Annotated in this window: 83 protein-coding genes and 2 pseudogenes (1 of these 85 only partly in view); 46 read left to right on the plus strand and 39 right to left on the minus strand. The window is 74.4% G+C overall.

Annotation, left to right across the window (positions count from 1 at the left end):
• The 7 genes from ACIBQZ_RS16185 to ACIBQZ_RS16215 form a co-directional block, all read left to right on the plus strand.
• On the plus strand, positions 1–170 hold the end of the coding sequence (locus tag ACIBQZ_RS16185) for a hypothetical protein (RefSeq protein ID WP_396089403.1). 928 nt of this gene lie to the left of the window's left edge; the window shows 170 of its 1,098 coding nt (coding positions 929–1,098); the start codon falls outside the window, past its left edge; the stop codon is at positions 168–170.
• Positions 171–1,448: 1,278 nt separating this feature from the next.
• A complete protein-coding gene (locus tag ACIBQZ_RS16190) occupies positions 1,449–2,375 on the plus strand; it encodes a glycosyltransferase family 2 protein (RefSeq protein WP_396089404.1) in 927 nt (308 codons plus the stop codon).
• 51 nt (positions 2,376–2,426) lie between these two features.
• Positions 2,427–3,383 (plus strand): glycosyltransferase family 2 protein, encoded by a 957-nt coding sequence (locus ACIBQZ_RS16195; RefSeq protein WP_396089405.1) that lies wholly within the window; start codon positions 2,427–2,429, stop codon positions 3,381–3,383.
• The gene (locus ACIBQZ_RS16200; protein ID WP_396089406.1) at positions 3,380–4,771 is read left to right on the plus strand and encodes a glycosyltransferase; all 1,392 of its coding nucleotides are present in this window, start codon (positions 3,380–3,382) and stop codon (positions 4,769–4,771) included. Before ACIBQZ_RS16195 ends, ACIBQZ_RS16200 begins: the two co-directional genes overlap by 4 nt.
• Positions 4,772–5,576: 805 nt before the next feature.
• Positions 5,577–7,856 carry a hypothetical protein gene (locus ACIBQZ_RS16205; protein ID WP_396089407.1) on the plus strand — a complete coding sequence of 760 codons (2,280 nt, stop codon included), beginning with the start codon at positions 5,577–5,579 and terminating at the stop codon, positions 7,854–7,856.
• An 8-nt stretch (positions 7,857–7,864) separates the two neighbouring features.
• Positions 7,865–8,755, plus strand: a complete 891-nt coding sequence (locus tag ACIBQZ_RS16210) for a hypothetical protein (protein WP_396089408.1) — start codon at positions 7,865–7,867, stop codon at positions 8,753–8,755.
• 99 nt (positions 8,756–8,854) lie between these two features.
• Positions 8,855–9,724, plus strand: a complete 870-nt coding sequence (locus ACIBQZ_RS16215) for a bifunctional 5,10-methylenetetrahydrofolate dehydrogenase/5,10-methenyltetrahydrofolate cyclohydrolase (protein ID WP_396089409.1) — start codon at positions 8,855–8,857, stop codon at positions 9,722–9,724.
• A gap of 19 nt (positions 9,725–9,743) precedes the next feature.
• On the opposite strand, the gene ACIBQZ_RS16220 is transcribed toward ACIBQZ_RS16215, so the two are convergent.
• Positions 9,744–10,802 (minus strand): glycoside hydrolase family 26 protein, encoded by a 1,059-nt coding sequence (locus tag ACIBQZ_RS16220; protein WP_396089410.1) that lies wholly within the window; start codon positions 10,800–10,802, stop codon positions 9,744–9,746.
• Positions 10,799–11,611, minus strand: a complete 813-nt coding sequence (locus ACIBQZ_RS16225) for a polysaccharide deacetylase family protein (protein ID WP_396089411.1) — start codon at positions 11,609–11,611, stop codon at positions 10,799–10,801. The genes ACIBQZ_RS16220 and ACIBQZ_RS16225 overlap by 4 nt, the downstream gene beginning before the upstream one ends.
• A 284-nt stretch (positions 11,612–11,895) precedes the next feature.
• On the opposite strand from ACIBQZ_RS16225, the gene ACIBQZ_RS16230 reads away from it, so the two are divergent.
• The 5 genes from ACIBQZ_RS16230 to ACIBQZ_RS16250 all read left to right on the plus strand — a co-directional run bounded on the left by ACIBQZ_RS16230 (position 11,896) and on the right by ACIBQZ_RS16250 (position 18,293).
• Positions 11,896–12,138, plus strand: a complete 243-nt coding sequence (locus ACIBQZ_RS16230; protein WP_396089412.1) for a hypothetical protein — start codon at positions 11,896–11,898, stop codon at positions 12,136–12,138.
• A 65-nt stretch (positions 12,139–12,203) separates the two neighbouring features.
• Positions 12,204–12,854, plus strand: coding sequence for a hypothetical protein (locus ACIBQZ_RS16235; protein ID WP_396089413.1), 651 nt, complete (start codon positions 12,204–12,206; stop codon positions 12,852–12,854).
• 28 nt (positions 12,855–12,882) lie between these two features.
• The gene (locus tag ACIBQZ_RS16240) at positions 12,883–13,551 is read left to right on the plus strand and encodes a nucleoside/nucleotide kinase family protein (protein ID WP_396089414.1); all 669 of its coding nucleotides are present in this window, start codon (positions 12,883–12,885) and stop codon (positions 13,549–13,551) included.
• 24 nt (positions 13,552–13,575) lie between these two features.
• Positions 13,576–14,760, plus strand: coding sequence for a metallophosphoesterase (locus tag ACIBQZ_RS16245; RefSeq protein WP_396089415.1), 1,185 nt, complete (start codon positions 13,576–13,578; stop codon positions 14,758–14,760).
• A gap of 71 nt (positions 14,761–14,831) precedes the next feature.
• Complete coding sequence (locus ACIBQZ_RS16250; RefSeq protein WP_396089416.1) at positions 14,832–18,293, plus strand: ATP-binding cassette domain-containing protein; 3,462 nt, start codon at positions 14,832–14,834, stop codon at positions 18,291–18,293.
• A 174-nt stretch (positions 18,294–18,467) separates the two neighbouring features.
• On the opposite strand, the gene ACIBQZ_RS16255 is transcribed toward ACIBQZ_RS16250, so the two are convergent.
• Positions 18,468–19,346, minus strand: coding sequence for a S1C family serine protease (locus tag ACIBQZ_RS16255; protein ID WP_396089417.1), 879 nt, complete (start codon positions 19,344–19,346; stop codon positions 18,468–18,470).
• A 284-nt stretch (positions 19,347–19,630) separates the two neighbouring features.
• On the opposite strand from ACIBQZ_RS16255, the gene ACIBQZ_RS16260 reads away from it, so the two are divergent.
• Positions 19,631–20,308, plus strand: coding sequence for a hypothetical protein (locus tag ACIBQZ_RS16260; RefSeq protein ID WP_396089418.1), 678 nt, complete (start codon positions 19,631–19,633; stop codon positions 20,306–20,308).
• A 331-nt stretch (positions 20,309–20,639) separates the two neighbouring features.
• Positions 20,640–22,880 (plus strand): MMPL family transporter, encoded by a 2,241-nt coding sequence (locus tag ACIBQZ_RS16265; protein ID WP_396089419.1) that lies wholly within the window; start codon positions 20,640–20,642, stop codon positions 22,878–22,880.
• A 173-nt stretch (positions 22,881–23,053) separates the two neighbouring features.
• Here the strand turns inward: ACIBQZ_RS16265 and ACIBQZ_RS16270 are convergent, their stop codons facing one another.
• The 6 genes from ACIBQZ_RS16270 to ACIBQZ_RS16295 form a co-directional block, all read right to left on the minus strand.
• A complete protein-coding gene (locus ACIBQZ_RS16270) occupies positions 23,054–24,214 on the minus strand; it encodes an MFS transporter (RefSeq protein WP_396089500.1) in 1,161 nt (386 codons plus the stop codon).
• 207 nt (positions 24,215–24,421) lie between these two features.
• Positions 24,422–25,171, minus strand: coding sequence for a respiratory nitrate reductase subunit gamma (gene narI / locus ACIBQZ_RS16275; protein WP_396089420.1), 750 nt, complete (start codon positions 25,169–25,171; stop codon positions 24,422–24,424).
• Positions 25,168–25,845, minus strand: coding sequence for a nitrate reductase molybdenum cofactor assembly chaperone (gene narJ, locus ACIBQZ_RS16280; RefSeq protein ID WP_396089422.1), 678 nt, complete (start codon positions 25,843–25,845; stop codon positions 25,168–25,170). The genes narI and narJ overlap by 4 nt, the downstream gene beginning before the upstream one ends.
• Entirely contained in the window at positions 25,845–27,434 is a 1,590-nt protein-coding gene (gene narH, locus ACIBQZ_RS16285) for a nitrate reductase subunit beta (protein WP_396089423.1), read from the minus strand. The genes narJ and narH overlap by 1 nt, the downstream gene beginning before the upstream one ends.
• Entirely contained in the window at positions 27,434–31,024 is a 3,591-nt protein-coding gene (locus ACIBQZ_RS16290; RefSeq protein WP_396089501.1) for a nitrate reductase subunit alpha, read from the minus strand. The genes narH and ACIBQZ_RS16290 overlap by 1 nt, the downstream gene beginning before the upstream one ends.
• A gap of 161 nt (positions 31,025–31,185) precedes the next feature.
• Complete coding sequence (locus ACIBQZ_RS16295; protein WP_396089424.1) at positions 31,186–32,670, minus strand: nitronate monooxygenase; 1,485 nt, start codon at positions 32,668–32,670, stop codon at positions 31,186–31,188.
• A gap of 371 nt (positions 32,671–33,041) precedes the next feature.
• On the opposite strand from ACIBQZ_RS16295, the gene epsC reads away from it, so the two are divergent.
• Both epsC and cysK read left to right on the plus strand, forming a co-directional pair.
• Positions 33,042–33,680 (plus strand): serine O-acetyltransferase EpsC, encoded by a 639-nt coding sequence (epsC, locus tag ACIBQZ_RS16300; protein ID WP_396089425.1) that lies wholly within the window; start codon positions 33,042–33,044, stop codon positions 33,678–33,680.
• Positions 33,677–34,600 (plus strand): cysteine synthase A, encoded by a 924-nt coding sequence (gene cysK / locus ACIBQZ_RS16305; RefSeq protein WP_396089426.1) that lies wholly within the window; start codon positions 33,677–33,679, stop codon positions 34,598–34,600. Before epsC ends, cysK begins: the two co-directional genes overlap by 4 nt.
• A 9-nt stretch (positions 34,601–34,609) precedes the next feature.
• Here cysK and ACIBQZ_RS16310 read toward each other — a convergent pair whose 3' ends face one another.
• Complete coding sequence (locus ACIBQZ_RS16310) at positions 34,610–35,071, minus strand: hypothetical protein (protein ID WP_396089427.1); 462 nt, start codon at positions 35,069–35,071, stop codon at positions 34,610–34,612.
• A 149-nt stretch (positions 35,072–35,220) separates the two neighbouring features.
• Here ACIBQZ_RS16310 and ACIBQZ_RS16315 point away from each other — a divergent pair, with 149 nt between their 5' ends.
• Positions 35,221–36,402 (plus strand): TIGR04053 family radical SAM/SPASM domain-containing protein, encoded by a 1,182-nt coding sequence (locus ACIBQZ_RS16315; protein ID WP_396089502.1) that lies wholly within the window; start codon positions 35,221–35,223, stop codon positions 36,400–36,402.
• Here the strand turns inward: ACIBQZ_RS16315 and ACIBQZ_RS16320 are convergent.
• The 4 genes from ACIBQZ_RS16320 to ACIBQZ_RS16335 form a co-directional block, all read right to left on the minus strand.
• Complete coding sequence (locus ACIBQZ_RS16320; protein WP_396089428.1) at positions 36,357–36,974, minus strand: NifU family protein; 618 nt, start codon at positions 36,972–36,974, stop codon at positions 36,357–36,359. The genes ACIBQZ_RS16315 and ACIBQZ_RS16320 overlap by 46 nt on opposite strands.
• A gap of 6 nt (positions 36,975–36,980) precedes the next feature.
• A complete protein-coding gene (locus tag ACIBQZ_RS16325; protein ID WP_396089429.1) occupies positions 36,981–38,927 on the minus strand; it encodes a ferrous iron transporter B in 1,947 nt (648 codons plus the stop codon).
• Positions 38,924–39,202: a ferrous iron transport protein A gene (locus tag ACIBQZ_RS16330; protein WP_396089430.1), complete on the minus strand. Its 279-nt coding sequence runs from the start codon at positions 39,200–39,202 to the stop codon at positions 38,924–38,926. The genes ACIBQZ_RS16325 and ACIBQZ_RS16330 overlap by 4 nt, the downstream gene beginning before the upstream one ends.
• Before the next feature lie 115 nt (positions 39,203–39,317).
• Entirely contained in the window at positions 39,318–39,899 is a 582-nt protein-coding gene (locus ACIBQZ_RS16335) for a hemerythrin domain-containing protein (RefSeq protein ID WP_396089431.1), read from the minus strand.
• A gap of 50 nt (positions 39,900–39,949) precedes the next feature.
• Between ACIBQZ_RS16335 and ACIBQZ_RS16340 the strand changes: the two genes are divergently transcribed.
• From ACIBQZ_RS16340 to ACIBQZ_RS16360, 5 genes are read left to right on the plus strand one after another with little or no spacing between them, the layout of a single operon-like run.
• Positions 39,950–40,669 carry a helix-turn-helix transcriptional regulator gene (locus tag ACIBQZ_RS16340; RefSeq protein ID WP_396089432.1) on the plus strand — a complete coding sequence of 240 codons (720 nt, stop codon included), beginning with the start codon at positions 39,950–39,952 and terminating at the stop codon, positions 40,667–40,669.
• On the plus strand, positions 40,666–41,775 hold the full coding sequence (locus ACIBQZ_RS16345; RefSeq protein WP_396089433.1) for a hypothetical protein: 1,110 nt from the start codon (positions 40,666–40,668) through the stop codon (positions 41,773–41,775). The genes ACIBQZ_RS16340 and ACIBQZ_RS16345 overlap by 4 nt, the downstream gene beginning before the upstream one ends.
• Positions 41,772–42,986 carry a hypothetical protein gene (locus ACIBQZ_RS16350; RefSeq protein ID WP_396089434.1) on the plus strand — a complete coding sequence of 405 codons (1,215 nt, stop codon included), beginning with the start codon at positions 41,772–41,774 and terminating at the stop codon, positions 42,984–42,986. The genes ACIBQZ_RS16345 and ACIBQZ_RS16350 overlap by 4 nt, the downstream gene beginning before the upstream one ends.
• Positions 42,983–44,347, plus strand: coding sequence for a multicopper oxidase domain-containing protein (locus ACIBQZ_RS16355; protein WP_396089435.1), 1,365 nt, complete (start codon positions 42,983–42,985; stop codon positions 44,345–44,347). Before ACIBQZ_RS16350 ends, ACIBQZ_RS16355 begins: the two co-directional genes overlap by 4 nt.
• Before the next feature lie 7 nt (positions 44,348–44,354).
• Positions 44,355–45,104 carry a YwiC-like family protein gene (locus tag ACIBQZ_RS16360; RefSeq protein ID WP_396089436.1) on the plus strand — a complete coding sequence of 250 codons (750 nt, stop codon included), beginning with the start codon at positions 44,355–44,357 and terminating at the stop codon, positions 45,102–45,104.
• Positions 45,105–45,113: 9 nt separating this feature from the next.
• Here ACIBQZ_RS16360 and ACIBQZ_RS16365 read toward each other — a convergent pair whose 3' ends face one another.
• Positions 45,114–46,139, minus strand: coding sequence for an Acg family FMN-binding oxidoreductase (locus tag ACIBQZ_RS16365; RefSeq protein ID WP_396089437.1), 1,026 nt, complete (start codon positions 46,137–46,139; stop codon positions 45,114–45,116).
• A 130-nt stretch (positions 46,140–46,269) separates the two neighbouring features.
• Complete coding sequence (locus ACIBQZ_RS16370; RefSeq protein ID WP_396089438.1) at positions 46,270–46,944, minus strand: MBL fold metallo-hydrolase; 675 nt, start codon at positions 46,942–46,944, stop codon at positions 46,270–46,272.
• Positions 46,945–47,036: 92 nt separating this feature from the next.
• Between ACIBQZ_RS16370 and ACIBQZ_RS16375 the strand changes: the two genes are divergently transcribed.
• Both ACIBQZ_RS16375 and ACIBQZ_RS16380 read left to right on the plus strand, forming a co-directional pair.
• Positions 47,037–47,282, plus strand: coding sequence for a hypothetical protein (locus ACIBQZ_RS16375; RefSeq protein ID WP_396089439.1), 246 nt, complete (start codon positions 47,037–47,039; stop codon positions 47,280–47,282).
• 153 nt (positions 47,283–47,435) lie between these two features.
• Positions 47,436–47,852: a DUF732 domain-containing protein gene (locus ACIBQZ_RS16380; RefSeq protein ID WP_396089440.1), complete on the plus strand. Its 417-nt coding sequence runs from the start codon at positions 47,436–47,438 to the stop codon at positions 47,850–47,852.
• 18 nt (positions 47,853–47,870) lie between these two features.
• Here ACIBQZ_RS16380 and ACIBQZ_RS16385 read toward each other — a convergent pair whose 3' ends face one another.
• Positions 47,871–48,668, minus strand: coding sequence for an SAM-dependent methyltransferase (locus ACIBQZ_RS16385; protein WP_396089441.1), 798 nt, complete (start codon positions 48,666–48,668; stop codon positions 47,871–47,873).
• Positions 48,669–48,854: 186 nt separating this feature from the next.
• Between ACIBQZ_RS16385 and ACIBQZ_RS16390 the strand changes: the two genes are divergently transcribed.
• On the plus strand, positions 48,855–49,148 hold the full coding sequence (locus ACIBQZ_RS16390) for a peptidoglycan-binding protein (protein WP_396089442.1): 294 nt from the start codon (positions 48,855–48,857) through the stop codon (positions 49,146–49,148).
• Positions 49,149–49,212: 64 nt separating this feature from the next.
• Here the strand turns inward: ACIBQZ_RS16390 and ACIBQZ_RS16395 are convergent, their stop codons facing one another.
• Both ACIBQZ_RS16395 and ACIBQZ_RS16400 read right to left on the minus strand, forming a co-directional pair.
• Positions 49,213–51,066, minus strand: coding sequence for a Dyp-type peroxidase (locus ACIBQZ_RS16395; RefSeq protein WP_396089443.1), 1,854 nt, complete (start codon positions 51,064–51,066; stop codon positions 49,213–49,215).
• Positions 51,063–51,668: a hypothetical protein gene (locus ACIBQZ_RS16400; protein WP_396089444.1), complete on the minus strand. Its 606-nt coding sequence runs from the start codon at positions 51,666–51,668 to the stop codon at positions 51,063–51,065. Before ACIBQZ_RS16400 ends, ACIBQZ_RS16395 begins: the two co-directional genes overlap by 4 nt.
• Positions 51,669–51,761: 93 nt before the next feature.
• On the opposite strand from ACIBQZ_RS16400, the gene ACIBQZ_RS16405 reads away from it, so the two are divergent.
• On the plus strand, positions 51,762–54,488 hold the full coding sequence (locus ACIBQZ_RS16405; protein WP_396089446.1) for an ATP-binding protein: 2,727 nt from the start codon (positions 51,762–51,764) through the stop codon (positions 54,486–54,488).
• 56 nt (positions 54,489–54,544) lie between these two features.
• Here ACIBQZ_RS16405 and ACIBQZ_RS16410 read toward each other — a convergent pair whose 3' ends face one another.
• A complete protein-coding gene (locus ACIBQZ_RS16410) occupies positions 54,545–55,123 on the minus strand; it encodes an RNA polymerase sigma factor (protein WP_396089447.1) in 579 nt (192 codons plus the stop codon).
• Positions 55,124–55,366: 243 nt separating this feature from the next.
• On the opposite strand from ACIBQZ_RS16410, the gene ACIBQZ_RS16415 reads away from it, so the two are divergent.
• Both ACIBQZ_RS16415 and ACIBQZ_RS16420 read left to right on the plus strand, forming a co-directional pair.
• Positions 55,367–55,921 carry an LLM class flavin-dependent oxidoreductase gene (locus ACIBQZ_RS16415; protein WP_396089448.1) on the plus strand — a complete coding sequence of 185 codons (555 nt, stop codon included), beginning with the start codon at positions 55,367–55,369 and terminating at the stop codon, positions 55,919–55,921.
• 45 nt (positions 55,922–55,966) lie between these two features.
• Positions 55,967–56,419, plus strand: a complete 453-nt coding sequence (locus ACIBQZ_RS16420) for a VOC family protein (protein ID WP_396089450.1) — start codon at positions 55,967–55,969, stop codon at positions 56,417–56,419.
• Between the two features lie 191 nt (positions 56,420–56,610).
• Here the strand turns inward: ACIBQZ_RS16420 and ACIBQZ_RS16425 are convergent, their stop codons facing one another.
• Positions 56,611–57,519 carry an LD-carboxypeptidase gene (locus ACIBQZ_RS16425; protein WP_396089503.1) on the minus strand — a complete coding sequence of 303 codons (909 nt, stop codon included), beginning with the start codon at positions 57,517–57,519 and terminating at the stop codon, positions 56,611–56,613.
• Positions 57,520–57,757: 238 nt separating this feature from the next.
• Here ACIBQZ_RS16425 and ACIBQZ_RS16430 point away from each other — a divergent pair, with 238 nt between their 5' ends.
• From ACIBQZ_RS16430 to ACIBQZ_RS16440, 3 genes are all read left to right on the plus strand, one after another.
• The gene (locus ACIBQZ_RS16430) at positions 57,758–58,906 is read left to right on the plus strand and encodes a molybdopterin-binding protein (RefSeq protein ID WP_396089451.1); all 1,149 of its coding nucleotides are present in this window, start codon (positions 57,758–57,760) and stop codon (positions 58,904–58,906) included.
• A 245-nt stretch (positions 58,907–59,151) separates the two neighbouring features.
• Complete coding sequence (locus ACIBQZ_RS16435; RefSeq protein WP_396089452.1) at positions 59,152–60,120, plus strand: cation diffusion facilitator family transporter; 969 nt, start codon at positions 59,152–59,154, stop codon at positions 60,118–60,120.
• Between the two features lie 9 nt (positions 60,121–60,129).
• Positions 60,130–61,041 carry an endonuclease/exonuclease/phosphatase family protein gene (locus ACIBQZ_RS16440; protein WP_396089453.1) on the plus strand — a complete coding sequence of 304 codons (912 nt, stop codon included), beginning with the start codon at positions 60,130–60,132 and terminating at the stop codon, positions 61,039–61,041.
• A gap of 4 nt (positions 61,042–61,045) precedes the next feature.
• On the opposite strand, the gene ACIBQZ_RS16445 is transcribed toward ACIBQZ_RS16440, so the two are convergent.
• Positions 61,046–61,681, minus strand: coding sequence for a response regulator transcription factor (locus ACIBQZ_RS16445; protein WP_396089454.1), 636 nt, complete (start codon positions 61,679–61,681; stop codon positions 61,046–61,048).
• Between the two features lie 37 nt (positions 61,682–61,718).
• The gene (locus tag ACIBQZ_RS16450; RefSeq protein WP_396089456.1) at positions 61,719–63,323 is read right to left on the minus strand and encodes a methyl-accepting chemotaxis protein; all 1,605 of its coding nucleotides are present in this window, start codon (positions 63,321–63,323) and stop codon (positions 61,719–61,721) included.
• 109 nt (positions 63,324–63,432) lie between these two features.
• On the opposite strand from ACIBQZ_RS16450, the gene ACIBQZ_RS16455 reads away from it, so the two are divergent.
• On the plus strand, positions 63,433–64,278 hold the full coding sequence (locus ACIBQZ_RS16455; protein WP_396089458.1) for a patatin-like phospholipase family protein: 846 nt from the start codon (positions 63,433–63,435) through the stop codon (positions 64,276–64,278).
• 17 nt (positions 64,279–64,295) lie between these two features.
• A complete protein-coding gene (locus tag ACIBQZ_RS16460; protein ID WP_396089459.1) occupies positions 64,296–65,651 on the plus strand; it encodes an SGNH/GDSL hydrolase family protein in 1,356 nt (451 codons plus the stop codon).
• Positions 65,652–65,660: 9 nt separating this feature from the next.
• Here ACIBQZ_RS16460 and ACIBQZ_RS16465 read toward each other — a convergent pair whose 3' ends face one another.
• Positions 65,661–66,209: an AAA family ATPase gene (locus ACIBQZ_RS16465; protein WP_396089460.1), complete on the minus strand. Its 549-nt coding sequence runs from the start codon at positions 66,207–66,209 to the stop codon at positions 65,661–65,663.
• A 100-nt stretch (positions 66,210–66,309) separates the two neighbouring features.
• Here ACIBQZ_RS16465 and ACIBQZ_RS16470 point away from each other — a divergent pair.
• Positions 66,310–66,754 (plus strand): annotated as a pseudogene (locus ACIBQZ_RS16470) (hypothetical protein).
• A 68-nt stretch (positions 66,755–66,822) separates the two neighbouring features.
• Here ACIBQZ_RS16470 and ACIBQZ_RS16475 read toward each other — a convergent pair.
• The 3 genes from ACIBQZ_RS16475 to ACIBQZ_RS16485 all read right to left on the minus strand — a co-directional run bounded on the left by ACIBQZ_RS16475 (position 66,823) and on the right by ACIBQZ_RS16485 (position 70,703).
• Positions 66,823–69,252, minus strand: a complete 2,430-nt coding sequence (locus ACIBQZ_RS16475) for a phosphoketolase (protein WP_396089461.1) — start codon at positions 69,250–69,252, stop codon at positions 66,823–66,825.
• A gap of 79 nt (positions 69,253–69,331) precedes the next feature.
• On the minus strand, positions 69,332–69,973 hold the full coding sequence (locus ACIBQZ_RS16480; protein WP_396089462.1) for a response regulator: 642 nt from the start codon (positions 69,971–69,973) through the stop codon (positions 69,332–69,334).
• Between the two features lie 157 nt (positions 69,974–70,130).
• Positions 70,131–70,703 (minus strand): hypothetical protein, encoded by a 573-nt coding sequence (locus tag ACIBQZ_RS16485; protein ID WP_396089504.1) that lies wholly within the window; start codon positions 70,701–70,703, stop codon positions 70,131–70,133.
• A gap of 301 nt (positions 70,704–71,004) precedes the next feature.
• On the opposite strand from ACIBQZ_RS16485, the gene ACIBQZ_RS16490 reads away from it, so the two are divergent.
• The 4 genes from ACIBQZ_RS16490 to ACIBQZ_RS16505 all read left to right on the plus strand — a co-directional run bounded on the left by ACIBQZ_RS16490 (position 71,005) and on the right by ACIBQZ_RS16505 (position 77,723).
• Positions 71,005–72,657: a cellulose binding domain-containing protein gene (locus ACIBQZ_RS16490; protein ID WP_396089463.1), complete on the plus strand. Its 1,653-nt coding sequence runs from the start codon at positions 71,005–71,007 to the stop codon at positions 72,655–72,657.
• A 157-nt stretch (positions 72,658–72,814) separates the two neighbouring features.
• Positions 72,815–74,380, plus strand: a complete 1,566-nt coding sequence (locus ACIBQZ_RS16495) for a S8 family peptidase (RefSeq protein WP_396089464.1) — start codon at positions 72,815–72,817, stop codon at positions 74,378–74,380.
• 26 nt (positions 74,381–74,406) lie between these two features.
• Positions 74,407–75,723, plus strand: a complete 1,317-nt coding sequence (locus ACIBQZ_RS16500; protein WP_396089465.1) for an alpha/beta fold hydrolase — start codon at positions 74,407–74,409, stop codon at positions 75,721–75,723.
• Positions 75,720–77,723, plus strand: a complete 2,004-nt coding sequence (locus ACIBQZ_RS16505) for an alpha-amylase family glycosyl hydrolase (protein ID WP_396089466.1) — start codon at positions 75,720–75,722, stop codon at positions 77,721–77,723. The genes ACIBQZ_RS16500 and ACIBQZ_RS16505 overlap by 4 nt, the downstream gene beginning before the upstream one ends.
• Before the next feature lie 4 nt (positions 77,724–77,727).
• On the opposite strand, the gene ACIBQZ_RS16510 is transcribed toward ACIBQZ_RS16505, so the two are convergent.
• Positions 77,728–79,887, minus strand: a complete 2,160-nt coding sequence (locus ACIBQZ_RS16510; protein WP_396089467.1) for a hypothetical protein — start codon at positions 79,885–79,887, stop codon at positions 77,728–77,730.
• Entirely contained in the window at positions 79,884–80,261 is a 378-nt protein-coding gene (locus ACIBQZ_RS16515) for a hypothetical protein (protein WP_396089468.1), read from the minus strand. The genes ACIBQZ_RS16510 and ACIBQZ_RS16515 overlap by 4 nt, the downstream gene beginning before the upstream one ends.
• Before the next feature lie 282 nt (positions 80,262–80,543).
• On the opposite strand from ACIBQZ_RS16515, the gene ACIBQZ_RS16520 reads away from it, so the two are divergent.
• Entirely contained in the window at positions 80,544–81,089 is a 546-nt protein-coding gene (locus ACIBQZ_RS16520; protein ID WP_396089469.1) for a DUF309 domain-containing protein, read from the plus strand.
• Here ACIBQZ_RS16520 and ACIBQZ_RS16525 read toward each other — a convergent pair.
• Entirely contained in the window at positions 81,062–81,919 is an 858-nt protein-coding gene (locus tag ACIBQZ_RS16525) for an NAD(P)H-binding protein (protein ID WP_396089470.1), read from the minus strand. The two genes, ACIBQZ_RS16520 and ACIBQZ_RS16525, sit on opposite strands and share 28 nt — an antisense overlap.
• Positions 81,920–82,007: 88 nt before the next feature.
• On the opposite strand from ACIBQZ_RS16525, the gene ACIBQZ_RS16530 reads away from it, so the two are divergent.
• Positions 82,008–82,694 (plus strand): TetR/AcrR family transcriptional regulator, encoded by a 687-nt coding sequence (locus ACIBQZ_RS16530; RefSeq protein WP_396089472.1) that lies wholly within the window; start codon positions 82,008–82,010, stop codon positions 82,692–82,694.
• A gap of 52 nt (positions 82,695–82,746) precedes the next feature.
• On the opposite strand, the gene ACIBQZ_RS16535 is transcribed toward ACIBQZ_RS16530, so the two are convergent.
• On the minus strand, positions 82,747–83,229 hold the full coding sequence (locus ACIBQZ_RS16535; RefSeq protein WP_396089474.1) for a LysM peptidoglycan-binding domain-containing protein: 483 nt from the start codon (positions 83,227–83,229) through the stop codon (positions 82,747–82,749).
• A gap of 27 nt (positions 83,230–83,256) precedes the next feature.
• Positions 83,257–83,418 carry a hypothetical protein gene (locus ACIBQZ_RS16540; protein ID WP_396089475.1) on the minus strand — a complete coding sequence of 54 codons (162 nt, stop codon included), beginning with the start codon at positions 83,416–83,418 and terminating at the stop codon, positions 83,257–83,259.
• A gap of 219 nt (positions 83,419–83,637) precedes the next feature.
• On the opposite strand from ACIBQZ_RS16540, the gene ACIBQZ_RS16545 reads away from it, so the two are divergent.
• Complete coding sequence (locus ACIBQZ_RS16545; protein ID WP_396089476.1) at positions 83,638–83,892, plus strand: hypothetical protein; 255 nt, start codon at positions 83,638–83,640, stop codon at positions 83,890–83,892.
• Positions 83,893–84,001: 109 nt separating this feature from the next.
• Positions 84,002–84,640, plus strand: coding sequence for an SRPBCC family protein (locus ACIBQZ_RS16550; RefSeq protein ID WP_396089477.1), 639 nt, complete (start codon positions 84,002–84,004; stop codon positions 84,638–84,640).
• A gap of 61 nt (positions 84,641–84,701) precedes the next feature.
• On the opposite strand, the gene ACIBQZ_RS16555 is transcribed toward ACIBQZ_RS16550, so the two are convergent.
• From ACIBQZ_RS16555 to ACIBQZ_RS16570, 4 genes are read right to left on the minus strand one after another with little or no spacing between them, the layout of a single operon-like run.
• Positions 84,702–85,886, minus strand: coding sequence for an ABC transporter permease (locus ACIBQZ_RS16555; RefSeq protein ID WP_396089478.1), 1,185 nt, complete (start codon positions 85,884–85,886; stop codon positions 84,702–84,704).
• Between the two features lies 1 nt (position 85,887).
• A complete protein-coding gene (locus ACIBQZ_RS16560) occupies positions 85,888–86,544 on the minus strand; it encodes an ABC transporter ATP-binding protein (RefSeq protein ID WP_396089479.1) in 657 nt (218 codons plus the stop codon).
• Positions 86,541–87,581, minus strand: a complete 1,041-nt coding sequence (locus ACIBQZ_RS16565; RefSeq protein WP_396089480.1) for a peptidoglycan-binding protein — start codon at positions 87,579–87,581, stop codon at positions 86,541–86,543. Before ACIBQZ_RS16565 ends, ACIBQZ_RS16560 begins: the two co-directional genes overlap by 4 nt.
• Positions 87,578–88,126, minus strand: coding sequence for a hypothetical protein (locus ACIBQZ_RS16570; RefSeq protein WP_396089481.1), 549 nt, complete (start codon positions 88,124–88,126; stop codon positions 87,578–87,580). Before ACIBQZ_RS16570 ends, ACIBQZ_RS16565 begins: the two co-directional genes overlap by 4 nt.
• 123 nt (positions 88,127–88,249) lie before the next feature.
• On the opposite strand from ACIBQZ_RS16570, the gene ACIBQZ_RS16575 reads away from it, so the two are divergent.
• On the plus strand, positions 88,250–88,906 hold the full coding sequence (locus tag ACIBQZ_RS16575) for a response regulator transcription factor (RefSeq protein ID WP_396089482.1): 657 nt from the start codon (positions 88,250–88,252) through the stop codon (positions 88,904–88,906).
• Positions 88,903–90,012: a sensor histidine kinase gene (locus tag ACIBQZ_RS16580; protein WP_396089483.1), complete on the plus strand. Its 1,110-nt coding sequence runs from the start codon at positions 88,903–88,905 to the stop codon at positions 90,010–90,012. The genes ACIBQZ_RS16575 and ACIBQZ_RS16580 overlap by 4 nt, the downstream gene beginning before the upstream one ends.
• Positions 90,013–90,024: 12 nt before the next feature.
• Here ACIBQZ_RS16580 and ACIBQZ_RS16585 read toward each other — a convergent pair whose 3' ends face one another.
• Entirely contained in the window at positions 90,025–93,123 is a 3,099-nt protein-coding gene (locus ACIBQZ_RS16585; protein ID WP_396089484.1) for a hypothetical protein, read from the minus strand.
• A gap of 83 nt (positions 93,124–93,206) precedes the next feature.
• Positions 93,207–98,687, minus strand: a complete 5,481-nt coding sequence (locus tag ACIBQZ_RS16590; protein ID WP_396089485.1) for a biotin carboxylase N-terminal domain-containing protein — start codon at positions 98,685–98,687, stop codon at positions 93,207–93,209.
• Positions 98,688–98,886: 199 nt separating this feature from the next.
• Between ACIBQZ_RS16590 and ACIBQZ_RS16595 the strand changes: the two genes are divergently transcribed.
• Both ACIBQZ_RS16595 and ACIBQZ_RS16600 read left to right on the plus strand, forming a co-directional pair.
• Complete coding sequence (locus ACIBQZ_RS16595) at positions 98,887–99,639, plus strand: MBL fold metallo-hydrolase (protein ID WP_396089486.1); 753 nt, start codon at positions 98,887–98,889, stop codon at positions 99,637–99,639.
• 6 nt (positions 99,640–99,645) lie between these two features.
• Positions 99,646–100,289, plus strand: a pseudogene (locus ACIBQZ_RS16600) (SAM-dependent methyltransferase).
• 13 nt (positions 100,290–100,302) lie between these two features.
• On the opposite strand, the gene ACIBQZ_RS16605 reads toward ACIBQZ_RS16600, so the two are convergent.
• Positions 100,303–100,763: FG-GAP repeat domain-containing protein (locus ACIBQZ_RS16605; protein ID WP_396089487.1), on the minus strand; the 461-nt coding region annotated here is incomplete at its 5' end.

The following is a 100,763-nucleotide window of genomic DNA, read 5'->3' on the forward strand; positions in this document are numbered from 1 at the left end:
ACGACGGCGACACCCTCATCCCCGCCGATGACGTCGACCACCCCGACGTCATCGACGACGCCGTGGACGAACTCATCGAACTCGTCCTCAGCCGCGGCGGCTGGATCGCCTTCACCGACCCGGGCGCCCTCGACCACCACCACGGCGTCGCCCTCGCCACCCGCCGCTGATCTCGCCACGGTCGCGGTCGCAGGTCAACGCGGCGAACAGCTTTCCGCTGCGTCATCCGGGGTGCCACGCGACGCCGCACTCGGCTCCAGCGGGCTCTGACGAGCCTGCGGGCGTTCACCGTCGCGCGCCCGAGATCACGCAGCAACGCCCGTGACGGCTCATGCACCGCTGCTGGGAAACGCAGCCGCGGTGCATGAGCCGACCTTGAAGCGGCGCGGTCGGCGCCACCGCGACACACGATCGGTCATGGCCACGCCGTGGATGGCCGGCGCTGGTGAGGCACTCCGGGACACCATCCACCCGGCGCCCCGGCGCCCCGGCGCCCCGGCGGCGCCCCGGCGCCCCGGCGGCGCGGCGGCGCGGCGCCCCGGCGGTGCGGAGGCGAGCGACCCGCATTCGCCGATTCCCGCGACGACAGCCGGGCTTGCCGAAGGCGACAGCGCCGAGATACGGCCGAGCCGGCGGAGCTCAGCCGGACGGCAGCCAGGGGAAGCGAACTCACCCGTCCGGACCGCGGGCTGCGGGAGAGCCGACCGAGCCCGAGCCGGCAAGCCCGGGTCAGGCCTGGCGGTGCCACCAGCGGCGGCGGCGGTAGCGGGGGCAGACCTCCGGGCCGCAGAACGCGCAGTCCGTCCCGGTCCTGTGGTGTTCGTGGGCCGTCCGCTGATGGCCGCAGACACACACCGCTGTCTGCGGCTTCACCGGTTCACCCACGGTGTCGATGACCGTTCGGTCCGGCGCCGGGCCGGCGAGTTGCTCACGGTCACAACCTATCCATCGACCGCTTCCCCCGGCGCTCCGCCACGATTTCAACCGTCCTGCAACCAACAACTCACGCTCAGTGACACTACTCCAAGTGATTAGGATCACTCGGTGTTATCCGACATATAGATTTATACACCCTTTGCTGCGCGAGTGGTGCTCGCTCGGCGGGGAACGGCGTCGGCGTGCCTCTCTGGCGGCGAGTGTGCAGGGGTGTCCGTTACTGAGCGTGACTGCTGGGGCCTGTGGGTGATCTTGTTGCCCAAGTGAATAACCCCTGCTCATTCGATTGGTTGGGGTTCACCGCACGGGCATCGTCACCCTGGCCCTTTGGTTAGTTGACGCTACGTAGCGTGGCGCTAGATTTAGCGACAGAAGCGAGCGACTTGGGTTTCTGCCCCCGGAAACTGCCGAATACGTCGCAACTGCCGCCCCCAGAAGGGACCGACATGCAGCTTTCCAGCAGCTCGGGCAACACGCCGAGTAATGGGCAGTCGTCACCGACCGTAAGCGTTGTGATTCCCACCCTCAACGAGGAGCGGAACCTCCCGCACGTTTTCGCCAAACTGCCCGACGGCATCGACGAGGTGATCGTGGTCGACGGCGGCTCTGTCGACCGGACCGTCGCCGTGGCCCGTGAGCTGCGCCCGGACGTGGTGATCGTGCAGCAGACCCGTACCGGTAAGGGCAACGCCCTGGCCTGCGGCTTCGCCGCCTGCACCGGCGACATCATCGTGATGATCGACGCCGACGGGTCGACCGACCCGGCGGAGATCCCCAGCTTCGTGGCCGAGCTCGTCGCCGGCGCCGACTTCGTCAAGGGCTCGCGGTTCGACAAGGGCGGGCACAGCCACGACATCACCCCGCTGCGCAAGCTCGGCAACGACGGCCTCAACCTGGTGGTGAACGTCCTGTTCGGGACCCGGTTCACCGACCTCTGCTACGGCTACAACGCCTTCTGGCGCCGGGTCGTGCCGACCCTGGCCCTGCCGGACCCGGCGCTGCCGCGGCGCACCGACGGCGCCAAGCTCTGGGGCGACGGGTTCGAGATCGAGACCATGATCAACATCCGGGCCGCGGCCGACGGGATGAAGGTCGGCGAGGTCGGCAGCATCGAGCACGCCCGGATCCACGGGCAGAGCAACTTGAACACCTTCCGGGACGGCTTCCGGGTGCTGCGCACCATCTTCAGCGAGTACGGCCGGATGCGCCGTCAGCGCCGCACCGGCAGCCTGGGCAACGGCGTCATCGTGCACCAGCACCCGACCGCCACGCCGCCGAACACCCCGCCGATGCACGCGCTGAACAAGGTCGTCAACCGGGCGCCCGCCGCCGGCATCACCGCGGCCGGCGACCCCCGCCAGCACGTCGCGCACCTCAACCGCGGCCTGCGCCGCGACGACGTCCGGGCCATGCAGTCCCGCTCCACCCGCGAGGACTGAGCCCCTCCCCCGGCAGTCCCCGCCCCCGCCACCCGCCCGAGGAGCACCAGCGTGGAATCCACCCCCCGTCCCGCCGTCAGCATCGTCATCCCGACCCACAGCGAGCAGCGCTGGCCCGCCCTGGTGCGCACCATCGCCTCGGCCCGGTCGCAGTCGTACGCCCCCGCCGAGATCGTCGTCGTGGTCGACCACAACCCGGCGCTGTTCCGCCGGGCCCGGCGCGACCTGGCCGGCGTCACCGTGCTGGAGAACCTCTACACCCAGGGTGTCTCCGGCAACCGCAACACCGGCGCGTTCCACACCAGCACCTCGCTGATCGCGTTCCTGGACGACGACACGGTGGCCTGCCCCGAATGGCTGGAGCAGCTGGTCAAGCCGCTCGCCGCGGACCCGGCCGTGGTCGGCGCCGGCGGCGGCATCAACCCGGCCTGGGAAGGTGCCCGGCCGACCTGGCTGCCGGAGGAGTTCCTCTGGGCGGTGGGCGGCTCGTACGCCGGGATGCCGACGACAACCGCACCGATCCGCAACGTGTGGTCGGCCAGCATGGTGGTGCGCCGCGACACGTTCCTGTCCGTCGGCGGGTTCCGCACCGGCTTCGGCAAGCTGGGCGCCCGGAACCGGCCCGAGGACACCGAGCTCTGCCTGCGGATGAGCGCGCTGGCCGGCGGCCACTGGATGTACGTGCCCGACGCGGTGATCCGCCACGAGGTGCCGGCGAGCCGGTCCACCTTCGGCTTCTTCCTGCGCCGCTGCTACGCCGAGGGGCGCGGCAAGGTCGCGATGGCCGGGCTGCTCGACGGTTCGCGGAGCCTCGGCTCGGAACGTGACTACCTGCGCTCGCTGCCCCGGGCCGTGCTGCGCAACCTCGTCGCCGCCACCCGCGGCCGGGGCGCCCACCACGCGCTCAAGGCCGGTGGCGTGCTGGCCGGCGTCGCCGCTGCCGGGGTCGGCGGGGTCGTCGAGACCGTCGCCGCCCGCCGCGCCGTCCCGGCCGGGGCCCTGCGATGACCGCCGGGGTGAACGGGGCCGGCGTCAACGGCAAGGTGTGGATCCCCGCGCAGCGCACCGACGAGATGATCACCGCGCCGCCGTTCGCGGCCGGTGGCGAGGCGCTGCCCGCGACCGTGCTCGACCTGGACCTGTCGGACCCGCTGCCCGCGGTCGCCGGGGTGGGACCGGACGGTCGCCGGGTGCTCCAGGCCTGGGTGCTGGTCCGGCTGTTCACCGAGCCGCTCGGGACCGTGCTCACCGACGTACCGGAGCAGGGGTTGCGGCCCGCCGAGCTGGCGGCCGCGATCGGTGCCGAGCTCGGCACCGTGCTGGCGCCCCGGCTCGCCGGGCTGGGGCTGTCCGCGCTGCCGATCGACGGCATCACCCCGGCCGCCGAGCCGGAGTTCCTGGCCCGCCGCCGGGCGGTGCTGGCCGACGCGCCGCCGATCACCGTCGTGGTCTGCACCCGGGAACGGCCCGGCGCGCTGGCCCGGTGCCTGGACAGCCTGCTCGCCCAGGCCTACCCGGACTTCCGCATCCTGGTCGTGGACAACGCGCCGGTGACCGACGCGACCGCCGAGGTGGTCCGCTCCGCGGCCCGCCGCGGGCCGGTGGAGTACCTGCGGGAGGCGCGCGCCGGGCTGTCCTTCGCCCGCAACGCCGCGGTCGCGGCGGCGCCGGGCGAGATCCTCGCCTGGATCGACGACGACGAGTACGCCGACGTCAACTGGCTGGCCGAGGTCGCCCGCGCGCTGGCCGAGCACCCGGAGGCCGACGTGGTCTCCGGCGTGATCGTGCCGGCCGAGCTGGAGACCCGGGCCCAGCTGTGGTTCGAGCAGTTCGGCGGGCACAGCAAGGGCCGCGGGTTCCGGCCGGACGTGTTCAGCCCGGCGACCGCGCACCGGCAGAGCCCGCTGTACCCGCTGCCGCCGTTCGGCACCGGGGCGAACATGACCTTCCGGCCGGGTGTCATCGAGCGCATCGGCGGCTGGGACACCGCGCTGGGCGCCGGCACCCCGGCGATGGGCTCCGAGGACACCCTGGCGTTCACCCAGGTGCTGGTCGGCGGCGGCACCATCGTCTACCAGCCGACCGCGGTGACCCACCACTACCACCGGCGCGACCTCGAGGGCCTGCACAAGCAGATGGTCGGCTACGGCGCCGGGCTGACCGCCGCCTACACCAGCCTGCTGCTCAAGCGGCCCGGCCTGCTCTGGCCGCTGCTCAAGCTGGCGCCGGGCGCGCTGCGCGACCTGACCAGCAAGGACAGCCTGCGGGTGTCGACGCTGCGCGAGGACTTCCCCCGCGAGCTGCTGACCGCGAACCGCCGGGGCATGCTGGCCGGCCCGCGCGCCTACCTGAAGGGCCGGCGGGCGGCCCGGGCGAAGGCGCGGAGCGGCCGCTGATCGTGGCGACTCAGCCGTTCCCCGGAAAGTTCCCCCCGCACCGGGCATTCTCGGTCAGGAGGGAGCACATGGGGCGATCGGTCGGACCAGCGTGCACCGCCCCGGCTCAACCGGCCGGGGCGGTCGCCGCATGCTGACCTCGCACCCCTCCCCCGAACCCGGCGAACCGGACGGCGGCCCGGTGCTGCGTCCCGCCACGCCGATGACGTCCATCCAGCAGTTCGAGTCCCCCGACGCGGAGGCCCAGCACATGGCGGACCAGCGCGCGGACGCACCCCACCAGCCCGGCGCCGACGCGCCGGCGCGGGGAACGGCCCGGGTCCGCCCGTCGACGCCGGCGGGGGCTGACGGGTCGGGGCGCGCGGCGGCGGACATCCAGACGACGTCGGGCGTGCCCAAGGTCGTGATCCCGGCAGCGACGGCGGCACCCGCCGATCCCGCGGCACCCGCCGATCCCGACGGGGACGGTGCTGACGCGGCCACAACGGTGATCGCGGGCGAGCCCGAGGCGGATCCCGCGCCCGAGGCCGCGCCCGAGCCCGCGCCCGAGGTCGAAACCGAGACCATGCCCGCTCCTGAAGCCGGGGCCGGGCCTGAAGCCGCGACCCAGGTGGTTTCGGCCGAGCCCGAGGCAGAGGGCGATGCGACCGGCGGTGAAACGGACATTGCGCAGGTGGGAGGCGGAAAGGCTACCGCCGACCCTCAAGCTCAGGTTGAGATTGATGCCCGGCCCGAGCGCGAACCTGAAGCTGAACCTGAGCCTGAGACCGGCGCCCGAACGGACCCGGAGACCGCCCAGGAGGCCGTGCCCGACGCGGAACCCGGGACCCCCGGCGAGCCGCCGCAGGCCACCGACCCCGACGCCACCGCGATCCTGACGCTCCCGACCGAAACCGAGGCCGAAACCGAGGGCGAGGCCGAAACCGGGGCCGAGACCGAGGACGGCGCCGACGACCGAGCCGGGGACGAAGCCGGGGCTGAGACCGAGGACGGGGCCGGCCACGGCCGTCCGGGTGTCGAGGACACGGTCGTGCTGGAACTGCCCGCCGCTTCCGTCGACGACACCGTCGTCATCTTCACCCGGTCGCCCGACGACACCGTGGTGATCCCCGCGGTCCCGGCCGCCACTGTCGCCCCGCCGACCGGTGTGGTCACCGCTGTCATCCCCGTGGTGCCCGGCCGGCGGGACGGCCGGCGTACCGAGGTCGCTGCCCCGCCCGATCCCGGCCGCACCCCCCGGCCGGCCCGGGCCCGGCGGGAGCCGCTTGATCTCGGTCACGCCCCCGCCGTGCTGACCATCTCCGCCCTGGGCGTGCTGATGGTCGCGCTGGCCTACGCCGGCGGGCGGGTGAGCACCGGCAACGCCCCGTTCGCGTACTGGGTGGGGCAGGTTGTGGTCTTCACGCCCGTGGTCGTCCGGCTGCTCAGCCGCCGGATGGCCGGGGTCGCCGAGTCGTTCCTGCTGGTCATGGGGCTGGCGCTGCACCAGTATCTGCTCAAGTGGATGTACAGCCCGGACCAGTTCCGGTTCCCCGACGAGCTGCAGCACTGGCTGGCCACGACGATCATCGTGGAGTCCGGCGAGCTGTTCCGGGCCAATCCGGCGCTGCCGCCGGCCGAGCACTTCCCCGGGCTGGCCGAGCTGGGCGCCGCGGTCGCTCAGCTGACCGGGCTGCCGGTGACCGCGGCCGGGGTCGTCGTCGCCGGGATCGCGCACCTGGTCTTCGTCGGCGTGCTGTTCGCGGTGGTGCTGCGGGCCAGCAACTCCCCGGCCGTCGCCGGGGTCGCCTGCGCCACCTACGCCACCGCGCTGCACTACCTGTTCTTCAACTCGATGTTCCTGTACCAGACCGCCGCGCTGCCGTTCTTCATGCTGGCCATCTGGGCGGTACGCCGGTGGCGGGCCGAGGGCGGCCGGATGTTCGCCGCGCTGGCCCTGGTGTCGATGGCGCTGACCACCGTCAGCCACCACGTGACCGCGCTGGCGCTGGTGGCGACGCTGCTCCTGCTCGGGGTCGCCGAGCTGGCCGTGGACCGGCCGCGCCGGTGGTCGGCGCTGGCCATGCCGGGCGCCGCCGCCGCGGTCGTGGCCGGGTGGATCGGGCTGGTCGCGACCGACGTGCTCGGGTACCTGGAGGCGCCGGTGGACCAGGTCGCGCGTACCGTCTCGCAGCTCTTGTCCGGGGAGAGCGACCCGGCCTCGGCGAGCGCGCCGGTCTCCCTCGGCCAGCTGGGGGTGCAGGGCGCCGGGCTGCTCGGGCTGCTGGTGCTCTATCTCGCGGTCACCCGGGACATGCTGCACCGCCGCGACCGGGACTGGTGGCGGTGGGCCGCGGTGGCCGGCGGCCTGGTGTTCTTCGCCGGCAACGGGGTGCGGTTCCTGGGCCAGAACGGCCCGGAGATCGCCGGGCGGCTGTCCACCTTCACCTACATCCCGATCTCCATCCTGGCCGCGATCGGCCTGGTCCGCGGGGTGCAGCTGATCCCGGCCCGGGACGCCGACGGGCACCGGTGGCGGGCCGCGGCCCCGGCCATCGACGTGGTGCTGCCGGGCAGCTGGAACCTGTACAGCCGGGTCGCGGCGGGCGCGGCGATGATCACCCTGCTGATGATCGGGGCGCGGGCCGGCGGGTGGCCGCCGATCGCCTCGCTGCTGCCCGGGCCGTACCTGGCCGGCGGGTACGAGCGCTCGGTCGACGCGTACGGGGTGGCGTCCGCCGACTGGCAGCGCACCGCGCTCGGCCCGGGCAACCGGGTCGGCGGCGACGCGACCTCGGTCTCGCTGGCCTCCACGTACGGCCGTCAGGACCCGGTGCGCGAGGTCGGCCCGCTGTACTACGCCGACGCCTGGGGGCTGGAGCAGGACGATCTCGTGCAGCGGGTGCACGTGCAGTACCTGGTGGTGGACCGGCGGCTGGGCACTCAGCTGCCGGAGAGCGGGGCGTACTTCGAGAGCGACCCGCGCTCCGGGCAGATCACCTCGCCGCTGACCGCCGGGCAGCTCGGCAAGTTCGACAGCCTGGCCGGCGTCGACCGGCTGTACGACAACGGCACCGTCCGCATCTACCGGACGGGGGTCCAATGAGCGCCCTGATGTCGCGTGTCCTCGCCGCGCTGGCGGTCGCCGCCGGAGCCGCCGTGCTCCTCGCGCCGCGGCCGTTCGCCATCGCGGGCGGCCTGCTGCTCGGGTTCGTGCTGCCCGGGATGGCGCTGCTGGGCGTGCTGTTCCGGCGCCGGACGCTGACCGCCGTGGAGCGCACCGTGCTCACCCCCGCGCTGAGCATGGGCGTGCTCATCGTCGCCGGGCTGGGCATCCACGCGGTGGGCCTGCGGATCGACCGGCTCGCCTGGACCGTGGCCACCGTCGGCGTGACGCTGGGTGGCGTCGTCGCGGCGCGGCTGCTGCGCCGCCGGACCCCGGTCGCCGCCGTGGCCGCGGCGCCGCGGCGACCGGTCGGCGAGCGGCCGGCCCGGATGGAGGTCGGCGAGAATCCGCCCGGGATGGCGGAGGCGCACACGGTGGTGATGTCGATCGTGCCGGTCGCGGCGCCGGCCGAGGACGAGCAGCGGGGCACCGCCGAGGAGCGGGCCCGCAGGCGCCGGCTGCTCCGGCAGTTCCTGCCGCTGGTGCTGGTCGCGGCGGTGCTCGGCGGGGCGAGTTGGCTGTCCTTCGACACCTCCCGGGCGACGCACGACACCGTGGTCACCGCGCTGTCGGCCACGCCGTCGGGCCCGGTGGGCTCCGACGGCAACCGCACCGTACGGGTGACGGCGACCGGGCTGCTGGCCGCCGACGGGCCGTACTCGGTCAGCGTGGCCGGCGCGGCCGGGACCACCACGGTCCGGCGCACCGTCGCGGTGACCGGCGACGGCACCTGGAGCGAGGAGCTGAGCATGCCGGGCGCGCAGCGGATGACCGTCAACCTCTACCGGTCGGAGGACACCACCGCCTACCGGACGCTGTTCATCAGCGCCGTAGACTGAGCCGGACACGCGACTGGCGGCATCAAGGATGGGGACCACCATCGGGGAGCTCGCCGTGGGGGCCGTCCGCCTGGGTGCCCACGCCGGAGTGGAAGCTGTATGTCCGTAGAGCATGAAGCAAGGCTGCTGCCCGGCAAGCCGGTGGCCGACGAGGTCCTGGCCGACGTCGCGCAGCGTGTGGCGAAGCTGCGCGAGGGCGGGGTCCAGCCGTCGCTGGCCACCGTGCTGGTCGGCGACGACGACGCCAGCGCCGGCTACATCCGGATCAAGCAGAAGCAGGCCGCCGAGCTGGGCTTCGTCTCGCCGCACGTGCACCTGGGCGCGGACGCCACCCAGGACGACCTGCTGCGCGCGATCGACGGGCTGAACGCCGACCCGGCCGTGCACGCGCTGCTGATCCAGTATCCGCCGCCGGCACACATCGACTACGACGCGGCGCTGCTGACCGTCGACCCGGACAAGGACGTCGACGGCATGCACCCGCTGAACCTGGGCCGGCTCTCGGTGGGCCTGCCCGGGCCGCGGCCGTGCACGCCGGCGGGCATCGAGGCGCTGCTGGCGTTCCACAACGTGCCGGTCGCCGGCCGTGAGGTGGTCATCCTGGGCCGGGGCGCGACCATCGGCCGCCCGCTGGCGATGATGCTGTCGCAGAAGCGCCCGACCGCGAACGCCGCGGTGACGGTCGTGCACACCGGCGTGCCGGACTGGGAGCGCTACACCCGGCGCGCCGAGATCCTGATCGCCGCGGTGGGCGTGCCCGGCATCATCCAGCCGGAGCACGTGCGGCCGGGCGCGACGGTGATCGGCGCCGGGGTGCGGTACGAGGGCCGGCGGCTGCTGCCGGACGTGGCCGAGGAGGTCGCGCAGGTGGCCGGCGCGATCACGCCGCGGGTCGGCGGGGTCGGCCCGACCACGGTGGCGATGCTGTTCCGCAACGCGATCGAGGCCGCGGAGAAGGCCGCCCGCTGACGTCGGCGGCGCGCGCTGGCTAGCCGCTGAAGCGCGCGCTCGCCGCCATCGCCTTGTACGCGGCCAGCGCCTCCGCGTCCGTGTCGATGCGCCACTTCTCCGCGTACCCGGGGTGGGTGTCGGTGTCGAACCAGGTGACGCCGCCGATCCCCGGGTGCGCCTCGACCCACTCGGCGAACAGCGTGACCCAGTCGGCCTTGGTCCGCCCGCCCCGGTCCATCGAGCCGACCTCGGTGATCAGGATGGGCTTGCGGGCGGCGTACCCGCGGTAGATCGGGCCGAACAGCGTGTCGGGTGTCTCGCGGTGCAGGTTGTAGCCGGAGACGCCGACCCAGTCGACGTACTCGTCGCCGGGGTACAGGGCCGCGAACGTGTTCCACGGCTCGACCGGGGCGGAGTTCCAGTTCGGGCTCCACACCCACGAGACGTTGGTGGCCTTCTCCCGGGTGAAGATGTCGTGCAGGCGTTGCCAGGCTTTGATGTACGCCTTGTTGTCCCGGTCGTTGCGGGCGGCGCTCCACGCGTACCAGTCGCCGTTCATCTCCCAGCCCCAGCGCAGCAGCACCGGCCGGTCCTGGCGCTTGAGCCGGCGCGCGGCCCGCGCGATGAGCGCGTCGCTCGCGCCGGAGGTGATCTCGCTCAGCGGGCAGCCGCGCCACGACACCATCGGGGTCGCCTTGGCCGGCAGCCCCTCGATCACGCTCGGCAGGGTGTCCTTGAAGTCGTAGAAGACGTGCACGATGCGCTCGTCGCGGCCCAGCTGCCGCTTGCGCAGCGCCAGGCTCTCGGTCAGCGACCGGCCCTCGAGGCCGAGGTAGGCGCCGAGCATGGCGCGGCCCGGCCGGAACGGCACCGGTCCGCCGCCCTTGGTGACGGCCTTCGGCCCGGCGCTCGGGCCGGGCCGCGCCGAGGCGGACGCGGCGGCCCGGCCCGGCGAGCTGGTGGCCTCGGCGGCCGTCTGCTCCGCGGTGAGCGCGCGGACGGCCAGCACGGTGGCGGGCACGGCGGCGAGCGCGGCGAGGCCGCCGACGACGTGCCGGCGGCTCAGCCGGGTGGGGGCGCGGTGGGCTGCCGTCATGTGAGGTTCCGGCCGGCCGCGCGGGCCACCCGCCGCACCGCCCGCCAGCCGGGCTGGGCGAGCTGCTTGAGCCGCGGCACCAGCGGCGAGCCGCCGCCGGCGACCAGCGCCACCAGGTCGGCGCCGGTCATCGTGGGGGTGGGCTGCAACCGGGGTACGGCGAACCGCCGCTCCCCCGGGCGGTGCAGCCGCCGGCCGACCTCGGTGGCGTTGTCGTGCCCGGCGGCGAGCACCGCGGCGCGCACCCGGGCGCCGTTGTAGCCGTGCGGGTAGGCGAAGCTGCGCACCCGGCGCTGCAGCCGCTGCTCCAGCTCGTCCTTGCTGCGCAGGGTCTCCTCGCGCAGCCGGGCGGCGGGCAGCACGTCGAGCGGGTGGTGCAGCAGGCTGTGGTTGCCGATCTCGATGCCGGCGTCGGCGACCTCGCCGAGCTCGTCCCAGGTGAGCAGCCGGCCGAAGTCCGGCGCCCAGCGGCCCAGCCAGCCGGCGGGCGCGCCGAGGTGGCCGACGGAGGCGTACAGGGTGGCGCCGGCGCCGGCCTCGGTGAGCACGGGCACGCCGGCGGTGAGGAAGTCGCGGTAGCCGTCGTCGAAGGTGACCGCGAGCAGCTTGTCGGTGCTGCCGCGCTCCAGCAGGTCCAGCGCGGTGGAGAGGCCGACCAGGCGGTAACCGGCGGCGGTGAGCGCGCCCAGCTGCTCGGCGAGGCGGCTGCGAGGCACGGCGAGATCACTCAGCGGGCCGCCCACGGCCGACACCGAGTGGTACATCAGGGCCGGCATGGACTCCCACGCCGGCGGCGCCGCACCGGTCACCGCTCGTTCCTCCCACCGCCGACTGACATGACCATTATCGGTCGTCATCCCGGCAAGCTTCGTGGTTCGCGGCGGTCCGCACCAGGGCCGGGCGGCGGAACATCGCCGCCGCTCAGGCCACGTGCCCGGCATCGTTCGGAGGACCGCGGCGGGGATATCGGCGGCGGTCACTGCCCCGTGCGCGCCGCCCGCGTGGCCGGGCCCACGCCTCTGCCGAAAGTCATAGCCGTGCTCCGGCTGCGGAGGGAAGCGGGGCCGGCGCCCGGGCGGCCAGGGTGGTCACCATGAAACCGGACCGTGCGCGGCGACTCGCCGAGGCCACCCTGGAGGCCGGGCTCGTGCTCGGCGGTGCCGCGCTCCCCACCGCCTGGCGGGTGCTCGACGGCCCGTTGCTGGCCGTGCTGGCGGGCATGCTGGTGGCTCTCACCGCGGCGACGTACGCCTTGCACGCAGTGACATTCGACTGCTTCCGGCTGACCGGGCACCGCGCCCGCCGGCACTTTTCTTATACCCAGCGTAAGGAGTGAACCGCCGGACATCCTGTTGCGTACCCCCGGATGCACCGTCCTCACGACCCCGGGGAGTGAACAGGATGTTCCGGCTCATCCAACTCCGAGCACAGCACGGCGTACCCCGCATCGGGATCGACCCCGACGGCTACGGCAGCGAGCACGCCGCCCTGATCCGGTACCGGGAGTCACCGCTGGCCTACTTCGGCATCGGCCGCTTCGACGAGGCCGGCCGGCTCACCGAGATCATCATGGATACGGTGTGCAGCCCGGCGGCCGACTGCCCGCGTGCCGCCGTGGTGGTGCACGCCGAGACCTTCCAGCGGCTCTGCGACACCTGCTCCTTCGGGCTCGAGGTGCTCACCCTGCCGGAGCTGGCGCTGCACCTGGGCGTGGTGGTGCGGATGGCGCCGGTGCTGGCCCCGTCCGGTCGCCACGCCGCGCCGGACGAGACCTACTCGGCCAGCAACCGGATCGCCCGGGAGTTCGCGGCGAACGTCGACGACCCGGTCTGGCGGATGGAGCTGTGCGCGGAGCTGTCCCGGACGCCGTCGGCGGTCAACGGGCTGCTCATCGGGGTCGGCGCGCTCAGCCACCGGGACGTGCTGGACCACTATCCGGCGCTGTGCGCGCTCGGCACCCAGCTGCCCGGCGTGATCCACGGCGACCTGGTCCGGGCCACCGCGCGGCCGCTGTCCCCGGCGGGTGTCACGGCGCTGCGGCTCGGGCTGTAGGCGGGGCGGGGGCCGTACCGTACCGGTCATGACCCTCACCTTCGCAGCGCTGGCCGACCGGGCCCGGGCGCTGGTCCCGGCCGGCGGCCGGGCCATCCTGGGGATCGCCGGCGCGCCCGGGGCGGGCAAGACCACGCTCGCCGAGGAACTGGTCGCGGCCCTTGAGCGGCACGGCCCGCCGGGCTGGGTCGCGCACGTGCCGATGGACGGCTTCCACCTGGCCGACGTGGAGCTCGAACGGCTCGGTAACCGCGACCGCAAGGGCGCGCCGGACACCTTCGACGCGCTGGGCTACGCGGCGCTGCTGCGCCGGCTGCGCGAGGACACCGACGAGATGATCTACGCGCCCGGCTTCGAGCGGGTCATCGAGCAGCCGATCGCCGGCGCCATCGGGGTGCCCCGGGCGGCCCGCCTGATCGTCTCGGAGGGCAACTACCTGCTGCTGTCCACCGGCGGCTGGGAGCGGGTCCGGCCGCTGCTCGACGAGGTCTGGTACGCCGACCTGGACCAGCAGTCCCGGCTGCGCCGGCTGATCGACCGGCACATCCGCTTCGGCAAGCCGGAGCCCGCCGCCGTCGGCTGGGCCACCGGCACCGACGAGCGCAACGCCGCGCTGATCGCGGCCACCCGCGACCGGGCCGACCTGCTGGTGCCGACCGCGCTGATCGAGAGCATCGGCGCCGCACCGCCGCGCTGAGCCGGCCGTGGCAGACTTCGGCGTGTGTCCGTAGGAGAAACCGTCGAAGCCGAGCCGCGCCGCCGGCCCGGCCGCGCGCTGCGCTTCGGTTCGATGATCACCACCATCCTGCTGCTGCTGTTCGGGGTGCCCTGGTGGACGCTGGTCTGGTCGGGCAACCGGTGGCCGGGCGCCGTCTTCGCCGCCGGCACCGTGCTGTTCGCCGGCGCGGCGGCGTCCTTCCCGTTCCTGATGTTCCGCGGCCACAGCCGGCACCACAGCGACGCCGCCGCCCGCATCGCGGACACCATGCTCGGCGTGGTCTGGGTGCTGTTCGTCTGGTCGGTGCTCGGCGGTGTGCTGCGCGGTGCGCTCGCCCTCGCGGGCGTCGCCGACCCGCTCCGCTCGCGGACCGTGACCGCGGTGGTGACGGTGATCGCGATCGTCCTGCTCCTCTGGGGGTACGCCGAAGCGATGCGCGTCTCCCGGGTCCGCCGCGTGGACGTGTCCATCCCCCGGCTGGGCGCGGGACTCGACGGCCTCAAGGTCGTGCTGCTGACCGACACCCACTACGGCCCGATCAACCGGGCGCGCTGGTCCCGGGGCGTGGTCGAGGTGGTCAACAGGCTGGAGCCCGACCTGGTCGCGCACACCGGCGACATCGCGGACGGCGAGGTGGCCCAGCGCCGCGAGCAGGCGGCCCCGCTCGGCGACGTCCGGGCCCGGCTCGGCCGGGTCTACGTGACCGGCAACCACGAGTACTTCAGCGGGGCCCAGCGCTGGGTCGAGCACATGGCGGCGCTGGGCTGGGAGGCCCTGCACAACCGCCACCTGGTGGTCACCCGCGACGGCAGCAGCCTGGTGGTGGCCGGCGTCGACGACCGTACGGCGGAGGGCTCGGGCGTGCCGGGCCACCACATGGACCACGGGGCGGCCCTGGCCGGCGCCGACCCGGAGCTGCCGGTGCTGCTGCTGGCCCACCAGCCGCAGCAGGTGACCGGCGCGGTCGCGCACGGCGTGGACCTGCAGATCTCCGGGCACACCCACGGCGGCCAGATGTGGCCGTTCCACTACCTGGTGCGCCTGGACCAGCCCGTGCTCCAGGGCCTGAGCCGGCACGGCGACCGCACCCAGCTGTACACGTCGCGGGGCACGGGCTTCTGGGGGCCGCCGTTCCGCATCTTCGCCCCCAGCGAGATCACCCTGCTCACCCTGCGTGCCGGCGCGTAATTGCGTTGAGCCGCCGGTGCCTCGCACCGCAGGATGGGGTCACCGCCTTTCCCTATCCCTGAGGACTATCGATGCGCCTGCTTCGTGACTTATGGGCTACTTCGCCCCGGCGCACGGGCCTCGTGGCCGTCCTCATCGTGCTCGGCGCCGCCGGCCAGGCCGGCGCTCTCGGTCTCGCCGGCGCGGTGCTGGTCGACCGTTCCGTGTCGTTGTTCGTGTTGCTCGCCGCCGCGCTGGTGGCGTCCGTGCTCAGCGACGTCATCGTCGGGCTGGTGGTCGCCGGGCTGACCGCCGACTGGGCCGCCTCGGTGCGCCGCGGGCTGTGCCGGGTCGCGTTCGGCCAGCAGCTGCCCGCGCTGGAGAACACCCCGGTCGGTGAGCTGCTCGACCGGATCGACAGCGACGTCTACCAGGTCGGCTCCGAGCTGCGCGGCAGCGGCGTGCGGCTGGCCCAGTCGCTGGCCGTGGCGGTGCTCTCCATCGTCACCGCGTTCTTCGCCTGGTGGCCGGCCGGTGTCGGGATGCTGCTCGTCTCGTTCCTGCTGGTGGGCGTGCTGACCAAGCCGATCCAGCGGATCTCGCCGTTGCGGGTGCGCGAGGAGGAGGCCTGGTCCGATCTGGCCGCGGTGATGGAGGAGTCGATCCACGGCCAGGACGACGTGCGCACCAGCCTGGCCGCGCCGTACGTGCGCCGGCTCTACGCCCAGCGCGCCCGCGAGGTGCTGGTCCGCGGCCGCAGGGTCTGGACCACCTCGTCGCGGGTGACCCTGGGCGCCGGCGCCATCACCCGGGTGCTGATCGCGGCGCTCGTCATCGTCGGCGCCTGGGCGCTGACCGCCGGGCACATCGACGGCGCGCGGCTGACCGCCGTGTGGCTGCTGGCGCTCGGCTTCGGCGGCACCCTGGAGCACGTCACCCGGATGGTGCCGGAGCTGCAGAACGCGCTCGGCGCCTGGAGCCGGGTGCAGTCGCTGCGCGCGCTGCCCCAGGAGCCGACCGAGGGGCTGCCCCCGGTCGACGGCGACCTGCTGGTCCGCGGCCTGACCTTCCGGTACGGCACGGCCGACTCCGGGCGCCCGCCGGCGCTGCGCGACATCAACCTGTCGTTCGCACGCGGGCGTTCGTACGCGCTGATCGGGCGCACCGGCTCGGGCAAGTCGACGCTGGCCAAGGTGCTCACCCGGGCCGTGGACGTGCCGCGCGGCACGGTCTTCCTGGGCGGCACCGACCTGGTCGACCTGGACGTCGAGGGCCTGCGCCGGTGGACCGCGATCGTCCCGCAGCGCACCGAGATCCTGGCCGGCACGCTGGCCGAGAACATCGCGCTGTTCGACCCCGAGCTGCTGCCGCAGGCCGCCGACGCGCTGGCGGAGCTGGGCCTGAGCAGCTGGGCCGACGGCCTGCCGGACGGCGTCGACACCCGGCTCGGCGAGGGCGGCTACGTGCTCTCGGCGGGGCAGGAGCAGCTGGTCGCGTTCGCCCGGATCCTGGTCCGCGACCCGCACGTGGTGATCCTCGACGAGGCCACCGCGCGGATGGACCCGGTCACCGAGGCCTGGGTGCAGCGCGCCACCGACCGGCTGCTGAAGGGCCGGATCGGCGTCATCGTCGCGCACCGGCTCTCCTCGGTGCGCCGCTGCGACGAGGTGGTCGTGCTGGCCGACGGCGAGGTGCTGGAGGCCGGCCCGCTGCGGGAGTCGCGGCGCTTCGCCGAGCTGCTCGCCAGCTCCAGCGTCGCGGCGCCGGCCCGCCCGGCCGGCGGGGTCGCCCTGCTGGAACGCGAGCCGGAGGAACCGGTCCGCACCGAGCTGGGCAACCCGCTGCCGATGGCCGACCCGCCGCCGCTGCCGCCGGCGCCGCCCGCGCACACCATGCGGGAGATCGCCCGGCTGGCCACCAACGACGCCCGGTACGGCCTCGCCGCGATCGCCTTCTTCGTGGTCCTGGTGCTGCTCGGCCTGGACGGGGCGATCCTGCCGCTGCTGTGGTCGCAGGTGGTCGACGGGATCGGCGACCCGATGTGGCCGGCGATCGGCATCACCGCGGGGCTCATCGTGGCGATCCCGGCGCTGTACTACACCGGCGCCTGGTTCCCCGAGTGGTGGGTCCGGCAGATGCTGCGGATCAGCATGCGGCTGGTGCACGGCCAGATCGGCCCGCGCCGGGTCAGCAAGTACACCCCGGCGGAGGTGGTGGCGCACGGCGGCGACACCGAACGGGTCGTCATGCTCGCCGACAACCTGATCGACACCACCATCAGCCTGGTGATGATCGTGGCGATGACGGCGGCCTCGCGGTCGCTGGTGCCGGCCGCGTTCTTCACCGGCACGATGGTGATCTCCGGGCTGGCCGCGACGCTGTTCGGCCCGCGGCTGGAACGCGCGGCGCGGCACACGGTCGCGGCCCGGGCGGCGTTCGCGACCGCGCTGGTGTCGTCGCTGTCGGCGGCCCGTACGGTCAAGCTGGCCGGCGCCACCCGGCCGGTGCTGGAGCACCTGGCGGGGCTGGACGCGGCCCGCAGCGACCGGCAGCGCCGGGAGATCGCCATCCAGGTGTGGGCCCGGTCCACCCCGTCGATCGTCAGCGGGCTGCTGCCGATCGCGGCCTGGGCGATGTACCTGGCCGGCGACCTGTCGGCGGCGGCGACGCTGATCGCGGTGGCCACGCTGGGCGCGGCCCGATGGTTCGCCTGGACCACGGCCTCGCTGGTGTCGCACTTCCCGTCGGCGCGGGTGTGGACGCGGCGCACGGTCGCGATGGCCGGGGTGTCGGCGTACTCGTCGGCGGTGCCGGGCGTGGACATCGCGGCGGGCACCGCGGACGCGCCGCCGGTGGCGCCCCGCAACCCGCTGCGCACGCTGGAGCTGTCCGGCTTCAGCGCGGTGCACGAGAACGGCACGGTCGGCGCCCAGGACGTCGACCTGGTGGTCGAGCGCGGCGAGCTGGTGCTGGTCGTCGGCCCGGTCGGCTCGGGCAAGTCGTCGCTGCTGCGGGCGCTGGCCGGGATCGTGCACCACACCGGGACGCTGGCCTGGAACGGCCGGCCGGTGGACGAGCCGGAGGTGTTCCTGCGGCCCAACCAGGTCGGCTACGTGGCCCAGCTGCCCCGGGTGCTGTCCGGCACGGTCGCGGACAACATCCAGCTCGGCCACGAGGTGGACGCCGCCGACGCGGTGTCCACGGCCCAGCTCGACCACGACCTGAAGGCCGCGGGCGGCGGGCTGCAGCTGCTGATCGGCCACAAGGGCACCCGGCTCTCCGGCGGCCAGCTGCAACGGCTGGCGCTGGCCCGGGCGCTGGCGCCGCGCACCGAGCTGCTGATCGCCGACGACGTGTCGTCCGCACTGGACGTCACGACGGAGCTGGAGCTGTGGCGGGCGCTGCGCGAGCACGGCGTCACGGTGGTCGGCTCGACCTCCAAACGGGCCGCGCTGGCCCGCGCCGACCGGGTGGTCGTGCTGGTCGGCGGCCGGGTGGTGGCGCAGGGCACCTGGCTCGACCTGGAGGACCGGTACGGTCACCTGGCCGGCTGAGCGCGTCCGGTGGCGGCGGGGTTCCGCCGCCACCGGACGGCGCGCGTCCTCCAGCGGGCGCCGTGACGCCTGCCGAGCTGGAGACCCGCTGCCGCGCCTACCTGGCCGCCCTCAACAACCGGCGGTTTCCATCGCCGCCCGGCTGCGCTCCTGAGACCGGCCGCCGGCTCCGGGTCAAGCCGCGGCCCGGGCCTGGAGCTGCTGGACCACCGTGGTGACCGTGCCGGCCGGGATGGCGAAGCCGACGCCGACGTTGCCGGTGCTCTGGTCGCTGGCCGTGGCGATCGCGACGTTGATGCCGATGACGTTGCCGGAGGTGTCGACCAGCGCGCCGCCGGAGTTGCCCTCGTTGATCGCCGCGTCGGTCTGCAGCAGGCCGGTCAGCTGCTCGCTGCCGGTGCCGACCTCGCGGTCCAGCGCGGAGACGATGCCGGAGGTCACCGTGCCCTCCAGCCCCAGCGGCGCGCCGAAGGCCAGCACGGTGTCGCCGACCGCGACGCTGTCGTCGGTGCCGAAGGTCGCCGGGGTCAGCCCCGACACCCCGGTCGCCTGCACCAGTGCGAGGTCGTGGGTGCTGTCGGCGGCGACCACCCGGGCCGGCACGGTGCGGCCGTCGGAGAGCCGCACGCTGACCGTGCCCCCGGACGAGATGACGTGGTTGTTGGTCAGGATCAGCCCGTCGGCACCGAGCACCACGCCGGAACCCAGCGCCGAGGAGTTGGCGCTGTCGATCAGCACGGTGACGATGCTCGGCGCCACCTTCGCGGCGACCGGGGCGAGACTGTTGCTGTCGGTCACGGCAACGGCGGTCGCGGTGGTGGCCGTGGTGACGGCGGTGGCCGGGGCTCGGTCGGCGTACTGCTCGGCGACGAACCCGCCGGCCGTACCCCCGGCGGCGATGAGCGCGAGCACGGCGGCACCGCCGGCGACCCGCCGCGGCCAGCGCCGCGCTCCCCCACCCCGGTGGCTGATCACGTGCGGCGGCAACGGCGGCAGCGCCGGCGGCGTGCTGCCGGTGTCGGTGGACGGGGGCCGCGTCAGCAGGTCGGTCATGGCAACTCGCCTCACATCAGTAAGCGTTGATGACACTCACTGTTGCCCGGCAGCTTGTCAGCGACCGGTGAGCGGTCTGTGGGTTCGCTGTACGCCCGCTCACCCGTCCCGGCGGGACCGGCCGGTGCGTTCCAGGTGCCGCCGCGACACCGCCGCCAGGCGTTCCGGCGGCACCGACAGCACGCCAGGACGAGCCCGACGCCCACCCGCAGCGCGATCAGGCGCGGTGGTAACAACGCCCCGCCCGCCCGCCGGGGCTGCCTGCTCTGGCACCATCGGGTGCCATGAGCGACTGGGCGCGGTTCCTGTCCGAGGTCTCCTGGTTCGTCCAGCCCGGCGACCGGGTGTCCGTGGGCGAGCCGCAGCCCTGGGACCGCGGACCGGTCGACGGCCTGCCCGAGCTGTCCACGTTGCTCGCCGCCGCCACCCGCACCCCCCTGTCGGTCGGCGGCGCGGACTACGAGCTGCTGGCCTGGGGTCCCGCCGACGCGCGGCGCGGCTGGCTCTGCCGCCCGCCCGGCGACGGCGGCGACCGGGTGCCGGAACTGCACCGTCGCTTCTGGACGGTGTGCGGCGGCGTCGTGGAACGGTTCCGGGATCCCGGCGGCTGGTGGATGAACCAGAACGAGGTGCTCACGGCCGCCGCGACGCGGGAGAATTTCGGGGAGATGCTCGCCGCCTACTCGTGGATCTGGGAGGACGAGAACCTGCGGGTGCCCATCGATCCCGCGGACTACTACGCCGCCGCGGTGGAGGCCAACGGGAACCTGACGCTGGCGCACCGCGAGGACGGCCGGCTGCTGCTGTTCGCGCCGGACCACGGCTTCGACCGGGTCACGCCGCTGGCCGGGTGCCCGCCGTTCTCGCTGCTGACCTTCGACGACCTGCCGGACCTGGCGGCCTGGATCGAGGTGTGCGCGCGGGCCTGGGCCACCCCTGACGCGCCGGCTCCACCAACCTGACGACGTGGTCCCGCTCGGGGACTGATCATCCCCGGCGACGGATACCCGACACCTCGCCGCCGCGGCCGGCTCGGGCGCGCAGCGCTCGGGGGCCGGGGCAAACCCTGAGACCGACTCGGGGTCATCACCCGCCGATTGCTCCGCCGGGGCGGGCCCCGGCCCCGGGTCGCGCCCGGAACTACCGATTCGCCGGTTTCCCGCTGCGCGTGCCACCCCGGGCCGCGCCCCGCCCCGGGTCCGCGTCCGGCGCGGGTCGGACCCGGATGTTCCCAGGCCCCGCCCTGCCTAGGTTCAGCTTCGACACAGGAATCTGAGCAGGGGGACAGCAGCGATGACAAGACGACCGGTGACGGTGCGGGTGGCCCGGTGGAGTGCCGAGCATCCCTGGCGGGCGGTGGCGCTGTGGGTGGTGTTCGTCGCCGTCTGCTTCGTCGGGGGCAACGCGGCCGGGCTGCAGGAGGCCACGGCGGAGGATCAGGCGGTGGGCGAGTCCGGGCGGGCCGGCGTCATCGTCGAGCAGGGGAAGTTCGCCGACGAGCCGGCCGTCGACAACGTGCTGATCACTTCCCGCTCCGGGCCGCTGGACCGGGCCGCCGCCGGCGCCGCGGCCACCGCCGCGACCACGCAGCTGCGCGGCGTGCCAGGGGTCGCCGAGGTCGGCAAGCCGATCACCGCCACCGACGGGTCGGCGCTGCTGCTGCCGATCACCATGAGCGGCGATCCCGAGACCGCCGCCGACCGGGTGGAGCCGCTGCGGGCGGCGACCGCCGAGGTCCAACAGCAACATCCCGGGGTACGCGTCGAGCAGGTCGGCGGGCCGTCGATCAACAAGGCCCTGGACGACACGCTCGGCGCCGACTTCAAGCGGGCCGAGATCCTCAGCCTGCCGGTGACGCTGGCCATCCTGATCGTCGCGTTCGGCGCGCTGATCGCCGCCGGCATCCCGGTGCTGCTGGCGCTCTCCTCGGTGGCCGCCGCGATCGGCTTGTCCACCCTGGCCTCGCATCTGGTGCCGTCCAACGAGTCCACCTCGAGTGTCATCCTGCTCATCGGCATGGCCGTGGGCATCGACTACTCGCTGTTCTACGTCCGCCGGGAGCGGGAGGAACGCGCCAAGGGCCGGGGCCACGTCGACGCGGTGGAGATCGCCGCGGAGACCTCCGGGCACGCGGTGGTGGTCTCCGGCACCGCGGTCGTGATCGCCATGTCCGGGCTGTTCCTGGCCCAGGACGCCATCTTCTCGTCGCTGGCCGTGGGCTCCATCCTGGTCGTCGCGGTCGCGGTGATCGGCTCGCTGACCGTGCTGCCCGCGCTGCTGGCCAAGCTCGGCCGCTGGGTCGACCGGCCGCGGGTGCCGCTGCTGTGGCGCCTCACCGCCCGCCGCACCGGCCCGGACGGCGTCGCGCGGCCGAGCCGCTTCTGGTCGGCTGTGCTGCGCCCGGCGCTGCGCCGGCCGCTGCCGACCCTGCTGGTCAGCGCCGGCCTGCTGGTCGCGCTGGCGGCGCCCGCGCTGGGCATGCAGCTGAAGTTCCCCGGTACGGAGGACCTGCCGCGCACCACCCCGGCGATGCAGGCGTACGACCGGCTGGCCGCGGCGTACCCGAGCAACGGCACCACCCACATCGTGGCCGTACGGTCCGCCGCCGACCAGGCGCCCGCGGTCAAGGCCGCGCTGACCCGGCTGGCCGCGAGCACCCAGGGCGACCGGTTGTTCGCCGCGCCGGAGCAGACCGGCCCGGACATCAAGGTCTCCCCCGACTCCCGGGTGACGGTGCTGTCGATCGCCACGCCGTTCACCACCCGCAGCGACGAGGCCGTGCAGTCGCTGCACCGGCTGCGCGAGGACCTGGTGCCGGCCGCGCTGGGCGGGCTCGCCGGCGCGTCGTACGCGGTCGGCGGCGGTGTCGCCGAGAGCGAGGACTACGCCGCGCACGTGTGGAAGAAGCTGCCCGTGGTCGTCGGCTTCGTGCTGCTGCTGACGTTCCTGGTGATGGCGTGGACGTTCCGCTCGGTGGTGGTGGCGCTGACCTCGATCGTGCTCAACCTGCTCTCCGCCGGCGCCGCGTACGGGCTGCTGGTGCTGGTCTTCCAGCGGACCTGGGCCGAGGGGCTGCTGGGCTTCACCTCGATGGGCGCGATCGTCACCTGGCTGCCGCTGTTCCTGTTCGTGGTGCTGTTCGGGCTCTCGATGGACTACCACGTCTTCGTGGTGAGCCGGATCCGCGAGGCGGTGCTGCGCGGGGTGCCGAACCGCGAGGCGGTCGCCGAGGGCATCACCGGCTCGGCGGGCGTGGTGACCAGCGCCGCCATCGTGATGGTCGCGGTCTTCTCGATCTTCGCGACGCTGTCCACGATCGACATGAAGCAGCTCGGCGTGGGCCTGGCCGCGGCGATCCTGCTGGACGCGACGGTGATCCGGGCGGTCGTGCTGCCGTCGCTGATGACGCTGCTGGGCCCGGCGAACTGGTGGGCGCCGCGGCTGCTGCGGGGACGCGGGCGGCACGCGGGCGGCTCCCGTACCGGGGAACGGGAGCCGGAGGAGCAGCTGCCGGAGCTGGTCAGCGCGGGCTGACCGGGCACCGCCGGGGGGGGGGGGGGGCGCCCGGGGGGGGGGGGGCGGGCCCCCCCCCCCCCCCCCGCGGGGGGGGGGGGGGGGGGGGGGGGGGGGGGGGGGGGGGGGGGGGCCGGGGCCGCGGGGGGGCCCCGCCCGCCCCGGGGGGGCCCGCCCCCCCCCCCCGGCCGCGCTCAGGCGGTGACGGGTTCGCGGCGGCGGCCGACGGTGAGCACGTCCAGCACCAGGGCGGCGAGCGCCACCACCGCGAGCAGGACCAGGCCGATCGCGTACGAGTGGTAACTGCCGTACACGGCGCCCATGACCAGCGGCGGGACGAAGCCGCCGAGGCCGCCGGCCGCGCCGACCACGCCGGTGACCGAGCCCACCTGGTGCGCCGGGGCCTGCTGGGCGACCAGGGCGAACGTGGCCCCGCTGCCGGCGCCGAGGGCGGCGGCCATGGCGAGGAACGCGACCGTGCCGACCGGGGCGAGCCCCGGGGTCAGGGACTGCACGAGGGCGCCGGCGACGACCACGCCGAGGGCGGCGGCGAGCACCCGGACCGGCGCGACCCGGTCGGAGAGCCAGCCGCCGACCGGGCGCATGAGCACGGCCAGCAGCACGAAGCCGGCCATCCGGTTCGCGGCGTCCGCCTGGGTCAGCCCGTACGCGTTCTTCAGGTAGGCGGGCAGGTACACCGAGAAGGCGACGTAGCCGCCGAAGGCGACCGCGTAGAGGGCGGCGGCCTGCCAGGTGATGCGCAGCCGCGCGGCGGCGCCGAGCCGGGCGGGCAGCGGCGTGGCCGGCACCACCCGGTCCGGCGCGTCGCGCAGCACCAGCCAGGCGACGCCCGCGTAGAGCGCCAGCACGGCCGCGGTGATCAGGAACGGGGTCCGCATGCTGTTCGCGTCGACCAGCTTGACCGTGGTCAGGGCGCTGATCGCGGTGCCGCCCATGCCCATGCCGAAGATCCCGACCGCGAAGCCGCGCCGCTCCGGCGGGAACCAGGCGCTGACGAACGGCACGCCGACGGCGAACGCGGTGCCGCCGATGCCGAGGAAGAAGCCGCCGATCAGCAGGGCCGGCAGCGAGCTGTGGCCGAGCAGGCCCAGGTAGAGCACCGGGACGACGGTGGCCAGCGACACCAGCGGGAACATGACGCGCCCGCCGAACCGGTCGGTCAGCGCGCCGATCGGGATGCGCCCGAGCGAGCCCACCACGACCGGCACGGCCACCAGCAGCGACTGCTGGAACGAGCTCAGGTGCAGCACGGTGGTGAACTTGGTGGCGAGCGGGCTGAGCAGCGCCCAGGCCCAGAAGTTCACGGCGAAGCCGATCGTCGCCAGGGCGAGCATCACGCCGGGTCCCGAGCGGGTCCTGCCGCCGGGCGTGGCCGCCCGGTCCTGGGTTGTGCTCATGTCGTCTCCACCGTTCGAGGTCCGGTCCCGCCGCTTCGCAGGCTCCCGACCAGGGTCGCCCGGTGGATCCGCCGCCAGTAGGGACCTTGGTCCCGGTTTCGCGGGACCGCGCGGCCCGCCCCGCGTGCGGTGTGAGCAGGGGTTCTATCGCCCGGGCGACCCCGCACGGCGGCGACCGGCGTCGCGGACCGCCGCGGGCGCCGGGCCGGGTGCCGCCACCGCGCGGCGGCGGGTGCGGTAGATCACGTACGGCCGCCACAGGTACGCCAGCGGCGCGGACCACACGTGCACCAGCCGGGTGAACGGCCACAGCGCCAGGAACAGGAACCCGCCGATCGCGTGCAGCTGGTAGACCAGCGGGGCGCCGGTCATCAGCTCGGTGTGCGGCTGGAGCCAGAAGATGCCGCGGAACCAGACGGCGATCGTCTCCCGGTAGTCGTACCCGCCGCCGAGCATGTTGCGGCCGACCGTGGCGGCCATGCCCAGCACGACCATGGCGGCCAGGAACGCGTAGAGCACCTTGTCCATGGTCGTGGTGACCCGGCGGACGCGGGCGTTGACGAAGCGGCGGGCGATCAGCAGCGCGAGGCCGGCCACCAGCATGACGCCGGTGACCGTGCCGGCCGAGAGCGACACCACGTGGTAGGCGTGTTCGGAGACGCCCACCCGCTCGGTCAGCGCGGCGGGCACCAGCAGCCCGAGGGCGTGCCCGCCGATCACGCCGAAGGCGCCGAGGTGGAACAGCGGCGAGCCGAGCCGCAGCAGCCGGCTCTCCAGCAGCTGGCTGGTGTGGGTGGTCCAGCCGAACTGGTCGTGCCGCCAGCGCCAGACGTGGCCCGCGGCGAAGACGGCGAGGCAGGCGTAGGGCAGGGCGACCCAGAGCAGGGTGGTCATCGTGAGGCCTCCGCGGCGGAGCAGACGGGGTACGGGGCGAGGTGGGCGCCGTGCAGGTCCGGCCCGGCGCCGATGCTGTCCAGGCCGACGGTCTCCACCGGCGGTCCGTCGGCGGCGAGCGCCGCGATGGTGGCGCGGTCGGCGTCGGTCAGGTCCGGCAGCACCGTGCAGACCGCGTCGAGCAGCAGCCGGTACGGCGAGCCCGCCTCGGCCAGCGCGGCGCGCAGCAGCTCGAGGCCCTGCCGGTGCTGGCGCAGGGGCGCCTCGCCGGCGCCGGGGCCGGCCGTGGCGGCGAACTCCAGGACCACCGGCAGCAGGTCGGGCAGTTCCCCGTCCGCGAGCCGCAGGCCGTGCGCCCGGTACCGCTGCTTGAGCACGAGCAGCGCCATGCCGCGCTTGCGGGTGTCGCCGTGCAGGTAGTAGGTGAGGTAGAGGCCGGACTTGCGGCGCAGGTCGAAGGTGCGCACGTAGTCGCGCTGGGCGGCGATCGGCGCGGCGGCCAGCAGCCGGTCCAGGAACTCGGTGAGCTGCCCGCGTGCCGCCGGGTGCGCGACGCCGGCGGCGGCCGCGCCCAGCTGCTCCCCCGCGTCCAGCAGTTCCGCGTCGGGATAGGTGAGCAGCAGCGAGGCGAGCTGGAAGATCCGGGCCCGGTCGGCGGGCGGCGCGGTGCTCATCAGCGGCCGCGCAGCGGGTTGAGGGTGAGCCCGCGCCGGCCGTCGGTGCGCCGGAACAGGCCCTGGCGCGCGCCGGCGCCCTCGGTGAGGTGGAACTCCTCGGTCATGCCGGGGCCGCCCTCGCAGTCCAGCGAGCAGTCGTCGTGCCCGGCGGCCTGGGCCTCCAGGGCGGCGGCGTCCTTGGCGTGCGCGGCCGGGATGACGTACCGCTCGTCGTACTTGGCGATCGCGAGCAGCCGGTACATCGCCTCCACCTGCTCGGCGGTCATGCCGATGCCCTCCAGCAGCTCCTGGGCCACGGTGCCGTCCAGGGTGCGGACCCGCATGTACGAGCGCATCGCGGCCAGCTTCATCAGCACCCCGGCGGCCGCGTCGGCGTCGCCGGCGGTGAACAGCTCGGCCAGGTACTCCACCGGGATGCGCAGGTCGCGGATCGTGTGGAAGACGTCGTCGGCGTCGGTGTCGTCGCGGCCGGCCAGGCCGACGGCGTCCAGCACCGGCGACAGCGGCGGCACGTACCAGACCATCGGCAGGGTGCGGTACTCCGGGTGCAGCGGCAGCGCGATCCGGTACTCGGCGATCAGCTTCCAGATCGGCGAGCGCCGGGCCGCGTCGATCCACTCCTCGGGCATGCCGGCCGCGCGGGCGGCGTGCTGCACCGCCGGGTCCTGCGGGTCGAGGAAGACGGCACGCTGGGCGTCCAGCAGCGCGTGCTCGTCCTCGACCGACGCGGCGGCGAGCACGGCGTCCTCGTCGTACAGCACGATGCCCAGGTAGCGCAGGCGGCCCACGCAGGTCTCCGAGCAGATGGTCGGCTGCCCGGCCTCGATGCGCGGGAAGCAGAAGGTGCACTTCTCGGCCTTGCCGGTGGCGTGGTTGACGTAGACCTTCTTGTACGGGCACGCCGACACGCACATCCGCCAGCCCCGGCAGCGGTCCTGGTCGACCAGCACGATGCCGTCCTCGGCCCGCTTGTACATCGCCCCGGACGGGCAGGCCGAGACGCAGGCGGGGTTGAGGCAGTGCTCGCAGATGCGCGGCAGGTGGAACATGAAGGTCTTCTCGAACTCGAACTTGACCTTCGCGGCGGCCTCGGCCGGCATCTTCGCCAGGTTCGGGTCGCCGTCGGCGCGTTCGTGCGCCCCGCCCAGCGAGTCCTCCCAGTTGGCGCCCCAGGTGACCGCCATCGGCTCGCCGGTCAGCGCCGAGTGCGGCCGCTTGACCGGGGTGTCGGTGAGCCCGCCGGGCGCGTTGACCAGGATGTCCTTGTCGAACGTGGCGGGCTCGTAGTAGTCGTCGAGACTCGGCAGGTCCGGGTTGGCGAAGATCCGGCTGAGCCGCTTGGCCCGGCCGCCGGAGCGCAGCGTGAGCCGGCCCTTGGCGTCCAGCTTCCAGCCGCCCTTCCAGCGGTCCTGGTCCTCGTAGTGCTTCGGGTAGCCGATGCCCGGCTTGGTCTCGACGTTGTTGAACCACACGTACTCGGTGCCCTCACGGTTGGTCCACGTCTGCTTGCACGTCACCGAGCACGTGTGGCAGCCGATGCACTTGTCGAGGTTCATCACCATGGCGACCTGCGCGCGGATGCGCATCAGTACTCCACTTCCTGGGTGCGGCGGCGGATCACGGTGATCTCGTCGCGCTGGCTGCCGATCGGGCCGTAGTAGTTGAAGGCGTAGGTGAGCTGGGCGTGCCCGCCGGCCAGGTGGGTCGGCTTGATCAGCAGGCGGGTCATCGAGTTGTGGTAGCCGCCGCGGCGGCCGGACTTCTCGGCCTTGGGCACGTTCACCGTGCGTTCGGGCGAGTGGTACTGGAAGACGGTGCCCTCGGGCATCCGGTGGCTGACCACGGCGCGGGCGACGATGACGCCGTTGCGGTTGTGGGCCTCGATCCAGTCGTTGTCCCGTACGCCGATCTTGGCGGCGTCCTGGCGGCTCATCCAGATCACCGGGCCGCCCCGGGACAGCGCCAGCATCAGCTCGTTGTCGTGGTACATCGAGTGGATCGACCACTTCGCGTGCGGGGTCAGGAACCGTACGGTCACCCCGCCGTCGACCGCGTCGCCGGGTCTGCCGAAGTGCCGGGCCATGTTCAGCGGCGGCCGGAAGGCGGGTAGCTGTTCGCCCAGCTCGCTCACCCAGTCGTGCTCGACGAAGAAGTGCTGCCGGCCGGTGACGGTGTGCCACGGCTTGAGCCGTTCCACGTTGAGCGTGAACGGCGAGTAGCGGCGCCCGCCCTTCTCCGAGCCCGACCACTCCGGGCTGGTGAACACCGGCTGCGGCGCGTCCTGGGTGTCCGCGTACGTGATCCGGTCGTGCTCGTGCCCGGCGACCAGATCCGCGAACGGCTGCCCGGTCCGCTTCTCCAGCTCGGCGAAGCCGGCCGCGGCGATCCGGCCGTTGGTGGTGCCGGAGAACGTCAGGATGGCCTCGCACATGCGGTCGGCCGTCGCCAGCGACGGCCTGCCGTCGATGACACCGTTCTGGTGGCGCAGGTATTCGATCTCGGGGGTGACGTCCACGGTGATCGCCTTGGTGGTGGTGCCCAGCGTGTCCAGCAGCGGGCCGACCGTGCGCATCTTGCGGCCGATCAGCGTGTAGTCCCGTTCGATCTCGACCAGCTTCGGCATGGTCCGCCCCGGCACCGGCTCGCACTCGCCGAACTTCCAGTCCCGCACCCGGCCGCCCGGCGTGGCCAGCTCGTCCGGGGTGTCGTGCTGCAACGGCACGGCCAGCACGTCGCGGCGTACCCCGAGGTGGTCCACGGCGAGCTCGCTGACCTTGTCGGCCAGCGCGAGGAAGGCGTCGTAGTCGGTGTGCGCGTCGCCGGGCGGCTCCACGGCCGGGCTGAACGCGTGCACGAACGGGTGCATGTCGGTGGTGGAGATGTCGGTCTTCTCGTACCAGGTGGCCGCGGGCAGCACCACGTCGGAGTGCAGGCCGGTGTTCGTCATTCTGAAGTCGATCGTGGTGAGCAGGTCGAGCTTGCCGGCCGGCGCTTCATCGCGCCACGCCACGTCGCGGGGCCGCTGCCCGGGCTCGCACTCGGCGGCGGTGGCCGACGAGTCCACGCCGAGCAGGTGCCGCATGAAGTACTCGTTGCCCTTGCCGGACGAGCCGAGCAGGTTGCACCGCCACAGGGTCAGGCAGCGCGGGAAGTTCGCCGGGTCGTCCGGGTCGTCAGCGACGGCCATGAGCGTCCCGTCCCGCAGCCCGGCGACGACGTGCTCGGCGACCGGCACGCCGGCCGCCGCGGCCTCGTCGCACAGGTCGAGCGGGTTGCGGTTGAAGAACGGGTGGCCCGGGGTCCAGCCCATCCGCTGCGCGGCGGCGACGGTGTCGGCGAACGCCATCCCGGCGAACCGGCCGGTGCCCAGCGGCGACGACAGCTCGTCGGCCTGGACCCGCTCGTAGCGCCACTGGTCGGTGTGCAGGTACCAGAACGGGGTGCTGGCCTGGTGCCGCATCGGCCGCTGCCAGTCGAACGCGAACGACATGTGCTGCTGGCCGGTGAGCGGGCGGGCCTTCTCCTGGCCGACGTAGTGCGCCCAGCCGCCGCCGTTGACACCCTGGCAGCCGGTGAGCGTGACCAGCGAGATGAAAGCGCGGTAGGTCATGTCGGAGTGGAACCACTGGTTGGCGCCGGCCCCCAGGACGATCATCGACCGGCCCCTGCTGCGCTCGGCGTTGCGGGCGAACTCGCGGCCGATGCGGGCGGCCAGGGTGGCCGGGACGCCGGTGATCTTCTCCTGCCAGGCCGGGGTGTTCGGGGAGTCGGCGTCGTCGTAGCCGGTCGGCCACTCGCCGGGCAGGTCGCCGCGGCGCACCCCGTACTGGGCCATCAGCAGGTCGAACACGGTGGTCACCAGGTGCGCGCCGAGCCGCCGGACGCGGACGCCGCGGCGCACGGTGGAGCCGCCCTCGGTGTCGCCGACGTCGAACCGGGCCAGGTCCACCTCCGCGGTCTCGTCCGAGTTGATGCCCAGGGCGGGCACCACGTCGCCGAGGTCGAGGTTCCAGCGGCCCGGCTCGCCGTACCGGAAGCCGAGCGAGCCGTTGGGCACCACCGGCTCGCCGGTCCGCTCGTCGATCAGCACGGTCCTGTGCTCGCCGCCGTCCTCGCCGAGGTCGGCGGCGGTCAGGAACCGCCCGGCCTTGCCGTCCTCGACGGTCACCAGGAACGGCAGGTCGGTGAAGCGGCGCACGTAGTCGGTGAAGTACGGCACCTGCCGGTCCCGGAAGAACTCGGTGAGCACCACGTGGCCCATCGCCATCGCCAGCGCGCCGTCGGTGCCCGGATGCGGCGCCAGCCAGTCGTCGGCGAACTTGACGTTGTCGGCGTAGTCCGGGCTGACCGCCACCACCTTGGTGCCCTTGTAACGGGCCTCCGCCAGGAAGTGCGCGTCCGGGGTCCGGGTCACCGGGATGTTGGAACCCCACATCATCAGGTACGTGGCGTTCCACCAGTCGCCGGCCTCGGGCACGTCGGTCTGGTCGCCCCAGATCTGCGGTGACGCGATCGGCAGGTCGGCGTACCAGTCGTAGAAGCTGAGCAGGGTGCCGCCGAGCAGCGCGTGGTAGCGGGTGCCCGCGGCGAACGAGGCCATCGACATCGCCGGGATGGGCGAGAAGCCGACCACGCGGTCCGGGCCGTACGTCTTGGTGGTGTAGACGTGCGCCGCGGCCATCATCTCGATCGCCTCGTCCCAGCCCGCCCGCACGAACCCGCCGCGGCCGCGCTGGGACTTGTAGGCGGCCGCCTTCAGCGGCGTCTCGACGATCTCGGCCCACGCCAGCACCGGGTCGCCCAGGCGCTGCCGCGCCTCGCGGTACATCTCGACCAGCACCCCGCGCACGTACGGGTGCCGCACCCGCGACGGCGAGTACTCGTACCAGGAGAACGAGGCGCCGCGCGGGCAGCCCCGCGGCTCGTAGTCCGGCGAGTCCGGCCCGGTCGTCGGATAGTCGGTGGCCTGGTGCTCCCAGGTGATCAGGCCGTCCTTGACGAAGACGTTCCACGAACAGGACCCGGTGCAGTTGACGCCGTGGGTGGAGCGGACCACCTTGTCGTAGCGCCAGCGGTCCCGGTAGAACCCGTCCCAGTCGCTGTCGTCCACCTGGTGCAGGGTGCGCCCGTGGTCGCCGACGGTCTCCCGGGTCAGGAAGCGGCGGGCCGCGAGCAGCGGCGCGGTGCCGGGTACGGCATCCGTCTCGGGGGCTGGTGACACGCGGCCACTCCTTCTGCGACAACCGGCGACGGCGCGAACCGTCGGCACCCGCGGATGCGAGCCCCACCAGCCTCGCTGAGCACATCCGGAAGATCAGGAGCACCGCGACCCGTCCTTCACGGGACCAAAGTCCCGACACCGCGGGCCGGACGGGCCGGTGCGCCGAGCAGATAGCCGACGACGTCGGCGGCGCCGTAGTCGTGGCCGTCCCCGGTGAGGTGGGCCAGGAAGGTGAGGTCCTGTCCGAGGGTCACCAGCGGCGGCTCGACGTAGCCGTCGGGTCGGCGCTGGCCGAGGCCCACCGTCGCGACCAGGCCGTTGCACAGGCAGCGGGCGCCCACCGTGTCCTCGACCGCGCCGCCCTTGCGCACGTACTCGGCGACCGGCTCGGCCGGGCAGCGGTAGCCGACCGCGCCGTTGTCCCGGCGGTACGGGGTGCGCAGGTAGCCGAGGTCGCACAGCCGGGGACGATCGGCGTAGACCTGCTCGTCTGCCGCCGTCCCCGGCAGGGCGACCAGCTTGAACGGGAAGCCGGTCGGGGAGGCCCGGACGTCGTTGTGCACGACCAGCGTCTCGTCGGCGGCCCCGGAGAGCAGCTGCTGCTTCAAGGTGTCGGCGAGCCCGGACTCCCGGCACAGCGCGAACGCCGTGCCGACCTGGATGCCGGTCGCGCCCGCGGCCCGGGCGGCGGCCAGCCGTTCCGGTGCGGCCTGCCCGCCGGCCAGCCAGAAGGGCAGGCCGAGCGCCGCGACCTTCGGCAGGTCGAGACGATCGCGGGGCCCGTACACCGGCTCGCCCTCGTCGTCGAGGGTCAGCCGCCCGCGGGGCCGGGCGCTGTGCCCGCCGGCCACCGCGGCCTCCAGGATGAAGCCGTCCGGGCGGGTGGCCTCGTCGCGAGCCAGGTAGAGCGCGAGGGTGGCGGAGGAGACGATGGCCAGCAGCCGGGGCCGCCGCAGCCGGCCGGTGACCTCGCCGAGCACCTCCTGCGGGTCGAAGGTGAGGTGGTGGTCCTCGCCGGGCCGGGCGCCGTGCACGTCCACGGAGAGGCGCCCGGGACGGTGGCCGGCCAGCGCGTCCAGCAGGCCCGGGATCTGCGTGGGCAGGCCCGCACCCATCAGGACATAGTCGACACCGGCGAGCATCGCGCCGTACACCGCGGCGGGCGTGGCCGTCTGGATCTTCTCCAGGTAGTTCACCCCTACCGGCCCGTCGTGGCCGCGCTTGGCCAGGAACACCTCGACGAAGTTGGCCACGACGGCCAGCTGCTGTCCGTGCAGGCGGGGCCGCAGCCCGAGCCGGGGCACCGGCCGCATCGGCTGGCCGCCGGGCACCGCGCCCGCGACGAAGTAGCGGTCCAGCACCGCCCGCGCCACCGCGGGGACCGGGAAGTGCGCCAGCGCGTCGCGGACCTGCCCGCCCTCGTCGCCCTGTTGCAGGCGCCGGGCGAGCAGGGCGTCGAGGGCGACCCCGGACACCACGCCGAGCTGCCCCGTCCGGGCCACGGCCCGGGCCAGCCGCCAGTCGGAGACCCCGACACCCATGCCACCCTGGATGACCGTGGGGTACGAGCCCTCCACCACCGCCGATGCCGCTTCCACCATGCGTTCGTCCTCCTGCCTCGCGATGCCGCCCGGCGCGGTCCTCAGCGCGGCGGGCTGTGCGGATCGTGCGCAGACGCCGGGCGGTGCGACAGAGGCGAAGGACCCGTGCGGTGCCGTCCGCCGGACGGGTCGGGACCTTGGACCCTGAGAACGGCGATTGTGCGGCCGTACGGTCGGTGCCATGAGTGAACCGAGCACCGACCGCCTGCTGGCGGGTCGCCGGTTCGCTGTGCCGATGACCGGCCGGCACGTCCGCCGCGTGTTCGACGAGTGGTGTCGTCTGCCCTGACGGCGTCGCACCCCGGGTGCCGCGCTGCCGCAGCCGACCCGCTCATCCGCGCCCTCTGTGGCGCTCTCGCCGAGGATGCGACGTGTTCGAAGACCTCCGCGCGGCCTGCCGCCGCGATCCTGCCCTGTCCGGCGTCGCCGTCCTCGAGGTGCTCCTCTATCCCGGGATCTGGGCGGTGTGGCTGCACCGGCTCGCCCACCGGCTGCACCGGTACGGCATACCCGTGCTGCCCCGGGCCCTCTCCCAGGCGACGCGGCTGCTCACCGGCATCGAGATCCATCCCGGGGCCACCATCGGCCGGCGGCTGTTCATCGACCACGGCGCCGGGGTGGTCATCGGGCAGACCGCGCGCATCGGCGACGACGTCACGATGTATCACCGGGTCACCCTCGGCGCCCGCGGCTGGTGGGCCGACGGCGGGACCGGCCGGCGGCACCCCACCGTCGGTGACCGGGTCGTGCTCGGCGTCGGCGCCACCGTCCTCGGCCCGGTGCACATCGGCGACGACGCCCGGGTGGGCGCGCACTGCCTGGTCGTGACCGACGTTCCCGCCGGCAGCCGGCTGCGCGCCGCCGCCGCGACGATCGACGTTCCCCCGCCCGGCCCTTCCCATCGGGCACCCAGCCCTCTCAAAGCCGGCCCTCTCAAAGCCGGCCCTCTCAAGTCCGGCCCTCTCAAGTCCGGCCCTCTCAAGTCCGGCCCTCTCAAGGAGCGAACATGATCTACCAGGACGTGACCGAGCTGGTCGGCAGGACCCCGATGGTGCGGCTGACCCGCTTCGCGCCGGGCCTGACCGCCCGGCTGCTGGCCAAGCTGGAGTCGGCCAACCCCGGCGGCAGCGTCAAGGACCGCATCGCCCTCGCCATGGTCGAGGCGGCCGAGGCGAGCGGGGAACTCCACCCGGGATCGTCCATCGTGGAGGCGACCAGCGGCAACACCGGCATCGGGCTGGCCATGGTCGCGGCCGCCCGCGGCTACCACCTCACGTTGACCATGCCGGAGACCATGAGCGTCGAGCGGCGGGCGCTGCTCGCCGCGTACGGCGCCCGGCTGGTGCTGACCCCCGCCGCCGAGGGCATGACCGGAGCGGTCCGCCGCGCCTGGGAGCTCGCCGACGAGCAGCGCGCCTTCCTGCCGCGGCAGTTCGACAACCCGGCCAATCCCGAGATCCACCGCCGCAGCACGGCCCAGGAGATCTGGGACGACACCGGCGGTGACCTCGACGTGCTGGTCGCCGGCGTGGGCACCGGCGGCACCATCACCGGTGTGGGTCAGATCCTCAAGGAGAAGAACCCGCACCTGCGGGTCGTCGCGGTCGAGCCGGCCGAATCACCGGTGCTCTCCGGCGGCGCCGCCGGGCCGCACGGCATCCAGGGGATCGGCGCGGGATTCGTGCCCGAGGTGCTCGATCCCACCGTGTACGACGAGGTGCTGCGCGTGGATGTCACCCAGGCCCGCCTCGCCGCCCGCCGGCTGGCCCGCCGCGAGGGCATCCTGGCCGGCGTCTCCGGTGGGGCCGCCCTGCACGCCGCCGCGACGGTGGCCGGCCGGCCCGAGCACGCCGGCGGCTGCGTGGTGGTGGTCCTGCCCGACACCGGCGAGCGCTACCTCAGCACCCCGCTGTTCGCCGACGGCGACTGACCCGGTCCGTCAGCGCAGGGCCAGCGCCACGAACGCGACACCGGTCGCCGCGCACAGCGCGCCCAGGCCCATGACCAGCACCGTGATCTGCCAGGCCTGGTAGGCGCCCAGCAGCGTGCCCCGCAGGCTCTGGCCCATGAACGCCGTCTCGCGGAGCCCGCGCAGCCGCTCGTCGGTGCGGGCGCCCGCCTGCCACTCGTCGGCGATCTCCGCATAGGTGCGCCCGCCGGTCGCCGCGGCGACGTGCCCGGCGATCAGATCCGAGTACGCCCGCGCCTCGGTGCCGGTGCGGACCGTTCTGCCCGCGTAACGGGAGAGCGCGGCGGGCAGCCCGGCTCCGGCGGGGAAGGTGATGTGCTGCTGCGTCAGCTCCCGCATGACCGTCCGGCGGCCGACCACGCCCTGGAAGATCATGATCGGGGCGGCGACGATCAGGGCGGCCCCCGCGACGAGGACGATGAACTGGATCATGCGCTCCAGCCTGAACCCGCACTGATCGTTCCGGTAGGGGCCTCCGACCCGCCGGCGGTGCCCCGCTCGGCCTCTTGTCGCACCGCCGGTGGCGCACCCAGGGTGGACGGGTGACCGAGCAGCAGAAACCGGGCCGCGCCGTGCGCGACCTGCGCCGGCCTCGGCGGGCGACCGCCGACCGGCCGTTCATCGTCATCTGGGAGGCGACGCAGGCCTGTCCCCTGGCCTGCCTGCACTGCCGCGCCTCGGCCCGCCCGGACCGTGACCCGCAGGAGCTGACCAGCGCCGAGGCGGTCGACCTCATGGGCCAGGTCGCCGAGTTCGGCCGCCCCGCGCCGCTGTTCGTCATCACCGGCGGCGACCCGTTCCAGCGGCCCGACCTGACCACCCTGGTCCGGCGGGGCACCGAGCTGGGGCTCGCGGTGTCGGTCTCGCCGTCCGGCACCCCGACGCTCACCCGGCAGGCGCTGCGGGACCTGCGGGACGCCGGCGCCCGCGCGATCTCGCTGAGCCTGGACGCGGCGGACGCGGCGGCGCACGACGGATTCCGCGGCGTCCCCGGCGTGTACGAGCTGACCAGGCGCGCCTGGGACGACGCCGCGAGCCTGGGCCTGCGGGTCCAGATCAACACCACGGTCACCCGGGACACCGTCGACGAGCTCCCGCGGATCGCCGCGCGGGTCCGCGAGCACGGCGCGATGCTGTGGAGCGTCTTCTTCCTGGTGCCGACCGGGCGTGGCCGCGCGCTGTCCAGCCTGGACGCCGCCGAGACCGAGGACGTGCTGAACATCCTCTACGACCTCGGCGAGACGGTGCCGGTCAAGACCACCGAGGCGCACCACTTCCGCCGGGTCTGCCTGCAGCGTGCTGTCCTGGCCCGCCGGGGCGTGCCGGCCGCCGAGGCCCTCGGGCTGGGACCGCTGTACCGGCGGCTCCGGCGCCGGCTGGACGAGCTCGGCCTGACCGGCCTGCCGCGCCGGCCCCGGCGGCCACCGCTGCAGGTCAGCGCGGGCAACGGCTTCGTCTTCGTCTCCCACCGCGGGCAGGTGCATCCCAGCGGCTTCCTGCCGGTGCCGGCCGGCGACGTACGCCGCGAGCGGCTGGTGGACATCTACCGCGAGGCGCCGCTGTTCACCGCGCTGCGCGATCCCGGCCTGCTGCGCGGGCGGTGCGGCGCCTGCGAGTTCCGTACGGTGTGCGGCGGCTCCCGCGCCCGGGCGTACGCGGTCACCGGCGACGTGCACGCCGAGGAACCGGCCTGCGGCTACCAGCCGGGCTCGTTCCCCTACCCGGACGACCTCGCGGAGGTGCTGTCGCCGGCCGGCGCCTGACGGGCGGCCCAGCGACGGCGCGTCCCCGGACCCGGTGGACGTGCCGAGGCGTCGACGACCGCCCGCAACGCGGGACACTGCTGCCGCAGGTGGCGTTCCAGGCGCTGGTGCAGGGTGAGACGGGCGGCCGGGCAGCCGTCGCAGGCGCCGCTGAGCCGGACGGTCACGACGCCGTCCCGCACCCCGACCAGGCTGATGCCGCCGCCGTGCGAACGGGCGAACTCCCCGGCGGCACCGTCCAGGAGCTGCCGTACCAGGTCCTCCAGCAACGCGTCGCCGGCCCGGCCGGTGTCGTCGGCCGTCACCCGCCAGCCGGCCGGTTCGGCGAGCGCCGCGTGCAGCGCGGCCCGCACCCGCGGGCCGTCGGCACTCCAGGAGCGGCCGGGACCGAGGCCGGTGACCACGCCGGCCGGCTCCACCACGACCTCGGCGAGGGTGCCGTCGGTCAGCAGCGCCGCCAGCGCCGCCGGCGCGACGCGCACGGGGCCGGCGACCGTGAGCAGGCCGGCCGGGACGACCCAGCGCAGCCGGCCCGCGTCGCCCGGGTACGCCTGGGGGTGGATGGGCACCATGGCGCGCTACCCGACGACCAGCGACGTCACGGTCCTGGCCAGGTACGCCATCAGCCAGGCCGTCACGGTGAGATAGGTGAAGGCGATCGCCGGCCAGCGCCAGGTGCCGGTCTCGCGCCGGATCACGCCGACGGTGGCCATGCACTGCAGCGCGTAGGCGAAGTAGACCAGCAGCGCGGCGACCGTGGGCGGGGTGAACACCCGCTGCCCGGCCCGGGGACCGTCGGGGTAGGTCATGGCCCGCAGCGCCGCGGCCGGGTCCTGCGGGTCGCCGGCGGCGGCGACCTGCCCGAGGGTCGCCACGAAGACCTCCCGGGCCGACTGGGCCGACAGCACCCCGACGTTGACGCGCCAGTCGAAGCCCAACGGGTCGAACACCGGCGACACCAGCCGGCCCAGACCGGCCGCGTAACTGTGGTCGACGACGTAGGTGGACACCGCCGCGGGTGCGCCCGGGTCGACGCCGGCCGCGCGCAGCTGCGCCGCCGAGTGCAGCGGCAGGTTCAGCAGCAGCCACAGCGCGATCGTGGTGGCCACGATGATGGTGGAGCACTTGCGCAGGAACGACCCGGCGGAGGTCCACACGGCGATCAGCACCGACCGCGGCGAGGGCAGCCGGTAGGGCGGCATCTCGAGATAGAACGGCATGAGGGGCCCGCGCCGGTCGCCGAGCTTCTTGAAGCCCCAGGCGGCCACCATCGCCGAGACGGCGCCGAGCAGGTACAGGCCGAACATGACCAGGCCCTGGGCGCCGAACGGGCCGATCCGCGCCGACCGGTCCACCAGCAGGCTGATCAGCAGGACGTAGACCGGCAGGCGCGCGGAGCAGGTGATCAACGGAGCCGCCATCATGGTGGCGATCCGGTCCCGGGCCGACGGCAGGGTCCGGGTGGCCATGATGCCGGGAATCGCACAGGCGAACGACGACAGCAGCGCGACGAAGGCGCGGCCCTCCAGCCCGGCGCGGGCCATCACCCGGTCCATCAGGAACGCCGCCCGTGACAGGTAGCCGACGCCTTCCAGCAGCGACAGCAGCAGGAACAGCAGCATGATCTGCGGCAGGAAGGTCAGCACGCCGCCCACCCCGCCGATCAGCGCGTCACCCAGCAGCGAGGCCAGCCATCGGCTCTCGACGTGCGCCGCCACCAGGGCCGACAGCCAGCCGAACGCCGCGCCCACCGCGTCCTGCAGCGGGGCCGCAAGGGTGAACAGCGTCTGGAAGAACACCACCATCACGGCGAAGAACACCACCGTGCCCCAGAACGGGTGCAGCAGCACGGCGTCGACCCGCCGGGTGACCCGGTGGCGCTCGGCGGCCCGGTAGCCGGCGAAGGCCAGCACCGACTCCACCCAGGCGTCCCGCTCGGCCAGCTCGACCGGCGGCGCCAGCACGGGCACCGGCCAGGCCTCCCATCCGGCCAGCCGGTCGCGGAGCTCCGCGACGCCCCACCGGCGGTGGCCGACCACCGCCAGCGCCGGCACCCCCAGCGCCCGGGCCAGCGCGTCGACGTCCAGCGCACCCTGGCGGCGGGTCAGCTCGTCGGTGAACGTGACCACCACGCACGTCGGCAGCCCGCGGGCCAGGACCTGCCCGACGAACCCCAGGGACCGGCGCAGCGAGGTGGCGTCGACCACGACCAGCAGCGCATCCGGCCGCGGCACGCCGTCGAGGCAGCCGTCGAGGACGTCCACCACGATCTGCTCGTCCGGGCTGACCGCCGCCAGCCCGTAGGTGCCGGGCAGGTCCTCGATGACGTACCGGTGGGGGCCCACCCGGCAGGTGCCCACGAACCGGGACACCGTCACCCCGGGATAGTTGCCGGTCTTGCCCCGCAGCCCGGTCAGGGCGTTGAAGATGCTGGTCTTGCCCGCGTTGGGGGCGCCGACCAGCGCGATCTGCGGCACTCCCGCGGCGACGGCGCTCCCGCCGCCGCCGTGGCAGGGCACACTCATCGGTGCACCTCGACGACGTGGACGCACGCCGCCTGCTCGCGGCGCAGGCACAGCTCGTAGTCCTTCACCCGGTAGATCACCGGATCGCGCAGCGGCGCCCGGCGCAGCACCTGCACCACCGCGCCGGGGGTGAAACCGAGATCCGCCAGCCGGGTCGCCGTGGCCGGCGCGGACGCGCTGACGTACGCGACCGTCGCCGACGCGCCCGGCGCCAGGGCGGCCAGCGACCGGGTCCTGCCGTCCACCCGCCGTGCGACGGGTCTGCTCCTGGTCATCCACATCTCCCGCTGAGACCCTCCGTAAGGCGACGCTAACCTCGCATCGGCCGGGCGACCCGTGCCCTTGGTCCCGAGTCCTCCGGGACTCTGCGCGGGCCGGCGCCACCCCCGCTCAGACCCCGATCGGCGGCAGGTCGACCACCTCGGGCCGGGTGGCTTCCGCGCCACATCCGCAGCCGCCGCAGCCGCATCCGTCGGCCGCGGCCGGGGCGGGTTCGACGCCGATGATCTCGTGCATGCCGTCGAGCAGGGTGGCCAGGGAGACCCCCTCGGCGGCGACCAGCAGGGGGACGACCAGCTCGTTCTCCCGGGTCAGGTGACCGGAGAAGACGGCGTGCAGGGCGCGGGCGCTCGCGGCCACCCGGACCGGAGAGGTGCCCTCCGCCAGCTCGGCGACCAGCGCGGTGATGGTGCGGTGCTCCTCGAGCATGCCGTCGATGAGCAGTTTCCCGGCCGGCAACTCCGCGGCCACCGGGTACAGCGTCGCCTCCTCGGCGTGCGCGTGCGGCAGCAGTTCGTCGTGCAGCCAGGTCACCAGTTCGTCGCGGTGTGTCCACACCTGCCGTTGCACGCCCACGTCGGCGGCGGTGACGAGCCCGGTGACGTGCCCGGCCAGGGCGGCGGCGAGCTGGCGGTGGTGGCCGACCACGGCCTGCGCCGCCTGCTCGTCGGTGACCAGATCTTGATGTGACATGGAACCCTCCCGGAGTTTTGATGCCGTTCGACGTTATAACGTTAAGCACCATGGAAACCCCACGGATAGGGCCGACCGGGGAGACGATCGACACTCCCCGCCACCGGGCCCTCGGTTCCACCAGCCGGGTGTCGATCCTGCGGCTGGTGCAGGAGTCCCCCGGCGGGATCACCGCGGCCGAGGTCGCGGCACGCACCGGGCAGCACCTGTCCACCACCCGGGCGCACCTGGACCGGCTCACCGACTCCGGTTTGCTGGTCAAGGCCCGTGCCAGCGGCGGGCAGCCGGGCCGGCCCGCGTGGCGATACCGCGCCGCCGCCGGTGACCCGGCGCCGGCGCCCGCGCCCTACCGGGCCCTGGCCGCCGCCCTGCTCGATCACCTGACCGGCGCCGCCGGTGACGTCCGCGACGCGGCGGCCCGGGTCGGCCAGGAATGGGGCCGGCATTTGGCCGCGGCCGGCCCGCGGCGCGCCGACCCCGTCGGCTCGGTGGTCACCGTGCTGGACGGCCTCGGCTTCGGCCCGCGACGTCAGCCCGCCCCGGCCGGCGGCACGGAGGCGGAGGTGCACCTGCACACCTGCCCGTTCCTGGAGCTGGTGGGCCGCAGTCCCGACGCCATGTGCGGGCTGCACCTCGGCGTCGTGCGCGGGATCCTCGAGCACGACGGCGCGTCCCCCGACGCCGTGGTGCTGGAGCCGTTCGGCGCGCCGGACGCCTGCGTCGTGCGCCTGCTCACCCCGGCACCCCCGGCGCCCGGGGGCCGGCCGTGACCCGGCCCGCCGGGGTGCCGGTCCGGTGGCGCCTGCCCGTGCTGGCCACCGCGGCCGCCGCGCTGCTCGTCGGCCTGTACGCGGGCCTGCTGCTGCTCGACCTCCCGGTGCCGGTCCCCGCCGCGCCGGTGGAGGAGGTGCACGGGCCGCTGCTGGTGTTCGGCTTCGTCGGGACCCTGATCGCCCTGGAACGCGTGGTCGCGCTCGGCGCCCGCTGGGCCCTGCTGGCCCCGGCGTGTTCGGGTGCGGGCGCGCTGGTGCTCGTGGCGACCGGCCCGAGCCTGGCGGGAAAGTCGCTGCTCATGGCGGCCTCGGTGGTGCTGCTGGGCAGCTACCGGGCGCTGTGGCGCCGCCAGCCCGGTGTCGCGCTGCTCGCCCAGGCCTGCGGCGCGTTCGGCTGGTACGCCGCGACGCTGCTGTGGCTCGCCGGCCTCACCATCCCCGAGATCGTGCCGTGGCTGGCGGTGTTCGTGGTGGCGACGATCGCCGGCGAACGCCTCGAGCTGGCCCACGTCGCCCTGCCGCACCGGCACGCCGAACGGTGGTTCCTGGCCGCCCTGGCCGCCGTCCTGGCCGGCGCAACCGCAGCCACCCTGTGGCCGGCCGCCGGGACGCAGCTGTTCGGCGCCGCGTTGCTCGCCCTCACGACCTGGCTGGCCATGGCCGACGTCGCCCGGCGCACCGTGCGGGCGCGCGGCCTGCCCCGCTACATCGCCGTCGGCCTGCTGGCCGGCTACGGCTGGCTCGCCCTGGCCGGCCTGCTGTGGGCCGGGGCCGGTCCCGCCCTGGACGGCCCGCGGTACGACGCCGTCCTGCACGCCGTCTTCCTCGGCTTCACCATGTCCATGATCTTCGTGCACGCCCCGGTGATCCTGCCCGCCGTGCTGCGCCGCCCGTTGCCGTACCACCGGCTGCTCTACGCGCCGCTCGCCCTGCTGCACCTCTCCCTGCTGGTACGGGTCGTCCTCGGCGACGCGGCCGGGCTGGAGCAGGCGAAGCGGTGGGGCGGCGCCGCGAACGTGGCAGCGGTGCTCACCTTCGTCGCGTGCGCCGCCGCCCTGTCGCTGCGCCCGGCCCGGGCCAGGGTCGCGGCGGTGACCCCGTGACGACCACGGTGGACGGCCGCACCGGGCGGGCGAGCTGGCATCGCCGCGCCGGCCTGCTGCCGCTGGTCTACCTGTGTGCGCTCGTGGTCGTCGCCATGATTCACCCCGTCCTGCCGGCCTGGCGCTGGCTCGCCGTCCACCTGCTGCTGCTCGGCGCGGTGACCAACGCGATCATGGTGTGGAGCGCCCACTTCACCGTCGCCGTCCTGCGCTGCCCGGCGCCGGCCCGGCGCCGCGGCGAGGCGCTGCGGCTGGCCGTGCTCAATCTGGGCGTCGCCGGGGTGCTGACCGCCGGCGCGACCGACCGGCCGGAGCCGGGCATCGCCGGCGCCGCGCTGGTGTTCGCCGCGGTCGTCGCGCACCTCGCGTGGCTGGCCGGGCGGCTGCGGGCCGCGCTGCCCGCCCGGTTCACCGTGACCGTGCACTACTACGTCGCCGCCGCGACGGCGTTGCTGACCGGCATCCCGGTCGGCGCGTGGATGCTCGTCGCCGACGACACCGGCCGGCCCCGGCTGGTGCTGTTCCACGCCCACGTCAACCTGCTCGGCTGGGTGACGCTGACCGTGCTCGGCACCCTGCTCACGTTGTGGCCGACGGTGCTGCGTACCCGGATGGCCGACGGCGCCGTCGCCGCCGCGCGCCGCGCGCTCCCGCCGGCGGTGGCCGGGATCGTGCTGCTCGGCATCGCGGTGCTGGCCTGGTGGCCGCCGCCGGCGGTCGGCGGGCTGGCGCTGATCGCCGCGGCGGTGGTCGTCACCGCGGTACCCGCCGTGCGGGCCGCCCGGGGCAGGACGCCGGCGTCGTTCTCGGCCTGGTCCATCGCCGCGGCCGGCGGGTGGCTCCTGGTCGCCCTCGGTGTCGACGCGTGGTGCCTGCTGTCCGCCGCCGGCCCGGCCGCGGCCGCCGACCGCTTCGGCGCCGTGCTGATCCCGCTGCTGGCCGGCTTCGTCGCGCAGACCCTGCTGGGGGCGCTGGCCTACCTGCTGCCGATGGCGCTGGGCGGGGGCCCGGCGGCGGTCCGGGACCGCACCGAGCGGCTGGACCGGCACGGGGCCCAGCGGGTGGCCATGACCAACGCCGCGCTGGCGGTGTTCGTGCTGCCGGTGCCGCCGTACGTGCGGATCACCACCTCGGTGCTGATCCTCGCCGCCCTGCTGCAGTTCCTCGTGCCTGCCCTCCGCATCCTGCTCGCCGCCCGGAGCCGACCGTGACACCTCCCGTCCCGCCACAGCCACCCACCGCGCCGGTCCGCCCCCTGGGCGGCGTCGCGACCGGCCTCGCCCTCGTCCTGCTCGCCGTGCTGATCGGGGTTGCGGCCCAGCGCGTCACCGCCCCCGCGCCGACCGCCGCGTCGTCAACCGTCGCGTGGAACGGCCACACCACCACCGTGGCGGTCACCGCCGACGGGATGCGCTTCCACCCGGACCGGATCACCGTCCCGGCCGGCGACCGGCTGATCATCAACCTGACCAACCGGGACCGGCGCCGCCACGACCTGGTGCTGGCCACCGGCGTGAAATCCCCGCTGGTGGCGAGCGACGGCACCGCACGGGTGGACGCCGGCGTCATCGGCGGCGTCGTCGAGGGCTGGTGCTCCCTGCCCGGCCACCGCCAGGCGGGCATGCGCCTGACCGTCACCACCACCGGCGCCGCCGAGCCGGCCGTGGCCGCCGGGCACGATCACGCGTCCGCCGGGACCCCGCCGGCCGTCGATGCGATGGCCGAGCCCGCCGCCGGCTTCACCGCCCGCGACGCGGCCGCGCCGGCCCCGCCCGCCGGGCGCCTGCACCGCATCGAGCTCCGGGTCCAGGAAGTGCAACGGGAGGTCGCTCCGGGGGTACGGCAGCGCCTGTGGACCTTCAACGGCACCGCCCCCGGTCCGGTCCTGCGGGGACGCATCGGTGACACCTTCGAGGTCACGCTGATCAACGACGGCAGCGTCGACCACGGCATCGACTTCCACGCGGGCGCGCTCGCCCCGGACGAGCCGATGCGCCCCATCGAACCCGGTCAGCGGCTGACCTACCGGTTCACCGCCACCAAGGCCGGCATCTGGATGTACCACTGCTCGACCATGCCGATGCTGCTGCACATCGGCAACGGCATGTACGGCGCCGTCATCATCGACCCGCCGGACCTGCCCGCCGCCGACCGCGAGTACGTCCTCGTCCAGTCCGAGCTGTACCTCGGCCCCGACGGCGAGCCCGGTGACCTGGCCAAGATGCAGGCCGAGCGGCCCGACGCGGTCGTGTTCAACGGCTACGTCAGCCAGTACGCCCACCGGCCGCTGACCGCCGCCGCCGGTGACCGCGTCCGGATCTGGGTCCTCAACGCCGGACCCAACCGCGGCAGCGCCTTCCACGTCGTCGGCGCCCAGTTCGACACCCTGTACCGGGAGGGCCGGTGGCAGCTCCGCCCGGCGGACCCCGGCGCCGCCCAGGTCCTCGACCTGCCCCCGGCGGCCGGCGGGTTCGTCGAGACCGTCCTGGCCGAGCCCGGCCACTACCCGTTCCTCAGCCACCTGGTGGCCGACGCCGACCGCGGCGCCCGCGGCACCATCGAGGTCAGGTGAACCACCGATGACGACCAGCAGCACCCGTTCCCCGGCCGGCCGGCGCAGGAGCGCCCGGCAGTTCATCCCGCCGCAGCACGGCGCCTGGGCGATGCTGATCGTGCCCTGGCTCGCGGGCGTGCTGGCCGCGGGATTCCACTGGGCCCACCTGCCGCTGCTCGGCGCGTGGCTGGCCGGCTATCTGTTCTCCTACTACGCGCTGCAGGCCGTCAAGACCCGCCGCCTGGCCCGCGTGCGGCTCCAGCTGTGGTGCTACGGCCCGGTCGCCGCCGCCCTCGGCCTGCTGGTCGTCCTCGCCCGGCCGCAGGTCCTGGCGTACGCGCCCGCCTACGCGCTGCTGCTCGCGGTGAACGTCGGCTACGCGCGGCAACGCCGGGAGCGGGCCCTGCTCAACGACATCGCGTCGGTCGCCCAGAGCTGCCTCATGGTCTTCGTGGCAGCGACCGTCGCCGGCGCCGGCCCGCGCGAGACCGCACCGGCGTTCCTGGCGGTCCTGCTCTACTTCACCGGCACGGTCCTCTACGTCAAGACCATGATCAGGGAACGGGGGAACCCGGCCTACCACCGCGCGTCGATGATCTACCACGTCCTGGCGGTCGGCGCGGCGGCCTGGCTCGGCGTCCCCGCCGTGATCGTGTTCACGCTGCTGCTGGCGCGCGCCGCTGTCCTGCCCCGGTACCGGCTGGCGCCGAAGCAGGTGGGCATCATCGAGATCGTCGGCTCCGCGCTGGTGCTGGCCGTCGCCGTGACCGCCTGACAGCGGCCGTCAGCGCGGGGCCCAGCGGCGGGACCGGGCGGCGCGGGGCGCGGCCGAGGGCGCCCGGCCGTCGGACGGCAGCAACGCGTCCTCCAGCGGCCGGCGTGGCGTCGGGGGCACCGTCCGCCCGTGACCGACCCGCAGGACGATCTGCGGCGAGGCACCGGACATCGCGGCCGCCAGCCGATCCCGGGTGGCGGCGAGCTCCGCGGGCTGGCTGATCGGCGTGGCGGCGAGGCCGAGCGAGGTGGCGGTCAGCAGCACACGTTGCAGCGCCTGACCCGCGCGGATGTGGTCGAACACGGTGTCCCCGGTGGTGCCGAGCACCACGATCGTCGGGTGCGGCTCGAACCGCTCGGACGGCAGCGGGAAGGGCAACACCTCAGCGAAGTGCCGGACGGGCACCGTCCGGAGCCGGTCCCTCGGCCCCATCGCCGACACCGGCACGCCCTCGCCGCCGCCGGCTGCCGCCCAGCGCGCCAGTTCGCTGCGGTAACCGGGCCGGCCGCGCAGCACCTGATCCGCCGCCCTGGCCAGGTCGAGGATGGCCTCGGTGGCGTCCGACCGGGCGACGCTCAGGAACGCACCCTCGCGGTGGGCGGCGTCCCGCAGCTGATGCAGCGACTCCGCGGCCACCGACCGCCGCGCGAACGGCCACCGGTTGGTGTGCCGCCGGGGAATCGCGTCGGCGAGCACCTCCGCGGCGGCCGTGGGCGCGGCGAAGCGAACAGCCCCGATCCGAGCCACCAGGTCGGTCTCGTCGACGTCGGGGAACAACTCGAGCCGCGGCACGAAACCACTCCGCCGGAGCGCGACCCGCATGGTGAAGACCGCCGCGCCGACGCTCATCATCAGCTCCCGGCCCCCGGGATCCAGCACGGACAGCCGCCGGCCCCGATCGGCGTAGACGTCGACCCGCCCCCGGCCGACCCGGAACCGCCAGGGCTGGCTGTTGTGCAGGGACGGTGCCAGCACACCGGCGCGAATACATTCCATCAGCACCGCCCGGGACGGCGCGGCGACGGTCACGGCCATGATCTGATTCCCTCCGGCGAATGGGCTCAGGGTCATGCTCCCGGAGCAGCCGCGTCCGGCGCAGGGCCATACGTCCCGCAGTGCCGGGCACTCCTCCACACCCCGCGCCGGGTGGCCGTCGGGGTTCGGGTCAGCCGGCGGCGTACTCCCGGAAGCGGTCCGCCGCGCGGCCCGAGACCGCGCCGCCGTGGCCGAACACCGCGTGCTCGAAGTCGAGCGCCGCGAGCCGGGCGACGCTCTCGCGCTGCTGGTCGAGGTCCGCCGAGACCATCTTCGGCGCGCCGCCGATCCGCCCGCCGCGCCGGCCCGCCGCGGCGTCGCCCGCGAACAGCACCCCGCCCGCACGGTCGAGCAGGAACGAGAGATGCCCGGCGGTGTGGCCGGGCGTGTGCAGCGCGGTGAAGCCGGGCAGCGGCGAATACCCGTCGGTGGTCACGACGTCGTCGACCGGCGCCGGCTCGGGCGTGCCCAGGAAGAACGAGACGACCTTGACGACGGGATGGCGCAGCACGACCCGCTCGGCGCCGGTCACGAACGGGACGTCGGCCTGATGCGCGACGACCCGGGCGCCGGAGCGGCGGCGCACCTCGGCGAGCCCGCCGGTGTGGTCGGCGTGGTGGTGGGTGAGCAGCACGGTCCGCACGTCGCCGATCGTGCGCCGGATCCCGTGCAGCGCCTGCCCGATCTTGCCGGACCGCCCGGGCAGCCCGGTGTCGACGAGCACCACGCCGTCGTCGGTCACCACGAGGTGCACATGGACGTACCCGATAGCGACCTCGAACACCCCGTCGACCACTTCCCGCATCCGATGATCTTCGCACCCCGGACCGGCCGGGCCGCGCCGACACGTGTCGAAATCGGCCCCGGTGGTTCGACGTAGGTGCGGAGGTGACGAGGATGATCGACCCCACGATGGCCTGGCGGCTCGACCACCAGGACGACCGGCAACACCGCGCGGCGGAGCACGCCCGGGGCACCCTGATCGCCCGGGTGCGCCGGTCCCGCTGGTGGCGCCCGCTCCGGCGACGACGGGTCGCCCGGCCGCCCACAGCCCGACCGCCCAGCACCCAGCCGGCAGATATCCCGCCGGTCACCGACCCACCGGGCCGCCGGCCCACCGCCGGCAGTCCCGCACGCCGCTGACCCGGCGGCAGCAACCGGACCCGCCGCGCGCACGATCCCGGCATTTCACCCGTCCGGGTGTGGGCGGGTCAGCCTTCCGTGGGCGATCCGTCTCGCCGCCGATCCCGTGCCGCTAGGGTCTGCCCGGCACAAATCGGACGAGCGGGGTGGGTCATGGCGAGACGGTGGCTGGTCGTGGGGGTGCTGCTGCTCGCGCTGGGCGGGTGCGGGGACGGCAACCGGGCCGAGCCGGCGACCGTGCCGGTGCCGGTGACCGGCAGCGGGAACCCGCCGCCCTCCCGTACCGCGGTGGCGGCCGCCGTGCCGGAGCGGGCCGACGGGAACGACCCGGGCGGGTTTGTCGCCGTGGTGCAGCGCAAGCGGCCCGACCTGGCCGTGGACCACCGGGAGGACGAGCTGCTCGCGCTGGCCGAGCAGGCCTGCGCCGCGCTGGCGGCCGGCCGGTCCGCCGACGCCGTGGTGGCCGACGTTCGCACCTTCGGCACCGACCGGGCGGACGCCCGGGTGCTGGTCCGGCTCGCCATCACCACGGTGTGCCCGGAGCAGGAACGCCGGATCGACGACTTCTGAGCGGCGTGGCGGTCGCCGTCAGGGCTTGCGGGCCACTCCGCTGTACTGGTTGACGTCGATGTCCGGGTCGCCCGGGCCGGGCCGCCAGCGGGAGCACGACACCACGCCGGGCTCCAGCAGCTCCAGGCCGTCGAAGAACCGGGTGATCTCGGCCGAGCTGCGGTACACGATCTTGGGTGTGCCGTGCTCGTTCCAGAACGACACGATGTTGTCCGCGGCCTCGCGGTTGATGTCGTGGCAGCCGTGCGCGATCGCCAGGTAGCTGCCGGACGGCAGCTCGGCCATCAGCCGCCGCACCACGTCGCGCGCCTCGTCGTCGTCCAGGATGAAGTGCAGGATGCCGAGCAGGGTGACCGCCACCGGCTTGCTGAAGTCGAGCGTCTGGCGGGCCGCCTCGATGATCGCCTCGGGGTTGTTGAGGTCGGCCTCGATGTACTCGGTGACCCCCTCCGGCGTGCTGGTCAGCAGCGCGCGGGCGTGCACCAGCACCAGCGGGTCGTTGTCGACGTAGACCACCCGGGCGTCCGGGGCGATCGACTGGGCGACCTGGTGGGTGTTGTCCGCGGTGGGCAGGCCGGTGCCGATGTCCAGGATCTGCCGGATCCCCTGGTCGGCCACGAGGTGCCGGACCATCCGGCCGAGGAAGGCCCGGTCGGCGACCGCCAGGTCGATGATCGAGGGCAGCTGCCGGGCGATCTCGTCCCCGGCGGCCCGGTCGGACGCGAAGTTGTCCTTCCCGCCCAGCCAGTAGTTCCACAGGCGGGCCGAGTGCGGCACCTGCGTGTTGACCCGGGAATCCCCGAACGACTCCGACATCGATGTCTCTCCTGTCCACAGTGGCGCGGCGACACATCTTTGCACTAATTCTGCACCTTCCCCACCCCCGGTGGGGTCGGCCGAAAGTCGCAGCCGATGCACAGCAGGTCGATCCCCTGGTCAGAGGCAGCGCACAGGTGGAATCAGCATGCTGGGAGGTGCCCATCAGTCACCCAGGAGGTCACCATGTCGGCTCGCGGAATGCTCGAACTGGTCGGAACCGCCGTCGGCGGCCTGATCGGCTGGACCGGCGAACCGGCCCCGGCGGCGGACCCGGCGGCCCTGCGCGAACGCTTCGCGGACCTCGGCGTGACCGTCGGGACGGACGAGGCGGACCTGGCCGCCGCGGTCCGGGCCTTCCAGGCCCGGGTCGGCCTGGAACCGGACGCGGTGGCCGGCCCGCGCACGGTCCACCTGCTCGCCCGGTACGCGAAAGAGGCTCGCGACCTGCACGGCTTCGAACACCCGGCAGCCGCCTGACCCCGGGCGCCGGGCGCGCACCACCCGCAGCCCGGCGCGGCACCCGGCCGGGCCGGCGCCGCGCTCAGTCCGACCCGGCCAGCGCCCGCACCGTGGCCAGCCCCGGCAGCAGGAAATACTCCCCACCCCGGCAGGTCACCAGCGGCCTCGGCACCGCCACGTACGCCGGTGGCTCCCCCTCCAGCAGGATTCTCGCCCCCGGTCCGCCCGCCGTGGTGAAGATGTCCTCCTCGCGGCCGCGGCCGAAGACGTTGCCGTCCGCCAGCCATTCGGTCTGCACGAACTCGAACTGCCGGCCCGGGTCACCCACCACCGCCAGGAACAGCAGCCCGCGCTCCTGCCCGTCGTCCTCCGCGCCGGGCGGCAGGTACGGCCCGTACGGGATGCCGCGCCGCAGCATCAGGTGCCGGCGGGTGAGTTTGCTGCCGCCGGGCAGCGTGCCGCGGGGGTTGGCCCGCCGCACGTGGGCGGCCACCGGGCAGGGCGCCAGCAGTTCGCCGTCGCGGCGGCGGCCGACCAGCCCCGCGGCCACGTCGTCGGCTCCCCCGGCGAAGCTCGCGGCGGCCGCCGAGGTCATCTCCCGGAACGCGGGCACGTCCTGCTCCAGCTTGCGATAGACCAGGAAGCTGCCGTTGCGGCGCAGGTGGGGCGGCAGGCGCCGGCCGGCGACGTCGCCGTCCACGTCCGGCCGGCCCAGCACGAACTCGCCGGGCGGCAGCACCTCGCCGGGGGTGCCGCGGCCGTAGCCGGCCACCCGGGGCTGGGAGATGCCGTCGGCGAAGCCGAAGTGCTCGACGAACGTGGCGGCGTCGCCCTCCGGGTCGCTCAGCCGGGCGCCGCGCTGCTCCCCCACGACCGTCAGGCCGCCGCTGTCGGCCAGCTCCGCCCGCAGCCGGTCCAGCCAGGGGTCCAGCTCGTCGCTGCCGGTGGCCGAGAGCAGCAGCACGAGGTCGACCGTGCCGGGGGCGTCGAACGGTTCCTGCCAGGGTTTGGTGCCGCGGCCGGGCGAGAGCAGGTGCTCGCGGGCGTGCATGCCCTCCCGGAACTCCTCCGGGAAGTCCGCCAGCTCGGCGGCGGGCACTTCCAGGCGGGTCAGCCCGGCGTGGCTGATCCCCAGATGCAGGGCCCGGGCGGGCCGGTCACCCACGTCGGCGGCCGAGGTGATCGCGGGTGCGACGGTACGCAGCCAGCGCCGCGCCCGGGGGCCCGAGGTGATCTGGAGGAACAGGTGCGCCGCGACGCTGTGATCGCCGTAGCCGCGCAGCACGAGTCCCTGGATGTCCGGCAGGTCGAGCTCCGCCACCGGCCCGGCCGGGTCCGCGACGGTCTCTTCCAGGTCGACGGCGGTGCGGAAGCGGCTGCGCAGGGTGCCGTCGGCGACGTCCGGCGCGGTCGCGGCGAAGGCGGCCACCTTGCGCCGCAGCCGCAGCGCGTCGGTGATCTCGGCGACGGTGCCCTCGGGGCTGCCGGAGAACGTGTAGTCGGCCCGCACGCTGCGCTCGGTGAAGAACGCGACGAAGGCGTCCGTGCGGTGGTGGCCGGGATAGCCGGTGCAGTCGCCCCAGATCGCGTCGGCCTCCGGGCCGAGCTGCTGCAGCCGCCGGAAGAAGCCGGCCGGTTCGCCGTCGACGGTCGCGGTCATCATCAGGTACGGGTGCGGCAGGTCGTCCGGGCGCGGCGGCCGCCCGGCGTGCGCCAGCAGGTCGAGCAGCCGGGCCTTGAGCGTCCACTCGGTCGGCCGCTGCTGGCGCACCGCGTGCTCCAGCACGACGAGCCGGGCGAAGTGCACCCCGGGCAGGCCGGCGAAGGGACTCTGCTCCCGGTACGCGCGCAGCCGCTCCCGGATGTCGGCCGCCCGCCCGTCGGCGATCCGCGCGAACACGGTCACCGACCGGGTGCCGATGGTGGTGTCGCTCATGACTGGGCCTCCCAGCTGTACAGGTCGCCCGGGACCTCGTCGACGAACCGCTGCCAGGCGGCCCCGAACTCGGCCGGCTCGGCGCCGTCGAGGTGCCGCCGGTACGCCTCCCGCACGCGCAGCGCGGCGGCGATCTCGGTCACCCCGGCGTCCGGGTAGGCCGCGTAGTAGTGGTCCACGTCCAGGTCGTTCGCGGCGATGTAGCGGCGGAACGGCTCCGGGGGCAGCGCGCCGGGGAAGCCGAAGGACCAGCCCCAGATCAGCGCCATCCGGGCCGGGATCTCCAGCGAGAACGCGTCGATGTACTTGCCCCAGGCGCCGTTGAAGTCGCTGCGGAACAGCAGGTACGCGTACCGGGAGCGGCGCTGCTGGCCGGGGAGGCGCGGGATCACCGACCAGTGCGCGAAGTGGATGAACGACATCCGTTTGAGGTCCTGCGGCGCGCCCATCAGGTGGCGCAGGAACAGGAAGCCCTTCAGCAGCGGCACCCAGCGCCGGGGCATCGGGGTGAGCACGGTCAGCGGCGTGCCGCGACCGGCCAGCGAGGACAGATAGGAGCCGTCCCGCGACTCGCCACCGGGCTGATTCGATGTCTCGATCATGATGATGATCCTTCGCGAAAGATCAACCGAGCCGGCTCGCGCCGATCCGGTACGGGTATCCTCGCCGTCCCGGCGCGGGAATACACTCGGCCGATGATGCTCGGACGGACCGCCGAACGTGCATTGATCGACGGTCTTCTGACAGGCGCGCGCGGAGGTCACAGCGCCGCGCTGGTGCTCACCGGCGAGCCGGGCATCGGCAAGACCACCTTGGTCCGGTACGCGACCGAGCAGGCCACCGGCATGCGGGTGCTGGCCGCCCGCGGTTACGAGGACGAGTCGGAGATCCCGTTCGCCGGGCTGGCCGACCTGCTGCGCCCGGTGCTGTCGATCCTGGACGAGCTGCCCGCCCCGCAGGCCGCCGCGCTGCGCAGCGCGCTGGCCCTGGGCCCGCCGGTGGCCGGCGACAGGTTCACGGTGTGCGCCGCCACCGTCGGCATCCTGGCCGCCGCCGCCGAGTCCGCGCCGCTGCTGATCGTGGTCGACGATCTCCAGTGGCTGGACGCGTCCTCGCGCGAGGCGGTGCTGTTCGCCGGGCGGCGGCTGCACGCCGACGGCATCGCGCTGCTGCTGGCGACCCGCGACCCGGCCGACGCCGCCGGCCTGCGCTCGGCGCAGGTGGCGCTCTCCGGATTGAGCGTCGAGGAGGTCGACGAGCTGTGCCGGGCGACGCTCGAGGTGAGCCCGGCCGGCACCGGGGCGCGGGTGCACGCCGCGACCGCCGGCAACCCGCTCGGGGTCATCGAGCTGTGCCGGGAACGCCCGGAGCTGACCGACGTGGGGGTCACCGCGCCGTTCGTGGCGCCCGGCTCGCGGATCGAGCGGGCCCTGCGCGGCCGGCTGGAGCAGCTGGAGGAGGACACCCGCCGCGCGCTGGTGCTGGCCGCGGCGGCGGTCGGCGGCGACATCGGCACGCTGCTGACCGCGGCCAGGGCGACCGGGCTGCAGCTGCGCGACTTCGCCCCGGCGGAGAAGCAGGACCTGATCACCGTCGACGACCGGCGGATCGAGTTCCGGCACCCGCTGCTGCGCTCGGTGGTCTACCACGGCGCGTCCATGGACGACCGCTGCGCCGCGCACACCGCGCTGGCCGAGGCCCTGGCCGACGTGCCCGGTGACGCCGCGGCCGACGCCCGGGCCTGGCACCTGGCGGCGGCCACCCTGGCCCCCGACGCCCAGGTCGCCGCGGAGCTGGAGCAGGCCGCGCTGCGGGCCAGCCGGCGCGCCGGCTACGTGGCCGCGGCGCGGGCGTTCGGCCAGGCCGCCCGGCTCAGCCGCGGCCCGGTGCGGGCCCGGCTGCTGGTCCGCGCGGCCCGCTGCTGGCAGCTCGCCGGGCGCAACGACCAGGTGCTGACGCTGCTCGACGACGCTCTGCCGCTGACCACCGAGCCCAGCCGGCGGGCGCTGATCCAGCACATGGACGCGTACGTGCGGATGTGGCGGGAGCGCCCGGGCGGGGTGCTGCCGTTCCTGGTCGCGAGCGCGGAGGCGGTCGAGCGCAGCGATCCGGCGCGGGCCGCGCTGATGTATTCCGACGCCTGCATCCCGTACTTCATGGTCGGTGACATCGAGCAGCTGCAGGCGGTGGTCCGCCGCGGCTACGAGCTGGCCGGCCGGGTCGGCGGGGTGGCCCAGCTGGTCGCCGCCGTCGCGCTGGCCGGCGGGCACACCCTGGCCGGCGACCGGCCCGCGGCCCGGCAGCTGCTCCAGCAGCACCACGCCGAGCTGCTGGCGGCCGATCCGCTGGTGCGTGCCCAGGATCTCTGCCACGCGGCGCTGACCTGGATCTGGCTGGAGGGCTTCGACAAGGCCGGCGAGCTGGTCGGCCGGGTGGTCGCCGCGGCCCGCTCGGCCGGCGCGCTGGGCGTGCTCCCGCAGGCCCTGGGGATCTCCTCGGAGCTGCACTTCCGGGTCGGCCGCTGGCACGACGCGCGGGTCAGCGCGGCGGAGAGCCTGCGGCTGGCCAGCGAGACCCGGCAGGCCAACCTGTACGGGCTGTTCTTCGCCGGCCGGCTGGACGCGGTCCAGGGCCGCGGTGACGACTGCCGCAAGCAGGTCAGCCGGACCATGGAGGTGGCCGAACGGCTCGGCGTCGCGTGCATGGACCTCTACACCGGCCACGAGCTGGGCCTGCTGGCGCTGAGCCAGGGCGACGCGGGTGAGGCGATCACCCGCCTGGAGGCGGTGCGGGAGCTGCCCGTGGTCGCGCACATCCACGAGCCGGCCGTGGTGCCGTGGGTGTTCGACCTCGTCGAGGCGTACATCAGGGACAGCCGGCCGGACGCCGCGCGGGAGCTGCTCGCCGCGCACGAGTCGCGCTCGGGCGGGTTGTGGGCCGAGGCCGCCGCGGCCCGGTGCCGGGCGCTGCTGGCCGCCCCGGAGCAGATGGACGCGGCCTTCACGATCGCGCTGGAGGCGCCAGGGTGCGCCCTGATGCCCTTCGAGCGGGCCCGCACCCAGCTCGGTTACGGCGAGCGGCTGCGCCGGGCCCGCCGCCGCGCCGACGCCCGCGCGCACCTGCACGACGCCCTGGAGACGTTCAACCGGCTGGGCGCCCAGCCCTGGGCCGAACGGGCCCGCACCGAGCTGCGCGCCACCGGCTCCACCGTGGGCCGCTCCACCGACGCGCTCCCCCGGCTCACCCCGCAGGAGCTGCAGGTGGCGCTGGTGGTGGCCCGGGGCGCCACCAACCACGAGGCGGCGGCCACCCTGTTCCTGTCGCAGAAGACCATCGAGTACCACCTGAGCAACATCTACCGGAAGACCAACATCCGGTCCCGCGCCGACCTCGCCGGCATCGCGGGCGACGCCCAGGCCTGACCGCGGGCGCGGCGGGGCGTGGCGACCGGCACCGGCCGCCACGCCCCACCCGTCCCCTACTGCCATGCCTGTGCCCCCAGGCCGGCCCGTTCCAGCGACGTCCGCAGCTTGCGCAGCGAGCGCATCCGGGTCGGCCCGATGCTGCCGATCGGGATGCCCTTGCACCGGGCGAGCTCGGCGTAGCCCGGCGCGTCGTTGCTGCTCAGCGCGACCATCAGGTCGCGGGACGAGGCCGGCAGCGAGTTGACGTGCTGCCAGAGCAGGTCGTTCATCCGGGCGTCGACGGCGGTCTGCTCCGGGTGCGGGGCGCGCTCGTCGCGCGTCTCGGTCCGCAGCTCCAGGCCGGGCACCTCCCGCTTGCCGGCGCGCAGCAGCTTGAGGCACTCCCGGCGGGCGATGGTCACCAGCCAGGAGCTGACCCGCTCCGGGTCCCGCACGTCACCGAGGTGCTCGAACGCGCGCAGCCAGGTGTTCTGCACGACGTCCTCGGCGTCGGACTCGGGCAACCGGAAGGACCGCACCGTCCACCAGACGAGCCGTTCGAACTGGCGGACGAACCGTTCGGCGGCGCCGGCGGCACCGGCCTGGGCGTCGCTGAGCACGGCCCGGGTGTCGTGGCACTGGTCGATCGTCATGATCGTTCTCCCCGTGTTCGTGTCCCGCGGGTCCGGCGTCCGCTGCGGCGGCGCCGGTCGGAACCCGAATGACGCTAGATTTCCGCGGCCGGCCTGAGATCCGGGCGACACCCTGGGGTTGACCGGCGCCGACCCTGGGGTGCGCCCGGTGGCCGGCAGTCGGAGATCCGACCGCATCGGGGACCACGGCGGCACGCCCGGGCCTAAGCTCGCCGGACCACAGAGGACGGACGGGGACCACGCGTGCGCATCGGCGGCGAACCTGCCCCACTACGGCACGCTCACCGGCCCGGGCGCGGCGACCGCCTCGACGAGACCCTGGACCTGCTCGGCACGATCTGGGCGGACGAGGTGGTCACCCACACCGGCCGGCACTTCACGGTGCCGGCGAGCCGGATCGGCCCGAAGCCGGTGCAGCGGCCGCGGCCGCCGATCCTGCCGGCCGGCTTCGACCCGCGGGCGCTGCGCCGGGTGGCCCGGCGCGCGGACGGCTGGCTGGCGGTGGGCCTGCCGCTGCCGCACCTGGCGGGGATGTGGGCCACGATCCGCCGGCAGGCCGGGGAGTACGGGCGTGACCCCGGCGACCTGCGGATGGTCCAGCGGCTGAACCCCAGGCTGACGGACACGCCGGCGGATCCGGCCCGGGTGCCCGCGTACGGGACGCTGCACCAGATCGCCGACTACGCCCGGGCGGCGCGCGCCGACGAGGTGTTCATCGACCTCACCCTGACCGTCCGTACGGCGGACGAGATGCTCGACCTCGCGGGCGGCTTCCTGGCGGCGATACAGGCGGGCTGACCACCGGGGTTGCGGGCGACCGCCGTAACCACTATAACGGGTTACATGGCTCTGAGTTGGAAGTTGGTCATCGACAGCGCGAACGCACCCGTCCTCGCGGATTTCTGGGCCGCCGCCCTGGAATACGAGGTGGAGGACCCGGGTGCGCTCATCGGGCACCTGCTCGCCGCCGGCCAGATCGGCGAGGAGGCGGTCCACGAGCACCGCGGCCGGAAGATCTTCCGGGGCTTCGCCGCGATCCGCCACCCGGCGGACCCGTTCGACGAGACCAGCGGCATCGGCCGGGGCCGGCGGCTGCTGTTCCAGGACGTTCCGGAGGGCAAGTCGGGCAAGAACCGCCTGCACATCGACGTGCACAGCGAGCCCGGCGGCCTGGACAAGCTGGTGTCCCGCCTGGAGGGTCTGGGCGCGACCCGGATCGAGGAGTTCAACAAGGGCCCGGCCGGGCACTGGTGGGTCATGCGCGATCCGGAGGGCAACGAGTTCTGCGCCGCGTAGGCCCACGCACGCGGCGAGCCGCGCCAAGGGACGGCCCGGTCCGGGGCCCGGTCAGGGCCGGGCGGTCAGGGCCGGGCGGTCAGGGCCGGGTGGGCGACCTGGGCGGTCAGGGCCGGGCGGTCAGGGCCGGGTGGGCGACCTGGGCGGTCAGGGCCGGGCGGGCCCCGGACCGGGCCGGGCGGTCAGGCGGGTCAGGCTCGGGCGGTGACGCCCGGGGCGACGGTCAGGGTGCCGGCCGCGGTGTTGATCGTGGCGCGGGTGCCGAGCGGCACCGTCAGCTGCCCGTTGCCGTGGCCGATCCGCAGCCCGCCCAGCACCGGCACGCCCAGGTCGCCCACCCGGTCCTGGACCGCCTGCGCCGCCGTCCACTGCCCGGCGGTCACCGGCGCGTTGGTGAACTGGCCGATCGCGATGCCCGCGATCCGGTCCAGCGCCCCGGCCCGGCGCAGCTGCGTCAGCATCCGGTCGTAGCTGTAGGGCGCCTCGTCGGTGTCCTCGAACAGCAGGATCGCCCCGGCCAGGTCGGGGAAGTCGCGGGTGCCGTAGCCGGTCTGCAGGATCGTCAGGTTGCCGCCGAGCAGCGTCCCGGTCGCCGCGCCGGGCACCTCGACCGCGGCGCTCGGCTCGGCCGGGTCGCGGGTCAGCACCACCGGATCGGTCGACATGATCGCCGCGCGCAGCGACGCGATCTCCACCGGGCCGGTGCGGGAGTCGGTCCAGTTGACCATCGGGCCGTAGAAGCCGGCCAGCCGGGCGCCGCGCCACAGCCGGCCGAGCAGCGCGGTGAGGTCGCTGAAGCCGACGAAGACCCGCGGGTCCCGGCGGACCGCCGCCAGGTCGAGGCCGTCGATGACGCGCTGGGTGCCGTAGCCGCCCCGGGCCGCGAACACCCCGCGGACGCCCGGGTCGCGGAACGCCGCGTTCAGGTCGGCGAGCCGGGCCTCGTCGGTGCCGGCCAGGTAGCCGTACCGGTCGTGGACGTGCGCCCCCAGCTCGACCACCAGGCCGAAGCCGGTGAGGATCTCGACGCCCCGGGCCAGCCGGGCGTCCGGCGCCGAGCCGGGCGCGACCACCCGGACCCGGTCGCCGGGGCGCAGCATCGGCGGGCGGACCGCCCGGCGGGGCGCGGCCTGCGCGGCCGCGCCGGGGACCAGGGCGCCGCCGGTGGCCGCGGCGGCGCCGAGCAGGGTACGGCGAGTGATCGTCATCCTCCGCAGGGTGTCGTCCCGCCCGCCGTCGGTCAAGGACATCGACGAAAAGCGACGCGTGTCGCAGGGCTCACCGCGCACCGGCCGGGCGTCGCGTCCGGGCGGCGCCGCGGATGTGACACTGGCACCGATGCCAACCACCGATCGTGCCACCCCGTGGCGTGCCGCACGCCGGATCGCCGCGGAAGCCGCCGCCCCGCTGCCGGCCGAGGACGTACCGCTGGACCGGGCGGTGGGCCGGGTGCTGGCCGCCGCGGTCCGCGCCCGCGCCGACCTGCCCGGTTCCGACACCGCCGCGATGGACGGCTATGCCGTCGGCGCCGGCGGGCCGTGGCGGGTGCTCGGCCGGGTCATGGCCGGCGGCCCGGTGTGGCCGCGGGCGCTGGCCGCCGGGCAGGCCGTGGAGATCATGACCGGCGCGGTGGTGCCGGCCGGGGCGGTCGCGGTGCTGCCGTACGAGACCGCCGATCTGACCCGCGCGGCGGCGCCGGACCGGCCGCACATCCGGCGGGCCGGCGAGGACGCCCGGGCCGGCGCCGAGCTGGCCGGCGCCGGGTGGCTGGTCACGCCGGCGGTGGCCGGGCTGCTGGCCCAGGGCGGCGCCGACGAGGTGCCGGTGCGCCGGCGGCCCCGGGTCCGGCTGGTGGTCACCGGCGACGAGGTGATCGGCGCCGGGGTGCCGGCGCCCGGGCAGGTGCGCGACGTCTTCGGGCCGATGGTGTCGGCGCTGGTCCGGGGCGCGGGCGCGGTGGTGGCCGAGCGGCTGCTGCTGCGCGACGACCCGGGACTGCTGGCCGATCGGCTGGCCGCGCCGGACGCCGACGTGGTGGTGGTGACGGGCTCGTCGTCGGCGGGCGCCGCGGACCACCTGCACCGGGTGCTGGAGAAGGCGGGCGCGCGGCGGCTCGTCGACCGGGTGGCCTGCCGGCCGGGCGGCCCGCAGCTGCTGGCCGCGCTGCCGGACGGGCGCTGGGTGGCCGGGCTGCCGGGCAACCCGTTCGCCGGGCTGGTCGCGGCGCTCACCGTGCTGCAACCGCTGCTGTACGGCCTGACCGGCCGCGCCGTGCCGCCCGCCCCGCGCCTGCCGGTCCACGGCGACGTGGTCGTCACGGCGCCGCACACCCGGCTGGTCCCGGTACGGCTGGCCGGCGACCACGCCGTGGTGGTGCCGGGCAGCCGGCCCGCGAGCCTGGCCGGAGCCGCCGGCGCGGACGCCCTCGCCGTGCTGGAGGACGGCTGGGCCGACGGCTCGCCCGCCGAGCTGCTGCCGCTCACCTGAGGCTTGTTGCAGGTCAGGGGCTTTTGCAGCGTTGTCGCACGGGTAGCCGGTCGCCTACTCTGCGGGCATGACCGCCTGCACCGAGCAGCTCCCGGCCGGAGCCGACAACGGCCTCGCAGGCGAGGGCCAGAAGGGCATGCCCACGGAGGTTCAGCCATGACCGCCTGCACCGAGCAGCTCCCGGCCGGAGCCGACAACGGCCTCGCAGGCGAGGGCCAGAAGGGCATGCCCACGGAGGTTCAGCCGTGACCGGCCTGCGGCACGCCCTGACCCCGCACTCCCACGACTCCGCCGACAAGGTCGACACCGCGCTGGAGTCCTCCCGGGCCGGCCTGCGGGCGTTGTGGATCTCGCTGGTGGTGCTGGGGGTGACCGCGGCGGGGCAGGCGGTTGTGGTCGCGTACTCGGGCTCGGTGGCGCTGCTCGGCGACACCCTGCACAACGTCGCCGACGCGCTGACCGCGGTGCCGCTGGGGGTGGCGTTCCTGCTGGGGCGGCGGGCGGCGACCCGGCGGTACACCTACGGTTTCGGCCGGGCCGAGGACCTGGCCGGGATCGCGATCGTCGCCACCATCGCGGCCTCCGCGGTCTTCGCGGGCTACGAGGCCGTCCGGCGGCTGCTGCACCCGCAGGACCTGACCCACCTCGGGTACGTCGCGGCGGCCGGCCTGCTCGGCTTCGCGGGCAACGAGATCGTCGCGCGGTACCGGATCGGGGTGGGCCGGCGGATCGGCTCCGCGGCGCTGGTCGCGGACGGGCTGCACGCGCGCACCGACGGCTTCACCTCGCTCGCCGTGCTGCTCGGCGCGGGCGGGGCCGCGCTCGGCTGGCGCTGGGCGGACCCGGTGGTCGGCCTGCTGATCACCGGGGCCATCGTGCTGGTGCTCCGGGGCGCGGCCCGGGAGATCTACCGGCGGCTGATGGACGCCGTCGACCCGGCGCTGGTCGACCGGGCCGAGGCGTGCCTGCGGGCGACGCCCGGGGTGCTCGACGTCGGCTCGGTCCGGTTGCGCTGGATCGGCCACCGGCTGCACGCGGAGACCGAGATCACCGTGGGCGCCGAGCTGTCGCTGGCGGCGGCGCACGCCATCGCGGTCGACGCCGAGCACCGGCTCGGGCATGCCGTACCCCGGCTGACCAGCGCGTTGATCCATCCGGACCCCGAGCACGCGCACAGCCACGGCCCGGAACCGGCGGCGGGACACCCTCACTAGGCTGGCCGGATGACAGGACGGCGGTGGCGGGTGGGCAGCGCGATCACCGCCGCGGCCGCCGTCGCGCTGGCCGCCACGCTGCTGCTGCACCGGCTGGTGCCGGGCGCGCTCGGCACGGCCCTGGACAGCGGGCTGCCCTGGCTGGGCCTGCTGGTGCCCGCCCCGCTGGCCGTGGCGGCGCTGCGCCGCTCGTCGCGGGCCTTCGTGATCTGCCTGCTGCCGGCCGGGTGCTGGGCGGCGATGTTCGGGCCGGTGCTGGTGCCCCGGTCGGCGGCCGACCATCACGACCTGCGGGTGGCGACGCTGAACCTGGGCGCGGCCAACCCGAGCCCGGCCGCGGCGCTGGGCGCGGTCGTCGACGCGGCGCCCGACGTGCTGGTGCTCCAGGAGCTGACCCGGGCGAACCTGGCGGCGGCGCAGGCGGCGCTCGACGCGGGTTACCCGTACCGCGCGGTGACCGGCACCGTCGGGCTGTGGAGCACGCTGCCGCTGACCGATCCGGCCCCGGTCGACATCGGGATCGGCTGGACCCGGGCGCTGCGGGTGTCGGTGCCCAGCGCCGACGGCCCGGTCCGGCTCTACGCCGCGCACCTCGCGTCGGCTCGCCCGGCCGCCACCGCCGAGCGCGACCAGACCATCGCCGCGCTGACTGCCGCGGTCGCCGCCGACGAGAGCCCCCGGGTGCTGGTGGCCGGCGACCTGAACACGGCCACCACCGACCGGCAGTTCGACGCGTTCGCCCCGCTGCGCGACACCCAGCAGGAGGCCGGCGCGGGCTTCGGTTTCACCTGGCCGGCCGAGCTGCCGGTGCTGCGGCCGGACCACATCCTGCAGCGCGGCATGTCCACCCAGCGGTCCTGGGTGCTGCGCGCGCCGGGCAGCGACCACCGCGCGGTGCTGGCGGAGCTCGACACCGCCTGACGGGTCAGGCCGGGACCACGAGGCGGAAGCCCACGCCGCGGCGGTTCTCGATCCAGCCGGCGTCGCCCAGCTTGCGGCGCAGGCTGGCCACGTGGAAGTCGAGGGTCTTGCCGGGGCCGAGGAAGTCCGGCTCCCACACCGTCTCGAGGATGTGCCGGCGGTCCACGATCGCGCCCGGGTCGGCGGCCAGCAGCACCAGCAGGTCGTACTCCTTGGGCGCGAGCGGGATCGGGACGCCGTGCAGGCGGATCTGCCGGGTGCGGGTGTCGATCGCCAGCGGCCCGTACCGGTGGACCGGGTTCTCGGCGGGCACGGTGCGGCCGGCGACCGTGCGCATCCGGGCCACCAGTTCCCCGACGCTGAACGGCCGGGCCAGGTGGTCGTCGGCGCCCGGGGCCGGGTCGTCGCCGGGGCCGGTCAGCATGATCATCGGGGCGGTCCCGGCGCGGCGCAGCTGGCGGCAGAGGTCGGTTCCATCGATGTCGGGCAGCCGGGGGCCGAGCAGCACCAGGTCGTGCGGCGCCGCGGCCAGCGCGGCGGCCCCGGTGGCCACGTGGTCGGCGGTGATGCCGTACCGGGCCAGGCCGTCGATGAGCGGTTCCGCGATCGACTCGTCGTGCTCCACCAGCAACACCCTCATGACCGGTGATACGGCTGCGGACCGCCCGCGGTTGAACTCAGACCCGGTAGGCCGAGACCGTGGTGCTGAGCTCGGCGGCCATCCGGGCCAGCTCGGCCGCGGTCTGCTGGGTCTCGGTGGCGCCGCTGGTGACCTGCTGGGCGGCCTCGGCGACCCCGGAGATGGTCTCGGCGATGCTGGCCGAGCCGGCTGCGGCGTGCCCGACGCTGCGGGCGATCTCGCCGGTGGTCGCCGTCTGCTCCTCGACCGCCGAGGCGATGGTGGTGGTGTAGTCGTTGATCGTGGTGATCACCTGGGCGATCTCCCGGATCGCCTCGACCGCGCCGTTGCTCTCCGCCTGGATCGAGGCCACCTGGGCGGAGATGTCCTCGGTGGCCTTGGCGGTCTCCTGGGCCAGGTCCTTGACCTCGCTGGCGACCACCGCGAAGCCCTTGCCCATCTCGCCGGCCCGGGCCGCCTCGATGGTGGCGTTGAGCGCCAGCAGGTTGGTCTGCTCGGCGATCGCCGTGATCAGCCGGATCACGTCGCCGATCTCGGTGGAGGCCGCGCCGAGGCGGGCCACGCTGGTGTTGGTGGCCTCCGCGGTGCGCGCCGCCCCGGCGGCCACGCCGGCCGCCTCGACGGCGTTGTCGGCGATCTCCCGGATCGACAGGCCCATCTCCTCGGCGCCGGCGGCGACCGCCCGCACGCTGGCCGACACCTGGTCGGCCGACTCCGACACGGTGGTGACCTGTGCCGAGGTCTCCTCGGCGGAGGCCGAGAGCTGCAGCGACACGGCGGAGAGCTGCTCGGACGCGGAGGCCAGCGTGTGCGAGCTGGCGGAGACCTTGCCGACCAGGCCGGCCATCGCGGCCGCGGTGGCGTTCAGGGTGTCGCCCAGCTGGGCGATCTCGTCGCAGCCGGCGACCCGGACCCGGGCGGTCAGGTCACCCTCGCCGATCGTCCGCAGGGTACGCACGCAGCGCGCCAACGGCCGCACGATCAGCTGCGCGATGCCCGCGGCGAAGGCCAGCCCGACCAGCGCGCTCACCGCCAGCACCAGGATCACCCACAGCCGGGTGGTCCGGTACAGCTCCTCCGCGCCGGCCTCCTGGTCGGCCGCCTCGCGCACCGTCGCCTCCGCCAGGGCGCTCATGTCGGCCCGCAGCGCGGTCAGCAGCTCCGCCTGCGGCCCGGTGCGCAGCTCCGCCACGGCGGCCCGGTCACCGGCGGCGACGGCCGGCTCCAACCGGCCGGAGGCGAAGGCGACGTACCGCTGCCAGTCGGCGGAGAAGGCGGTGATCGCGGTGCGGGACTCGGCGCCGATCGGGAACGCCAGGTACTCCCGCCTCTTGGCGGCGACGTCGTCCTCGGCGGCTCTCAGGGCGGTGCCGGCGGTGGCGCGTTCCGCGTCGGTGGTGGCCAGCATGTCGTCGTCGGCGGCCAGCCAGGTCCGGTTCACCGCACTGCGCAGTTCCCCTATGGTCTTCAGCTCCAGGCTGTGCGTGTACACGGTCTTGACCTGGTCGTTGATCCTGCTCAGGCTGGCCAGCGCGAAGAGACCGTCGCCGATGCTGATGACGGCGATGACGCCGACCGCGATCATGATCTTGGTGCCGACCCGCCGGTCCGTCAGTGCCCGCCATCGCCCCTTGTCCGCCACGTGATCAGCAAACCATCGGCGCGGTTCCGGCGCGGACGAATCCGGCAGAGACCCCGCCACCGGCCGGTTGCGCTTGTGAGGCGGTGGGGCGGCCCGGCACGCTGGGGCCATGGAGCCGACAGATCGCCGCCCGGAACCACCCGCCGAGGCGCCGCCGGTCCGGATCGGACTGGCCCTGGGCGGCGGTGCGGTCCGCGGCGCGGCGCACATCGGCGTGCTGAACGTGCTGGACAAGGCCGGCCTGGCCCCGGCGGTGATCACCGGGTGCAGCGCCGGCGCCCTGGTCGGGGCGCTCTACGCGGCGGGCATGAGCGCGCCGGACATCTCCGCGCTGGCCCGCACCCTGCACTGGAAGCGGCTGGTGCGCCCGAGCATCACCGGCCGGTCGCTGTTCGAGACCGCCCGGATGGCGGCGTTCCTGGACAAGACCCTGGAGGGCCGGACCTTCGCCGACCTGCCGCTGCCGTTCGCGACGGTGGCCTGCGAGCTCACCACCGCCCGCCGGGTGGTGCTGGACGAGGGGCCGGTAGCCACCGCGGTGGTGGCCAGCTCGGCCATCCCGGGCGTGTTCCCGCCGGTCGAGCGCGACGGCATGCTGCTGGTCGACGGCGGCCTGGTGGACATGGTCCCGGCCGCGCTCGCCCGCAGCATGGGCGCGGACATCGTGGTGGCGGTGGACGTCTCGGGTCCGCTGCCGCGCCGGCCGCCGAAGACCATGGTGCAGATCATGGTGGCGGTCAGCGCGCTCCAGCCCGGCGTGGAGGAGCAGCTGGCCCGGGACGCGGACCTGGTGCTGACGCCGGACGTGGACGCGTACGCGTTCTGGGAGCTGTCCCGGATGAGCGAGTTCGAACTGGCCGGCCAGGTGGCGGCCGAGGAGTCGCTGCCGCTGGTCCAGGCGCTGGTGCAGGTGGCCGAGGCGCGCACCGCGTGGCAGCACCGTACCGCCCGGTAGCGCCCTACGATATCGACATGCATAGATATGTTCGCGCCGCCCTCGTTGCGGCGCTGCTGGTCTCCCCGCTCGTCGCCGCCGCGCCGTCCGCCGCCGCGCCGTCCGCCGCCGCGCCGGCTCCCGTGGCGCCGGCTCCCGTGGCGCCGGCTCCCGTGGCGCCGGCTCCCGTGGCGCCGGCTCCCGTGGCGCCGGCTCCCGTGGCGCCGGCTCCCGTGGGGCCGGCTCCCGTAGGGCCGGCTTTCGTGGGGCCGTGGACCGGGGCCTGGGCGACCAGCCCGCAGCGCGAGGCCGGCCCGGCCTTCGCCGACCAGACCCTGCGGCTGCTGGTGCACCCGACGCTCGGCGGCTCGCCGGTGCGGATCCGGCTGAGCAACCGCTTCGGCGCCGAGGACGTCACCTTCGGCGCCGTCTCGGCGGCCCGGGCCGTCGCCGCCGGGGCGCCCGACCTGGTCGCCGGCACCGCACGCCGGGTGACCTTCCGCGGCCGGAGCACGGTCACGGTCCGCACCGGCACCGAGGTCGTCAGCGACCCGGTGGAGCTGGCCGTCGCACCCGGCCAGGACCTCGCGGTCGACCTGTACGTCACCGCCGGCGGCGACGCGGCGGCGATCACCGGCCACGACGCGGCCCAGGGCACCCAGTTCGTGGCGGCCGGCAACCAGGCCGGCGCCCTTGGCACGCCGTTCACCGGCACCGTCAACTCGTGGTTCTGGCTCGGCGGCGTCGACGTCCGGCCGGCCCCGGCGGCGGCCGGCAGCATCGTGGCGCTCGGCGACTCGATCACCGACGGCGCCTACACCACCTGGAACGGCAACGACCGCTGGACCGACCAGCTCGCCGCCCGGCTCCGCGCCCGCCCCGCCGGCGGCCGCTACGGCGTGCTCAACCAGGGCATCGGCGGCAACCAGATCCTCACCGACCGCACCGACTGCTGCGGCGCGGGCACCAGCATCGCCGCCCTGAGCCGGGAACGGGCGGACGTCCGGCAGCAGACCCGGGTCCGCTACCTGATCCTGGCGGAGGGCATCAACGACATCGGCTACCACGCCGGCGCCGACGCGCTGATCGCCGGGATGCGGACCATCGCGGACCGCGCACACCGGGCCGGCATCACGGTGATCGGGGCGACGATCACCCCGTACGGCTGCGACGCGGGCTGTTTCGGCAGCGACCAGGAAGCGACCCGCCAGCAGGTCAACACGTGGATCCGGACCACGCCGGCGATCGACGGGGTGGCGGACTTCGACGCGGCGGTCCGCGACCCGCAGGACCCGAGCCGGGTCCTGCCGGCCTACCAGGCCGACCCGCTGCACCCGAACGTCGCCGGCCAGCGGGCGCTGGCGGAGTCGATCGACCTGACCCTGTTCCGCTGACCGGCCCGGTCAGCCGTCCCGGTCCCAGCGTGCCTCGGGCAGGCGCGCCAGGACCTCCGTGATCGTCTCGTCCGGGGTCTGGGAGCCGGTGTCCAGCCACAGGCCCCGCCGCGGGGTGCCGGAGCGCAGCGACGCGTCCAGCGCCTGCGCGGTCCAGGCGCCGTAACCCCGCTTGCCCCGCCGCCGGTCCCGCTCGGCGAGCACGTCCGGCGGCGGCGCGAGCACCACGGCGAAGCGTGGCCGGGCGGTGAGCAGGTCCAGGTAGCGGGTGAGATCGGGGCCGAGGACGACGTCCTGGAGCACCGCGGTGAAACCGGCCCGCGCGTAACCGTCGGCGGCAGCCGCCGCGAGCCGGTACCGCAGCCACAGCTGGGCGGTCGCGCCGGCCGCGGCGGCGGGCGTGACCTCCTCCCGGCCCGAGACGATCATCCGCCGGAAGACGTCACCGCGGACGTGGGCCGCGCGGGGCAGCCGCTCGGCCAGCCCCTGCGCGACGGTGGACTTGCCCGCGGCCATGGCCCCGGTGATCACGATGACCGGCGCTCCCCTCGATCCCACGCCCGCCATCCTGCCGTGCCGCTCCCGGCAGGCACGAAAGGGCCGGCGCGGCCTATGGTCGGCCCGACACGTTGCCTTCGCGAGACGAGGACGGCAGAGCATGGAAAGAGGCAGCCGCGCCGAGCTGCTCGGCCGCCTGGCCGAGGCGGTCGGGTCCGTCACCGTCGCCCACCCGACGCGGGTTGCCGTCGACGGGCCGCCCGCCGCGGGCAAGACCACCCTCGCCGACGAGCTGGCCGTCGTCCTGCGCGCCCGGGGCCACGAGGTCATCCGTGCGGACGATCGATGACTTCCTTGTCCCCCGGGCGCGGCGCTATCCGCGCGGCGAGTACTCGGCCGAGGGCTGCTACTTCGACGCCCACGACTACGACGCGCTGAACCGGGTGCTGCTCGGACCGCTCGGCCCGGGCGGGGATCGACGCTTCCGGCACGCGGTCTACGCCCAGCAGCTCTATTTCGCCACGGCCCGCCCGGCCGAGCACGCCACCGTCGTCGTGCACAACGACGAGCCCCGGCTGCCGGCCTGGGAGATCCGGCCGCACTGACCGCACAACGGGGCGGGGCGGCACCGGCTTGCGCCGGCACCGCCCCGCCCCGTTCCTGTCGCTGAGGATCAGCCCTGCTGGGCCCAGTCGCCCAGGGTCCAGTCGCGGACCTCGGGCATGTCCTCCAGGTGCTCCACCACGTACGCCTCGTGCTTGGCGAGCTGCTGCTCGCACCAGGCCTTCAGCTCCGCGGCGCCGCGCGGCAGCCGCTTGCTGTTGTTGATCGCGTCCATCACCAGGTGGTAACGGGACGCCTTGTTGCGCACGGTCATGTCGAACGGGGTCGTCGTGGTGCCCTGCTCGATGAAGCCGCGGACCCGGAACCGGTCGGCGTCCGGGCGGCCGTGCACCAGCTGGTGGATCGCGCCCGGGTAGCCGTGGAAGGAGAAGACCACGTCGACCGTGTCGGTGAACAGCTCGGTGAACATCGTCTCGCTCATGCCGTGCGGGTGGTCCTTCGGGCGCACCAGGGTCATCAGGTCGACCACGTTGACCACCCGGACCTTCATCCCGGGCAGCCGCTCCTTGAGGATCTGCGCCGCCGCCACGGTCTCCATCGTGACCACGTCGCCCGCGCAGGCCAGCACGATGTCCGGGTCGCGGCTGTCGTCGTCGGTGCCCGCCCACTCCCAGATGCCGGCACCGCGGGCGCAGTGCTCCTCGGCCTCGTCCATGGTGAGGAACTGCAGCTGCGGCTGCTTGTCGATGACGATCAGGTTGATGTACGACCGCGACCGGAAGCAGTGGTCGGCCACCGACAGCAGCGTGTTGGCGTCCGGCGGCAGGTAGACCCGGGCCACGTCGCCGCGCTGGGTCAGGACCACCTGGATCAGGCCAGGGCCCTGGTGCGAGAAGCCGTTGTGGTCGTTGCGCCACGCCGTCGAGGTGAGCAGCACGTTCAGGCTGGGCACCTTGGCACGCCACGGCAGGTGCTTGGCCTCCTGCAGCCACTTGCCGTGCTGGACCGTCTGCGAGGCGCTGACCATGGCGAACGCCTCGTAGGTGGCGAACATGCCGTGCCGGCCGGTGAGCGTGTAACCCTCCAGCCAGCCGTGGCAGTTGTGCTCGGAGAGCACCTCCATGACCCGGCCGTTCCGGCTGAGCTTGACGTCCTCGTCGGTGACCCGCTCCATGAAGCCGCGGTCGGAGACGTCGAAGATCGCGCCGAGCCGGTTGCTGTTGGTCTCGTCCGGGCAGAACAGCCGGAAGGTCTCCGGGTTGCGGCTGTAGATGTCGCGCATCAGCTCGCCGAGCTTGCGGGTCGACTCGGCGTGCTGGGCCGCCGGGCGGACCACCTCGACGCCGTAGTCGCGGAAGTCCGGCATGTCGAGGTCGCGGGTGAGCAGGCCGCCGTTGGCGTGCGGGCTGGCGCTCATCCGCAGGTCGCCCTCCGGGGTGAGACCCCGGACCAGCTCGGTCGGCCGGCCGTCGGCGTCGAACAGCTCCTCCGGGCGGTAGGACCGCAGCCACGTGTCCAGGACGGCCAGGTGCTCCGGGTTGTCGCGGACCCCGGAGAGCGGGACCTGGTGCGAGCGCCAGGTGCCGGTCACCTTGATGCCGTCGACCGTCTCCGGGCCGGTCCAGCCCTTCGGCGAGCGCAGGATGATGAGCGGCCAGCGCGGGCGGGTGCCGTCCCAGTCGCCCTCGCGGGCCGACCGCTGGATCTCCCGGATCTTGCCCCAGGCCTCGGCGAGCGCGGCGGCGAAGCGGTGGTGCATGCCGGGCAGGTCGGAGCCGGTGACCTCGAGGACCTCGTACCCGTGGCCCTGCAGCAGCGAGCGCACCTCGGCCGGGTCCTTGCGGCCCAGCACGGTCGGTCCGGCGATCTTGGCGTCGTTGAGGTGCAGGACCGGCAGGACCGCGCCGTCGCGGGCCGGGTTGATGAAGGAGACGCCCTTCCAGGAGCCCTCCAGCGGGCCGGTCTCGGCCTCGCCGTCGCCGACCACGGCGATGGTCAGCAGGTCGGGGTTGTCCATGACCGAGCCGAACGCGTGCACCAGCACGTAGCCGAGCTCGCCGCCCTCGTGGATCGAGCCGGGCGTGGTCACCGAGACGTGGCTCGGGATGCCGCCGGGGCTGGAGAACTGCCGGAACAGCCGGAGCACGCCGGCCTCGTCCTGGGAGACCTCCGGGTAGACCTCGCTGTAGGTGCCCTCCAGGTAGCCGGCGGCGACCAGCGCCGGGCCGCCGTGGCCGGGACCGGCCAGATAGATCGACTGCTGACCGGTGCGCTTGATCAGCCGCGACACGTGCGCGTAGATCAGCGACAGGCCCGGGCTGGTGCCCCAGTGCCCGAGCAGCCGGGGCTTGATGTGCTCAGCGGCCAGCGGCTCCCGCAGCAGCGGGTTGGCGCCGAGGTAGATCTGGCCGATGGTCAGGTAGTTGTTGGCGCGCCACCAGGCGTCCAGCTGGGCGATCTCGGAGTCGTCCGGAGCGGCGAGAGCCCGCACCAGTTCATCGTCACGGATCCCGGCCTGGTGTTCCGATACGGCGGTCACGCTTGTTCCTCCGGTGCTCTTGACTAACGAAATATCTCGGTCCGGGACTGCCCGGTTCGTCGCGGGCGGTCCCGATGGCTCAGTGCGGGTGCTCGCCGAGCAGCTTGGTGGCCAGCACCGCGGCCTGGGTACGCCGTTCCAGGCCCAGCTTCGCGAGCAGGCTGGAGACGTAGTTCTTGACGGTCTTCTCCGCGAGGAACATCTTTCCGGCAATCTCCCGGTTCGTCAGGCCTTCCGCCACGAGTTCCAGGATCTTGCGCTCCTGATCGGTCAGGGAGGCCAGCTCGCGGGGCTGCTCGACGCCGTGCCGGATGCGTTCCAGCACCCGCTGGGTCACCGCCGGGTCGAGCAGCGACTGCCCGGCCGCCACCCGCCGTACGGCGTCCACCAGGTCGGTGCCGCGGATCTGCTTCAGCACGTAACCGGACGCGCCGGCCATGATCGCGGCGAACAGCGCCTCGTCGTCCTCGTACGAGGTCAGGATCAGACCCCGGATGGACGAGTCCACCGCCCGCACGTCACGGCACACGTCGATGCCGTTGCCGTCCGGCAGCCGCGCGTCCAGCACCGCCACGTCCGGGCGCAGCGCCGGGATGCGGCGGGTCGCCTCCTGTGCGGACCCGGACTCGCCCACCACCTCGATGTCCCCGGCGGCGTGCAGCAGATCGGCGAGGCCGCGACGGACGACCTCGTGGTCGTCGAGGAGGAAGACACGAATCATGCCTCATTCCTACCCTGGCGATGATCCTCCGACCAAGGGTCAAAGGTCCCGGGCGTGGCAAAGTTGATCAATCGTCGATTCCCCGGTGGACCTGCCGGAACGCACTGCAGGGCGGCGCCCTGTCGGGTGCCGCCCTGTGGTCGGGTCGTGCCGGGGCTCACTTGAGCCAGGGGAGGCGCTGCACGATCGGCAGCTTCGCCCACACCTTGCCCAGACCCAACGTCTCACCGGCAGCCGTCAGAGCCAGCACGACCAGCACACCGGCATAGATCAGGTGATCATCCATGAACGGGTTGTTCTCCGGAGGCAGCACCGCAGTCCACATCATGACCAGCAACAGCGTCCCCGCCCCCGCAGCCAGCCGCAGACCCACACCCAGGATCAACGCCGTACCGATCGCCGCCAGACCCAGCATGAACATCCAGTCGGCCCACGCCGCACCCGCGATGCTGTGATAGAAGCCCTCGAACGGACCCGCCACCGCGTTACCCAGGAACCCCTTCGTCGGGCTGCCACCGTTGATCCAGGCACCCTTCTCCGGCGTCGCCAACCCCAGACCGAACACCTTGTCGATGAACGCCCACAGGAACACCCACCCCAGCGCCAACCGCAGACCCGCCAACGTGAACCGGGTCGCCTTGCTCTTCGTCGTCTCCACCACCGGGACGCTGGCCGCCCGGGGAGTCGTAGTAGTGGCCTTACTGGTCGTGGGGTGCTGGACGGCGGTCATGGCGTCCACGTCCTTCCTTGTCGTTGTGGCACCCCAATTCCATCCGAGAACCGAGCCGATGATCAGAGCCGCCCCGCCGTACCTGGCGGGACCTTCGGCCCTCCAGGTCCCGGGCCCTCCGGAACTTTCGGGAGCTGACCGTGATCCACCCGGCGGGCCGACCGGCGATGAGCGCGCGACGTTGACACTTATCGATGCGTTGCCCAACACTGTACGCATCCTCATGGGAGCGCTTCCACGGTCTTGCGGCCGGAAGTTCCGGAGCTGGCTCCCGCCCCCCGCACCCGGAAGGAGAGCCCTGGTGTCCACCGACTCGGGCCGCTTCACCATCCGCTCGACGATCGTCGCGCTCGCGGTAGCCGCGCTCACGGTCGCCGGAGTGGCGGCACTCGTACCCAGAGCCACCCCCGCCCAGGCCGCCGCGGCCTCCACCGTGGAGGACGAGGGCGTGAACTGCCCCGCGCCCGCCCTGCCCGACGCGGGCGCCCTGCCCACCGAGGCCAAGCTCCCCGACCCGTTCAAGCGGCTGGACGGCACCCGGATCAGCACCGTAGCCGACTGGCAGTGCCGCCGGAACGAGATCAAGAAGCTGGCGGAGAAGTTCGTCTACGGCGAGAAGCCCGCCAAACCCGCGAGCGTCTCCGGCACCGTCACCAGCACCGGCATCACCGTGAACGTGGCGCACAACGGCAAGAGCTCCAGCTTCTCGGCCCGGGTCGAACTGCCCAGCGGCACCGGCCCGTTCCCCGCCGTGGTCGTCCTCGGCGGCTTCGGCGCCGACACCGCCACCATCAAGGCCGCCGGCGCCGCCGTGATCAACTACGACCCGTACGCGGTCGGCAAGGAGGGCACCCCGCGCACCAACAAGCAGGGCGCGTTCTACAGCATCTACGGCTCGTCCAGCAGCACCGGCCTGCTGATGGCCTGGGCCTGGGGGGTCAGCCGGATCATCGACGTCATCGAGCAGTCGAACGGCACCGTCCTCAAGGCGGACGCGACCGGCGTCACCGGCTGCTCGCGGTTCGGCAAGGGCGCGTTTGTCATCGGCGCGTTCGACCAGCGGATCGCCCTGACCATGCCGATCGAGTCGGGCAGCGCCGGCGCGCCGATCTTCCGCGGCATCCCCGGCGAGGGCGCCCAGAGCCTGAGCAGCGCGTACGGCGAGCAGCCCTGGCTCGGCGACGCGTTCGGCTCGTTCACCGGCAGCCCCGGGCGGCTGCCGGTCGACACGCACGAGGTCGCGGCCATGGTCGCGCCGCGCGGGCTGTTCGTGATGGACAACCCGCACATCGCCAACCTCGGTCCCCGGTCCGCCAGCGTGGCGGCGCTGGGCGCGGCGGAGGTCTACCGGGCGCTGGGCGTGCCGGCCAACCTGACGTACTGGTCCGACATCCAGGACGGCAACCACTGCGCCAACCGGGCGGAGTGGCGCACCCCGTTGCAGCAGCACATCCAGAAGTACCTGCTGCGGACCGGCTCCGCGGCCGGCACGATCCGGATCTCCAGCAAGGCCGCCGGCAACCTGGCCGAGTGGCGGACCTGGCAGACCCCGACCCTGGGCACGACACCGCCCAGCACTCCCCCGCCGTCCTCGCCGCCGGTCTCCCCGCCGCCCAGCGACCCGCCGCCCAGCTCACCGCCGCCCAGCTCACCGCCGCCGGTCGCCGGCTGCACCGCGACGGTGTCGGTCAACGCCTGGACCGGCGGCTTCGTCGCCACCGTCAAGGTCACCGCGGGCGCGGCGCCGATCAACGGCTGGACCGTCGGCCTGACCCTGCCCGCGGGCGCCGCGGTCACCAGCACCTGGAACGCGAACCGGACCGGCTCCGGCGGCGCCCAGCAGTTCACCAACGTCTCCTACAACGGCCGGCTCGGCGCCGGCCAGTCCACCGAGTTCGGCTTCCAGGGCACGGGTTCGAGCGGCACCCTCACGCCTACCTGCGGCGCCGGCTGACCGGTCGGCTCCGGTGCGGCGGCCGCCGGCCGCCGTACCGGAGCGATCTGTCGGCTTTGCGTCGGCGGAACTGAGGAATACCCGAAAGCTTTCCGGGCCCGGGCGGGGTCACGATGGCCGTTCGAGGGCGCCCCGCGCCCGCAGGACGGAGCACCCGATGACCGACCAGCCGCGCCCCGACGGATCCGTGCGGTTCCCCAGCGAGTTCGGCCCGCACGCCGCGGCCGCGGACCAGCCGGTCGGCGCGCCGGAGGGTCCCGGGCAGGCCGGCAACCACGTGCCGGCCTCGCCGACCCTGGTGGCCGACTCGGTGATCTCGCCGCCGCTGCGCGAGCGGATGGCCCAGGACGACCAGCCGATCGGCGTGGTCATCGAGCTGCGCCTGCGGTATCCGGACGGGCTGCCGGCCGCGGCCGCCCGGGTGCGGCAACTGGTCCGGCGGATCCACCCCGAGGAGGGCGCGCCGCCGATCGTCGTGACCAACGCGTACGTCACCACGGCGCTGACCGCCGAGGAGATCCGCCGGCTGATCCGGCTGGACGGCGCGTCGGCGGAGGAGCCGAACGGCTCGCCGACCGAGACCGTCCGCGCGGCCCGCGACGCGATCTACCGGATCTGGCCGAACTTCCGGATCTCCGCGCTGATCACCCGTACGGTCGTCACCACCAAGTGCCAGGCCGTGCACCGCTCGTTCAACGCCACCGGCCGGGGCCTGGTGTGGGCCGTGCTGGACTCCGGCATCGACGGCACCCATCCGCACTTCGAGCAGCACAAGAACCTGGTCGGCCTGCCGCACCGCTCCTTCGTGGACGCCGACGACGCGCTGGCGCTGCGCGACGAGGCCGGGCACGGCACCCACGTCGCCGGCATCCTGGCCGGGGCGCAGACCGCCGAGCCGGGGCAGAGCCTGACCGGGCTGGTGGCGTACTGGGACGACAACGCCGGCCAGCTGCGCACCCGGGAGACGACCTTCCCGTCGATCTCCGGGATGGCGCCGGAGTGCAAGCTGCTGTCCTGCAAGGTGCTGCGCGCCGACGAGTCCGGCGACCTGACCGGCCTGCTCGCCGCGCTGCAGTACATCGCCGACCTCAACCACGGCGGCCGGGACCTGCAGGTGCACGGCGTGAACATCTCGGTCGGCCATCCGTTCGACCCGAGCTGGTTCGCGACCGGCCTGACGCCGGTCTGCCGGGAGGTGGACAACCTGGTGCGCTCGGGCGTGCTCGTGGTGGTCGCGGCCGGGAACACCGGCTACGGGTACGCGACCGACCGCAAGACCCGGCCGATCCGGCTCGGCTTCGACATGACGATCAACGACCCGGGCAACGCCGCGCTGGCGCTGACCGTCGGCTCCACCTCGTCGTCGCCGCACTCCACCGGCGTCTCGTACTTCTCCTCCAAGGGCCCGACCGGCGACGGCCGGATGAAGCCGGACCTGGTCGCGCCGGGCGAACGGGTGGTCAGCGCCGCCGCCGGCGCGCTGCTCGAGGAGGCCCGGCGGGTCTCCTCCGCGGCGACCTACATCGAGAACTCGGGCACCTCGATGGCCGCGCCGCACGTCTCCGGCGCGGCCGCCGCCTTCCTGTCGGTGCACCGCGAGTTCATCGGCAAGCCGCAGGCGGTCGGCAAGGCGCTGATGTCCACCGCCACCGACCTGGGCCGGGCGGCCAACTTCCAGGGCGCGGGCCTCGTTGATGCCATGCGCGCCATCCAGTCCGTGTAGCCACCAGAGCACACCGAGGAATCGCCATGAAGCTTCCGTACACCGCCGTGGAGTTCACCCGCACCGGCGAGCAGGCCGACCGTTCGCAGGTCGCCGCCGCGCTCGCCATGATCGGCACGGGGACCGACGTGCTGCTGATCTCGCACGGCTGGAACAACGACATCGCCGGCGCCGAGCGGATGTACACCCGGCTCGTCGACAACATCGCCACGCTGACCGCCGCCCGGGCGGACGGCGGCCGCCGGCTCACCGTGGTCGGGCTGCTGTGGCCGTCCCGGAAGTGGACCACCAACGACGACGACGTGGCCGGGCACGGGCTGTCCGCGGCCGGCGCGCCGGCCGCCGACCTCAAGGCCCGGGTCACCGAGACCGTCGAGGACCCGGTCGCGGCGCGCCGGATGCGCGACCTCGCCGATCGGCTGGACGACTCGGCCGAGGCACGCGACGAGTTCCTGGCGCTGCTGCGGGGGCAGCTGCCCCCGCAGCCCGCCGTCGCGGACGACGACGCGCCGCCGCTGACCCTGCGCGAGGGCGACACCGGCGCCGTCTTCGGCGCCGCCGAGGAGGCCGAACGGGACCTGGCCCAGCAGCTCGGCGCCCGGCCCGCGCCGCCGCCGGACGACAGCAACTCGCCGTTCGCCCCGCTGCCCGACCCGCTGGCCGGCACCGGCGCGGCGGCCACCGGGCTGTTCGACTTCTTCCGCAAGAGCCCGCTCAAGGCGGCCGAGGAACTGCTCAACATCACCACCTTCTACTCGATGAAGTCCCGGGCCGGCGACGTCGGCGCGCGCGGCGTCGCGGCGCTGCTGGACACGATCGCCGGCACCCACCCGGACGTCCGGGTGCACCTGGCCGGCCACTCGTTCGGCGCCCGGGTGGTCGCCATGGCGGCGGCCACCAGCAGCGCGCCGATCAGCTCGCTGGCGTTGCTGCAGGGCGCCTTCAGCCACCGTGGGCTGGCCGCCCGCGACGACCGGCTGAAGATGCCGGACGGCGCCTTCCGGCGGTTGCTCACCGGCGGGCACCTGCGCGGGCCGGTCGTGGTCACGCACACCCACAACGACAAGGCGGTGGGCCTGGCGTACGCGCTGGCCTCGCGGCTGGCGAACCAGGTGGCGTCCGGGCTGGGCGACCCGGGTGACCCGTACGGCGGGCTGGGCGCCAACGGGGCGGTCGGCACGGCCGAGGCGGTCGCCGGCGAGCTGGGCGACGAGCACACCACGTACGCGTTCCGGCCGGGCCGGGTGCACAACCTGCACGCGGACAAGTTCGTGACGAACCACTCCGACGTCACCAACCTGGCCGTGGCCAACGCCGTCCTCGCCGGGATGACGGTCCGATGATCGAGCCGGACCTGTTCGCCCGCCGCCGCACCGACTTCGTGCTCTGGCGGCCGCGGGTCACCGACCCGGTGCCGCGCCTGGTGATCGGGGTCTACGCCGCGGGCAACCCGCCGGCGCTGATCCACCCGGCGCTCGTCGAGCTGCGCCTCGCGCCCGGCCTGCACGACCTGTGGACCGTGCCGGCCGCCGACTGCGGGCTGACCGACGGCCAGGTGTACCACTACTGGTTCGAGGTCACCGACTCCCGCCCGGCCGGGCCCGGCGCCCGGATCCAGCGCACCGACCCGTTCGCCACCACGGTGGACTGGCGGCTGCTCTCGCCGCGCCTGGGCCCGCCGTACACCGGGGAGGACCGGTGGCCGGCCGGGGTGGTCAAGTGGCGCGACGGCGAGCTGCGCCGGTGCGACCCGGACGGCGCCGAGCCCGCTCCCCCGGCCCCCGCGCCCGACCTGCCGGCCAACAACCGGACCGTCTACTACAAGCTGCCGACCACCTGGGCGCGCCGCTCGCCCGGTGGCGGCGCCGAGTTCGCCGTCGGCACCTTCCCGGACGTGCTCGCGCTGATCGACCCGGACGCCGAGCCGGCCAACCTGCGCGGCGTGCGGGCCCTGGAGCCGGGCCGGGCGCACCTGCGCGAGCTCGGCATCAGCACGCTGGAGCTCAACCCGATCGCCGACACCCACGTGATCCGCGAGTGGGGGTACGCGACCAGCAACTACCTCGCCCCGGACCAGGACCTGTCCTTCCCCGCCGGGTTCAGCGCGCCGGCGCCGCAGCGCACGCTGGCCGAACTGGTGGACGCCTGTCACGCCGCCGGCATCCGGTTCGGCTACGACGTGGTGATGGCGTTCGCCCAGCGCGCGCCGTACCGCGAGATCAACTATCCGGACTTCTTCGTCCGGCCGGGGGTGGGCGATCCCGAGCAGGCCGGCCGCCAGGACTGGGGCGGCAACCTGTGGAAGTACAACTTCTGGACCGAGGGCTACGACCCGGTCGAGGGCAAGGACGGCCCGCTGGAGCCGGCCCGGCAGTTCCACAAGGCGCAGATCGCCGGCTGGATCCTCGACCACGGCATCGACTCGATCCGGGTGGACAGCGTCAACAACGTCGGCAACTGGGACTTCGTCGGGGAGTTCACCGCGTACGCGCGGGGGCTGCACCGGCGGCGGGACCCCGGCGGCGGCGAGGAGCGGTTCCTGGTGGTCGGTGAGGAGCTGGCCGTACCGGTGGATCTGGTGCGGCAGCGCCGGCTCGACGCGCTGTGGAACGAGCGGTTCCTCTACCTGGTGCGCAGCGCCCTGCTGGGCGAGGTCGGCGAGGGTGAGGGGTCGTTCGAGGAGACCGTCCACCGGATGATCGACTGCCGCCGGCTGGGCTTCACCGACGGCGCCCAGGCGGTCAACTACCTCACCTCGCACGACGTGGAGGGCTTCCGCAAGCAGCGGCTGCAGCGGTTCCTGCACGACAACGGCGTCTGGCAGACCGAGCAGCGGATCAAGCTCGGCTTCGTCTGCCTGCTGACCGCGGTCGGCATCCCGATGATCCTGGCCGGCGAGGAGTTCGCGGACGACCACGACCTGCCGGTGGAGCACCCGGCCAAGCAGATCGACCCGGTGAACTTCGACCGGCTCGACGACCCGTGGCGGCGGCGGATCTTCGACTACACCGCCCGGCTCGTGCGGCTGCGGCACACCTCGGCGGCGCTCGCGGTCAACGACACCACGTTCCTGCACACCGACCTGACCGACGGCCGCCGGGTGCTGGTGTGGCAGCGCGGCGCCGACCCGGCCGACCCGGTGGTCGTGGTGGCGAACTTCTCCGGCTGGAGCCAGCACCCGGGCGACGAGTACGTGGTGCCGGGCTGGCCGGCCACCCCGCCGGGCCACGAGTGGTGGGAGGTGACCCAGCACCGCGCGGTGCCGGCGGAGTGGGCCGGCCGCGAGCCCCTGTACGCCTGGGAGGCCAAGGTCTACACCCTGCGCCGCCGGACACCCCGCTGACGGCTCACCAGGGCCGGGAGCTGCCCGGGGCCGGAGCGTCGGTCCCGGGCAGCTCCACCACCGTGCCCCGGGGCGGCATCTGGCGCGCCGCGGGGACCCGGCGGTGCAGCCGCCGGCGCTCCAGCAGGATCCAGTCCCGGCCGTCCGCCGCGACCGCCTCCAGGATCCGCAGCGCGCTGGTCACCCCGGCGGCGTCCAGCGCCAGCGCGGCCAGCTGCTCGGCGGTCTCCCGCAGGTCCAGCAGCTCACCCTGGAAGGTGTCCAGCAGCACCCGGATGGTCTGGCCGTTGACCAGCGTGAGCGCGAAGGCCTGGTGGGTGACGATCTTCTGCGGCAGCGCGTACGCCTGCTCCTCGGAGACCACCCGGCGCTGCCCGTCGTCGTAGCGGACGCCGACCTCGCTGACCCGCACGGAGGCGATGGCGTCGTAGCGGAAGGTGGTGCGCTGCTCGGCCGAGAACGCGCCGGTGGCGAAATCGAGCCGCACCTTCACCTGCCGCACACCGCCCTCGGTCAGCAGGAACAGCAGCACCGAGTACGCCGAGTGCCGGAACGGCCCGCCCACGTCCCGGGCCCGCAGGCTGCCCGGCGCCGCCTCGGTGAGCGCCAGGTGCGCGAAGATGTCCCGGTTGGACAGCCGGTACTCGCCGAGCACCTGACGCTTCCAGTACGCGAGATCGAGGTCCAGCCAGCGGCCCATCTCCACGTCGGTGGGCCGGTCGGCCAGCCAGCCGACCCAGCGCTCGTGGGCGGCGCACTCCGCGGCCCAGCGCTGGGCGAACTCGGCGGCGTCCAGGCCCAGCCGGCGGCGTTCGCCGTACAGCAGCACGGCGCCGCGCTGGGCGAACCGCGCCCCGAACACCAGCATCGGCACGGCGACGACGGCCGCGCAGAAGATCGCCGGGGTCATGGTCAGGGCCGCGAGCACGGCGGCGCAGGCCAGCGCGGCGAGCCCGCCGAGGAAGGCCGGTGGCAGCGCGGTACGCGGGGCGCGGCGGAAGTCGTCGAGCGTGCCGGCCCGCCACCGGCCCGCGATGTCGTCGGCGTGGTGGCGGACCAGCCAGCGCAGGGCGCCCGGCCGGACGCCCTGGTGGCCGTACAGGTCGACGAGGTCGCCGTGCAGCGCGTTGCGGAGCCCGCCGGTGTCACGCCAGAAGGCGTCGCGGCCCTGCGGGTCGGACGGCTGCCGCTCGGTGAACGCGGCGTCGATCATCGCAGTGGCGGCGCCGGGGAAGCCCGGGCTCAGCCGGGCGCCGGGCGGGCGGGTGAACTCCGCCCGTACCCCGGTGGTGAGCTCGGCCTCCTTGGCCGCCCGGCGGCCGCGCAGGAAGGCCCGCTCGACGCCGTGCCGGACCACCGCGTATCCCCCGCCGGCCAGCAGCAACAGGACCGCCACGCCCACCGCGGGGTTGGCGTCGGCCAGGGCCGCGACCAGCATCAGCAGGCCGGCCAGGGCGAGCGCGCCGCCGCCGAGCAGGGCGCCCCAGATCCGCTCGGCCGGCGCGGCCCGGGCCACCTTGGCGACCGGCGGGACCGGGTCGGGCTCGAAGAACTTCGGCACCCGGGTGCGCCGGTCGGCCGCCATCCGCTCGACCCGGACGTGCTCGGCGGTGCCGGCCTCGATGTGGTCCTGCGCCACGCCGGACAGGATCAGCCGCAGGTGGTGCTCGATCTCCCGGCGGTCGGCGTCGGGCAGCCGGTCGTAGGACTGCAGCGCGGTGGTCATCGCCGCGTGCCCGGGCTGCCCGTCCGGGCCGACCGTGAGCAGGGCGTCGACCAGCAGCCGCAGCGCCGCGACGCAGCGCCACCAGCGGCCGCTGGGATAGCCGTCGCCCATCGCGAACGCCCGGTCCAGCACCCGCAGGTCCTCGTCGTCGAGGTTGGCCAGGGTGCGCCCGCTCAGCACGGACAACGCCAGGTGGTACGCGACCTCGGCGGACGCGTACCGGTCCTCGAAGGCCACCGCCTGCAGGCGCCGACGCGCCTCCTCGGCCGACCCGCCATGCAGGTAGTTCACCGCGACTCGGAACTTCTCCTCGGTGGTGGCGCCCTCCCGGACCTGGTACACGCTCGCGTCCACGTGCATGACGCCGATCTGGAACCCGACCTGGGCGTCGTCGGCGGCGACGTTGGTGTGCTGCCCCGGCTCGGTCCAGCCGGTCACGAGGTCAGCCGTTCCACCTGGGCCAGGAGGGTCGCCACCGCCGTGCCGGACCCGGCCAGTCCGCCGACGAGCCCGCCGAGCTTGCGCAGCGCGCGCACCGCCCGGCCGTGCTGCTCCGGATCCGCCGAGGCGAGCGCGGTCCGGGTCACCCCGACCTCGTGCTCGGAGTCGGCCAGCGTCTCGCGGTCGAGCTCGCCGTGCTCGTACGCGGCCCGGAGCGCGGCCAGCAGCTCGTCCAGGGCGGCGGCGACGTCAGCGGGACGCGCATCCGGCGGCGCACCCGAGAACACGCCACCGGAGATGTGTCCGGCCTGCACGCCGACCCGGGCGTTCCCCGAGGCGACATTCTGGAAGTATTCCGGAGAATTGGTCATCGTCTGCTTCCACAGGAAATGGTGAGATGAACAGGAGACCCGGCCGGGCCAGAACATTCTGGACCGGCATTCGCCGGGCGTGCGGAAAGGCATCCGACAGGCGCCGCCCGTAACCCCTTTCGCACCGGAGTGACCTGCGGGATCCGGCCCTGGCGCGGCGGGGATTCACCCGGCCGGGCGGCCGGCGACCGATTCGCGGAAATGGCTTTATCACCAGCAATCGCCCGCACCGGCCGGCCCCACCCGCATGCCGGCGGGCCGCGGCTGGGGAAGAATCGGCCCATGGAACCGACCGCGCCGAGCCCCGAGCCCGGCCCACCCACCCTCGGGGCCCGGGACCGGGACGCCGCCGGGCGCCCCCGCAACGCCCGGCCCCGGGACGGCCTCGGCAGACCGCTGCCGAAGGGCATGACCGGCGTGCCCACCACGCCGGACGACCTGATCCTGCCGCCGGCCGAGGCGCTCCGCGAGGCGCAGCGGCTGCTCGACGGCGGGCGGCCGTTCCACGCCCACGAGGTCCTCGAGGCGACCTGGAAGGCGGCCGGGGAGCCCGAGCGGGAGTTCTGGCGGGGCATGGCCCAGCTGGCGGTGGGCCTGACCCACGCCCGGCGGGGCAACACCGCCGGCGCCGCCCGGCTGCTCCGGCGGGCCGCCGACCGGATCGAGCCCTACGCCGCCGCCCCGCCGCACGACGTGCCGGTGACGGCGCTGACGGCCTGGGCGAGGACCACCGCCGACCGGGTCGGCCGCGGCGAGCCCCTGACCGACCAGGCCCTGACCCCGGCACTCACCGACGGGGATCAGCCGGCGAGCGCGCCGCGCAGGTAGTCCTCGATGGTGACCAGGGGACGGCCGAGCAGCTCGCCCAGCGCGGGATCGGCGGGCCCGAAGTCGCCGCGCCGGCTCGCCGCGAACAGCCCGGTCAGCATGTCGGCGACCGGCGCGGGCAGCCCGGCCGCGAGCAGCCCGGCGCGGTACTCCTCGTCCGGCACCACGACGTGCCGGACGGTCCGGCCGGTGAGCGCCGAGGCGATCGCGGCCACCCGGGCCATGTCGACCGCGTCCGGGCCGGTCAGCGGCGGGGTGTGCGCGCCGGACCCACCGTCGGCCAGGATCCGCGCGGCCGCCTCGGCGAGGTCGGCGTGGGCGGTCCAGGCCACCGGCCCGTCCGCCGGCACCCGCAGCTCGCCGGTCTCCAGCGCGTGCCGCAGCAGCATCGGCACCGTCGAGGCGTAGAAGCCGTTGCGCAGCGCGGTGTACGCGGTGCCGGACTCCCGCAGCGCCTCCTCGGTGGCGGCGTGGTCGGGCATCGGCGGGAACGGCGACGACGCGCTCGCGCCCATGTGGCTGGTGTAGACGATCCGCTTCGCGCCCGCCGCGGTGGCGGCCCCGATCGCGGTGCGGTGCCCCCGGACCGCCTCCGCGCCGGTGCTGTTCGCCGAGACGATCAGCACGGTCGTCGCGCCCTCGAAGGCCCGTTCCAGGCTCGCGCGGTCGGTGTAGTCGCCGTGCCGGACCCGGACCCCGCGCTGCTCCAGGCCGGCGAGCTTGCCCGGCTCGCGGGCGCTCACCCCGACCTGCTCCACCGGTACGCGTTCCAGCAGGTTGCGGAGCACGGCGCCGCCGAGCTGCCCACTCACCCCGGTCACGATGATCATGGTCGCCTCCCTCGATTTATCACTGATAACGCCTCTACCATATCAGTGGAATTACCGATGGAAACAAGAGTGCGTTATCGTTGGTGACGTGACACCCGGCGACCTCCGCGAGCGCATCATCACGGCAGCCCTCGACCTGCTCTCCAGGGACGGCGAGGAGGCGGTCTCCACGCGCGCGGTCAGCGCCGCCGCCGGGGTGCAGCCGCCCACCCTCTACCGCTTCTTCGGCGACAAGCAGGGCCTGCTCGACGCCGTCGCGGAGCACGGGTTCCAGCGTTACCTCGCCACCAAGACCGCGGTGCCGTCCTCCGGCGACCCGGTCGAGGACCTGCGCCGCGGCTGGGACCTGCACGTCGACCTGGGCCTGGCAAACCCCGCCCTCTACACGCTCATGTACGGCCGGCTGCGGGCGGACGCCTCCGTGCCGGCGGCCCACCGCGCAGCCGCCGACGTGCTGGCCGGCCACATCCGGCGGATCGCCGAGGCGGGCCGGCTGCGGGTGCCCGAGGCGCTCGCCGCCGCGCTCGTGCACGCCGCCGGTTCCGGCACCACGCTGGCCCTCATCACCACCCCGCCGGAGCAGCGCGAGCCGGCCCTGTCGGCGACCGCCCGGGAGGCGGTCATCGCGGCGATCAGCACCGACCCGCCGGCCGGCCGCGAGCCGGGGCCGGTGACCGCCGCCGTGGCATTGCGTGCCGCGCTGCCCCGGGTGCCGCAGCTCAGCTCCGGCGAGAAGGTGCTGCTCGGCGAGTGGCTCGACCGCATCACCCGCTGACCGGTGGCCGCCGGGCGCGCACCACTGTGCCCGGTGCGCGCCCGGCAACCGGTCATTCCGGCGGCAGCACCAGGACCTGACCGGGGAAGATCCGGTTCGGGTCGCGGATCTCCGCGCGGTTGAGCAGGAAGATCTCGGTCCACCGGCGGGCGTCGCCGAGCTCGGCGTCGGCGATGCCGCTGAGCGTGTCGCCGCGCCGCACCGGGTACGTCCGGGGGGCCTCCGCGTCCCCCAGCACGCCCGCGAAGCGCAGCAGGTCGGCCAGTTCGAAGGTGCCGGGCTCGGCGGCCGGCAGCGACGGCGTCCAGCCCGGCAGCTTGAGGATCGAGTCCTCGCTGCGCCGGACCAGCCCGACCAGCACCTCCGCGACGATGGTGCTGCCCACCGGGCCCAGCCGGTCGCCGCCGTGGTGGTGCGCGGCCTCGGCCAGCAGGTAGTACCAGAGCGGGGTCCGGGTGACGAACCCGCCGGCCTCCCGGGCGTCGGCCTGCTCCTGGCTGCCCGCGGCGGCCAGCACGTCGTCCTTGCCGAGCACCGGCAGGCCGAGCAGCTCGGCGACGGCCTAGCCGGTGGGCAGGCGCAGCCGGTAGCCGCGGAGCAGGTTGCGGACCGCGAGCCGCGCGGCGTCCGGCGGCGTCTCCGGTCGGCCCTCGAGGTTGCGCAGCCCGAACAGCGCCCGGTCACCGGTGGTGGCGAGCGTGGTGTCGATCCGGCGGGTCCTCATCGCGTCCGCGCCGACGATGTTCTCCCACTCGATGATCCAGTTCTCCGGCAGCGTGTCGAAGTCGCCGAGCCCGCCGGAGAGCGCGCTGAAGGTGAACAGCAGCTCCAGGGTGGCCGGGATCTGCCCGAGGTTGAATCCGCTTGAGGAAGTCGTGGATCACGATGTGCTGGTAGTGCCGGGATCGGGCTGTCCTCGCCGGGCCGGTCGGGATCGACCATCGTGGCGCCCAGCACCTTGAGCAGCGCCGGGGTGTTCGCCGCCTGCGGCAGCAGGTTCGCCTCGTCGTCCTGCAGCGTCGGGAACAGGAAGTCGAAGCTGTGCACGTCCACCGGCGCGACGAGCGCGAACGTGACCGGCGACCGGGCGCTGAACACGGCGAGATCCTGCTCGGCTTCGGTGAGATCCTGCTCGGTGGTGACCCGGGAAGGGCAGCCGAACGACAAGGAGCGGGCGCTGCGAGACCCGCCGAACTGACCGACACTCGTCAGGACGTATCTCGCCGACGTTTCAGCCTTGCCTTATATAAGTTGAGGCTGGCATAGTCGAACCGCACCGATCCGCCGACGACCGACAGGGATGAGCCATGAAGGACGTACTCGACGAGCTGACCGCCATGCACCGCGAGCTGGGCCGGGGCAAGCTGCCCGCCGGCGAGGCCTACACGGTGGTGCTGCGGCGCCGGTACGACGCGGAGGTCGAGGACGTCTGGGATGCCCTGACCACCGCCGAGCGGCTGCGGCGCTGGTTCCTGCCGGTCAGCGGGGAGCTGCGGCTGGGCGGCCGCTACCAGTTGGAGGGCAACGCGGGCGGCGAGATCCTGGGCTGCGAGCCGCCCCGGCTGCTGCGGGTGTCGTGGCTCCTCGGCCCGGACGCACCCGAGGGCACCAGCGAGGTCGCGGTGCGGCTGGCGCCCGACCCGGCCGGCGGCACCACCTTCGAGCTGGAGCACGCCGCCGTGATCGAGGAGGAGTTCTTCGGAAAGTACGGCCCGGGCGCCACCGGCGTCGGCTGGGACCTGGGCCTGCTGAGCCTGGGCCGGCACCTGGCCGGGCAGGACATCACGGACCCGGCCGCGTTCGAGGCGTCCCCGGAGGCCCGGGAGCTGTGCCGGCGCAGCGCCCGTGCCTGGGGCGAGGCCCACCTAGCCGCCGGCGGCGACCCGGAGGCGGTGGCGGCGGCCGTCGCCGCCACCACCGCGTTCTACGCACCCGAGCAGGACTGACCGGGGATCCAGCCGGTACTGACGGTGTCCGGCCGGGCGCGGCGGCGCGCCCGGCCGGTCGTCAGGCCGAGGCGAGTGCCTCGGTCGGCGCCAGCCGGGCCGCCCGGATCGCCGGGTAGAGCCCGGCCACCGCGCCGATCATCACGGTCGCGGCCACCCCGCCCAGCAGCACCCAGGCCGGCACCACGGCCGGCCAGGTCCGGGTCGCCGCGTAGAGCGCGGTCACCGCGAAGCCGAGCAGCACTCCCCCGGCCCCGCCGGCCAGCGACAGCAGCAGCGACTCGGCCACGAACTGCACCCGGATCTGGCCCCGGGTCGCACCCAGGGCCCGGCGCAGGCCGATCTCCGCGCGCCGTTCCAGCACCGAGATCACCATCGTGTTGGCGACCCCGATCCCGCCCACCAGCAGGGCCACCGCGCCGAGCCCCAGCAGCAGCTGGGTGAAGGTGCGGTCGGTGGCCTGCCGGGCCCGCAGGGCGTCCGAGGGGCGGGAGACCTTGACCTCGTCCGGGTTCTCCGGGTTCGCGGTCGCCGCGAGCACCTGCCGCACGGCCGTGACCTGCGCGTCGTCCGACCGGGTGTAGACGGTCGTCGGGTGCCCGTCGAAGTCCAGGTACGCCGCCGCGGCCGGCCAGCCGACCAGCGCCGCCGAGTCGAGCTCCGGGGCCAGCGGCACCGGGTCGAGCACGCCGGTGACGGTGAACCACCGGCCGCCCAGGTAGACCGACGGCACCGGGCCCAGCCGCCGGGCCGCCACCGCGCCGAGCACCACGGCCGGGTAGCGCGCGGTCGCCGCGTTGAGCCACGCCCCGGACGCGAGCGTGGCGCCCACCGTCGGCAGCAGGTCGAGCTGGGCCGCCGCCACGGCGAGGCCGCCGGTCTGCGCGGACGGGATCACGTCGGTGCGATACACCGACGTGTCCGGGACCGTGCCGGTCGCGGCCGCCGCGCGCACCGGGCCGATCCGCTCGATCATCTCCACCGAATCGTCCGGCAGGGTCGCGGCGTCGCCGAACATGGTGTTGCCCGGGCCGACCGTCAGCAGGTTCGTACCCAGCGCCGCCAGCGTGCGGTCCAGGTCGGCGCGGCTGGACGCGGAGATGCCGACCACCGCGGTCATCGCCGCGATGCCGATCGCGATGCCGAGCGCCGACAGCACCGCGCGCAGCGGCCGGGCGCGCAGGGCGGACAGGCCGACCCGGATCAGGTCGGCGGCGTGCAGCCGGGCGGGTGCCAGCAGCGTCATGTCAGCTCACCCGCCCGTCGCGCATCGTGATCTGCCGGGGCAGGCCGGCCGCCAGCTCCCGGTCGTGCGTGATCATCAGGACCGTGGTGCCGCCCGCGTGCAGGTCCCGCAGCAGCTCGACCACCCCCGCCCCGGCGACCGAGTCCAGGTTGCCGGTCGGCTCGTCGGCCAGCAGCAGGGCCGGATCGCCGGCCACCGCCCGGGCGATCGCGACCCGCTGCCGTTCGCCGCCGGAGAGCTGGTGCGGCCGGTGCCCGAGCCGGGCGCCCAGGCCGACCCGGTGCAGGGCGGCCTCCGCGCGCCGCTCCCGCTCCTTGCGGGGTACGCCCGCATACAGCAGGCCGTCCGCCACGTTGGCGACGGCGGTGCGGCCCGGGGCGAGGTGGAACTGCTGGAAGACGAAGCCGATCCGGCGCGCCCGCAACGCCGACAGCTGCCGGTCGGACAGCCGGGACACGTCGTGCCCGTCGATCCGGACGGTGCCCGCCGACGGCCGGTCCAGCGTGCCGATCAGGTGCAGCATCGTCGACTTGCCCGAGCCGGACGGGCCGACCACCGCGGCCAGCTCGCCGTACTCCACGGTCAGGTCCACGGCGTCCAGCGCGGTCACACCGCCGGGATAGGACTTCGTCGCGCGGGTCAACTCGATGACGGTCATGACGGCATGCCCACCTGCACGCCGGCGGCGATCCCGGCGCCGGACACCTCGACCCGGCCGTCGGCGAACAGGCCGGTGCGCACCGCGACCACCCGGGTGCCGGCGCCGTCAACGAGCTGCACGCCGTACCCGCCCTCGGCGAGCGCGAGCAGGGCCGGCACCGGGACGGTCAGCACGCCGGGGCGGGTGGCGGCGGTGAACGCGACGCTCACCGCGGCCCGGTCCGGCCCGGCCGGCGAGCCGGTGAACCCGATGGTCACCGCCAGGCTGGTGGACGCCTCCTGCTGACCCTCCGCCGGGGTGACCACGGTCTCCACCCGTTTGATCCGCCCGGTGACCTCCTTGCCGTCCGGCAGCGTCACCCGCACGGCCGCGCCCTTGCGGGCGAGCCGCTGATCCGCGATGTCCAGCTCGACGGTGGCGACCCGGCCGGTGCCGGTGGTGTCCAGCAGGGCGGTGCCGGGTTGCGCGGCGTCGCCCGGCGCGGCGGTACGGCTGTCCACCCGCACCGCGCCCGCCGCGTAGACGATCCGCGCCGGGTCGACGCCGCCGGTCTCGGCGAGCCCGAGATCGTCCTGCCAGTCCCGGACGGCCGCCGCGGTCGCCGACGAGTACGTCCGGTCCACGGTGAAGCCGCGGTAGCCGAGCGCCCGGAGGTTCTTCTCGAACTGCTCGACGTCCCTGCCCGTGTCCCCCGTGGACAGTGTCCGGTACGCGGGAAGGGAGCCGTACAGCAGCACAACCGGGTCGTCGTCGATCCGGTAGAGGGCCCGGCCCCGGCGTACGGTCGCACCCTCCGCCGCCAGCGCCGTCACGGTGCCGGAGAGCCGGGCGGCGTGGCTGGTCGGGTCGCCGTACCCCAACTCGCCGTCGGCGGTCTCGGTGTCGACCAGCGTCTGCCGCCGCACCGCCGCGGTGGCCGGCGGCGTGGACACCTCCGCCTGCTGCGGGGCGTCCGGCAGGCCCACCACGACCGCGGTCGCGGCGCCGGCGGTGAGCGCCACCGCCGCCGCGGCGTATCCCAGCCGGCGGCTCATCCCTCGCTCGCTTCGTTGCTGCCGGCCCGGCCCTGCGGCCGGAACTGCGCGCAGGCCTCGTCGGCCTGGTCGAACGCCGGGTCGCCGGGACCCATGCCGATCTTGTCGCCGTCCAGCCGCACGCTGCCGTCGGCCTGCGGGTCGGGGAAGTCCGGCACTCCGTGCTCGCGCATGCACTGCGCCATCCGCCGGGCCTGTTCCAGCAGCTCCGGGTCGGCCGGGCCGTGGTCACCGCCGCCGGGCGCCCACTGCTTGCAGGCCGCCATCGCCGCGTCGACCTTCGCCTTGTCCGTACCCTTGGGGACCTTGATCTGCAACCCGCCGTCCGGTTTCGGGTCGGGGAACCAGGTCAAGCCCTGCTCGCGCATGCACTGGGAGAACTTCAGCGGCGCGTCCTCGTCCCGGTCGGCGGCCGCGCTCGCGCCGGCACTCGCGGCCGGTGTGCCGCCCGCCGAGGCGACCTGGTCACCGGCCGGCGCCTTCCCGCAGCCGGCCGCCGCCAGGAGCAGCAGCAGCCCGGCCGCGGCCATCGTTCTGGTTCGCATCGTCGTCTCCTCGCCGGCGGCCGGGTGGCCGCCACCGGAAGCAGTGAAGCCCGGCGCGGGTTTCCCGGCCGTCACGGAAAACGATGACGCCCACGTGACGTGACCTTGGGTCACCATGGAGGCATGCGCATCCTGGTGGTCGAGGACGAACCTCTGCTGGCCGACACCGTCGCGGCGGGACTGCGCCTCGACACCCACGCGGTCGACGTGGTCTACGACGGCGCGGCCGCGCTGGAACGCACGGGCGTCCACGACTACGACGTGGTGATCCTCGACCGCGACCTGCCCCTCGTGCCCGGCGACGAGGTGTGCCGGCAGCTCGCCGGGCGGGAATCCACCCCGCGGATCATCATGCTGACCGCGGCGGCGGAGATCGACGACCGGGTGGCCGGGCTGGCCCTGGGCGCCGACGACTACCTGCCCAAGCCGTTCGCGTTCCGGGAGCTGTCCGCCCGGGTCGCGGCGCTGGGCCGCCGGTCGCGGCCGGCCGCGCCGCCGGTGCTGCGCCGGGCCGGGATCAGCCTGGACCCGCACCGGCGGGAGGTGTTCCGGGACGGCCGGTACGTCCCGCTGTCGCGCAAGGAGTTCGCCGTGCTGGCCGAGCTGCTGCGCGCCGACGGCACCGCGGTCTCGGCGGAACAGCTGCTGGAGAAGGCCTGGGACGAGAACGCCGACCCGTTCACCCACGCCGTACGGATGACGATCTTGAAGTTGCGCCGCAAGCTGGGCAACCCGCCGGTGCTGCTCACCGAGCCCGGAGTGGGGTATCGGATCGGATGAGACTGACCGTGCGCGGCCGGCTGACCCTGGTGTACGGCGGCCTGTTCCTGGCCGCCGGCGTCGTCATGCTCGGCGTCACCTACGTGCTGGTGTCCCAGCGGCTGCCCGGCATGGCCGTGCTGCGCGGCAGCAGCGCTGTGAATGTGGCGCAGCCGGAGGTGGGCCGGCCCGACGTGGTCTTCCAGCGGGTCATCGAGGACACCCAGGACGACGCGCTGTCCGCGCTGCTCACCCAGGGTGGCATCGCGCTGCTGGTGGTGGGCGCGGCGGCGATCGCGCTGGGCTGGCTGGTGGCCGGCCGGATGCTGCAGCCGCTGCACCGGATCACCGAGACCGCGCGGCGCATCGCGGAGTCCCCGGCGGCCGACCGCGGGCTGCACGACCGCATCGCCCTGGCCGGGCCGGACGACGAGATCAAGCAGCTCGCGGACACCTTCGACCTGATGCTGACCCGGCTGGACCGCTCCTTCGACGGCCAGCGCCGGTTCATCGCGAACGCGTCGCACGAGCTGCGCACCCCGCTGACCCTGAACCGGACGCTGCTGGAGGTCGCCCTGCGGCAGGATTCGGCGCCGCCGGAGGTCCGCCAGCTCGGCGCCACCCTGCTGGCGATCAACGAGCGGCACGGCCGGCTGATCGACGGCCTGCTGCTGCTGGCCCGCTCGGAGCGGGAGCTGACCGAACGCTCCTACGTGGACCTGGCCGACATCGCCGCGCACGTGAGCGGCCCGGAGATCTGCTGCGAGCCGGCCGAGGCGCCCACCGCCGGCGACCCGGTGCTGCTGGAACGGCTGGTGCAGAACCTGGTCGAGAACGCCGTCCGGCACAACACCCCCGAGGGCTGGGTCCGGGTGGCCACGTACGCCAAGGACGGGCTGGCGGTGCTCGAGGTGAGCAACACCGGGCCGGTCGTCCCCCGCTACGAGGTGGAGGGCCTGTTCGAACCGTTCCGGCGGCTGGGCACCGACCGGCTCGCGGGTCCCGGCGTCGGGCTGGGGCTGTCGATCGTGCGGGCGGTGGCCCGGGCGCACGGCGGGGAGGCCCGCGCGGAGCCCCGGCTCGAGGGCGGCCTCGTCGTGACGGTCACCCTGCCGGCGGCAGCCTAGGCACCGGCCGGCTCAGGCGCACGCCACGGCGCCCCGGGCCCAGGAGCTCAGCCGCGCGGCGGGCGCCTCGTCCACCGCGACCTCGCGCTGGGCGGTCAGGTCCTCGGTCGCCAGCCGGGACAGGGTCCAGGCCAGCGGGGCGGGCAGTCCGGGCGAGGTCCGGGGTCCGATCCGGACGAACCGGCCGGTGGACGCGTCGACGTCGCAGCGGCGGGCGGTGCCGGGCAGCGGTCCGGTGAAGATGCCGGCGGCCTGGCCCTCCATGGCCCGATCGTCCAGCTTGTCCGGGCGCGACTTCGTCGAGGGCGGCACCAGCATCTCGACGGTACGTCCGGGTTCGGTCGGCGCCGCCACCTGGGCGTAGTGGTTGTCGACCTCCAGCAGCACCGGCACGATCGTGGCGCTGCCCGGCACCGCGTTGTGCGCCGCGATCAGCCGTTCGAGCCGGGGCCAGAGGGCCAGCAGCAGGCCGAGGCCGGTGTTGTCCGCGTAACCGCCGTCCACCACCGCGGTGCGCGTCGCGGCGGTCGGCTCCCCCGATCCGTCCGCGGGCGCCTCCGAGCACCGGTACAGCTGCCCGGACGGCGACACGTACGGGAAGCGCGCGGACAGCAGCGCCGCGGTGGCGTAGGAGACCGACCCGGGGCGGCTGCCCTTCTCCGGTCCGCACAGGTAGTCGAGCAGGTCGGAGGTGACGGGTGCGTCCGCCTGCGCCGGCCCGCCCCGCAGGGTCGCGCAGCTGCCCTCGTCCCGGCGCTGCCCCGGGTCGGTCAGCCGCAGACCGCCGACGTTCAGCCGGCAGCCCGTCTCCACGTGGGTGCCGGTGACCATCAGGATCGGGCGGTGCCCGCCCTGGCCCCAGGCGCCGGTCAGGAAGTCGCCGTCGAGCCCGCCGATGTGCGCGGACCAGGCCATCTCCAGCCTGCGGGCCCGGTCCTCGCCGCCGTACCCCAGGTAGACCCGGAACGCGTCCGCGGACAGCAGCCAGGCCAGCGGGTCGGTGAGGAAGTCGGGCCGGGCCAGCTCCTCGTCGTACCAGCGCCCGGCCCGCGGCCCGGCCGGACCGGGGTCGAGCCCGGAGACGTACGCGAGCGCGCCGAGACTGCCGCCGGAGGCGCCGCCGACGGCGAAGATCCGGTCGCTCGGCGCGGCGGCGCAGCCGGGAGCCGCCGGGGCCCGCGCGGCCCCGAAGAGGTCACTCAGGGCCGACCCGGTCCAGTACGCCGCCCGCAACCCGCCGCCGGGCGCGGCGACCAGGATCAGCGGCACCTGTGCCGGCCCGCCGGACGGCTGCGCGGCGGCACAGTTGCCCGCCACCCATTCCTGGAACGCGGCGTCCAGGCTCACGCCGCTGCGCAGCCCGTCGGCCCCGACCAGCCCGGCGGGCAGGTCGGGCGCGCGGTGCACCGCGTGCGCGGAGCCGTCGCTGAACCGGTAGCTGGCCAGGACGAACACCAGCACGAGCAGCGCGGCGACCGGCACCCGGGTGAGGCCGACGGCGAGCAGGCCGGGCGGCGCGGTGTGCGTCTCCGACCAGCGCTGCGCCTCGCCGAGCAGCAGCATGACCGCGGCGAGATACATCGGCACCACCACGAACGCGGTGACCAGGGGCTGCCGGGTGAAGGCGCCGAGGAACGTGCCGGCGGTGGCCAGGGTGATCAGGACGCAGCCCACCAGGTATTTGCGTTCCAGGCCGGCCGGGCGGCGTTCGCTGTCGCCGTCCCAGGCCCGCAGCAGCAGCCAGCCGCCCAGCGCCACCGCGGGAGCGCCGACCGCGCCGGCCACGGCGAGGAGCAACGCCGGCACCCACCGGCCGGCCCGGTCCGCGCCGGACAGCGACAGGACGAGCGGGACCGGCGCGTACGCGACCGCGGTCAGCACCAGCAGGGCCACCGGCGCGGCGACCGCCAGCGTCCGGGCCACCAGCCGGGCGGAGCTCAGCCGCTGGTCCCGCGGCGCCCGCGCGTCCCGGGCGCGGCTCCTCGCGGCCTCGGCCATGGTGGCCTGCTGATCGCGCCCCACGGTCATCGGCCGGGCGTTCCACAACAGCCCCAGCAGCAGGATCGCGACCGCCACCACGGTGACCGCGCCCAGCGACCGCCAGCCGGAGAGCCAGGCGGCGACCGCGGTCACGGCCGCCGCGGCCAGCAGCACGCGCCGCCAGGGCACGTCCCCGGCGGCCCGGCTGGTCTGATCGGCCAGCACCACCCGGCGGGCGGTCAGCCAGGTGGCGAACCCCAGCAGGCCGGCGGCCAGCAGGGCGAGGACGCCGGCGACGGCGTTCACCGGGTCGTTCAGCCACCGCCGGGCGAGGTCGATGGCCTGCCCGGTGGGGTCGACGAGCAGCACCGCGACGTACAGGACGGTGGCCAGCACCGCGACCCGCAGCCGCCACAGCGCCCACCCGACGCCGCGCCACCAGGTGCCCGGGATGCCGCTGTCCAGCAGCAGCACCAGCAGCAGCACCACGCAGATCGCGAACAGCAGCAGCTTGAGGGTGGTCGGGACCCAGGAGGCCCAGATGAGCCAGCCGGGCACCGCGGCGCCGTCGACCGTCCGGAGCACGATGACCAGGCGCACCAGGTTCTCGACCGCGTCGCAGGCCGCCAGCACCAGCGGCAGCAGCCACCAGCGCGGCCACCACGCCCAGTGGCGCAGCCGGTTGGGCCCGCTGGTGTCGCGGCGCTGCTGGCACCCGGGCAGCGCGCGCAGCCACCGCCAGACCAGCACGACGAGCGCCGCGTAGACGACCAGGAACACCATGTCCAGGTAGGTGTAGGTCACCGCGGTGCGGGCGATGAGCGTACGGGTGCCCGCCGACCCGGCGGCCGCCTCGCGCCACACCTCCAGCAGCGCCTGGGTCCGCGCGACGAAGTCGGTGGTGAGCCCGCCGCCCACCGACTCCATGCCCCCGTAGGAGTTGCCCGAGGTGAGCTGGACCTGCGCCAGCAACGCGCCGATGCTGCGCAGGACCAGCAGCAGCGTGAGCGCGAGGACCGCCAGGGTCAGCACCCACGGCAGCGGCCCGCCCCACCGCGGCGCCGGGGCGGTGGCCCGGTGCCCGGTCGGCTGGTCGGCGGCGGGACGGTGGGTGGCCGGCGCGTCGGGCATGGCGGCCTCCTTGCCTCAGCGGTCACCGTGGCACCGCCCGGCACGCCGGCACAATCGGGCAGCCGACAGACCGCCCGCCCCGGTCAGCGCTTCATGCCGTGCTCGATCGCCTCGATGATCCGGGGGCGCAGCTCGGCGGCGCTGATGATGGTGTCCACCGAGCCCACCTCGACCGCGCGCTGGATGCTGTGCACCCGGTCGAACTCCGCCGCGACCTCGCCCAGCTTCTCCGACCGGACCGCCGGCTGCACCTCCGCGAGCTGGGCGGTCAGGGCCGCCCGCGCGGCGCCGCTGGCCCCCGAGATGCGCGCCTGCAGGTCGGTCACCCGCGGGTCGGTCGCGGTGCGGGTGTTCACCTCGCCGGAGAACACCACGGCCGCCGCCGGGGCGCCGCCGAGCACCGAGGCGAACGAGCCCTCCAGCGCCAGCACCGTCATGTTCGGGTTCAGCGCCTTGGAGAACACCACGAACGCGCCGCCGTGGTAGCGCGAGATCACGCAGAACACGATGGGGCCGACGAAGTTGACGATCGCCCGGCCGATCTCGGCGCCGTACTCCAGCTGGAGCTTGCGCATCGACTCCGGCGAACCGTCGAAGCCGGACAGGTTCGCCAGCACCACCAGCGGGCGGTTGCCGGAGGCCGCGTTGATCGCCCGGGCGGTCTTCTTCGACGAGCGCGGGAACAGCGTGCCCGCGGTGTAGGTGTCCGGGCCGTCGGTGGGCGGGAAGCCGCGCCGCGGCACCGACCGCGACTCGATGCCGACCAGGCAGACCGGCCAGCCGCCGAGGTGCGCGTCCTGCACCACGGAGGTGTCCGCGTCGGCCATGCCGGCCCAGCGCTCCAGCACCGGGTGGTCCTGGTCGGACAGCGCGCGCATCACCGTACGGATGTCGAACGGCTTCTTGCGGTCCGGGTTGTGGCTGGTCGAGAAGATCTCGCCGACGGTGCTGAAGTCGCTGCCGGCCAGCGTGTGCGGGAAGTCCGACACGTCGCGGCCGGCCGGGTCGGTGGTGTGTGCCTGGCGCGGCGCCGTCTCGCCGGGTGCGACGTACGTGTGGTCGTAGTGCGCCATCAGCACCTCGCGGGCGGCCGGCAGGCTGGGCGCCCAGTACTGCGCCTGGCCGTTCGGGCCCATCACCCGGTCGTAGCCGCCGATGCCGTAGTTGTCCTCGGCCGACACGCCGCCGGAGAAGTCCAGCGACTGCTTGCCGGTCAGCACCATGGCCGAGTCCGGCGTCATCACCAGGATGCCCTTGGTGTGCATGAGCATCGTCGCCTCGGCGTTCCAGTACGGCTGCGCGCCCACGTTGATCCCCGCGACCACGATGTTGATCTCGCCGCCGGCCTGGGTGAACGTGACGATCCGCTTGAGCGCCGCGGCCACCCAGTCCATGTTCTCGGTGCCCGAGGACATCGAGATCCGGGCGCCCGCCGACAGCGCGAACCACTCCAGCGGCACCCGCATCCGCTCGGCCAGGTCGAGGGCGGCGATCACCCGCGAGCACTCCGGCTCCGACAGCGCGCCCAGCGCCTTGGTCGGGTCGCCGAGCAGCACGACCCGGGTGACACCCTCGGGATACCGCTCGGTGGGCGTGGTGACCACCCCCGCCACCAGCGCCGCGGCGTTCTTCCCCCTGGGCCGGTCGACGGGCACGAGCACCCCGCCGGCGTCGAGGTCGTGCTCGACGAAACTGCCCCGCGCCCCGGCGAGCAGCCCGGTCAGCTCGTACGGGTAGATGTTGCCGCGCCGGGCCGCCCGCAGCACCTTCTGCCGGTAGTCGTCCAGCGGCCGGACCGGCTCGGTAGAGGGCTTGTCGACGTGCAGCTGCGCGCCGTTGCCCGGGTCCAGGGTGATCCGGACGGCCACCTCGGTCAGCTCGCCGGCGGCGTTGCGCTGGCGGGCCACGAACTGGACCTCCTCCAGCCCGGCGCCCGCCGAGGTCGGCAGGATGCGCTGGACCAGCGCGTTCAGCTCGTCGCTGGTCAGCTCGGTGGCCGGCCAGACGTACATCATGATCCGGTTGGTGTCGAAGCGCTTGTTCTGCGGCCGCTGCGCCTGGATGTTGCGGATCGCGTCCAGGCCAGCGGTGATCGCGTCCTCGACCGCGGGCAGCGCGACCAGCCGGCCGTCGGACTCGCGCAGCGGGGTCAGGTCGCGGACCTGGCCCATCGCGATCAGCCGCTCGTCGGCCGGGTTGCTCTTGGCGACGGCCTTGAACAGGTAGATCTCCTCGTCCGCCGACGGCAGCCGGGTGAGGTCGAACTCGCGCAGCCGCTGCAGCTGGAGGCGCTGGGCGATCTGCGGGTGCAGGCCGCGGATCAGCCGGTCCTCGGCGAAGCCGGCGCCGTCGGGCCGGAAGGTGAAGTGGTGGTGCATCACCGCGCCGCTGGTGCCGGCCACGGTGGTGGTGATCCGCCGGACCCCGGCCGGCAGCGGGTGCTCGGTGAGCAGCCCGGCCAGCCGTACGGCCATCGCGTCGGCGTCCGGCTGGTCCTCCCAGGTGACGTAGAGGTCGGCGACCAGCCCGCGCTCGGCCACGTCGGCGGCGAGCGTGGCCACCGCGCCCAGCGCGTCGGGCAGCGCGGTGATGTCGACGGCGGTGGTGACCACCCGCGTCACGCCGTGCGGGCCGGTGTGCTCGGCGGTGACGAACCCGCAGCCCACGACCTCCCGCGCGGTGACCCGGGCCAGCCCGCGGTTGCCGTAGTAGCGGCGGGTCAGCACCTCCAGCAGCGGGGCGTGGTCGCGGCCGGGGCGGCCCATCCGCTGGCCGATGAGCCGCACCAGCGGCTCGGCGCTGGCCACCATGGCCTGGATCCGGTCGGCGCGGTCCGGCGCGTCCGGCTCGCGGTCCAGGTGGCGCAACTCCTCGCGGACCGCGGCGTAGACCTTGGCCCGGTTGCGCCGCAGCAGCGGCTGGACGAACCAGCGGAACACCACCCCGCGGGCCAGGTCGGCCACCGCGGGGAAGCGCACCTGGGTGGCCTCGACCAGGTGCTCCAGGGTGAGCCCGGCGCGCTCGCTGAGCGACTCCACCGGCGGCGGGCCGGTCAGCCACTGCCGGAGCAGCTCGGAGACCACCGCGGCGTCGCTGCCCATCCGCTGCTGGGCCAGGAAGATCCGGAACACCGCGGCCTCGAGCTCCGGGGTGCGGTCCAGGTCGGTGACGCCGTAGTGGCCGAGCATCTGGGTCAGCTTGGCCTGGAACGCCTCGGTGACCCCGGCCCGTTCCACGTCGAGGCTCTGCAGGTAGCTGTGGAAGTACTCGCGCGGGCTGTGCACCGGGCTGCCCGGCTCGACCTCCAGGTCGCCGGCCGGCTTGTTGCGGCTCAGCTCGGACAGGTCGGCGAAGACGCTCAGCAGGTCCAGCTCGCCCGGCAGCGGCCGGCCGTCCAGCTCGGCCCGGGCGGCCAGGTAGCGGGACAGCACGCGCTTGCGGTCCTGCTGGTCGACGTCGAAGCCGAGCAGCAGGCTGCGCAGGTCCTGCAGGCCGTGCGCGGCCCGGACGGCGGCGGACACGCCCGCGGGCTCGGCGGGCAGGTCGATCTCGACGGTCTCGCCGGGGCCGGCGGCCTCCTCCTCCGCGTCGTCGGCGAGCGGCTCCAGGCGCATCAGCGGCGTGCCGGTCTCCACCTGGCTGCCCACCGACACCGGGCACTCGCGCACCCGGGCCCGGAACGGCGCGCGCAGCACCGTCTCCATCTTCATGCTCTCCAGCACCAGGATCGGCGCGCCGGAGGCCACCTCGTCGCCGACCGCCAGCGGCGTCGCCACCACCAGCGCGGGCGCGGGCGAGCGGACCACGCCGCCCTCGTCGCGGCTGATCCGGTGGGTCACGCCGTCGACCTCGACCAGGTGGATCGGCCCGTGGGTGGCCGACACCAGCCGGAAGCGGTGCCCGTTGACGACCACCCGGCCGCTGTGCGCGTCGAACCGCTCGATCTCGACGTCCGCCGGGTGTGCGTCGCCGCCGCCGGAGATGCCGACCCGGAACCGCTGCTGCCCGACCCGGGCGACGCTCACCCGGTAGCCGACGCCGCGGAGCTTGAGGTCCAGCGGCCGGCTCTCGTGCTGCACCTGCGGGCGCCCGCCGTGCGCGGTGGCCAGCAGCCGCTGCCGGCTGATCTCCTCCTCGTCCTGGTACGCCTCGATCGCGGCCGCCGCCAGGGCGATCGCCGAGTGCCGGTGGCTGACCAGCCGGCCCTGCGCGCGGACCCGGTCGATCCAGCCGGTGTCGGCGCTGGCGTCGATCACCTCGGGCTGGTCCAGCAGGTCGAGCACGAAGCTCTTGTTGGTGGTGCCGCCCTCGATGATCACGGTGGTCTCGGCCAGCGCGCGGCGCAGCCGGCCCAGCGCCTCACCGCGGTCCCGGCCGTACGCGATGATCTTCGCGATCATCGAGTCGAAGTCGGCCGGGATGGTGTCGCCCTCGCTGACCCCGGTGTCGACCCGGATGCCGGGGCCGGTGGGCAGCACCAGGCGCGCGATCCGCCCGGGTGAGGGGGCGAAGTCGCGGTCCGGGTCCTCGGCGTTCAGCCGGGCCTCGACGGCGTGCCCGGCCTCGGCCGGCTGGGCGCCGGTCAGCGTGCCGCCCGCCGCCACGTGCAGCTGGAGCCGGACCAGGTCGGTGCCGGTGGTGATCTCGGTGATCGGGTGCTCCACCTGGAGCCGGGTGTTGACCTCGAGGAAGGCGAACAGCTTGTCGCCGGGGTGGTAGAGGAACTCCACCGTGCAGGCGCCGCGGTAGCCGACCGCGACGGCGAGCCGCTCGGCGGATGCCTTCAGCTCCGCGGTCTGCTCCGGCGCCAGGACGGGGGACGCGGACTCCTCGATGATCTTCTGGTTGCGCCGCTGCACCGAGCAGTCGCGCACGCCCAGCGCCCACGCCGTGCCCTGGCCGTCGGCGATGACCTGCACCTCGACGTGCCGGGCGCCGGTGACCAGACGCTCCAGGAAGACCACGCCGGAGCCGAACGCCCGCAGCGCCTCCTGGCTGGTGCGCTCGTACGCGTCGGCCAGGTCCGCACCCGAGGCGACCATCCGGATGCCGCGCCCGCCGCCGCCCGCGGTGGCCTTGAGCATCAGCGGGTAGCCGATCGCGTCACCGGCCCGCAGGGCGTCGGCGAGGGTGGCCACCTCGCCGCGGCTCCACGGCGCGACCGGGACGCCGACCTCCTCGGCGATCAGCTTCGCGCCGATCTTGTCGCCGAGCTTGCGCATCGCCTCCGGGCTCGGCCCGACGAAGGTGACGCCGATCTTCTCGCACAGCTCGGCGAACGCCGGGTCCTCGGCGACGAAGCCCCAGCCGACCCACGCGGCGTCGGCGCCGGTCTCCACCAGCGCCCGCTCCAGGACGGCCAGGTCCAGGTAGGGACGGGCCGAGGCCGGGCCCAGCGGGTACGCGATGTCCGCCTCGCGGACGAAGGTCGAGGTGCGGTCGGCGTCGGTGTAGAGGGCGACCGTCTCGATCCGCGCCCCGGTTTCCGCCGAAAGGTCCCGGACGGCGTGGATGAGCCGCATCGCGGCCTCTCCACGGTTGACGATGGCGACACGACTGAACACCGGCTGAGCCTCCCGAGACCTACGCACAGCAGGCGACGTCCGGGTCTCGGAGCGTCGCCTGCACCTGATCTACAGACTGCGGGATTACCGGTGGGTAAACCAATGCCGGGAACGCGCACGCCGGAGCCGCTGTTTTGTGGGAACCCTACAAAGACACTTGGTTACACCGGGCAGACCGCCGCGGACGGATAATCCAGGGATGAGGGACCTGATGATGACCCGCCGCCGGCTGCTGGTGTCCGCAGGCGCCGGAGTGCTCGGCGTGACCGTCCTGAACACCGTCACGGGCTGCTCGAAGTCCACCGATCCGGGTGCCGTGGAGACCCCCGCTCCCGGCCCGGCCTCTTCCGCCGGCGGCGCGGTCGCCGGCGGCTGGAGCCGGGTCGACCTCTCGTTCGTCTCGGCCTACCTGCTGATCCGCGGCAGCGAGGCGGCCGTGGTCGACCTCGGCACCGAGGGCTCGGCCGACGCGATCGGGGCCGGCCTGGCGGCCGCCGGCAGCGGCTGGGGCGCCGTCCGGCACGTCGTGCTCACCCACAAGCACCCCGACCACGCGGGCGGCCTGGCCGGCGTCGAGCCGCAGGTCAAGGCCACGTTCTACACCGGAGCGGCGGACGTCGCGGAGGTGAGCGCGACGCGGCCGCTGACCCCCCTGAAGGACGGCGACGAGGTGTTCGGCCTGCGGATCGTCGGCACCCCCGGGCACACCGCCGGGCACGTGGCCGTCTTCGATCCGGCCACCGGCACGCTGGTGGCCGGGGACGCGCTGCGCACCACCGACACGCTCGTCGGCCCCGATCCGCAGTACACCGACGACATGACCCAGGCGGCCGCCTCGGTCCGCAAGCTGGCCACCCTCGACGTCCGGACCATCCTGCCCGGTCACGGCGCTCCCCTGACCAGCGGCGCCGCGGCGGCGCTGAGCAGGCTCGCCGCCTCCCTGAAAGGTTGATGCCCCGTGCCCGAGCCGGTCGACACGAGCGTGCCGCAGACAGCCCGGATCTGGAACTACTGGCTGGGCGGGACGGACAACTTCCCGGTGGACCGGGAGGTGGGTGATCAGATCCGGGAGGCGTACCCGCAGATCGTCGAGAACGCCCGGGCGTCCCGGGCCTTCCTGGTGCGGGCGGTCGGCCACGTCACCACCGAGGCGGGGATCCGGCAGTTCCTGGACGTCGGCAGCGGTCTGCCCACCGTGGACAACACCCACGAGGTGGCCCAGCGCCGGTGCTCGCCGAGGCTGCCCGCACGCTGGACCTCACGCGGCCGGTGGCGCTGATCATGTCCGGCATCCTGGGCCACGTCACCGACGACGACGAGGCCGTCACGCTGGTCGGGGAGTACCTGGCCGCGCTCGCCCCGGGCAGCTACCTGATCGCCCTGGACGGCTCCCGCAGTCAACGGCACGGCGAGGCGGAACGGATCTGGAACGAGCAGGCCAACCCGCCGTACGTGCTGCGCAGCCGCGCCCAGTTCAGCCGGTTCTTCGAGGGGCTGGAGCTGGTCGAGCCGGGGGTGACTCCGGCGCCGCAGTGGCGACCGGAGTCGGCGGACGCTCCCCCGCTCGAGGTGATCTGCGCGGTCGGCCGCAAGGGCCGGTGAGGCCGCGCCGCCCCTACCAGCCGTTGCCGATCTCGAACCGGCCCAGGCTGCTGTAACCCCGGGTCCCCTGACCCGGGTACAGCCACAACCTGCCGGTCCCGTTGTCGCGGGCCACGATGTCCTGGCTGCCGTCGCGGTCGTAGTCTGCGACATCGGCGAAGGTCATCGCATTCCAGCCGTTGCCGATCTCGAACCGGCCGAGGCTGCTGTAACCCCGCGTCGACTGACCCGGATACAGCCACAACCTGCCCGTCCCGTTGTCCCGGGCCACGATGTCCTGCCGGCCGTCCCGGTCGTAATCCGCCACGCCCGCGAACGTCATCGCATTCCAGCCGTTGCCGATCTCGAACCGCCCGAGGCTGCTGTAACCCCGCGTCGACTGACCCGGATACAGCCACAACCTGCCCGTCCCGTTGTCCCGGGCCACGATGTCCTGCCGGCCGTCCCGGTCGTAATCCGCCACGCCCGCGAACG

This window comes from Actinoplanes sp. NPDC049599, assembly GCF_044465625.1.
In the GTDB taxonomy this organism is placed as follows: domain Bacteria; phylum Actinomycetota; class Actinomycetes; order Mycobacteriales; family Micromonosporaceae; genus Actinoplanes.

Bases quoted from the DNA above. Each gene is read 5' to 3' on its own strand.
- ACIBQZ_RS16265 (WP_396089419.1), top strand. From the start codon at position 20,640: ATGACAAGACGACCGGTGACGGTGCGGGTGGCCCGGTGGAGTGCCGAG.
- ACIBQZ_RS16580 (WP_396089483.1), top strand. From the start codon at position 88,903: ATGAGACTGACCGTGCGCGGCCGGCTGACCCTGGTGTACGGCGGCCTG.
- ACIBQZ_RS16375 (WP_396089439.1), top strand. From the start codon at position 47,037: ATGATCGACCCCACGATGGCCTGGCGGCTCGACCACCAGGACGACCGG.
- ACIBQZ_RS16570 (WP_396089481.1), bottom strand. From the start codon at position 88,126: ATGCGAACCAGAACGATGGCCGCGGCCGGGCTGCTGCTGCTCCTGGCG.
- ACIBQZ_RS16555 (WP_396089478.1), bottom strand. From the start codon at position 85,886: ATGACGCTGCTGGCACCCGCCCGGCTGCACGCCGCCGACCTGATCCGG.
- ACIBQZ_RS16565 (WP_396089480.1), bottom strand. From the start codon at position 87,581: ATGAGCCGCCGGCTGGGATACGCCGCGGCGGCGGTGGCGCTCACCGCC.
- ACIBQZ_RS16395 (WP_396089443.1), bottom strand. From the start codon at position 51,066: ATGAGCGACACCACCATCGGCACCCGGTCGGTGACCGTGTTCGCGCGG.
- ACIBQZ_RS16575 (WP_396089482.1), top strand. From the start codon at position 88,250: ATGCGCATCCTGGTGGTCGAGGACGAACCTCTGCTGGCCGACACCGTC.
- ACIBQZ_RS16485 (WP_396089504.1), bottom strand. From the start codon at position 70,703: ATGACCGCCGTCCAGCACCCCACGACCAGTAAGGCCACTACTACGACT.
- ACIBQZ_RS16585 (WP_396089484.1), bottom strand. From the start codon at position 93,123: ATGCCCGACGCGCCGGCCACCCACCGTCCCGCCGCCGACCAGCCGACC.
- ACIBQZ_RS16420 (WP_396089450.1), top strand. From the start codon at position 55,967: ATGGCTCTGAGTTGGAAGTTGGTCATCGACAGCGCGAACGCACCCGTC.
- ACIBQZ_RS16365 (WP_396089437.1), bottom strand. From the start codon at position 46,139: ATGGCCGTGACCGTCGCCGCGCCGTCCCGGGCGGTGCTGATGGAATGT.
- ACIBQZ_RS16410 (WP_396089447.1), bottom strand. From the start codon at position 55,123: ATGACGATCGACCAGTGCCACGACACCCGGGCCGTGCTCAGCGACGCC.
- ACIBQZ_RS16390 (WP_396089442.1), top strand. From the start codon at position 48,855: ATGTCGGCTCGCGGAATGCTCGAACTGGTCGGAACCGCCGTCGGCGGC.
- ACIBQZ_RS16480 (WP_396089462.1), bottom strand. From the start codon at position 69,973: ATGATTCGTGTCTTCCTCCTCGACGACCACGAGGTCGTCCGTCGCGGC.
- ACIBQZ_RS16405 (WP_396089446.1), top strand. From the start codon at position 51,762: ATGATGCTCGGACGGACCGCCGAACGTGCATTGATCGACGGTCTTCTG.
- ACIBQZ_RS16430 (WP_396089451.1), top strand. From the start codon at position 57,758: ATGCCAACCACCGATCGTGCCACCCCGTGGCGTGCCGCACGCCGGATC.
- ACIBQZ_RS16370 (WP_396089438.1), bottom strand. From the start codon at position 46,944: ATGCGGGAAGTGGTCGACGGGGTGTTCGAGGTCGCTATCGGGTACGTC.
- ACIBQZ_RS16335 (WP_396089431.1), bottom strand. From the start codon at position 39,899: ATGTCACATCAAGATCTGGTCACCGACGAGCAGGCGGCGCAGGCCGTG.
- ACIBQZ_RS16400 (WP_396089444.1), bottom strand. From the start codon at position 51,668: ATGATCGAGACATCGAATCAGCCCGGTGGCGAGTCGCGGGACGGCTCC.
- ACIBQZ_RS16560 (WP_396089479.1), bottom strand. From the start codon at position 86,544: ATGACCGTCATCGAGTTGACCCGCGCGACGAAGTCCTATCCCGGCGGT.
- ACIBQZ_RS16500 (WP_396089465.1), top strand. From the start codon at position 74,407: ATGAAGCTTCCGTACACCGCCGTGGAGTTCACCCGCACCGGCGAGCAG.
- ACIBQZ_RS16380 (WP_396089440.1), top strand. From the start codon at position 47,436: ATGGCGAGACGGTGGCTGGTCGTGGGGGTGCTGCTGCTCGCGCTGGGC.
- ACIBQZ_RS16550 (WP_396089477.1), top strand. From the start codon at position 84,002: ATGAAGGACGTACTCGACGAGCTGACCGCCATGCACCGCGAGCTGGGC.
- ACIBQZ_RS16200 (WP_396089406.1), top strand. From the start codon at position 3,380: ATGACCGCCGGGGTGAACGGGGCCGGCGTCAACGGCAAGGTGTGGATC.
- ACIBQZ_RS16360 (WP_396089436.1), top strand. From the start codon at position 44,355: ATGACGACCAGCAGCACCCGTTCCCCGGCCGGCCGGCGCAGGAGCGCC.
- ACIBQZ_RS16210 (WP_396089408.1), top strand. From the start codon at position 7,865: ATGTCGCGTGTCCTCGCCGCGCTGGCGGTCGCCGCCGGAGCCGCCGTG.
- narH (WP_396089423.1), bottom strand. From the start codon at position 27,434: ATGCGCATCCGCGCGCAGGTCGCCATGGTGATGAACCTCGACAAGTGC.
- narJ (WP_396089422.1), bottom strand. From the start codon at position 25,845: ATGAGCACCGCGCCGCCCGCCGACCGGGCCCGGATCTTCCAGCTCGCC.
- ACIBQZ_RS16460 (WP_396089459.1), top strand. From the start codon at position 64,296: ATGCATAGATATGTTCGCGCCGCCCTCGTTGCGGCGCTGCTGGTCTCC.
- ACIBQZ_RS16595 (WP_396089486.1), top strand. From the start codon at position 98,887: ATGAGGGACCTGATGATGACCCGCCGCCGGCTGCTGGTGTCCGCAGGC.
- ACIBQZ_RS16330 (WP_396089430.1), bottom strand. From the start codon at position 39,202: ATGACCAGGAGCAGACCCGTCGCACGGCGGGTGGACGGCAGGACCCGG.
- cysK (WP_396089426.1), top strand. From the start codon at position 33,677: ATGATCTACCAGGACGTGACCGAGCTGGTCGGCAGGACCCCGATGGTG.
- ACIBQZ_RS16525 (WP_396089470.1), bottom strand. From the start codon at position 81,919: ATGATCATCGTGACCGGGGTGAGTGGGCAGCTCGGCGGCGCCGTGCTC.
- ACIBQZ_RS16250 (WP_396089416.1), top strand. From the start codon at position 14,832: ATGCGCCTGCTTCGTGACTTATGGGCTACTTCGCCCCGGCGCACGGGC.
- narI (WP_396089420.1), bottom strand. From the start codon at position 25,171: ATGACCACCCTGCTCTGGGTCGCCCTGCCCTACGCCTGCCTCGCCGTC.
- ACIBQZ_RS16320 (WP_396089428.1), bottom strand. From the start codon at position 36,974: ATGGTGCCCATCCACCCCCAGGCGTACCCGGGCGACGCGGGCCGGCTG.
- ACIBQZ_RS16515 (WP_396089468.1), bottom strand. From the start codon at position 80,261: ATGACCAATTCTCCGGAATACTTCCAGAATGTCGCCTCGGGGAACGCC.
- ACIBQZ_RS16495 (WP_396089464.1), top strand. From the start codon at position 72,815: ATGACCGACCAGCCGCGCCCCGACGGATCCGTGCGGTTCCCCAGCGAG.
- ACIBQZ_RS16385 (WP_396089441.1), bottom strand. From the start codon at position 48,668: ATGTCGGAGTCGTTCGGGGATTCCCGGGTCAACACGCAGGTGCCGCAC.
- ACIBQZ_RS16295 (WP_396089424.1), bottom strand. From the start codon at position 32,670: ATGGTGGAAGCGGCATCGGCGGTGGTGGAGGGCTCGTACCCCACGGTC.
- ACIBQZ_RS16505 (WP_396089466.1), top strand. From the start codon at position 75,720: ATGATCGAGCCGGACCTGTTCGCCCGCCGCCGCACCGACTTCGTGCTC.
- ACIBQZ_RS16540 (WP_396089475.1), bottom strand. From the start codon at position 83,418: ATGAGGACCCGCCGGATCGACACCACGCTCGCCACCACCGGTGACCGG.
- ACIBQZ_RS16235 (WP_396089413.1), top strand. From the start codon at position 12,204: ATGTTCCGGCTCATCCAACTCCGAGCACAGCACGGCGTACCCCGCATC.
- ACIBQZ_RS16255 (WP_396089417.1), bottom strand. From the start codon at position 19,346: ATGACCGACCTGCTGACGCGGCCCCCGTCCACCGACACCGGCAGCACG.
- ACIBQZ_RS16220 (WP_396089410.1), bottom strand. From the start codon at position 10,802: ATGACGGCAGCCCACCGCGCCCCCACCCGGCTGAGCCGCCGGCACGTC.
- ACIBQZ_RS16455 (WP_396089458.1), top strand. From the start codon at position 63,433: ATGGAGCCGACAGATCGCCGCCCGGAACCACCCGCCGAGGCGCCGCCG.
- ACIBQZ_RS16340 (WP_396089432.1), top strand. From the start codon at position 39,950: ATGGAAACCCCACGGATAGGGCCGACCGGGGAGACGATCGACACTCCC.
- ACIBQZ_RS16240 (WP_396089414.1), top strand. From the start codon at position 12,883: ATGACCCTCACCTTCGCAGCGCTGGCCGACCGGGCCCGGGCGCTGGTC.
- ACIBQZ_RS16425 (WP_396089503.1), bottom strand. From the start codon at position 57,519: ATGCTGCGCCCCGGCGACCGGGTCCGGGTGGTCGCGCCCGGCTCGGCG.
- ACIBQZ_RS16230 (WP_396089412.1), top strand. From the start codon at position 11,896: ATGAAACCGGACCGTGCGCGGCGACTCGCCGAGGCCACCCTGGAGGCC.
- ACIBQZ_RS16310 (WP_396089427.1), bottom strand. From the start codon at position 35,071: ATGATCCAGTTCATCGTCCTCGTCGCGGGGGCCGCCCTGATCGTCGCC.
- ACIBQZ_RS16325 (WP_396089429.1), bottom strand. From the start codon at position 38,927: ATGAGTGTGCCCTGCCACGGCGGCGGCGGGAGCGCCGTCGCCGCGGGA.
- ACIBQZ_RS16445 (WP_396089454.1), bottom strand. From the start codon at position 61,681: ATGAGGGTGTTGCTGGTGGAGCACGACGAGTCGATCGCGGAACCGCTC.
- ACIBQZ_RS16215 (WP_396089409.1), top strand. From the start codon at position 8,855: ATGTCCGTAGAGCATGAAGCAAGGCTGCTGCCCGGCAAGCCGGTGGCC.
- ACIBQZ_RS16440 (WP_396089453.1), top strand. From the start codon at position 60,130: ATGACAGGACGGCGGTGGCGGGTGGGCAGCGCGATCACCGCCGCGGCC.
- ACIBQZ_RS16520 (WP_396089469.1), top strand. From the start codon at position 80,544: ATGGAACCGACCGCGCCGAGCCCCGAGCCCGGCCCACCCACCCTCGGG.
- ACIBQZ_RS16270 (WP_396089500.1), bottom strand. From the start codon at position 24,214: ATGCTCGCCCTGGCGACGATCGGCTTCGCCGTGAACTTCTGGGCCTGG.
- ACIBQZ_RS16260 (WP_396089418.1), top strand. From the start codon at position 19,631: ATGAGCGACTGGGCGCGGTTCCTGTCCGAGGTCTCCTGGTTCGTCCAG.